We start from the raw sequence: 115,343 nt of genomic DNA, 5'->3' as shown, positions 1-115,343 counted from the left end.
GCTGAGCCGTGTCAACGTAATAGCGGAAGCCACTGTCTGTCAGAATCTGCAAGAGTTGCGGTAAGGTCTGAGGTTGACCGATGTAGGCATGATACTCCACAAACAGGTTTTGTACATGGGCTAAGGCGTCGCGGCAATCTTCGAGAACAGGTACTTCGGCCCCTTCAATGTCAATCTTGAGCATGTCGATGCGTAGCTCCTGCAGGAGCACATCACGAAGCCGTACCGAGGGCACCCGGTGCACGTTAGTGGTAACGAAAACCGACGACACATCATCACCAGCGCTGCCGAAATCGACTCCCAGATCATCGGTCCAAACCGCTTTTTCTACAACTTCTACGTTGGTTACACCATTGACCGTTAAGTTGTTATGTAGCGTTTTGGCGGTTTCTCCATCAGCCTCATACGCTACAATTTTGGCATTGGGATAGTGGCGGCTGAAATACACGATACTCGTGCCGATGTTCGCTCCACAATCGATGATAACGGGCTTGGGCGACGATGTCGGAAAGGCGTAGCTCTCGTCCACAAAAATCTCTTTTACCTGCCAGAAGAACATCAGGCTGTCGGGCGTCCGAAAGCGCAGCCCGTTGTAGGTAAGCGTCGTCGATTGATTCCGTTGGGTACTCCCCGATGTGAGTAACAACCACAGGAATTTTCGTCCGTTAGGGTGGCTAAGGAATCGGTACGCATCGGTGAAGAGGAAAGAAAATAGTGTTTTCACGGGCGCAAGTTACGGACTAACAGACTTACGACGGTTCATCCAGGCACCTGACACGAGCTGATTAATATCCGGCGAAATGTTCAGAAAATAGATTAGCGCCCCAAACGCCACCGTAATGAACGCAGAACGCAGGGCTACGTCCAGGCCAACCCGCCACATGGTTCCGGATAGATAAGGCGCCTGCACCGCAATAACCCAAACCAGCAAACCAATGGCGATAACCGCTGCATTGCGCCAGGTAAAGGGTTGCAGGCCAAATTTAAACCAGACAAATCCAGTCCGCGCGGTATTGAACAACGCGGTAGCAATGGCCGCGCCGATGGCCGCGCCTTCCAGGCCGAAAACCGGGATCAGCGCTCGGGTCGTTAGAATGGTGACGACCACCATCAAAATAAAAAACAGTGAATCGTAAGCGTAATAGCGCGACGTAGCCAGAATCGTACCGTTAACTCCGGTAGCCATGTCGATGAGTTTACCTAGCCCTATCCACAAAATAACGTAATAGCCAGCTTCGTAGCCTTTGGGCAGGATCTCAAACACACTGGGCAGATTGGCGGCAATGCCGATAAATACTAACGTTCCTATAACCAGTTGGCTCAGGCAGCTTTTTCGGTAAATGCTGGCAATATTGTTCAGGTCATTGGTCTTCCAGGAGTCGGCAATCACCACCGTTGATACTTTATACAGCATAGTGGCGGGCGCGGCTATTACCGTTCCAAAGTTGGCGCTGATGCTGTAAATGCCGGTTTGGGCCAGACCGAGCGCGTCGTTCACCATGTATTTGTCGATGTGCAGAATTACCTGCGAAGAAAGGCCCGTCAGCAGCGTCAACGCAGCGTAACGAAACAGCTCCCGGCGCAATTCCGGGGTTAGTTGCAAGTGCTTAACATCGAGTGTAAAATGTCCATCGCGAATCACTTTCACGAGCATTAACGCCATCTGTACGAAATACGACCCCATCCACAATATCAGCAGCGTTGGGAACATAATCCAGTCCGCCCAGTACACGACTACGGCAAAAAGAAACAGCAGACGCTGCAAAAACTGCTGTAGGAACGTTCCCGTTACGCTGTCGTAAAGCAGTTTGGCGTAGTTGTCGAACAGGTTAAAGAACAGCGTGAAAAACGTGAACGGTATCAGCAGGTAATAGTACTGAACAAACAAGGCTGATTTCTGGGCATTTTCGGCAACGATATACGGCCGAAAGAGCAAAAGCAGCAGCACACTCAGTCCGAAACCAACCAGCGATACAACCGTGGCCAGCAACAGAAATCCGCCGTGACCACGCTCATAATCGCGGAAATACGGAAAATAGCGTCCACCTGCGCCGTTAATACCAAGGTTCGAAAACTGCGTAAGAATGATGGATAACGCAATTAACAAGCCGATCAGGCCATTTTGGTTGGGGGTAAGAATTTTAGGCAGCAGCAAGCCCATCGTCACAAACCCGATGACGATGCCCGCATACGTAAAAATTGTTCCCTGAATCGTTTGCCGCTTAATGATCCCCATCTGTTAAAAAGCGAACGAGTGAACTAGAGTAAAAGAGTGAGGGATGTTGTAATCGCTCTTTCACTCATTCACTCGTTCGCTCTTTTTTAGTAAGTCCCAGCGTAAAGCCGTACCTGCCGGAATGTGCTGGGTGGCCGTCTGTCCGAGAATGTCGTCGTAGTAGCGCGTGTGCAAACCGTTCGCCGGACGAATGCTGCGTACGTTCTCAGCGGTGAATACCTCACCTGCTTTTACATCGTTCACTACGTACAACGACCGCTTGAACTGGAGACTCTTCTCTTCTTTCGGCGTAAGCGTATAACTGACCTGGCCCATGGCTAAAAAGGCCCGTTCGGTTTCAATAACCAGGCTTTTCAGCTCTTCGGGTTCCAGCGAAAAGGCGGAATCAACCCCGCCGTCGGCCCGGCGTAACGTAAAGTGCTTCTCAATCACGACGGCCCCAAGAGCCACCGCGGCTACTGAGGCCCCGATGCCCATCGTATGATCGGAGAGGCCCACCGGCACATCAAACAGCTGCCGCATGTGCGGAATGGTGAGCAGATTTGTGGTTTCGGGGGTGGCCGGATACGTACTCGTGCACTTCAGCAGGATGAGGTCCTTGCAACCATTCGCCCGCAATAGCTTAACCGATTCATCGAGGTCAGCGACCGACGAAACGCCCGTACTCATGATAACCGGTTTGCCCGTTTGTGCTACTTTCTTGAGCAAGATATGATCCGTGTTTTCAAACGAGGCAATCTTGTACAGGGGCACGTCAAGCGATTCCAGAAAGTCGACGGCGGTTGTATCGAAGGGTGAGCTAAAGGCAAGCATACCATGTTGCCGGGCCCGCTCAAAAATCGGCGCATGCCACTCCCAGGGGGTGTACGCCTGTTCGTACAGCTTATACAGGTTCTTATCGGCCCAGAGCGACTTCGTATCGCGGATGTAGAACTCCTCGGACGCGCCGTTGAACGTAATGGTATCGGGCGTATACGTCTGAAGTTTAAGGGCGTGAGCGCCCGCTTCAGCCGCGGCATCGACGAGTTCAAGCGCCCGGTCAAGTGATTGGTTGTGGTTCCCCGACATTTCGGCAATAATAAACGGCCGATGCGACGGGCTGATGGTATAATTGGCAACCTGAATCGGTTGGTATTGGCTCATGCGGGTAGCGTATAAACTAGACTCTGAACGCCAAATTTACCGCTTTCGTGCGAGAATGTGAACCCGGCTTTCTCGAACGACCGGACAGAGACCTGATTATCAGCTTTAATATACGCGTGAATGAGTAGGTCGCCCCACTGCTTTCGACAGGCGACACAGCCTTGTCGGATTAATTCGCTGGCTAGTCCCTTTCCCCGAAAGTGAGCATCTACTGATGCACCAATGATAACTTCACCTGATGTACGCTCGAAACGCACTTGCCCAACGGGGACACCCGCTTCGTTGCTAAACAGGAGTAGCAACGCATTCGCATCTGCCAGCTTACGGTCGAACCAACCTTCATGAGTTTCCAGTGAAATAGGGTCAGAATTGAACGATTGACGACGCGTATCCGGATCGTTAGCCCAGTCAAAATAGAGCGGTGAATCTTCAGGAGTAGCTAAACGGTAGGTGAGCATAAGCGGTCGAATAAAGCTCTGAATCGCTCGGGGGAGCGGCCATCAAAATATCGGCGCTGATTTCTAACGATGAGTTGCCGAACGTCTTCGTATTCGGAGGAAGTCCCAATTTCAATTCCGGTACTTAATCCATCCAGCGGAAAATCGTTCGCATAAACGTTCGCCAAGCCGTTATCAACCAGAAACGAAGCCAGGCGGACCTGATTATCGGCCGTTTGAATAGCAATCAGCGGCCTGCCGATGCTACATACTTCATAAGCGACGGTACTGCAGGAAGTTATGGCGAGCTGACACTTAGTTAACTCCGCTACCATCTGGTCGGCCGTCAGATTCGACAGGAGGTGAAGATGTTTAAACTGACTCTGCAACGCTTCAATGGCTGGTCGGTTGCTTTGAAGCGGACCAACTACGATGTGAATGCGCCACTCTTGTTGTATTCGATCGAAATAGCTCCGTAAACCTTTCAGCACGCTCAGCGACGTATGGCTCGGATCGGCACCGCCCAGGCTAATAAAAATAGGCCCTTCGGTAGGAACAGGCGTGGGTGGAGCAAAAAAAGCAGGACGAAGCAAGGCGTAGCGGGGTCCTAAAAAGAACTGCGTGTGCACCTCAGCCTGATAGTCTTTGGGGGTAAGCCCACCCGCGTGATTAATGACAAGGTCAGCTACCTGATGCCCGCTCACCAGATCATCGATATAGACCAAGGTTTTAGCGTTTGAACGGACGGCTCGTTGATAAGATTCGTCAAAGTTGTAGCCATCCAGTACGGCAACCGTTTCAGAATCTAAATTGGAGAGAAAATCGGCTAGCTCGTTTGAGGCTAACGGCACTACGGTCAACCCTTTCTCCTCAACTAGTTTAACTACCGCCTGTGAGGGGTGTACAATGGCGAAACGCCGTTCATAGTTACTTCCGAGCATTTCGGCTAAGGCCAAACACCGCATGATGTGCCCAAGCCCAATTTGAGGGTTACCATCGGCGCGGAAAAAGACCTTTTTCGACATGTTACGTCCGCTTACTATTGTGAAGGAGTTGGTATTTCAACTCCGCTACCTGCCAGTCTTCTTCATAGTCAATATCCTGCGCCTGCATTTCAGAGATGACAAGGCCACTCGTGTTGTCGGTCAGTAATCGTCCCTTTTGCTGAAAGGCCGCTACGTTGAAAAAGTAAAATTGACCAGCGTCGTGGTAAGCGGGTTGAAGGTCCTGCGAGCGGGTTAGGGCGTGTTCGGGTTGCAGCCAGGTCAGCCGGTCGTCTTTGAATGTAACGGCCCGTTGTACCGGAAAGCCGAATCGTTGTACGGGAAAGACGCAATCGAAATCGCCTGACTGAAGCTTGTCAAAAGCTTGTTGTAATAACTGTGGGGTTACAAAAGGGGCCGTCGGATACAGGCAGCACGCATACGTAAACGTTTGATTCCGTTGCCTGAACGCGGCTAGGACTTCGTTCAGCACGTCAGCGGTTGTTGCAAAATCATCAGCCGTAGTCGCGCTTCGGCGAAAGGGGACCGAAGCGCCATGCTGTTCCGCTAATTCAGCAATCTCCTCATCTTCCGTCGACACCATCACCTCATCAAACAAGCCTGCTTGTAAGGCTGTCTCGATAGAGTACAGCATGATGGGTTTGCCTAAAAACGGGCGGATAACTTTACGCAGAATTCGCTTACTGCCGCCACGGGCCGTGATGATGGCGATGTTGCTCATAACTAACCGCAGTAGTCGAGTACTGACTTAATTACATACGCCTGCTCGTCATCGGTAAGCGTTGGGTACATCGGTAGGCTAAGGCAGCGGGCGTAGTAACGCTCAGCGTTCGGGAAATCGCCCGGTTTCCAGCCAAACTGCCGATAGTAGGGCATCAGATGTACGGGAATGTAATGCACTTGGGCCATAATATTCCTGGTTCGCAGGAAGTCGTACAAGTCTTTTCTGGCGTCGACCTGAACAACATACAAGTGATAGGCGTGCCCAACACCGGCTGGCGGAATAATTGTTGTTACGTTTGTGTCGGCGAAAGCCTCATCGTAACGTTTCGCAATGGCCAACCGGCGATTGAGCATGTCGTCGGCGCGTTGAATCTGGCTTAGTCCTAAAGCCGCCTGCATGTCGGTCAGGCGGTAGTTGTAACCCAGTTCCTGCAACTCCATGTACCAGCCGCCACGTTCAGGATTACCAGGTTCAAACTCTGTTAGCTCATCGGGTTTATTGGTGATGCCATGCGTTCGGAGCCGAAGCAGATGTTTATACAGCGCTTCGTCATTCGTCGTGATCATACCACCTTCACCAGCCGCAATGTGCTTCACGGGATGAAAGCTGAAAATCGCTAATTCAGCTAGTGAGCCGTCACCACATCGATGAGTCACGCCTTTCTGGCCAACAAATGACCCTCCGGGCGCATGACAGGCATCTTCGAGCAACCAGAGCCCATGTTCGTCAGCTAGCTGACGAAAGGCAGATATGTCAACGGGGTAGCCTGCGAAATCAACCGGAATAATACCGGAGAAGTAGCCTCTGGGATGTTGCTCTAGCAATGCCCGTACCGCGTTTATGTCGAGCAAAGCTGTGTTGGGATCAATGTCAGCGAAGTAGACTTCACCCCCGCAGTACCGAACGCAGTTCGCCGATGCCGAAAACGTGATCGGTGTTGTGATCACGCGGGTTCCTTCCTGTATGCCCAGCGCCATACAACACAGATGCAAAGCCGCTGTACCATTCGCCACTGCAACCGCGTATTGACAACCGATGTACTTAGCAAACGCAGTTTCAAAATCGCCTATATGAGGCCCCTGCGTCAGGAACGGGCCACGAAGTACGTCAACGACCGCAGCAATATCTTCGTCGGTAATGTGCTGGCGACCGTAGGGAATAGGGTGTTCAGGCATTATCTACTATACTGATAGAGTCTTGAATTATTTGATCGGATCGAATGAGGGGTAGGTAACATTTAGCTAAAACAGTTCCAGCAGTTTTAACGAATAAGATGCCTCGAATGGTTGGAGTGACAATATCTAAGAGAAAGCGAGCTAAATTTTTATCAAATACATACAGCTCGTTTTCTTGCCTAAAGACTTCCTCAAAGTTGCCAATATAGAAGGTCATCTCATTTACATACTTCAAAACTAGTTTAGCATTCACTGTGTCATAATCTTGAACGTATCGTACTTCAGTGGTAAGCGTAATAGTCTTTGCATCTCCGTACGCAACCATATCTTTTCCTTCAATCTGAATTCCTAATTGGGACAGATCTGGATTTATGTCGTACGAAAAGAGCGCAAAAAACTCTATATCACGGATGGATTCTATTCTTAAATCAACGTGTCCTTTCATAAATGAAGATAGGCAGTCTGTACTCTCAAATCTTGGCTATGCTTATCATCTTCGCTCGAATAAGGTAGATCTTGAAGTTGATTAACTCGATATACCGCTTTGAATACATACGGAGAATTATTGGATCTACGGTTGTCTTCAACGGTAAATTCCTGCAAGTCTGAATACTGAATTTGAGGAACTTTGCCGATTGCCAACGCCAAGTCAACTAGTTTGCTGACCTTATGGTCAAAGTCGCCATTCAACAGTTGGGAGACGTACCCCTTCGTTACGTTTAATTGGTCAGCTAACTGGGTGCGGGATATCCCCTGCTCCTTCATGTACTGCTCAATCTGATTATATAAGTCGAGTTGAATTTTAGTAATCCAATATTCTCTACTTCCGAGTAATTCTTCTCTTGTCATGGCTGAAGCGAATTTAAGTACTGTTCTTTCAAAGACCGGAAGCGTTTGAAGTCGGCTTTCTGAGTTGTCTTAAAACCGCCCAGAATTATAATTTTTCCGTTAGGCTTTTTTATGGCATAGACGCGTAAGTGTTTCGATTTGAACTCGTACTCTTTAACGACTACACCTTCTGGAGTTACGTCTCTGAACTTCGTGTCAGGTAATGAGTTGCCGTTAGAGATGTATTCCATATAGGTGAGCAGCGTTCTATACTCACTTAAAAAGCGCTTATCCGTTTTTTGTAATAACTCTTCGAATACAGTCAACTGGCCAACCTCATCTATCACCAACTCATCTAACTCCTGTTTACCATTAATCGCCTGCACTTTCCTTAATGCAAAGGTACTCATAAAGGTTTAGTTAAAGCTAAACTAGGCGAAAAGCATAAAAGACTAAACAGAAAAATCTGGATCAACATGTTGGCGGATCTGATCGCGCAACTGCTCTACATTCAGCCAATCTACGTTGGTACCTGAGTTGTACTTAAAGCCCATTTCGGTAACCCGTCCGTTGAATGCCTTTACGTAGTCATCCATGCTCCAGGTTGGCGTCGACGGCGTAATTACGTAGTATTTGTCCGTCTCGATGGTGTTCAGCGAATCGGTTTCGGTAATCATCTCCTCATGCAGTTTTTCGCCAGGTCGGATACCAACAATACGTTGTTCGCAATCCGGGCCAATGGCTGTGGCTACGTCTGTAATGCGGTACGATGGAATTTTGGGTACGAAAATTTCGCCACCCCAGGCATGTTCCAGCGCATACAGCACCATCTCAACGCCTTCTTCGAGCGAGATGTTAAAGCGAGTCATGTCGGGATGCGTAATGGGCAAAACCCCATCTTTCCGCTTTTCCAGAAAGAACGGAACAACGGAGCCGCGTGATCCAATTACGTTGCCATAGCGAACTACCGAAAAACGCAGGTCGCGGCTGCCTTTCATGTTATTAGCCGCCACAAACAGTTTGTCGGAGCAAAGCTTCGTAGCTCCATACAGATTGATCGGCGCGGCCGCTTTATCCGTTGACAGGGCTACAACCCGCTGTACGCCATTGTCCAGGGCTGCGTTGATGACGTTTTCGGCCCCGAATACGTTGGTTTTGATGCACTCCATTGGGTTATACTCGGCCGCTGGTACCTGCTTCAGCGCAGCCGCGTGAATAATAATGTCAACCCCTTCGCAAGCCCGCTTCAGCCGTTCGCCATCGCGCACGTCGCCGATAAAAAACCGGATGGATTTGTATTTCGACTGCGGATAGTGTTGCGCCATTTCGAACTGCTTCAGCTCATCGCGGGAATAGACAACCAGTCGTTTCAGGTTCGGATACCGCTGGTATACCATTTCGATAAACTTCTTGCCGAACGAGCCGGTACCGCCCGTAATTAGAATCGATTTATTCGTTAAGTCAAGCATAAACATCAGTTAGTGAGTCAGACAATCGAACCGATCAGCCAAGTGGCGTTACAAGCTACCGGCCAACTGATCGGGTTACCGACTGCCCTATTGCAATTCGCTCAAAGGCGTCGATATAGCTTTTGGCGCTGGCATTTAAGATCGTAACACCCATGTGGTCGGCGTAGTTGCGTAACACTTCGTATCCCCGAAACACTTTGTGCAGAGACAAAAACTGCGATGCCATCGAGAACGTGCGTTGCCGCTGCGCATCCGAATAAACGGGCTCATGGCGAACATCTTTCGGCTTGTCGTAGAAATGTATTTGCTTGATCAGCAACTGGTTTGTCTCGTCGAGCCGGATCTGCTCGTGCCATGACGTATCAGCCCCGAACAGGTAAATCGTGTTGAATCGTCGGTTGATCATCAGCGTCAGGGCCGCAATAATAACCGTCTGAGCCCGGGGCATACCTAATCCTCTGGCGTATAGCCAATGCATTAACGATCGAAATCCACCTACAACGGTATAGTTGAAGTAAATTACCTGAATTACCGGGTTGCCCTGGGCAATCTGCTGGAGTAAGTACGAACCTTTCGCGAAGTGCGGTACATACACCGTCATAGGCCAGTTTACCCGTTCCAGAAATACGCTGAGCGTCCGCCGGATATCGTCACGGTCATTGGTTTTTTCGGTATACAAAAAGTAGTTTGGATCAGAAATGACGTAATGCTGCGGCTTCAGTTCCGCAAAAACTGGCGCATGCGCAAAGTTGTTGACGCAGACAATTTCGGTGGTTTTGATAAACTCAAAATGCTGCTCCAGCGATTCGTTCAGCGAAGGGCCATTGCCCAGCACCGAACAAGTTGGTAACTGGCGGGCTGGCAAGTGAGTGGCATGGCGGCTGCGCAGGGCAACCTTTATCAACGACAGCAGCGAGGCAAAGAACGCGCTCAGGAACTGACTGGCAGAATTGTAAATGGACTCAATCATTCGGTCGGCACGGAACAGGTGCCTCTTTTTTTATACAAAATAACACAAAAAAAGGCAGACCGGCACGGGGCGAGGTTTCGGCACAGGAAGCGCCTGACTCATAATCTTTTCTCAACCACCAGCTTGGGTGATTCCTGTGCCCCAAGGTTGCGTTTGAACTGCATCAGGCTGGGTTTCGGCAGTTGGTTGCCGTCTACGGATAGACCCAGATCGAGCAGGCTGATGCTTTGTTGCTGACAGTAATGATATAACTCATCGATGAGCATAACCATTGGGCTGTAGGTTCGATAATCGGAATGTGATCCGGGAAGAAAGCTGTACAGAATAGTGTCGGATACACGTACCGTAATCACAAGAGCGGCTATTCGTTTGAAGTCCATTACAGCAAACACTGAAAACTTATCCTGAAACTGATACAATACGTTTTTTAATCGTTCGGGAGTAATGCTGAGCTGGTAGCCACGCTCTTGGTACGTAGTGGCAAGAAACGTAATAGCGGTATCGATGTCCGGATCCTGCCAGTGTATGAACTGAAAGCCGGCACGCTGACATTTTCTCAACCGTCTGCGTTCCGACTGGGCCAGGCTGCTCTTGAAAGGCTTGTGTGAAACAGGCAGATAAAATGTCGGGTGAGTCGACACCGTACAGAAGCCTTGCGCGGCAAAAAGTTGGCGCAGCCGGTCGGTTTGTTCAGGAGCGTAACAGCGGGGGTAGTTGACGACCCGCAACGTACTGGCCCCTGCTTTTGTACTTGCTTCGATCAGTGCCCTTAGGAGATCATGGAGCACCGCATCGGGTAGGGTGGGAGCAAATTCAATGGAACCAAACGGAGCGGCCAGCGGACTAACCGTTGCCGTTGGCTCCCAAAAAATGGTACAGCGGGCTTCGGCTAGCTGCGTAGCCTTGTTCAGCGCGCTGACCGTATAAAACGGCCACTGACCTTGCTGACGGATGTGAGCCGGGTCGTTGAACAGAAAACCAGTATGCCAGAATTGAGGAGGAACCGAGGGGCTATATTGGCCAACTATCGTATAAAAAGCCGTTTCTGTGCCCAACGCTTTTTCAATCGATTAAACACGCTTCTTTTTTAGATAGTTAGAATAAACTAACTGGATTATTCCATCTTTTAAGCCCAGATCCGGTACAATGATGCGGGTGGCACCGGCCCATTTCATCACCGAAATGTAGATGTCGGCAGCAGGTACGATTACGTCGGCGCGGTCGGCGTTCAGGCGAAGTTTATTAATCCGGTCTTCCAGGCTAAAGCCGACGATATAATTGCGAACCCGTTGGATTTCCGCCAGCGTGGTATCCACTTCACCGGTTTTGGCAGCCAGATTAAACAACTTGCTGATGTTTCCGCCCGTACCGACTGCCGTCACTTCCTGCGACGAGTCTACGTTTTCTTCGACCCAATCTTCGATTTTTCGCCAGGCTCCCTTTGTTTCTTTGCCTTCCAGCAACCGTACCGAGCCGATTTTGAACGATTTGGAATTGATCTTCTGCCGGTTTTTATAAATGTTCAGTTCGGTGCTGCCCCCGCCGACATCAATGTGCAGAAACTGACGGTCGTCCAGCGCCTGAACGACCACATTGTTGATCAGTTCGGCTTCTTTCTGACCGTCGATGATATGAATTTTTACACTCGTTGACGCTTCAATGCGTTTCGCGATCTCGTGACCATTGGCAGCCTCGCGCATGGCCGACGTAGCACACGCCATATAACATTCTACTTCATGCAGTTCCATGAGCAGCTTGTAAACCTGCATGAGCTTAGCCGTTCGCGCTTCACTTTCAGGGGTTAATTCGCCGAAGTTAAAGACGTCGTGGCCGAGTCGGAGCGGAAACCGTACGTATTCGACGCGTTTGAAGCTAACAACGTCGTCATTATGTAATACCGTTGAGATTTGCATACGAGCTGCATTGGAACCGATATCGATGGCTGCCAGTTTCATGTTTATTAATTAGCGAAAGAGTGAAAGAGCGAGAGAGTGTTTAAGCCAGATAACCGCTCTTTCACTCTTTTACTCTTTCACTCTTTTGTTCGGGTCAAAAGTAACGCATTTTTGGCGACTATGACGAGATTCTGTACCTTTGCTAAAATGCTTATCAAGAAAGACGGAGGGATTGGACCCGATGATGTCTTGGCAACCAGCCGCTTACCGGAAAAGGTGCCGCGTTCCACCCCAGATTGATGTGGGGACAGATAAGTTAGCGTTCCGCTGCCTTCGCCTGTTTCTGATAAGCCTTCGTTTTAGAACCAATATCATTTCGGTGCAAACACTCGTGTTTGTTTCGTTCTACGCTATAACTTACTGTATCACTTGAAATCGATTACAAACCTTCTGCAACAACGTATCCTCGTGCTCGATGGCGCGATGGGGACGATGATCCAACGCTATCAGCTCACCGAAGCTGATTATCGGGGTGAGCGGTTCAAGGACTATCCACATGACGTGAAAGGTAACAACGACTTACTGTCGATTACCCAGCCGCACATCATTAAGGAGATTCATAAACAGTATCTTGACGCAGGCGCTGATATTATTGAAACCAATACGTTCAGTAGCACGTCCATTGCTATGGCCGACTACCACATGGAAGCGCTGGCCTACGAACTGAATTATGAATCAGCCCGGATTGCTAAAGAGGTTGCGGAGGAAATAACGAAGCAAAATCCGGACAAACCCCGCTTTGTTGCCGGAGCGATGGGGCCTACTAACCGTACGGCTTCGCTTTCGCCAGACGTGAACAACCCCGGTTACCGCGCCGTAACGTTTGATGAACTGGTAGAAGCGTATTACGAGCAAGTCAGTGGCCTGGTGGAAGGTGGATCAGATCTGTTGCTGGTTGAAACGATTTTTGATACGCTCAATGCTAAGGCGGCTCTGTTTGCAATCGATAAATATTTTAACTTAAATCCACAGCAACTGGTCCGGCCCATCATGGTGTCGGGTACCATCACAGATGCCAGTGGACGGACATTGTCGGGGCAGACAACGGAAGCGTTTCTGTACTCGGTGTCGCACTTGCCTTTGCTCAGCGTTGGTCTGAACTGCGCCCTCGGCGCTGAACCCATGCGGCCGTATATTCAGACGCTCGCCAAAGAAGCCCCGTTCTTTACGTCGGCTTACCCCAATGCGGGCCTGCCTAATGAATTTGGTGAATACGACGAGACGCCCGAGATGATGGCCGCTCAGATCGAAGGCTTCATTCGGGATAGTTTCGTCAATATCGTAGGGGGTTGCTGCGGCTCTACGCCGGATCATATTCAGGCGATTGCTCAGGTTGCGGCCAAATACCCACCCCGGCAATTACCGCAACCTGAGCCGTATCAGAAGTTGAGCGGTTTAGAACCACTAAAGATTACGGAGCAGACCAACTTCCTGAACGTTGGGGAGCGCACGAACGTAACAGGCTCCAAGAAGTTTGCCCGGCTGATTAAAGAAGGTAATTTCGACGAAGCCCTGAGTATTGCCCGTGGGCAGGTAGAAGGTGGGGCACAGGTGATCGACGTGAACATGGACGAAGGTATGCTCGACTCCGTGGAGGCTATGACGACCTTCCTGAACCTGATTGCCGCCGAACCCGACATTGCTCGTGTGCCCATCATGGTCGACTCGTCCAAGTGGGAAGTAATCGAAGCGGGTTTGAAGTGCGTACAAGGCAAAGCTATTGTGAACTCAATCTCCCTAAAAGAAGGGGAGGAGGCATTCATCGAGCGGGCCAATCTGGTTAAGCGCTATGGGGCGGCTGCCGTGGTGATGGCCTTTGACGAAACTGGCCAGGCCGATTCCTACGAGCGCCGTATTCAGATCTGCGAACGGGCGTATCGTATCCTGGTCGATAAGGTCAAGTTTCTTCCGCAGGACGTCATTTTCGACCCAAACATCCTGACCGTTGCGACCGGTATCGAGGAGCATAACAACTACGCTGTCGACTTCATTAATGCCACGCGCTGGATTAAGCAAAATCTACCGCTGGCCAAAGTGAGCGGGGGTGTATCAAATATTTCGTTCAGTTTCCGGGGCAACGACGTAGTGCGTGAGGCTATGCACTCGGCGTTCCTGTACCATGCTATCCGCGCTGGTCTGGATATGGGAATTGTCAATGCCGGTCAGCTCGAAGTGTACGACAACATTCCCAAAGACTTGCTCGAACGCTGCGAGGACGTATTGCTCAACCGCCGACCCGATGCTACGGAGCGTCTGGTGGAGTTCGCCGAGACCGTAAAAGCGAAAGGTAAGGAAGTCATACAGGATGAAAGCTGGCGCCTGGCGCCCGTTAACGAACGACTCAAACACGCGCTCGTTAAAGGCATTACCGATTACATCGATCAGGACGTCGAGGAAGCCCGGCAGCAATTTGAGCGTCCGCTCGAAGTCATCGAAGGGCCGTTGATGGACGGCATGAACGTAGTGGGCGATCTGTTCGGCGAGGGGAAGATGTTCCTGCCGCAGGTCGTGAAATCGGCGCGGGTCATGAAAAAAGCCGTAGCCTATTTGTTCCCGTTCATCGAAGCTGAAAAAGAAAAGAGCGGTAGCACGCAGGTTGCCGGTAAAATTCTCCTGGCAACCGTAAAAGGCGACGTTCACGACATTGGTAAAAACATCGTCGGTGTAGTACTCGGCTGTAACAACTACGAGATCATCGACCTCGGGGTGATGGTGCCGACACAGAAGATTCTCGAAGAAGCGCGCAAACAAAATGTGGACATTATCGGTCTGAGCGGTCTGATTACGCCTTCGCTTGACGAGATGGTGGGTGTAGCTAAAGAGATGGAGCGACAGGGGTTTACTATTCCACTGCTTATTGGGGGGGCCACTACGTCACGGATTCACACGGCCGTTAAAATTGATCCGTACTATTCAGGACCAGTCGTTCATGTGCTCGATGCCAGCCGGAGCGTACCGGTAGCCGGTCGGTTGAACAACGAGAACCATACGGTTCGGGATGACATCTTCCGGGAAATAAAAGCTGAGTACGTTAAGCTACGTGAAGACCATGCCCGGCGTCGGCAGGACAAAGCCAGCCTGACGATTGAGAAGGCCCGCGACAATCGCACCGTGATTGACTGGAGCCAGTTCGAACCGACCAAGCCTGCATTTCTGGGTAACCGCTATTTCGATGATTATTCCATTGAAGAGCTGGCTAAGTACATCGACTGGACGCCGTTCTTCCAGACCTGGCAGTTGCACGGGAAGTATCCCGCTATTTTCGACGACGCGGTGGTAGGGAACGAAGCCCGCAAACTCTACAACGACGCGACGACGCTATTGCAGGAAATTATTGACAATAAGTTGTTGCAGGCAAAGGCCGTTGTTGGCTTTTTCCCCGCTAACTCAGCGGATGACGACGTATTACTTCACGATTTTGAAGAGTATACGCGCGATATTCCCTGCGAACGGCACGGCTCACACCGGCATATCGAATACAAAATATCACGGGCTCAGTCGCAGACTGCAGTTAGCTCGGCGGGTGAGTTAATTTATGATACCAAAACCGTCTTACACTTCCTGCGCCAGCAGAATCAGAAGGCCCCGGGTTTACCAAACTTCTGCTTATCGGATTTTATCGCTCCGCTGGAAAGCGGTCGTGAAGATTACATTGGTGGGTTTGCCGTTACCGCGGGGATCGGTATCGAAGCACTGATCGAAAAGTACGAGCGCGACCACGACGATTATAACAGTATCATGGTCAAGGCCATTGCCGACCGGCTGGCCGAAGCCTTTGCCGAACGGATGCACGAACGAGTACGGAAAGAGTTCTGGCCTTACGTAACGGATGAACGGCTGAGTAACGAAGAGTTAATTAAAGAAAAATACCAGGGCATTCGGCCAGCGCCAGGTTATCCGGCTTGCCCGGACCATACCGAAAAAGGCACCTTGTTTGAGCTGCTGGATGCCAATAAAATTGGCATTGAACTAACCGAAAGCTATGCCATGTACCCGGCTTCGTCGGTGAGTGGTTTCTACTTCTCGCATCCTGAATCGAAGTATTTCGCCGTTGGCAAAATCAACAAAGACCAGGTCCTGGATTACGCCATGCGGAAAGATGTGCCCGTCGAGGAAATCGAAAGATGGCTATCGCCGGTGCTGAGCTATGACGCGTAGTTCCAGCTATTCGACGTAATAAGAAAGCTCGGCTGATCACTCAGCCGAGCTTTTTCAATATAAACATAATGAATACTTACTGAGGCAACAGAACCGAATCGATTACGTGGATTACACCGTTCGACTGGTTGACATCGGGAATGGTAACCGTTGCCATACCGCCTTTAGCGTCGGTCAGCTCGATTTTCTTGCCTTTCTGCATGGCCGTCAGCGTACCACCCGCTACAGTTGTCAGCGTAGCTTTACCACCACCATCAGCAATTGCTTTCATCAGGTCGGCTGCGCTCATTTTGCCCGATACAACGTGGTAAGTCAGGATGCTGGTCAACGTTGCTTTATTTTCAGGCTTCACCAGCGTTTCAACCGTGCCTTTAGGCAGTTTGTCAAACGCTTTGTTAGTAGGAGCAAACACCGTGAATGGGCCAGCGCCCTGCAAAGTTTCAACTAAGCCAGCTGCTTTTACCGCTGCAACGAGCGTCGTGTGATCCTTCGAGTTTACGGCGTTTTCAACGATATTTTTGGATGGATACATGGGAGCACCACCAACCATCACGGTTTTTTCCTGCGCGAACGAAACCTGAGCGGCTGTAAGTAAAGCAAGTAACGAAAAAACGAATTTGAACGTTTTCATTTGTCTGTGTTCAGTTGAATTGAGAAAAAAGTTATTATGTGTGATCGATCAACGGACAGACTTACGCAGGTGCTGGCGGGTTCGGATTTAAAAGCCGTAAAAAAACTGGATAAAGAGTAGAGCTAACGTAGGGGAATTAAGGCGGAGAGGCATGCTAAGACCCTAAAAGCCAGATCGCCGGACCTGGGCCCGGCGAATCTGTTCGGGAGGGGAACATAAATGAATGTGAATAGAATAAACATTACAAAGCTTGCTAATAAATTGTTGAAAAAGTAGGGGAAATGCGCCTGAAAGAGACCGGGGAAAAGCGGTACTTAAATACGGGAAATTTCCCGTATTTAAGTAAATAGTTAATTTTATAGATAGATAATAGGCTGATAATCAGAATTTAAATTTAGGTCTATTATCCGTTGGCGTGCTACGGACTTTTAAATTAACGGCTTAAATCCTATTTTACTGTGAATAACTCTCACCCGAAAAATTGATAAACAGTATGCTGGAATTTGTATTCAAGAAAGCCGAGATGAAGGAGCTGATCAGCAGCGCAGGTGAATCCGAAGAAGGTAACGTAGTGGTCAGATTGCGGTTTGATTACAAAACAGGCGATTCGTTCCCGGCTTACATAACCGCTTACTGCGAGCGAGCCGTGAACGAGATGACAACGAAAGAAATAGGCGGCTGTCCTCGCCCGCCCGGTTGTGAATAATGCGTATTTTTACTGGTACATAAACTAGCTGTCCAGCGAGCAATGTGGCATACACTTGCCCGAGTAATTGATTATCTCGATACCGTCCCGCCTTTATTTTTATTACTGCTTGCTCTGACGTCGATGGGTTGGGGGAGGAGAGATTATATCCTGTATTACCTGGGTTGTCAGTTTCTGTTTAACGGGTATGCCAATTTTTTAAATGAGTTGAAACGGGATAATTTATTCGCGTACTCGCTCAACTTCGCCTGGACAAATTTCCTGCTCTCCCAATATTTTATAAAGCTTTACTCAAATCGGTATTTTACCTGGCTTCTGCTGGTGGGCACGCTGCTGTATCAGGTAAACGTATTGAGTACAACCCAAACGGCTTCCACAACGGCTACGTTTGATTCGTCATCGTTCGGCCTGGTCAGCCTGTTAGTAACGCTCTATTGCATACTGTATTACACGAAGCAGTTATCGCAGCAACCGACAGAAAACATCCTAACGGTCCGCAATTTCTGGTATGTAAACGGACTGTTCACCTATTATACAAGTAACTTCTTTATATTCCTGACGTACAATACCTTAACTAGGATGAATGTTGCCAATATCGGGGTAATATGGAGGGTTCATAACGTAGTATTTCTGATAATGTGCGTTTATTTCTTTGTCGGACTACGATGCAAAACTTCATCGGGGGAATAGAGATTGTCATTCTGGCAACAGCCTTCCTGTTTCTTATTTCAGTGACTCCGATCCTGTTCGTGTTCCTGCATCGGCGCCAGTACCAGCGTTACCTGAGCGAGAAAGAGCAGCTCAGGAGCGTATACCAACAGGAACTTCTTCAATCGCAGCTGGAAACCCAGAACCAGACTCTTCAGCAAATCGGCCAGGAACTGCACGACCATATCGGTCAGCTTTTGACGGTGGCGGTCATGCGTTTGAATAACCTTGAGGATGAAGTGACCGACCCCGATACCCAGGGTTCAGTACAGCAAACGCGTGATCTGGTCAGTACCATCATCACCGACGTACGAACACTGGCAAAAACTCTGGATCACGATACGGTTCGTCACTTCGGTTTGCGCGACAGCCTTGCGTTTGAACTGGAACGGATTCGTCATGTTGGTCGTCAGCAGACAGCGTTTCAGGTAACGGGCGAGCCTTATTCATTGGGTGCAGATAGCGATGTGATTGTGTTCCGTATGATACAGGAAGCACTTAACAATGCGCTTAAACACGCAAAAGCCCAGGCGTTAACCGTATCGCTTGACTATCAGAAAGCGATGGTTTTTGTCTCAGTCGTTGATGATGGCGTCGGATTTATGATCAACGAATCCGCAGATCGCAGCATTGACCAGATAGGCTCGGGTTTGCGAAATTTGCACCGCCGGGCTACGCTGCTGGGGGGAGAATGTTTGATACAAAGTAAGCCCGGTGACGGAACTTCCCTGGAAATTAAATTACCACGTAACCATGCCGTTTAAAACGGTGTGGGATTAATGAGTAAAAATACCCTGATCGGGGTATTGTATTTATTAATGTAACTGCCTACTTTTCAGCAGATAACCTTCTACTGCCCTGTTTTCATGTCCACTACCATTGCTATAGCCGACGACCACCAGTTGGTCGCCGAAGCTATGTCTGAATTAATCCGAAAGTTTGAGGGGTACGAGGTTGTGTTTGTGGTCGAAAACGGTCGTGAGTTGCTCGATCATATTAGCCAGGGCCCCGTTCCCGACATTGCCCTTGTCGATTTAAGTATGCCCGTTATGGATGGATTCGAAACGGCCCTCCAGCTCCGTCAACATTTTCCAACTGTGCGCGTGTTAGCCTTATCCATGACCGATAAGGAGGAATCAATTGTGCGTATGATCCGAAGTGGCGCACGGGGTTATTTATTGAAAGGCAGCCGACCCTCAGAGCTGCGACAGGCCCTAAGCGACGTAATGACAAAAGGATTTTTCTACACCGATTTTTTAACCACTAAACTGATTGGCAACTTGAGTACTCCACACTCCTCCAACCCCTTAGGCTCGTTTAACCTCAACAATCGTGAATACGATTTTTTGAAGATGGCCTGTAGTGAATTAACTTACAATGACATTGCTGATCGGATGTGCGTTAGTCCGCGCACAGTAGACGGCTATCGAGAGGTTGTTTTCCAGAAAATGGGTGTCCGAACCCGCGTCGGAATGGTCATTGAGGCCGTTCGGCATGGATTAGTTCAGTTGTGATTATGCGCAGAACAGAGCGTAAGGAGTTTGGGCTCGAGTTGGGATAAACCTGTACCTTTACGCCTGAACTTCTTACGCTATTCTTGCTGCGATCACATTCATGGAGTTGCTTTTTCACCGCGTCGATCTTCGTTTAAAACATACATTTACCATCGCGCACGATAGCCGCGACGTACAGCCAACTTTACTCGTTGAGCTACGTGACGGCACCTGCAGCGGCTTCGGTGAAGCAACGGCCACGCGCTACTACGGGATTACGGTTGAGGGGATGGTGGCGTCGCTTGAGGCACTTCGGGAACGTATTGAATCCTACACCCTGACTGACCCAGCAGTGTTCTGGGCCGATATGCAGCCCTATCTGGCGCAGCATCCTTTTGCCTTATGTGCGCTGGACCAGGCGGCCTGGGACCTATGGGCGAAGCAGAAGCAGCAACCCTTGTATAAGCTCTGGAACCTTGACCCGGCCAATAGCCCTCTGACGAATTACACCATTGGTTTAGATACGCCTGAGCGAATGCTCGAAAAGATGCAGGAATGGCCCTGGCCCCTGTATAAAATCAAGCTGGGTCGTCCGGAAACCGATCTGGACGTAGTGAAGCTGTTACGTCAGCATACGGATGCGCTGTTTAGGATTGACGCCAACTGTGGGTGGCAAGCGGCTGATACCATCGCCAAATCGCGGGTCTTGGCAGACTTAGACGTTGAGTTTATTGAGCAGCCCCTTCCGGCTGCAGACTGGGCTGGTGCTAAAGCGGTGTTTGACCAGAGCGCCTTACCGGTTATAGCCGACGAAAGCTGCATTGTTGAGGACGACGTTGATCGTTGCGCGGGCTATTTCCACGGGGTAAACATCAAGCTAACCAAGTGCGGAGGGCTGACCCCCGCCCGGCGTATGATTAGCCGTGCCCGTGAGTTAGGGTTACGCGTTATGGTTGGCTGCATGACCGAGTCCAGCGTTGGCATTTCGGCCATCGCTCAGTTGTTGCCCTTGCTCGATTATACCGATCTGGATGGTTCGCTGCTCATTGCCAACGACCCAGCTACTGGCGTTACGTTCAACTACGGCCAGGTTATTTACGCTGCGGAAAATGGTACCGGAGCCCAGTTGGTAATGCGTGAATCCCGATAACGTAATGAGTGACACGTTTACCATCGATCACCTCCCCGGTCGTACAATTCAGCATAACGGGAGCGACTACTTATTTTTTAGCGGAACGGCATACCTGGGGTTGGCACAGCATCCTGCTTTTCAGCAACTGGTGCTGAATGGCATTCGCCGGTACGGGAGCGTTTTCGGAAGTTCACGGAACGGGAATCTCCGGATTGGCGTGTATGAAGAAGCTGAAGCGAAGCTGGCCGCGTTCGTTGGGGCAGCCGCAGCCCTGACGCTATCGTCCGGAATGATGGCTGGCCAGGCCGTTGTTCGCTTGTTGGAAGGGCAAAATCACATATTCGTCTACGGCCCAAAGGCGCACCCGGCTCTCTGGAATCAGCCTGCCGTTACGTTGCCGACGGCATCGTTTGCGGACTGGGTAGCGCAGTTGCCCGGGCAGTTAAGAGCCATTGCCCGTGAGAATCATCCGGAACAACCCATTGCCGTGTTCGTCAACTCACTCGATGCGGTTTGTTCGGACTATTATGCGTTCGACTGGGTCGATACGTTACCCGATGAATTGCCCATAACCCTCGTAGTTGACGATTCGCACGGCATAGGGGTGTTGAACAATGGTCGGGGCATCTGGCCGCAAATCCCTTCAAAAGCCAATATGCGCTTGCTGGTGACGGCGTCCTTGGCCAAAGCGATGGGATTGCCGGGCGGGGCTGTGCTGGGCGACCCCGAACGGATTGCAGAGTTACGCCAATCCGCGTTTTTTGGCGCGTGTTCACCCATACCACCTGCCTACCTGGATGCTTACCTGAACGCCGACCATTTATATGCCGAAGGACGGGAACGCCTTCAACAAAATGTGCTGCTGGCCGAAAAGCTGCTGCTCCCTACCGGCCTGTTTCGCCAGGCAACAGGTTATCCGGTTTTCTTTACTGAGCAGGACGATCTGTATCCTCATTTACTGGCGCACAACATTTTTATCTATTCATTCGCTTATCCAACAGCGGCCGATCGGGCGAATACCCGAATTGTGATCAGTGCTTTTCACGAATTTGCGGATGTGCAGCAGCTAGCCGACCGGGTGTATACGTACTGCTTTTAAGCATGAGCGTTTGACAAGACCGTTACCTCGGTATTCAAAATAAACTACAGTTGCAGTAGGGTAAGTGGCGTTTAGCAGTAAACCGATTACCGAACTGTTATGAAAACGAGTATTCTTTTCGTCTTGACTGTACTTGCCTTTGCCGCCTGTAAGAAAGACAATGATCCTGCGCCGAATGATCCGGCAACGGCTGTATCCGGCAAGTATACGATCCGATCGTTTCTGTATATTGATGGAGCCGACACCATAAATCTGCCTACCTTGCCCGCTTCCAGTCAGGGCGTATCCGTTTCCGGAACGCTCACCGCAGCCCGGAGCACGTCGAGCTTCGTCAACCTCCTGTTAATGCTCAAACAGACCGGCGCTGCAGACAGCACGTTGCCGATTGATAGCGTTGAGGTACGCCAAACCGGCAACTCGTATGGGCTGTATTTAGGCGATACGTCGTTAGGCACTGCCGATGGCTCCACGATTAACGTCAACGTAGCCGAGACGGACCCGCAAACGAATGAGCCGTTTGTTATACGCTTTGAGGCCCGCAAGTAGGGTTACTTTAAACCCGATAGAAAGCTGAGGCTGGCGGGTACCTGATCCATCGATCGCGACGATTCGTCTTCGATGAAGAAGTGCCTGACGCCCGACTTTTTAGCTTGCTTCATGATGTCGGCAATGCCAATGTCGCCCTGCCCTAGTGTTACATTCGATTCTAAGTCGGCGCGACCGTTGTTGCTGTCGGGGGTGCCCGGCCTGCGGTCTTTGAGGTGCATAAGCGGGAAGCGTTTCGGGTATTTCTGCAGCAAGGCGACGGGGTTGTAGCCCGGCGATTTCACCCAGAACACATCCATCTCGAAGTTAACGTACTTGGGATCAAAGTTTTCGGCCAGGTAGTCAAAGAACGTACCGTCCTGATACGTCTGAAACTCATAGCCGTGGGTGTGGTAGCAGAACGTAAGGCCGTTGTCGGCCAGCAGTTTTCCGGCCGTATTGAACACGTCGATCGCCTGATCCGCATCCTGAATACGAAAAGCATCACCTGGGTGGGGAATCCAGGCGCAGGTGACGTATTTCGCGCCTAATGCCTTCGCTTCGGCAATTAGTTTAGGAACGTTTGAGTCGAGGTCTTCGAAACTGGCTCCGGTGCTGATGGCTTTAATGCCGTTCTGATCAAGAAGCTTGCGGAAGTCGGTGAGGCTGAGTCCGTAGGTACCGGCAATTTCGGCTTCGCGAAACCCCATCTGCTTCACGCTGGCCATTGTGCCCGGAACGTCCTTGGCAAACTGGCTGCGAAAACTGTATAATTGAATGCCGACAGGCGCTGGTTTTTGAGCCAGCGCTGCGGTCGTCAGCAGGAGCCCGGTAATTAAGGAGATTACACGCGTTTTCATGGTGGGTAAGAGTTAGGAGCAGATCGTCTTTTATCGGTCCGTTTGCGTCGTAAATGTACTTTCGAAGATTTTATCGGCATTGCCGGTTTCAAAGCCTTCGCGCCGATGGGCACGGGTGATCTCCTCGGCCGGAAGATGGTTGAACTGGGGTAATACCCGACGCTCGGCAAATTCGACGTAAGAGCCCGCAATTCGGAACGTATCACCGTCCGCAAAATCGGCATCAATCAGTTGCGCTACGGTTGAGGCTTGTCGTAGATCACCATCCGGACTAACCTTAATCGTGCCGCCCGCCGAGTTAAGTTTGAAACCTCTGGCTTGCAGAAAAGCCACGAACTCATCGATTGTGTTATAACCGGATCGGAGGTTATGCACACTGATGGTGAAGTGGTTGAGGTAATAACGGTTGTAAATTACCCAGGCGGCATATTCGCTTTCGGCCAGTAATGTTTTATAATCGCTCAGCGTAGGCGTCGTCCAAAGGGGCTGATGCAGGAAGTGGTCAACAGCCTCTGCGTCGTCCAGATCGAGGGCATCAACGGGATCACTCGTTACGGTATCTGTGTAGCGGTGGATAATTTGCTGGGCTTCGTCGGACAGTTCCTGCACGCGCAGTTCACTAGCGAAAATACGAGGAAAACTAGGTTTGGGTGGTGCGTACCAATACGCCGTTAGCTTCTTCCCGGTGAAGTTGTATTCATCGCGCCTTTCGTAGCCGTAGTGCATGAATATCTTCTCGAACGAAGCTAAGCCCAGGTTTGGTACGCCCATTGTCCGGAAAGCGATATGGTCATTTTCGATCTCATCCGCCGACTGAACAATGCCTTCGTCGATCATGGAATCGATTACGTTCTGTACATCCGGAACGCGTTCGCTGTACCGGCGCATTAAACCGTTCAGGACGGCTTCTACTGTCTGAATTTTAGTTGATGAAGTAGTCATGCCTTTTTTATTAGCAGGGTGGTTAAGGTAACGAATATACTACGTCCACCGGGTGCGGGCCAGCAGGACGTCTTTGCCCGAGTCGACCTGCTCGATCCGGTGCACCAGACTATGCTTCGTTTCGACAACGGCCTGTATCTGCAACTGATCGCGCCAATGACTTTCTGTCCGGAAAACTAAATCAATTTCGGCTAATTCCCGCGTTTGCAGCGTCTCGTTGTCAACCGCTTCGAGCAGCCACTGCACGTATGCTACGTTGTTGACGTGCTGATTCTGATCAATACTTAACCAGCCTACTTCGACCTGCCTGGCGACACTACCTCCGAAGGAAGCATTCTGGAAATCGGGTTTGAGAGGCAGTTTAGGCAATGGTTCCACGGCCGGAGGCACATGTAACTGCTTGATGAAATCGGGTAGAGGTACCATGGAGCGTTTATCTATCGAGAACACAAGCCATGTGCTTGCCGCATCAGCCAGTAAGGTGCCATCCTCGGTAAGCACCCGAAAATCGCGATGAATAAAGAATTTTTCAACCGATGTGGGATAGGTCATCATCCGAATAGTCTGACCATAATGCGGGTACTGATGAACCCGTAACCGAAAGCGCATCAGCATCCAGCCGAAGCCTCGCTGCGCCAGGTCAGAAATGCCGATGCCGTAGTCAATGGCGTTGCGGTTGGCCGACTCCTGCATCAGGTTCATTAAAGCCGGTATGCTCATTCGACCGAATGCGTCACACTCGTAGCCACGTAAGGTAAACGTGTCTGTCTGGATAAAACTCATGCAGTAAAGGTAAGGCGGAGGGCATAAAAAAACTCCCCAGCGTGCTTGACGTAGCGGGGGAGTTTTTAGGTGTAAGCTTTAAAGCTTTGAAATTACTTGGTGCCGTAGCGCTTGCGGAACTTGTCCACACGGCCGGCCGTATCGAGCAGTACGTTCTTACCCGTGTAGAATGGGTGCGACTGCGAGCTAACTTCGATCTTAACGAGTGGGTACGTTTGGCCCTCAAACTCGATGGTATCTCTGGTTTGAACCGTTGAGCGGGTCAGAAATTTGTAGTCGCTCGACAGGTCGTGGAATACCACATCGCGGTATTCCGGGTGAATGCCCTTTTTCATAGTCTAATGCTCAGTTTCTTGTCATCTTCTCGGTTTCCGTCCGAAAAGGATTGCAAAGGTACGGCGTTTATAATGGATTGGCAAGTCTTTTTGTCTGATCTTTTCGGGTTTGATTATCAACCATTTAAAGTAATACCATTGCCTAATAAGAGTTCTCTGGCGGCTTGCCTTTTCAAGGATGTCTTCCTACATTTAAGCACATAATCACTTCCTCAAACTGTGCGGTTGGCAAGTGTTGGCCTCCGCACACCGATCAGTAAATTCGCTCTTTTTAATTTCTTAGACTAGGTCTGCAATGGGGTATTGTTAAGTCGCTAAGGCTTACGGCTTAACAATTTCTTAACCGATTCGCAGCTTTCTATTTTTCTAAGACGAGCGAAAACCGGTGAACCTTCCCGGTTGCTTTTCCGTCTATTTCAGCAGAACTTTAGAACGCAGTCGCGTTCTGGCGACAGCCAAACTCAACGGATTGACCACGCCAATCGGGCTGATCTGAACGTAACAAACGAATCAATATTTACTGCATATACCATTTTTCCTATATATTAACACTAGCTCAAACGCTCATGTATGTAATTAAACGCGATGGACGCCGGGAGTCGGTCAAGTTCGATAAAATTACCGCCAGGATTGAGAAGTTATGCTATGGCCTTGATCCCGCCTACGTGCAGCCTGTTGAGGTGGCTATGAAGGTCGTAAATGGCCTTTACGACGGCGTCAAAACGACGGAATTAGACAACCTGGCCGCCGAAACTGCTGCTTCGATGACAACCAAGCACCCGGACTACGCCATTCTGGCCGCCCGGATTGCCATCTCAAACCTGCACAAGGAAACGAACAAATCGTTTTCCGGTACCATCAAGAAACTGTACTTGTATGAAGATCCGAAGACCGGCGAAAACGCGTCGCTGATCTCGCGGGAGGTATATGACGTTGTTCGCAATAATGCCGCCCTGCTGGATTCTACGATTATCTACGACCGCGATTACGGCTATGATTACTTCGGCTACAAGACCCTTGAGAAGTCGTATCTGTTGAAAATCGACGGCCGGATTGCCGAGCGTCCGCAACACATGCTCATGCGTGTTGCCGTGGGCATACATATGGACGATGTCGATGCCGCCATTGAGACGTATAACCTACTCAGTGAAAAGTGGTTCACGCACGCAACGCCTACCCTGTTCAACGCCGGAACGCCGAAGCCGCAGATGTCGAGCTGCTTCCTGCTGACGATGAAGGACGACTCGATCGACGGTATCTACGATACGCTGAAGCAAACCGCTAAAATTTCGCAGTCGGCAGGTGGCATTGGCCTGAGTATCCACAACGTCCGGGCGACGGGTACGTATATCAAGGGCACTAACGGTACGTCGAACGGAATTGTGCCGATGCTACGTGTGTTCAACGACACGGCTCGTTACGTCGATCAGGGTGGTGGTAAGCGTAAAGGTTCGTTTGCCGTTTATCTGGAGCCCTGGCATGCCGACATCTTCGAATTTTTGGATCTGAAAAAGAACTCGGGTAAAGAAGAAGTACGGGCTCGTGACCTGTTCTACGCCCTCTGGACGCCCGATCTGTTCATGAAACGCGTGGAAGACAACGACGTTTGGTCGCTGTTCTGTCCGCATGAGTGCCCCGGTCTGGCCGACTGCTACGGCGAAGAATTCGAAGCGTTGTATGAGCGGTACGAACGCGAAGGACGCGCCCGTCGGACAGTGAAGGCGCAGGAATTGTGGTTCAAGATTCTGGAGTCACAAACCGAAACCGGCACGCCATACATGCTGTACAAGGATGCGGCTAACAAGAAGTCGAACCAGAAGAACCTGGGCACGATCAAGTCGTCGAACCTGTGCACCGAAATCATTGAGTACACGGCCCCCGATGAAGTAGCGGTTTGTAACCTCGCATCGATTGCGCTGCCGAAGTTCATAACCCGCGGTACGGATGGTGTGATGCGGTTCGACCACCAGAAACTGTATGAGGTAACCAGAACAGCCACGCGTAACCTCAACAAGATCATTGACATCAACTACTATCCAGTTGAAGAGGCTCGTCGGAGCAATATGCGTCACCGGCCGATTGGCCTGGGTGTGCAGGGACTGGCGGATGCGTTCATCATGTTACGTATGCCGTTCGAGTCGGATGAAGCGCGTCGCCTGAACGAAGATATTTTCGAAACGATCTACTTTGGTGCCATGACCTCGTCGATGGAGCAGGCGAAGGAGTATGGTCCCTACGAAACCTGGAAAGGCTCACCAATTTCGCAAGGCCAGTTCCAGTTCGATATGTGGGGTGTAAAGCCTAAATCAGGTCGCTGGGATTGGGAAAGCCTCCGCAAGGACGTAGTGGAACACGGCGTTCGGAATTCGCTGCTGCTGGCTCCAATGCCGACTGCGTCGACCTCGCAGATTTTGGGGAACAACGAGTGCTTCGAACCCTACACGAGCAACATCTACACCCGCCGTGTGCTGTCGGGTGAGTTCGTGGTTGTGAACAAGCACCTGCTCAAAGACCTTGTGAAATTAGGTCTGTGGAATGATACCATGAAGAACAACCTGATCTTGGCCAACGGCTCGATTCAGGCGATTCCGGGCATTCCGCAGAATATCAAAGATCTTTACAAGACAGTTTGGGAGATTAAGCAGAAACACATCATCGACATGGCCGCCGACCGGGGTGCCTACATCTGCCAGTCGCAGTCGCTAAACATCCATATTCAGGATTCGAACTTTGGCAAGCTGACGTCGATGCACTTCTACGCTTGGAAAGCGGGTCTGAAAACGGGTATGTACTACCTGCGTACGAAGGCCGCTGCCGATGCCGTCAAGTTCACGGTTGTTCAGCCACAAGCCGAGCCGCAACTGGAACCTGCCCTGGCCGAAACCGCACCCGTCGAAAAACCACTCGACTACGCACAGTACGCGAAGGAACACGCCACCAACGCTACTCCAACCCCTGTGCCGATGGTAACGGACCTTGAACAGCAGTATGCCGCTATGACCTGCTCACTGGACGATCCAGAAGGTTGTGAGATGTGTGGTTCGTAAGCAGGTTAGAAACTTTAAAGATGAACTCCCGGCTGCACAAAATGTAGTCGGGAGTTTTTGTTATTTAACAATAGCAACAACACTAACTTAAATGTTGCTTTACGTTAACTGCGGTTCGGGGCCGCGGAAAGCGTCGATTTTAGTGATGAGAGGAAGTTTAACGGGTTGACCTTGTTGAGCGGATTGATAGATCGCTTCCATAATGCGGTGATCCTGTAGGCCCTCCTCGCCGGGCGTGAACGGCCGCTTATCCTGCTGAACGCAATCGGAGAAGTGATCGATTTCGAGCGCAAACTGGTTCCGATTGGGTACTGATGTTTCGGCGGTCTGCTCGTTTTGGCCCTCGGCGTAGGATTGCTGCAATTGCAGACCTTCATAGGCAAAGGCATTGTTCATGTTCTGCCAGCCCCGTTCGTTCAACACCCGGTACCATCTGGATTCGTGGGCGTAGTAGTCGCTGGCGCAGTTGGCAATAACGCCACTTGGGAAGCGCATCTGCCACGTTATGAGCTCTTCGACTTCCCGGAACAAGGGATTACCCGGCGTACTGTATTGATAGGCGAACACCTCGGTTGGTTCTTCCCCCAAAAGAAATCGGGCCGTATTGAGACAGTACAGGCCAATATCAGGTAAGGCACCGCCACCAGCCAGAGCCCGAATGTGTCGCCAGTGACTGGGGTTGGCCTCCTGCTGAGCATTGTGCATGTCAAAAAATTTGGGTGCACCATATTTCTTCGTGCGGACTTGTTCACGAACCAGGCGGTTATGCGGTTCGTATTGAATTCGGTAAGCGACCATTAGTTGGCGTCCGGCTTTGTTGCAGGCGTCAATCATAGCCTGGCATTCGGCGGATGAGGTAGCCATTGGCTTCTCGCACAGAATATGCTTACCGGCCTGTGCCCCACGGATGGTATATTCGGCGTGCATGGCGTTGGGCAGCACGATGTAAATCACCTGTACCTCCGGATTATCTTTCAGCTTGTCATAATTTTCGTAGCTATAGCAGTTCTGAGGTTTGACACCATATTGCTGAGCTACCTTTTGCAGCTTCTGCGGATTGCCGCTGACCAGCGCCACTACTTTCGACTTTTTACATTCGCCAAAGGCCGGCAAAAGTTGCTCTAACGATAAGTGCCCCAGACCGACGATGGCATAGCCTACGCGAGAATCGGGTGGCTGGGGTGACGGAAGGGGAGGAGTTTGCCGGTCGGCGTCACCCCGAATTGGCTCCAGCTTGATCGGTTCGTCAACTTTGGGCGGAATCTCGGCGGGCGGTGAAACAGGTTTAATGATGGGAACATTGTTTGGAACTGTATCCGATGAAGCAACCGCCGATCGCTCGCCACCGTTACTGAACCGGGATTGGCCTTTTGTGGTGAGTATACCACCTGCCGCACCTATGGCCAACGTTCGACCGGTTAGCTTAAGAAATTCCTTCCGTGACTGTAACGGTGCTGGCCCATCAATCAAGGCTTTTATCAGTTCAGTAAAACGAGGCATAAGGCGATTGTTAAGTTGGTTGAGTCGATATACCAGTCCGATTAACAGCTTACTAAGCCGATAGTTAGGTGAAATGGCAAAAAGTTACTTTGCTTAATCTATAGGTGAATAGGTTCATTGCTCTACGCTCATTTATTACGTGTAGCGAGCCAGCCGATGACTAGGCGATTAGCGTTATGTCACTCATTTTCCGTTTAATCGATTTGCGATAAAATCTACAACTCTAGTTGACTTTAGTGGTAGTGTAGGTTGGATTTATGTTTGTTTCGATTTATGGAGAATCAGTACCTAACGCAAACCAGCCGGTGGTGGCTGATGCTTATATGGATAGTTAGCATACCAGTAAGCACGAGGGCGCAGACAGTACAATCGCCAGTAATTCAGTGGCAGCGAACGCTGGATGGTGGCGATGTGACACCAACGTCTCACCTGCGAGCGGTAAAAGCAAATGACGGTGGCTACGTAGTATTAGCTGGCAAAAACCTGGTTCGGTTCTCCATCACAGGTGATGTAAGGTGGACAAAACAGCTGAACGGTGCCTATCAGGATACTATATCGAGCTACGTGCCGGTTCGTGAAACTTTAGCCTTGACGACTACGCAGGACGGTGGATTTTTAACGTTGGGACTGGATGCTTTGAACCGCTATTACGTAAGCAAGCTGAATGCGGAAGGAACGATGGTCTGGACGAAAGCCATCGACAACGCCAACGTAGGGCCTACCATTCGGATCAGCGATAATGCGATTACGACAGCGCCCGACGGCAGCATCTTGATAATCGGTACGTACCGTGATGCCTTATCGTATTTAAACTTGACCAAACTCAATCAAGAAGGGGTAATTGTTAGCCAGTGGCGCGTGAACTACCCGAGTCCTCAGCCAGCAACGCCGATTGTTTATAAAGTAGTGAACACCCGCGATGGGGGCTATCTGCTGGTTGGAAAAGCGCTCGACGATGCAACCGCCAGCAGTCAGGGACTGGCCATTAAGCTCAACAGTCAATATAATCTGGTCTGGAAGAATAGGTACCCCGGTTTGGATTCATTGAGTGACGTAATGCCTAATCCGTCAAATGATAACGCCTACATAGCCGTTGGCTTAGGGGCTGGTGGTAATGGTCGTTTGATTACCATTGCGCCAAACGAAGCGAGTGACGGAAGCGCCATCGCGTCATTCACCGGTTCCAGCGTAGTTGCGTCGCTGGCCAAAGATGACGATGGTAACCTGACTGTACTGGATGGGATAGGGGCTAACAACGGCGATTTGCGTTTAGTAACTGTGACAACGCAGTCGACAGAGCGGTGGCGGAAAACCCTTGGTGGGGCCGGTCGTGACGTACCAGCGAGCATATTGGCTACTGACGATGGAGGGTATTTGGTAGTAGGAACGACAACGTCAACCAATGGCGATGTTGTAGGTAAGTCAAAGAGTACCCTGGCGACATGGGTTGTCAAGCTGGGCACTTCACCTGTCGTGACAACGTTACGGGTGCTAGCCCCTCTCTACGATTGTCAGTCGGGCACCATTGTTTTCACCACAACTGGTGGAGATGGAACGCCCATTGCATATACAGCTCCGGGTGTGATTCGAGCGAAGGCCACCGATAATGTTGGTACCCTAGAACAGGAACTACGTAATAATCCTAAAGTAATACTGATTAAGGCGACCCAAAGTGGCCAAACGGTTAGCTACGCATTTGATTTTGGGACGTATTGCCAGAACTTGCAGTCAACAAACCGCTCGTCTGACACCAGCCCGCTTATGATGAGTCCGCCAACCTATAACTGTCAGACAGGCGCTATTACATTTTATACAACTGGGGGAGCCGGATCGTCGGCCGGAGCCATTGAATACATGGCGGCTGGCATTACCGGTTGGACAACTACCCCCAATCAGTTTGTCGACCCAGTACTTCGGACTGCTGCGGATGCACAACCGATCACGCTCGTAGCCCGTCAAGGTGGACAGATGGCTACGTACGTTCTTGACATTAAAGCCGCTTGTGGCCGGGCTCGAACGGCATCCACTGAGACCGTGGTCGAACCAACAATATCAGTGTTGGGTAATCCCGTTCGGGAATCGTTTCTGGTTGAAATAACCGGAGCACAGGACAAACCGCTGTCGATGCAACTCCTCGATGCTCGTGGTCGGCTAATCGAGCAGCGGTCTGTAGAACAACCGGGAGCAGCCGAGCGGCAAATGTTTGATGTCCGCCAACAAGCATCTGGCGTACTGTTATTACAAACAACGATCAACGGAGAGCTTCGGACCGTAAAAGTGATAAAGCAGTGATGAGTTGTGATCCGTGAACGTATCGGGTGATACGTAATGAAATTGAGACAACATATCACATAAGTACAGCCTTCATACGTTTATTAACTAAAGATACAGTTCAAACGCGCAAAGGCCGTGATTACCTCAGTTTAGCTCCGAAAAGTTAATAATAGTTGCCAAGGTCAACTTATTTTCGTTATATTTGGTTAATTATCTATAAGACCGGGTTAACCCGCACGTATTGACTGACCATCAATCGAATTGGCTCCCCTCTCTACAGGTTCCCCCTGCTCAGTATCGGCAGGTTTATCTCATCATAATAATAATCCCGAATGGAGACATTTAGTAAAAAGGAAAAAGAAAAAGCAAGACAAAAAAAGAGGAAAGACAAAGAAGAGAAGAGAGAAGAACGGAAAGCGAATGCTCAAAAAGGGCAACGGCTTGACGATATGCTGGCCTACGTGGATGAAAACGGCAACATCACGTCGACTCCGCCAGACCCGCGTAAGAAGAGAGTTATTGATCAGGAAGACATCCAGATTGGTGTTGCCAAGCAGGAAGCGGCTGGACCGGAGGAAACCGTTCGGCGTGGTATTGTGTCCTTTTTTAATGCCTCGAAAGGATACGGATTTATTCGGGATCTCCAGAGTCAGGAAAGCATTTTCGTGCACATAAACAGCCTGATCGATTCCATCAGCGAAAACGATAAAGTAAGTTTCGAAGTCACAAAGACTCCCAAAGGGCCGAACGCAGTTTCCGTCAGGAAGACTGAATAAGGCTTATATGCCGTTCTGGCGCCGGAAGGTATCCGGTTAATGAGTTAGATATGGTGCCGATTGGCACCAATTTTCATTTTTATTATTTATCCCGATGAGCAAACCAGTGTACACCTCCATTCCGCCTACTACCGATAACGATTACTGGATGCTTAAGTATTCGGATGGAAAGACAAGTATCTACATCCCACGTGATAAAGAACTCGATCGTCAACTGAAGGTGAAATTTCAGGCCGAGTTATCTGCCCGGACGTCGTTCAAACGCAAAAAGGGAACCGGAAACTAAGGAGCGTAGTCTGGCTGCGTATACCTGACTTTTGTGGCTTGCCAGCCAATCCTTCTTTACTTCTTAGCGGCTCCGCCCAACCACAGGAGTCCATTTAACACGAGCTGATTCTGCGTTGCATTCGCGAACGTAAAGGACAACTCTTTGTTTGTCCCGTTCTCATAATCTATGTCGTTGTGACCCATGTTCAAGTACAGCATTTTGTACTTTTTATTGGTCCAGACAACGGGGTAATAACCGCTGTGCCAAATCTCGTGGGGTTTAGGCCCCGTGCCCAGTGGGAAACTACTTGGATCAATCGATAGCAGTATGTCGATGTCAGGATTTGCCTTTAGGTCCTTTTCCCAGCGATACCACTCATTCGGGGCGGATTTGAACGTTTGCGGGAGGTGCCTGGTTGCGGGATGCTTACGGTCTTCAACTTTCAGAATCGCCGGAGTAGGTCGCCAGGTGTTGCTACCATAAGAACCTGAGCCTAAAAATTGATTGTGATACCAGTCCCAGTCCTGCGGGTACTTGGAAGGCGTCAGCGCAAAGGCAGCAAAATGGAAGCCCATCCAGCCGCCCCCGCGTTCCATGTACTTCTGAAAAGCATCGCGCTGGGCAGGCTCATCCGGCCGCGTATCCAGGAAAATCACTACCTGATACCGGGCCAGAAAGTCTGCGTTTAGATTCGCCCAATTATTCGTTGAATCAAATTTGAACTGGTGAAGATTCGCCATTTTAGCGAACCACCGATTGGCTTCGTGTACGTAACTGATGTGCGCCTGGTCATTCTTCGCGGTGTAAAAGGCAACAACGTTGAATTTCGGTGCCTTGCTTTGAGCTAAGGCGTTATAAGCAACGAAAAACGAGCAGAGATAAGCCGTTAGTAAGATTCGCTGACAAATTGAATGCATTGGATTCTCAGAATAGTGGCAATACAATAACAGAAAGACAGGCTCAACTTCCGTACAGATTTGTGCTCAGAAACTCGTTGCGGAATTTACCTTTAGGGTCGTACTCCTGAACCAGTTTCTTAAAGTCAGCTAGCTTTTCGTAGCGCGATTGAAGGACAGATGAGGCCAACGTAAACAGCTTACCCCAATGAGGTCGGGCATTGAATGGCGTGAGTTCCTTCTCGATCATCGGCAGCACCTTCCGAACCGATGCCCAATCCTGCTTCCAGGTAAAATGAATAGCCAGGCTTGGCTGTTTGTAGCACGGACTCATCCACAAATTATCTCCGTCGATGGTACGTAACTCTGAAATGAGCAGGTGAGGACTGATGTGGTCGCGTAGTCGTTCGACGGCCAGGATGGCTTCAACGGCGTTCTTACGGGGCACAAAGTACTCCGATTGTAATTCTTTGCCACTGCTGGGCGTGAAGCCCATGCGGAAGTGCGGAAGCCGCTCGTACCAGGGGCCGGGTACCCCCATCTGCTCCGTGCAGTGTTCGGCCGACAATTCAGCAATCGGGTGAAGGTTCTTCCTGGCGAGTTTAGCGCCGAAAAATTCAGGTTTGGCCAGTTGGGATTTGCCGTCGATGAGCTGTTTAAGCCAGACTTCGTTAATCCGCTGCTTTTGCCAGTCGGTGAACAAACTGACGCTGTAGGCACTGGATGCAATAGCTTCGAAGTGATCTTTCAGTTGCGCCAGCGGCAGATTCTCATAGACGTACTGCCGCATTTTGAAGGTCGGTTGAATATCGAGGGTAATCCTCGTTACGGCACCCAGCGCTCCCAGGTTAACGACAGCCGCCCGAAACGTTTCCCCGTCCTTTTGGCGCGAAAGTTTTACAAGATCGCCCGTGGCCGTTACGATCTCCATGCCCGAAACCGCCGTCGCCAGATTACCATTTTTTACGCCTGAGCCATGCGTGGCCGTAGCGCAGGCACCTGCAATCGAAATGTGGGGTAGAGAGGCCAGATTATGCAGCGCAAAGCCTTTGCTATCAAGATAGGGACTCAGTTGACCATACCGCATGCTGGCGTCGACCGTTACGGTCTTCGCCTTTGAGTCCAGGGTAATCACCTGATCCATCTCCCGCAGCGACACAAAGTTGCTCTTGCTATCGGCTATACCGTTGAAGCAGTGCCGGGTGCCCAGCACCTTGAGTTTGCTCTGTTTCTTGATAAAATCCTGAACCTGTCCGATTGATTTGGCCGAGTAGAGCTTGTCGGTACTGTAGGTATAGTTACCAGCCCAGTTTTTGAGCTTGTCATCGGCTACTAAATCAGTTAAGGGAGAGAGTACGGGAGCTGCCATTAAGGTTGACGATAACTTGATGAACGTTCTCTTTTTCATGGGTGCAGGTGTTAGGGTAAAGGTGATCAACAAGCTGGCAAGTCGCTTACTTCCGGGCCCAGATCAGGCCATAGTCCATTTGGGTAGGAATGGCGTCTTCGGTAGGTGTTAAGCCTGCTTCTGTAAACCAACGGCGGTATTCGGCCCGGCTGTATGCCCGGCCTTTGGTGTTCCAGAACAGCTGCGCCGAATAGTCTGTCACGGCCAATGGGCCATCGAGTTCATCATTCAGAAAGGCATCGTGTACCCACAGTTCACCACCGGGCCGAAGGGCATTGGCAAACCGTTGAGCCAGCATCTGGCAGGTAGGCGTTGGCCAGTCATGAAACAAACTGGCAGCCAACAGTAGATCGGTCTGCGGAAGCTCGTCGGTGAGCATGTCGCCCGGCAGGAACGTTACACGTTCTTTGAGCGTATCGGCTCCCGGCCGACCACTTTTAGCAAGCTCGTCGAGGAGTTCGGCGGCTACGTTCAATACAGCCGGGCGATCTAAGAGCGTAGCTGTAGCGGAAGGATTATTCAGGAGCCACTCGTAGGTGTAATAACCGCTTCCGCCCGCTACATCCAGTAGATGCCCTTTCCGTTTCGACAGGTTGGCGGCTACAATTGGCGACAATTTCCGGGCTCGTCCGGCCAGGCCCAACGTCAGGCTGCGGGCTAATTCCGGATCGTCCATAGGCGAAGGGCCTTCGCCTTCTTTTACAAACGAAATACCTTCGGGGGCTTCCAGCGGACCATCGTTCTTTAACCGGGTTGCCATTTCGATAGCGCCCGAATCGCCTTTTTCCAGTCCTACGTATCCCGTTACGTTCGGTGTCTGGGATTGAGTAAGAAAGCGGCCTAACTCAGTAATGTGTAGTCGTCCTGATTGGTCTCGCTGTAGTAATTCCATAGCGCATAGCGCCGGAAAGAGCACCATAGCGGGACGTTCGTTCAGTTGAAGCCTGCGGCTGAGTTCATCGATCGTAAGCGGTTCCGCGCTTAACTCCTCGAAAACGGATAAGTGACTGACGGCCGCGATTAATACGCGCGACCCAAACATGGCCCGCAAATGACGGGTAATGGGTGCAGGATCAGGTTGAAGACTAAACGGCATCGTACGGGTATTTCGTCGCTGAGCAACTTAGCAAGGTAGACGCAACAAATAAGACAAACCCTTTGGGTATCTAACGTAGTGAACAGTTCATTTCGCCATCAAAAAGCAGCCCGACTGTTTCGTTCTGTACAGCCGGGCTACGTTATATGATGAATCTACGGATCTACCGATTGCGGTAGCTATTCTGAGAATTGGCAAATTTGTGCTCAAGCTGGCGTTTAAGCTTACCCGTTACGTCATTCAGCAGGGCATCCCAGTTATCTCCGGATTCCTCGGCAAAAACGTCACTGCCCGGTACGCCATATTTTATCCGCAGTGATTTTTCATTGGGACCAGAGTGCGCTTCCTGCCGCATATACGCTTCCGCCGTGATCACATCACCACTGTAATAGCGCCGAAGCTTGCCTAACGCCTGAACAACCCGATCGCGAAAAGCGTCGTCTACCTCAATATTGACGGCCTGGATATCTAACCGCACACCGTCTAATGATTCCTTGTCTTCCATAATCAATCCGTTTAAGAAAAGATAACCCACGCAGGGGTTTGTCTGTTAAAGACCAGATAAACGGATTTTGTTTTCTCGCCAAGCGAATGGTACGTACTGATTTTGCCCTTCATGGACAGTTCTGTGGCTCAACGAACCGTTCAAGGAGTACAAATACCGTTCACGAAGATAGCGCCGGGGCGACTAACAGAAATGGGCCGTTGTTACGTTTAGTAGGGTGATGATCCTCCCTAAACTAACTATTCATGGCAAATGAACCCGGCGGCTGGCTCGGACGGTTGAGCCATCTGATTATTCCACCGAGCCGAACCGACGCCCATACAACCGCTGCTGTTACCAACAAACGTATTCTGGACGAGTTGGTTGATTCCTTCAACGACTCGGTTCACCGGGAATCTGTGGGGTCGAGTATGCTGTTCAACGCCCACTTTCTAATTATCCTGCATCCCGATACGTACGAAGATCGACTCAACGCGTTTCCCGTCGTGGTTAACGAAGCGGTGCAGGCGTTTAACGCTCTGGTCGAGTCCTATAAAGGTCAGTATACCTACGTGTCGCCCGTGGCGTCGAGCTGGTATTTTAAGTTTGGCGCGGGCCGGGAGTTTAACGGCGAACCGGTCGAGCCAACGGATATCAATGTAATCGGGGCGCTGACCGGAATTCTGCCCGGCACAGCGCAGCCTCAGGCGGCATCGGATAAGGTAAACGTAACGCGTCGGGTAAAGCAGACCAATCGCTACGAAAAGGTAGATGTCGATTTAAACGCGTTCCAGCATATCGACTTTCGGGAGCCGGGAGCCTTTGTCGTGAAATTTGGTTTTGCCGCACCGGCTACTTCCCAGCCAGCCAGCCGCTCGTCGGTGGTAGGCGCAGGCGTAACGCGGCCGAGCGTACCTAACCTGCCCCGCAGTCTGGATTCGGGCCTGGCTCAGCTCGACTACTACATTGCCGAAGCCAATAAAGAGTATACGTACCTGATGCGCGATCGGGAGGTTGTTGTCGCCCGGAAAGAACCCGAAAATGAGCATTTCCCCAATTATCTGCTGCTCGAATCGGCGTATGTGTCAAACCCACACGCCCGGATTCGATACAACGAACCGACAAACTTGTTTCAGATCGCATCGTTCAGCCGGAACGAAACGCGCGTGAACGAACAGCTTGTGGCACGTAGCGAACCTGCCGATCCGCAGTGGGTAGACTTGCCCGACCGGGCGCAGATCCTGCTCAACAGCATGGTGACGCTTAACTTCCAACGTAACCTGTAGGGATATGATCGACGTTCTGCTGGTTTTGCTCTTATTAGCATTCGTTGGGTTTCTGGCTCTCAGGCATTTCCAGGACTTGCCGAGGTAGCCTACGTAACAGTTTGAAATCGGGTGTGTTTATGAACATACGCCAGGATCTATAACCTACCTTCTTGTTTCGCATGCAGTCAATACAATTAGCCGGTCGGACGGATGTCGGCCAACGCCGAACTGATAATCAGGATACGTTTATTTGCACCCCGATCTGGTCGGATTCCAGTGCGTTGCTGGCGGTGATCGATGGCGTAGGCGGCTATGCCGGGGGCGACCGGGCCGCGGCTATTGCCAGGGAATCGATCGAACGCTACATGGCCAAACCCAACGGTGATCCGCTCTCGATGCTGCAGGAGGCCGTTGTGTTTGCCAACAACCAGATCAATGAGCAGCGCCAGCAGGAGGCTCGTTTGGGGCAGATGTGCTGCGTGCTGACTGCTGCCGTGGCGAATGCCGATACCGGAAAACTGTATTTTGTGCACGTAGGGGATACACGCCTGTATCGCTATCGGCAGGGAACGCTCGAAAAACTTACCCACGACCATTCGCTGGTCGGTATTCGGGAAGATGCCAATGAACTGACCGAAGCCGAAGCCATGCAGCACCCCCGCCGAAACGAAATTTTGCGGGAAGTCGGCTCAATTCAGCACCGCGTAGACGATCCGGAGTTTCTGGAGTCGGGTGAAACCGATTTTCAGCCGGGCGATCAGCTGTTGTTTTGCAGCGATGGCCTGACCGATATGATCACACAAGCTCAAATCACGTCGGTGTTACGTCAGTCGATACCGCTTGAACAACAACTAAGCGAACTGATCAGGCTGGCTAATCTGCAGGGCGGAAATGATAACATCACCGTTGTGCTGGCTACGAATAGAGCTGAGTCGAGCGAAACGCTGGCCTCGGCGAAAACCACGCAGCCGGTCGATCCAGCTACGCGGGAAGTGCCCGTACCGCCAGTTGCGCAAACTCCGGCGAAACCGGCTGACAAACGTAATACGGGTTCATCAACCGGTTGGTGGGTTGCGGGCTTTCTGGTGCTTTTGGGCGTTGCGGCTTTTGTATGGTATACGTTCCAACCTCCTGACCCAACTAATTTGGAGATTAATGGCCCAGTCGCTGTCAGCGGCAAGGATGTAACTGCTCAGCCGGACACTGCGTCCGCACAGACAAAGGCGTCTGCTGAACTGGATTCGTTGGTGAGAGTGGCCTATCGTACCACTGACCATCAATTGCAACTCGCCAACTACGATACCATTCGACTCGAAAAACCCCTTCTACTGACCGATTCATTAGGGGCTGTTCTCGGTCATAATCGACTAACGGTCATTGTTCCAGCCGATACCGCGCAGGCGCAGGTGGCGTTACGTGTGCAGCAGCGGAAAAGCGTTAAGCTGGAGAACCTCATTATTTATGGATTCAGAACGGGTATCGAAACAACCGGGCCGGTGCAGCTACAACTGAACCAGGTATACTTCCGGAACGTCGACGTGCCCATCAGCGCTGCCGTTCAGCAGGATACGTTACGTAATGCGCTCGTATCGGTTTCGGTACAACCGCAACCTGTTCCGCTTAAACCGTCTCGTCCCTGATGGCTACTATTCGATTCAATACGCAATTTCCCGGCTATGAGGTGCTGAGCGAACTGGGGCGGAGCAATGCCCGCATTCTCAAGGCGCGTCATCTGGCCACGGGCGATCTGGTAGCGATCAAACACTTTGCCCTCAACACGGATGAGGATACGCTTCGGCGGTTCCAGCGCGAGTCGGCTATCATGACCAGTATCAATCACCCTAACATTGTAAAGGTGCGGGAGGTACGGCTGGATGCTGAGCTGCCCTACATCGTGATGGAACTGATTGAAGGCGGAAATGTGCACAAGCTCATTGCCGAACAAGGTCGGCTGGACGTGCCGACAACGATCCGGCTGGGCTTGCAGATGGCTAGTGCGTTCAACGCCATTCACGCTGAGGGAATCATTCACCGGGATATAAAACCCGAAAACATTCTATATCGATCACTGCCTAGTGGTGAGTTGCATTTTTTGCTGACCGACTTCGGCGTTGCCCGACTGCACGAGCAGTCAACTACGCTGACGGGTCATTCGCTGATGACATACGAGTACGCATCGCCGGAGCAGTTCAACGATCCGAGAGGGCTAACAAAAGCTACTGACTACTATTCGCTGGGTGTGGTGCTGTACGAATGCCTGAACGGTACGGTGCCGTTCTCAATGGGCGATCAGGCGGGGATTGTTACGTTCATGAACACGGTGCTGAACGAAGCTCCTCCGGCCTTAACCGTCGAGGCCAATGGGCAGCCACTGGGTCATATTATCGACCTGATTCAGGGCCTGCTGCAAAAGAAAGCAACTGACCGGATCAGCGATCCCGATGAATTAACCTGGCTACTGAAACAAGCAGATTTAGATTACCTGAAAGCGAGTCGAACGGGCCAGTTTGTGCAACGAAGTGCTCCTCCGCTGGCCGCTATACCGCAGGAAGACAGGGCCGAGCCACCTCAGCCCGTACAATCGGTCGCCAAAGCAGCAGCGGACGTACCGACTGCTCCATCCGTTCAACCGCGTGAGCCCCGAAAGAAGGCAGCAAGCAACGGCAATGTGCCTAAGTGGATTGGTCTGGGCCTTCTGGTACTGGCGGTAGGGTTTGGATTGTATTACTTCTTTATCGCGAATCGGATATCATCCAAGATGGGTAACGAATTAAGTACAGCTAATGGATCGGCCGGTAGTGCGAGTGCCAGCGAGGCCAGACGAGCGCAGGCTGAACGCGATTCGCTCGAAGCGCTTCGCAAGCGGCAGGTCCAGGAAAAACAACGGCTGGAACGGCTGCGGCAGGAAGCTGAGATTGCAGGCCGTAACCTGATCGCCGAAGCGGATAAGTATGGAGTTGGGCTGTTCGGTGGCATCAAAGACGTAGTAATCAAGCTGAGCAACCCCAGCGACGTAACGTTTAGCCACGTCATCGTTCGGGTAAACTACATAAAAGACAGTGGTAGCCTGTATAAATCAGAAAAGGTTTACTTCAACAACGTAGAACCCGACGCGGTTTTGACCCGGCGAGCCCCCGATAGCGAGCGTGGAACCAAAGTTACCTGCAAGATCCTGTCGTATGGATCGCCGGTGCTCGACACGCCCGCCGACTCAGTAGACACGTCAATAGCAACTGATTCAATAGACTAATTTGCCAATGCCGACTGTTAGCGTGAATACGCACTTTCCGGGTTACGAAATATTAGGCGAACTGGGCCGCTCCAATGCGCGAGTCCTGAAAGCCCGTCATATCGCAACGGGCGATCTGGTGGCGATCAAGCATTTCGTGTTGGGCACAGATCCTGAAACACTCCGTCGATTTCAGCAGGAGTCGACCATTATGACCAACATTCACCACCCGAATGTAGTCGGTGTGCGGGAGGTTCAGGTTGACATGCCCCTGCCGTTTATTGTGATGGAATGGGTCGAAGGGGGCGACCTCCGCTCACTCCTTAAGCGAGGGCCGCTGGATGTGTCAGCTGTGATTCGGTTGGGGCAGCAAATGGCAGCCGCCTTTAGCGCCATTCATCCGCAAGGCATCATCCATCGGGACATTAAGCCGGAGAACATTCTGTACCGCCCATTGCCCAGTGGTGAACTGCATTTTCTGCTGACCGATTTTGGCGTTGCCAGATTGCGTGAACAGTCGAAAACCTTAACGGGCCAATCGTTACTGACGTACGAATATGCCTCGCCCGAGCAATTTGAAAATCCGAGAGGATCAACCGGAGCTACTGACTACTATTCGCTGGGTGTGGTGCTTTATGAATGCCTGACGGGTCATCTGCCTTTTTCCATGACAGAAAGTGAAGGGATTGCTACGTTCGTCAAGCAGGTATTGCACACGCCCTCGCCTGCGGTATTACTTCCGGCCGGACATTACTTACCGCCTAGCCTGAATGAGATTGTAAACTGGACACTGATTAAAAATTCAGCCGAGCGCCTGAGTGATGCCGATGAACTGACATTACTGCTTGGTCAGGCTACCGTCGAGCAGCTACAGGCTAACCGCTCCATTGATCAGGCGGCTCCCGTACGTCCACGACCCCAGACAGTGGCCGCTCCTGAGGTTGCCAATCAATTTGGCGACACGTATGCGCCCGAGTACGAAGAACCCGCCGAGCGGTCGAACGGATGGATCATTGCCTTTGCGGTGATTGCCGTTCTGGCGATAGTCGGGTTGGCTATTTTTTACGTAAACCAACAGAAGGGAGCTTCTTCGCCTTCGATTGCTGACACAACGGCGGTAGACGATCCAATGGTTTCCGGGGATACCGCCGTTGATTCACCAGCCGGTGGTATTGACTTTTCGGAACAACAAACCCCGAGTGATTCGACCGAAGTCAATACCGAGCCGAGTACACCGCCCAGCGTATTTTCTGATACAACAACGGTACCGAGAGCCGACTCAACCTCGGTTGCTGACTCCACCAATTCCGATACGTAACGCGGCCTTGTCGTATTTCGCATGAGATCAACCCTCGTACCGTCCGAACGATTCTATTTATTCGGCGCATCCATTTTATTGCTGCTGCTGTTCGGACGACTGTATACCAATTTATTGCCTATTCTTGATCAGGCAAATCAGGCCTATGCAGCTGGGCAGGCCCTGAACCTGGAGCCGGGGCTTAAACCGGCCGCCGTTCGGCGTTTACTGACGACCGGTAACTACTTTGCCGATCCGAAAGACATTAGCCTGCTGGCCGATTCGTTACCGGCTAAGCTGGCTCGAAACGGTACGTTAGATAACGTAGGAAGCCTCAACAAACGACTCTTTGCCATTGCGGCACCAGTTGCCTGGCGGAGTTCTATCGGAGGGGATGATTTTCAGAACCGGTTGCGGCTGTCGCGGCAACAGATGGGATTCGATTCGGTGTTATACCGACGGGAGTTGAAAGCGCCCAAAGCGTATGCCTCCACTACAAACGTGGGAACTGGTAATTTGTCGATCAGCGGTCGGGTTAGTCAGGATGAGCGGCCGATGGATGGCGTACTGGTGCAGCTGAAACGCCATTACGCCACAGCTCAGCCCGATACGTTGTCGGATCGCTACACTTATGCCCGCACCGGTGCCGATGGCCGGTTTAGTTTTACGGGTTTGAAAGAAGGAGGAGCTTATAGCGTCGTAGCCTTAAAACCCGGCTTTGAGTTTGGTAGTCGGCGGGGAACGAGCAAGCTAGCCAGCAATCAGGACTACACCTTTACCGCCCGGCCGCATCATTTACGGCTCATCGGCTCACTGGTGTACGGTCAGCTTAAAACCGACCGGGCCTTTACGGTACGTACGCCAGGCTCGTTTACCTGGCAGTTCTGGAGTATTGTTCTGCTGTTCATCGGTTCGTTTTGGGCTGTTCACGGCATCTGGACGGTCCGGCGCTTTCGGTACGACCCGCTGCTGTTAACGGTGCTTATGCTGCTTACAGGTATGTCGGTACTGACGTTGCTGGCTATTCAAGACCCGTTGCAGGACACGCTCTACGCCGGACAAACCCTGCAGGGCATCGCCCTTGGGTTAGTAGGCGTGACGGTTCTGTCGCAGTTAAACATCGGTAAGTTTTACGCCACCTGGCGATACGATTGGTTATTTGCGTTTCGGAATCGGGCCACTGTCCGGCTGTCGGGCTGGACGTGGCTAGTACTGGCCATCGGCCTGGCGGCCTTAACGTTGCTCTTCGGCTCGGGTCCCGAAGGCAGTGGCGTACGGGTAAATTTATCGCTATTCGGCATGAGCTTTCAGCCGAGCGAGATCACTAAGTACCTGTTACTACTCTTCTTCGCGGGGTTCTTCGCGGCTAATGAGCAGCAAATACGGCAGTTACCTGATCTGCGCTGGCGTTTCATCGTGAGCTTCGGAGCATTGGCCGGGGCGGTGTTCCTGATGCTGCTCTATCTGTTATTGGGCGACATGGGACCGGCCCTGGTGGTTTGTTTTACTTTCCTGTTGTTCTACAGCATTGCCCGCGGCAACTTACGCTTAACCTTAGCTACGGGCGTTATCTACGGAGTTGCTTTGTGGTTACTGCCGGGCTGGATTGCTACGCTTGTCTGCCTGGTCGCACTCATTGGTTTCATGCTCTGGCGGGGTGAAGCCCGTTCGTCGACGGGCTTGGGCTGGGCGGCCTTATTGGTCGAGGCACCGGTCATGTTGTTGCTGGTCATAGCCGTTTTTGCGTTCGGTGATCTGCTGCCCTTCGTGGGTGATCGCTTAGCCGATCGAAAAGCGATGTGGCTGAGTCCCTGGAACAACGATGTCTACGGGGGCGATCACCTGGCGCATAGTTTCTGGACGCTGGCTGCGGGCGGATGGACCGGGCAGGGGTTAGGTAAGGGATTTGCCAACGCTATGCCCGCGGCCCATACCGACATGATCTTACCTAGTCTGGGCGAAGAACTGGGCGGTCTGGGTGTCGTATCCGTATTTATTCTGTTCGGTATCTTACTGCACCGCACGTTTCTGCACGCCCGTCGGGCTGGTCAGCCGTTTAGTTTTTTCCTGGTTGCGGGCATTGCCATTGCCACGGGTGTTCAGTTCCTGATTATTGCTGGCGGTTCTATCGGTTTACTGCCTTTGACAGGAATCAGTGTACCCTTCCTGAGCTACGGCAAGATTTCGTTGATTATCAACCTGACCGCAATGGGAGCTGTCTTTAGCGTGGCGCATCGACCCGGAGCCGCTACGCAACGCGAGTACCTCGAAAAACACTACGACACTGTACTGATGGCGGGAATCGCTGGTTTTCTGGCAGGCGTTGTTATGCTGATTGCGCGTTTACTGCCCATAGTCGGCTGGAACGGCGACGAGTACATCGTTCGGCCGGCACGGGTAGTTACCCGTAACGGCGACCCGGCCTACAGCTATAACCCACGTATTGCGCGACTAACGCGGACGCTGGCTGCCGGAACGATCTATGATCGAAATGGGCTGGTGCTGGCAACCAGCTCGTCGGAGTCTGTTACGCGTCAGGTTCCCAGACTTCAGCAGAGTGGGTTGCAATCGGAGGAGTTGAAAACGCTTACGCAGAAGCGACTGCAACGGTATTATCCGTTTGGCGAACATTTATTTTTCTGGGTGGGTGATTTGAATACGCAACTGTTCTGGGGCCAGAGCAATGGGTATTACGCCGAAGCGACGCACTTAAGCGAGCTACGCGGTTTCAACAGCCGACCTCGCAAAACAGACCTTGTTACAACCGACTACCGGGCCGATCGATTTAGCCCATCGGTGCATCAGACGCGGACACTATCGGTTTATGATTATAGTGAGCTGGCTCCGGCCTTGCGGGCAGGACTTGATAGCCGGGAGGTCGAACGTCGGAAAGCGCAGAACCGGGATGTGCACCTAACCGTGAATGCTGAACTACAGGTCGCTTTGCAGAAGTCGCTGGCGCAGTCTGACTACCGCAATAAGCGTCTGTCGGTCGTGGTGCTGGACGCGGCTTCCGGCGATCTGCTGGCCTCGGCTATGCACCCGTTGCCCAACCTGAAAACGCCCGACGTGATGCAACTGTCGGATCGCGACCGCCTGAAACTACCGTATCTGGTGACCGAACGAGACTTAGGCATGACATTTCCAACCGCTCCCGGTTCGACCGCTAAAATCCTGACGGCGATGGCTGCGTTCAATAAACTAGGTGCATCCGCTTCCGACGTTACGTATCCGATTACGTGTCAGGAAATTATTCGCCGGGGTACCCGCGAGTCAGAACCTTGTGGCGAACCTGTCGATATGCGAAAGGCCATCGTTCGATCGAGTAACGTCTATTTCATCCGTACGGCGAACGACAACCGACTCGATAACGAAATGGCCAGTCTTTATCTGGCGACGGGCATGAACATCGATTATATTGGCGGCTATTCGTTTGCCGATACGCATACAGATGTGGAACGGGACCGGATTCTCAACCATTGGCGCGACTCCTCGTTTGCGGTTCGCCGGAAGTTGTACCAGAGCGATCGGTACCCAAGACGCTACCGGAGCGAATTCTCGGGCCTGGCCTGGGGACAGGGGCAGTTAACGTCGACGCCAGCATCTATTGCTCGAATGGCCGGGGCCATCGCGAACAACGGAATTATGCAGCCCTCACGATACGTAGTGAGCCGCGCCGGAAAAGCGGAGCCCATAACGACTGGACAGCGATTGGCCCGCCAGCCGGACTACGCCAATCAGTTGGAAGGATTTATGATTGAGCAATCGAATCCATCGGCGGGGCGAAGTAAAATCAGCGTAGCCAGGGTGGCGGGTAAAACCGGCACACCGGAACGGATGGTGCTTGGTGAACGGGAGAATGACGGTTGGTACGTATTTTTCGCCCCTACGTCCGATGGTCGTTCACGTACGGTGGTTTGCGTGCGTATTGAGCTTGGCGACTCATCGGCAGACGCCGTTCAACTGGCAAATGACGTAGTGGCGCCTTTACTCAAACAACGTGGTTATTTAGGCAGCTTCTAATCCAAAACGAAAAGTCATGAGCTTGATAGAAACGGTCAAAAAGTTATTTGGGCTGACACCTACTTCGCCTGACCTACCAGTTGAACCAGTTGAAGGTACGCCTGCAATCGCAGTGGTGCCGAAACCAGCGGCAATGGGTTTGCCGCCGGCGGCTCAACGGCGCGATCAGGTTTTACGGTTTTTGCTGGAAAAATTACGGCCCTATCAGAATGAACCCGGCGCAGCGCCTACCGGGCTACGTCTCTGTATTCGTAGTGTAAATCCAGAAGAAGAGGAGCTGTATCGGGTTGCCTTATGGACCAGTCAACCCGGCAAATTTCAGGCGGAGCTGAGTCGTCAATTAGCTGATAATTACATAACCTTATCGAAGAACTGGCGATTCGACTATGAGTTTCTCCCCGACGAGCTTCCCGCCGAAGCTTTTCGCGAAGGAAATCTGGGGCTTATCGTTTTTGACGGATCGAAGCCCGATACAACTCCGCTTCTGGCACGCATTGTCACGCTGGTCGGCCAGACTGGTCGGGATGAATACCTACTCGATCCATCCGTAAACGATTGTTATTGCATCGGTCGGGGACGTACCAGTCAGACCACTTCAGGGCGGGTACGCACGAATGATATCGTGATCCTAAACGAAGATGAGCCTGGCTTTGATCCACAACGAGGAGCCAACAACGGGGCTGTCAGTCGTTCCCACGCAACCATTCGTTACAACAAAGTGCAGCGACAGTATTCACTGGTTGTCGATACCGGTGGGTTACCGGCAGGTGGTAATAAAACAAAGATAGTTCACCCGAACGATCGCGTTGAACGAGCGGATATTGGTGGCCTGAACTACCCGTTGCAGGATGGCGATCAGATTGAGTTAGGGGGGGCTGTTACGTTGCGGTTTGAATTGCAGCAGTGAAAGCATCTTCAACGGGAGTAGTGCATAAAAAGCTAACGCCGTAGCAGGGCCTAGCGGCCGCAATACGCTGTTTATTAAGAATCATAGAAACATATACAATAGAGCGCGTAGGCCATTAACCAGCATGTTGTTTCACTAAGCCTTCGAGCGTATGCAGCGACTGAACGCCTGATTGACGCCAGACGATCTTGCCATTCTTGAACAAAATCATCGTCGGAATGCTCCGAATCTGATATTGATTGGCAGCGGCCTGGCTGTGGTCTACGTTGACTTTGACCACGCGGACTTTATCGCCCGCCCGTTCGGTGAGTTGTTTTAAAATGGGAGCCTGTTGCTTACAGGGGCCACACCAGTCGGCGTAAAAATCGACCAGTACGGGTGTATCTCCGTTAATAAGGTCTTTGAAGGAGGCTTTAGGCTGACTCATAGAAGGTTGTGTTTACTGGACCGAAGTGCTTGTTTCGCATTATAATAACAGCTACAGACACCAGCCGGTTCGCGCTTAGAGCCGCTTCTTATTCATACTATGCGTATCCTACACTTCATCCTGACTACGTTACTGGCAACGGAAGCCGTAGCCCAAATGCCTTATGCCGAGCAGATTGCCCAGCACCGGCAAACGTATAGGCAGGAGTTTCTGACTACGTCGAGCAGCCCGCTCAGAACGAAGGAAGCCGTGGAGTACCTGCGGTTTTACGAACCCGATTCAACGTACCGGGTGGTGGCTACTGTGGAGCTTACACCAAAAGCAGAGCCGTTTGATATGCCTACCTACACCGGGAAGACAAGTACCTATGTGAAATACGCCGTTCTGTCGTTTTCATTGAATGGCAAACCGCAGCAGCTGACCATTTACCGAAGCCTGAGTCTGTCCCGTATGCCCCAGTATCGCGATTATCTATTTCTTCCGTTCAAGGATGCTACATCTGGCCTGGCCACCTATGGCGGAGGGCGCTACCTTGACCTTAGAACGGGCGATATCAAAGATGGTCAGCTAACGCTCGATTTTAACAAGGCATATAATCCGTACTGTGCCTACGCTGAAGGCTATTCCTGCCCAATTCCGCCCCGAAATAATGTGTTATCCGTAGCAATAGAAGCCGGTGAGAAAACCTACGGGAAAGTGCATTAATTATTAAATAGTCATTGGTCATTGGTTGCAGTCCGTTTCCGACTCTACTAATGACCAATGACGATCAATAGACTACATAGCTTGTTCCTGGTTAACCGGCTCGATGGGTTCATTCATAATGGTATGGCCCATCTTGTCGCGTTTGGTCCGGAGGTAGCGTTCGTTGTAAGGATTCGATGGGATTTCAATCGGTACGTTCTCCACAATCTCCAGCCCGTAACCCATCAAACCCGCCCGTTTTTTCGGGTTGTTCGAAATGAGCCGCAGCTTGCGAATGCCAAGATCGCGGAGAATCTGAGCACCAACGCCGTAATCACGGGCGTCCATGGGCAAGCCTAAATCGAGGTTCGCTTCAACCGTGTCGCGACCCATTTCCTGTAGCTTATAGGCTTTCAGTTTATTGATCAGACCGATGCCACGTCCTTCCTGAAACATATACACCACAACACCCTTACCTTCGGCTTCAACCATCTGCATGGCCGTGTGCAATTGGCCTCCGCAGTCGCAGCGGCACGATCCGAAAATGTCGCCCGTTACACAGGAGGAGTGAACCCGAACCAGCACAGGCTCATTGGGTTCCCAGCTCCCCTTGACCAGGGCCAGGTGCGTATCGCCCGTGTTACTTTGTTTGTACGCAATCAGGTCGAAGTGGCCCCACTCGGTTGGCATATCTACGCCGATTTCGCGCCGGATCAAACTCTCGGTACGTAAACGGTATTCAATCAAATCCTGGATGCTGACTAGTTTCATCCCGAACCGATCGGCCAGAACCCGCAGCTCAGGTAGTCGGGCCATGGTGCCGTCTTCGTTCAGCACCTCGATTAGTACGCCCACTGGCGACAGACCCGCCAATTTGGCCAGATCAACGGCCGCTTCGGTATGGCCCGCACGACGAATAACACCGCCCTCAACGGCCCGTAGTGGAAAAATATGACCCGGCCGGCCTAAGTCGTCGGGCGTTGTGGCCGGATCAACCAGCGCCTGGATCGTTTTTGAGCGGTCGGAAGCTGAAATACCCGTTGTACAGCCGTTTCCCAATAGATCGACCGAAACCGTAAACGGGGTTGTGTGAACCGACGTATTGCTGCTCACCATCATGTCGAGACCCAGCTCGTCGCAGCGTTCCTGCGTCAGGGGCGCGCACATTAACCCCCGGGCTTCCCGGATCATGAAGTTCACCATTTCAGGCGTGATCATTTCGGCCGCGCAGATCATATCGCCCTCGTTCTCACGGTCTTCATCGTCTACAACCAGCACAATCTTCCCCGCCTTGATATCGGCGACAGCGTCTTCAATACGGTCTAAACGTATTGGACTTAGCTCAGATTGGTCCACTGGTTCTAGGTTGGTATTATTATTGCTCATCTGTTTGACTGATGCGTGTCGGTGGAACTATAGTAGGTATACAGGTAAACTGTTCTATACAGATCGGATGCGATGGGATAGGACGGGTTTGATCTGAAAACTGATTTTAAGAAAGATACGTTTCGCCAAACGCGAAAATGTCCGTGGGTACGTTTTCACGGATAGGGCTACTTGGATTATACGAACGATAAATTTTTTACCTTCCGTGCGAATTTTACGATCGAGGCTGGATGAAGTTGGAGCTAAGATGAGTTTGTGTGTGCATTGGCCACTCGCCGTTGCGGTACTGGCGCTAACCTGTATTTCTGGCCTTACGCCTTCATTCGGCCAAGACTTTTGCGACCCAGCGCAAAGACCATCTAGTACTGTTGACGGGGGCTTTATAGTAAATTCAGCACGTGTTTGTGTGGGTAGTGCAATCATACTAACAAATACCCAGCCCTTAGCAACATCAGTTAAATACATATATGGCTACACAAAAGATTCTAGTCTAGCAACAGCTGGTACAAATAAGACGACATTCACATTTCCTAGGCCTGGTCGTTATAGAATTTTACAAGCAGGAAGTTTAAAAGGAACGGCAATGATTCACTGTGAAGAGGTGGAAGTGCTGCCGCTGGAGCCTATAAATTTTACGGCCAAAGCCTGTTCGGGTCGGCAGGTGACCGTTACCGCTACGCTCGATGCAAAAACGGGTCAGTATGACGACTATATTATTGATTGGGGAGACGGCGTGAAAAGCAGTCCGCTCAGCCGAACCGCTGTTGTAAAACCTCAGAGTTACACCTATAACAATGCGGCTTCATACACCATCAAAATCATAGGCCGATACACCGGCGTAAGCGGCTGCGATACGCCTGCCGACGTTGTCTCGAAAACGCAGCAGGTGGTTAATCTCTCCCAGACCGTTACGCAGCCCGTTATCAACAAGCTGACAACGGTTGGTGAGAGCTCTGTTTCCATTCAATATCAGATCACACCCAATACAACGGCACAACTTTACCAGCGTGATGCCAATGGGATGTATAATCCAACGGGCCAGACCGGAAATGGCACGACACCGTTCTCCGTTTCTACGGATACCAAACAGGTGCAATGCTTTCAGGTCGTTGCCCAGGATGCCTGTAGTACGGCCGGACTACGTTCGGATGAGGTGTGTAGTATAGTCGTTGACGCCCAGGCGGCTAATAAACAAAACAACCTGAGCTGGCAGGCGTATCAGGGAACCGTAACGCCGACGAAGCCATTTCGGTATTACCGGGTGCTGCGCAATGGTTCGCCCGTTGGCGGTACGTTGACCAGCCGGACGGCGACCACTTATTCCGACAATAACAAAATTGAATGCGGTACGCGGTACTGTTACGCCATTGAAGCCTACGTTGGACCGGCTATTGTAACCTCCGGCCCGGCCTGCGTAACCGGTATCAATGGCGAAGTGCCAACCAGCTTTACGAACATCGTTGTGTCGATTGAAGATGGTAAACCCCGTATTGTGGCGCAACTGCCGACCACCGGAGCGACGGCGAGTTACACAATAAACGTTAGCCGGGCAAGTGGATCATCGGGCAGCTTTCAACCGACAGGCAGCGTAACGAGCAAGAACGTGTACATCGACGAAAGCGCAAATCCGTCGGCGGGCCCGTATTGCTACCAACTGACGTTTCAAAGCAGTTGTGGGCTGAGTTCACCCCCCTCCGAGCCGGTCTGTACCGTTTTTCTAACCTCCCAATCCTCGGCCAGCGTCGATTGGACGACCGAGTCGCCATTTTTATCGGGGCCAGTGGCTAGTTATACCGTGGAAGTTATTGATTCCCTGAACGGCACAAAACGCGAAATTCCGGTCAGTGGCAACACGCGCTACGAACCCGATCCGGACGACCCGAATCTACAGTCGCAGAAGTACCGCATTATCTCGGTATCAAACTCGGGGGTAATCAGCTACTCGAATTTCTTTACGTTCCGGCGCGAGGCTAAAATTCTTGTTCCCAATGCATTTACGCCCAATGGCGATGGGCAGAACGACGAGTTTGTCGCGAAGGGAATTTACGTGGATCAGTTCAGAATGACCATATACGATCGGTGGGGTAGCGTAATCTACAGCACCACTGAGAAAGCAAAGGGATGGGACGGTACCGAGAATGGGCAGCCTGCGCTGGCGGGTCAGTATATGTACCGGATTGAAGTCGAGGATTTAACAGGGCTGAAAACTGTTCGTACAGGTGCGTTGTTGTTAATCAGGTAGACCCGTTCAGTCGCCGGAAATCGATACGTATCGGTCCGGCTACGAACGGAGTTGTTGACTTTTAACGCACTCACTAGCCAAAGCACTATGAATATGTTCGATATGTTCGGGAAAATGAAGGAAGTTCAGGCCCGAATGAAAGAGGCTCAGGAATCACTTAGCACCATTATTGAAACCGGCGATTCAGGGGCAGGTATGGTGCGAGTCACGGTAAATGGCCTGAAAAACGTTCTGAAAGTTGAGATTGACCATGACCTCATTAAGCCCGACGACCGCGAAATGCTGCAGGACCTGATCGTGGCGGCAACCAACAAAGCCATGGCCAATGTAGAAACCAAATCCCGCGAACACCTCCGTCAGGCCACCGAAGGGCTGCTGCCCAATATTCCCGGCCTGAATCTGGATGGGCTGATGGGGTGAGTTGGTAATCAGTACGTTAGGCGATGGGCTGGTAAGCCAGTCGATTAGTCTACTCTTGCTATTTGTGCATGGATTAACTAACCGACTGATTAACTGAGTAACTTGCCGACTGATTCACTCACCGAGCTTACTTTGTGAATACCCTCGCCATCGTAATTCTGAATTACAACGGTAAATCTTTTTTAGCCAGGTTTCTCCCGACAGTACTTGCCAATGCCGACGGCCATCCGGTTTATGTAGCCGACAGTGCATCGACCGATGGTTCGGTGGCTTTTGTTCGTCAGCACTTCCCCGCTGTTCGCGTTATTGAATTACCCCGTAACGAAGGCTACGCAGGCGGCTATAATCTGGCCCTTGAGCAGGTTCGTTTGCAATACGGTGGCGCTACGTACTACGTATTACCCAACTCCGATATCGAAGTTACGCCCGGCTGGCTTACCCCCGTTCTGGAGTTGATGCAGGCGAACCCGCAAATTGCCGCCTGTCAGCCTAAAATCCGGTCATACAGCGAGCGAAATCTGTTTGAACACGCCGGAGCTGCGGGTGGGTTTGTCGACTGGCTGGGCTACGTATTCTGCCGCGGGCGGGTATTTGCTACGTTCGAAACCGATCGGGGGCAGTACGACGACAATCAACGCGTGTTCTGGGCTACGGGTGCCTGTCTATTTGTGCGGGCTGACGTGTTTCATCAGGTTGGCGGTTTCGATGCCTCCTTTTTTGCGCACATGGAAGAAATCGATCTGTGCTGGCGGGTGCAACGGCTCGGCTACGAGGTTTGGGCCTGCGGCCAATCAACGGTTTATCACGTCGGGGGCGGAACGCTCCCTAAATCCAATCCGCACAAAACGTATCTGAATTATCGCAACAGCCTGTTGATGCTGTACAAAAACTGGCCTGCCGATGGTGGGCTGTGGGCAAAAATCCTTCTTCGGCTGGTACTCGATGGAGTGTCGTCGCTGTTGTTCCTGAAGGTTGGGCAGTGGCGCGATGTAGTGGCTATCTTGAACGCACACTTTGCTTTCTATGGCCGCTTGCCGCAACTGCATCGCGAGCGTAAACGGCTGTTGCAGCAGCAAACTACGTCCGTTCCGCTGTTTCCACGTAGCATCGTCTGGCAATATTTTGCGAAAGGAAGAAAGACGTTCGGAGAGCTGGATAAGGGCTAAACTTCGGCTCGTGGTAACCTCTAATGGGGGGGAGGTGACTAAAGTTCCCATATGGTTGGATGCGCATGCCGCCGGAGATGCTTGTTCATCTCCATCCAGAAGGCCATAATCAGATAAAGAACGACCGGCGAACCCAGCGTCAGAAACGAGGTATAGATAAAATACAGTCGGATGCTGCTGGCGGAGATATTCATGCGTTCGCCGAGCAACGTACAAACGCCAAAGGCCTGCTTTTCAACGAAATACCTGATCTTTTCCATAGCGTTCTAGTTTGTGAAGCGGACGTATATACGTTGAGTCTATTTTGAGTAGTTGTAACGGCTATCTGGAATAGAATGTTTGCTGTTTGCCCCAAAAGCCGATATAAACTTAGTAAAAATGCCTAAAAAATTATCCAAACTACTACGAGATCGGAACATTTTTATTTTCTTTGTGTTGTAACCAAGTTAATGTCAGGCAAGCCTTATATTAACACATTTACAAGCAAAGCCCGTTGATTCTCAGCCTGGAGCCCGGCCGTCGGCGTAGTATGGTGCCTGTTTCGCGTTCTTTCTTGTTAACTGACCCTTTGTATGTTTAATTGTTTAATTGTTTTTGTTTTATGCAAACAGGTGTAGTAAAATTCTTTAACGAGAGTAAAGGGTACGGATTCATTGTTGAAGACGATACCAACCGGGACATCTTCGTCCACATTACCGGCCTGAACGGAATCACCATTCGCGAGAAAGATCGGGTACAGTTTGAAGTGGTTGACGGCAAAAAAGGACTAAACGCTGTGAAGGTAAAAAAGATAGACGGCGATTATTAAGCTGTCAAGCCTAAGAAATTGAAACCCCACTCGGCTAACTGAGTGGGGTTTTTTATCGTGTCTTTATTGTGAGTTGCTGACGCGTGCTCCTCACATATTATTGACCCGTCCAGCTCCGTACTACGTCTAGAGTAGGCATGGATACGTCCATCTTTAGCTTTTTACGTACACCGCCCAGGTCGTTGAACAGTTTGTTGGGATTAGCCGTGCGGAGCTGATCGACCGTCAGGAAGCCCAGTTTCTGAACCGCCGGTACCCATTCGGCTGGTACGCCCGCGGCTACAAAATCGCTTTCGTCTGACTGTTCCAGTTTTTTCTCCGGCCGCATTTGCGGAAAGAACAGGACGTCCTGAATGGAAGGCTGGTTCGTCATGATCATGGTTAGCCGATCGATACCCAGACCCACACCCGCCGTTGGGGGCATACCGTATTCGAGCGCCCGCAGGAAATCTTCGTCCAGCGCCATCGCTTCTTCATCACCCCGTTCAGCCAGGCGCAGCTGCTCTTCAAAACGTTCGCGCTGATCGAGCGGGTCGTTCAACTCCGAATAGGCGTTGGCGATTTCTTTTCCGTTGCAGATCGCTTCGAACCGCTCGACTAAACCCGGTTTGCTCCGGTGTTTCTTGGTCAACGGCGACATTTCGACGGGGTAATCGGTGATAAACGTCGGCTGGATCAGGTTTGGCTCGCAGGCGTCGCCGAAGAGTTCGTCAATCAGCTTCGACTTACCCATCGTACTGTCTACCTTAATACCCCGGCTTTCGGCTACCTTTCGAAGCTCGTCTTCTTCCATGCTGGAAACGTCGATGCCGGTATAATCCTGAATGGCTTCGAACATCGTGAGCCGTTTCCAGGGGCGCTTGAAATCAATGACGTTCGGACCGACTGTAACTTTGGTCGTACCGACGACGTCCAGCGCTACCTTCTCGACCATCTCCTCGATGGTGTCCATCATCCAGAGGTAATCTTTGTAGGCAACGTAAAACTCGACCTGCGTAAACTCCGGATTGTGCGTGCGGTCCATGCCCTCGTTGCGGAAGTCTTTGGCAAACTCGAATACGCCATCATACCCGCCAACAATCAGCCGCTTCAGGTACAACTCGTTCGCAATGCGCAGGTACAGCGTCATGTCGAGCGTATTGTGATGCGTCCGGAACGGGCGGGCAGCTGCGCCACCGTGGATCGGCTGCAGAATCGGCGTCTCCACTTCCAGATACCCTTTCTGGCTCAGGAACTGACGAATGGAGTTAACCAGTTTGGTGCGTTTGATGAACACATCCCGAACCTGCGGATTAACGATCAGATCGACGTACCGCTGGCGGTAGCGCTGCTCGGGGTCAGTGAATGCGTCGTACGTTTCTTTTTCGCCTTTCTCGTTAACGACTTCTTTGACCACCGGTAACGGGCGTAATGATTTATTCAGGATTTTGAACTCGCGGACGTATACGGACAACTCGCCGGTCTTCGTCGTGAAAATATTCCCGCGAACGCCGATGATGTCGCCAATGTCGAGCAGCTTCTTGAAAACGACATTGTACATCGTTTTATCCTCGCCGGGGCAAATGTCGTCGCGCCGGAAATAAAGCTGAATACGGCCGGTGGAGTCCTGCAATTCTGCAAATGAGGCACTACCGCTAATCCGAACAATCATCAGTCGCCCGGCGAGCTGGATGTTTCCCCAGCGTTCGTCGCCGGACAAATCCATTTCGGGTTCGATGGAAACCGTCGGCTGAGGCTGAAAAGCGGCCCGGATGTCGGCAACGGTTGTTGTTACGTCGAATAATTCAGCCGGGTAGGGGTCAATCCCCATCCGCAGTAATTCTTCCCGCTTTTGTCGGCGGTTTATCTCTTGTTCGCTTAGCTGCATAGCATTCAGACAGTTGGTCAGTCGGCTGACCCTACTAGTTAAGGCCGCAAAAATAGCGAAAAGGATTGTCGTTTATAGAGCTAACGCTGGGAAGAAACCTCAAACCGGCCTACGGCTCTTCAAATTCCTTATAGGCTGGTATAAATAAATAATCAGCAGACAGGCAACCCCAGCATTCTGCGATCCCCGGGCCGGGTTGATAGGCTTGTCAATTGACAGGCCATCCTGAGAACAAGGAAAGCTGCTTGTCCGCTCATGTCCTTCGGTTGCTAACCAACGTATAAACGATTTATAATACGAGTTAAGTACATCAACAACGGCTGGCCCGTCGATAGGTTACTTGTGGGAGCAAGGCTATCGCTCTGATCAGGGCTAGCTTCCGCAGGAAACAGACTCAGACCGTTCCTACAATTTTTTCGCACAGTCGGGCGATATATGCTATCATTGTGATATCAAGATGATAGTTCTTAACACTAACCAATTCGATTTGCCATGACCGAAAAACCGCTTACCTCAGCTTCAGGCTACGTATACTTAGTAGCCGCAGTTCTTTGTATGGGACTGGGTATATTAGTCGCCATTACAACCCAGAGTGGGTTTCTGTCCGGATGTTTATTTGTGGTGGCGGTTTTCCTGGCCAAGGGTATTACGGTGATCAACCCCAACGAAGGGGCCGTCTGTACGTTCTTCGGCGATTACGTCGGAACATTGAAACAAAACGGACTCCAGTGGGTCAATCCGTTCTACAGCAAAGCCAAAATAAGCCTGCGGGCCCGCAACCTGAATGGCCAGACGATCAAAGTGAACGATCGAATGGGCAACCCGATTGAGATTGCAGCGGTGGTTGTCTGGCAGGTAACCGACACGGCCAAGGCCCTGTTTGAAGTCGACAGTTATCAGACGTTCGTTCAGATTCAGTCGGAGGCTGCTGTACGGTTTCTGGCGAGTTCGCATGCTTACGATAACATGGAGGATGAACACGAAACCGTAACGCTACGTGACAACACCGGGCAAATCAATAAATTTCTGGAAGAGGAACTGAACGAGCGCGTTGGCCAGGCGGGTGTATACGTAACGGAGGCCCGGATCAGTCACCTGGCCTACGCTCCCGAAATTGCTGGGGCCATGCTGCAGCGTCAGCAGGCTACCGCCGTTGTATCGGCCCGGAAGCAAATTGTTGAAGGCGCGGTCGGCATGGTAGAAATGGCTCTGGCCCGACTTGCCGAAAAAGACGTGGTTCAGTTGGATGAGGAACGAAAAGCGGCCATGGTTAGTAATTTGCTGGTGGTACTATGCGGAGAGAAAAGTGTAAGTCCGGTTGTGAACGCGGGAACACTTTATCAGTAAACAGTGTCCAACGTAGCGTCATCAGCTAAATACCGAACTGATGACGCTACGCTGATTGTCGACAAACATGGCGAATGAGAAAAAAGCATTTGTGTTACGTATCCAGCCCGAAATCCTGAAAGAGCTGGAGCGCTGGGCACAGGAAGAGTTTCGGAGCGTAAACGGGCAGATCGAGTATCTGCTTAATGATGCAATCCGAAAGCGTAAAAAGCACAGCCGGGACACCGACGGGCCAGCGCCTGAATCCGACGATTGAGGGCCTTACTGAGGCATTGTATCCGGCTCGCGGATTGAGGCCGTTTTTTGATCCTGCTGGACCAGAACGTTGTATTGATTGATCAGCACCAGTTGGCCCAGTATGGTCCGTTCGTTGATATTATGAGCGATCTGGTAACGCTGTAACTGCTCGTCGTGACTCTTCATTAAGGGCACGTAAATAGCGGAGTAGAAGTGATCAAACGTCCGAAGTTCACCCTCGTCGTACACGTAGTAATCAAACTGATCGGTGTTTTGGGCCAGTGTCTGCGTATCCGAGAAATTGCTGGGGTAGCTGAACGTTCGTTTGAATAAACCATGCGGTTTTCGTAACCGGCGAACCACCGTCAGCGAACCATCCAGGCAACGTTCGTAGAAGCCGTGTTTCTGCCGAACCTTGCCGACTGCATTTGCTAAGGAAATGAAGGCGCGTTGCTTGTGCAGGCTATGGTCGAACCAGCTAAACTGACGGACCTGCTGGGCGGACAGCGCCCGGATCTGCCCGTTTGGTTGCCGGAACAGAACTGTTTCCGTCAGCCAGTTGTACGAGATCTCACCCGATAAAGCGCTGGTCGTCCACAACTGGATGTCGCCACGCTGCCAGTGGGTTCCAGCAAGATCGCCCGCCCGCGCGGAAACCCTAAAAAGTACAACTAATGTCAATGCTGTAAATAGACATGTCCTCTTCATAACTATCCAGGTTGTGTTGAATAAGGTCCGCGCAAGCCTTGCTGATTCCTGTTGGTAAGCAGCTTTCAGGCCTTGCGTGATTTATGAAGATAACTGACTATTAACTAGTTGGTTGATTTCGATTTTACAGTGCAATTTCTGTTTTGACATTTATAAAAGATAAACTAGAACTGGTTGAAGACGAACGGCTCGGTATTGAATTTTCTATTTTTAGAATGAAATTATCCGGGGAAGCTAAATCTATTGAACGGATAGAATAATTTTGCCTGCCAAAACTAGGTGTTGAAATAGTACAATAAATAAAGGCAACCATGCCTGAGCCGGATTGCCTTCATTTCCTGATCGTTTACCGAGTCTAACGGCCAACCGACAGGACTTCGGAATTGACCACGGGTTGTGCTGCCGTTTCTGATTTTAGATAGTTATACTTGTTGATCAGCATCAGCTGAGCCGTTGTGCTGTTTAAATCAGTCGCATACTGGTTTAGTTCAGCCTCAAATTCCTCCTGCATCCGGGGCCACGTAAACCGGTTGAAGTCGTCCAGTTTAACCATATCTTCACCCGCGTACACAAAATATATGAAGTTATCGATGTCTTTCACCAACTCTTCGTCGTTGCCAAACATCGACGGGTTAGTTAGCTTGATGGGCTCCCGAATGTGCCGAAGACGGCGGTAAACCATCAGCGGACCCGCTACAAACTCTTCCAGAAAGAGCGGCCGACGTAAAGCTACCTTCACTGGAAAGTCGACGGCTACAAATTTCCGGATGGTGTTCTGATTGTTGTCGAAAAATTTGAACTCCTGTACCTGAAGCGCGGAATAAGCTTTTAACGTATTGTTCTGCCGAATCTGAACGATCTCTGCCTTCCAGTTATAATTTAATTCGCCTTCCAGGCGGGCTCCGTTCATTAAAATAAGTTCCCCTTGACTCCAGGTGCCGGGGTTTTTGGCCAGCAAGCTGCTTCCTGCACTGCACAGCCAAATCAGTGTGATCCATACATACTTTTTCATAACGCTGTCTGTCTTTAGTCGGCCATGCGGCCAGACAGCGTCTACGCTGAAAAATACATGCCAGTCAAGCTGATCAAAAAGCTATTATTTAGGAGGTGAAAAAGTGGTCTGCTTATTGGATTTAACCGGTAAAATAAGCCAGGCTAATAGTATTTAAACGTAGTGTATGTGTATACTGAAAATGTTTCAGCGCTAGCTGAGTTTTTAGAGGTGAGGAAGTTGGGTAGCGAATTCCTCACTCTGTGGAAACCAACTTACATAAAACACAGTACGTTAGCGGGCACTACGTACCGTCTCCCCAATGAGTCGAACACCCTCCAGCGTCAGCGAAGGCACGACCTCGACAAAGGCGTCGTGCAGCGACTGGATCCGACCCGACAAGCCACCCGTAGCCACGGCAATGCAATCGCCGTTGAGTTCGGCGCGGATGCGATCAATGAGCGAACGTACCAACCCTTCGTACCCCAGCACAACGCCCGCCTGTATGGCATGTACAGTGTTGGTACCTAAGGCCGAAGCAGGTACATCGATTGGCACTTCAGGCAGTTGGGCAGTATTGGCAAACAGCGAACGAATGGCAGTTTTAAGGCCCGGCGCAATCGCAACGCCCAGAATCTGCCCGGTTGCCGAGACGGTCGTAAAGGTCAGAGCTGTTCCAAAATCAACCACCACACAAGTCCGTTGGTAGCGTGTATAGGCAGCCAGCGCATTTGCCACCAGGTCAGCGCCAATCTCGTGGGGACGTAATACCTCAATAGGGAGCAGCGGATAAATACCAGGGCCGACCACTACGGGTTCAAAAGCGAACAGGTTAGTAAGCATATTCCGCATACCGGCAGTCAGGTCGGGAACAACGCTGCTTAGTACGGTACTCTCAATAGCGCTAATGGGAATGTTGGCTTCGAGCAGCCATAACCGCAACCGGCTGCCGTACGATTGAGCGGGTTCGTCGATCCGGGAAGGCGTACGCCAGACGTACTGCCATTGGGTTTGGTCGTAAAGGCCGAATACGGCATCGGTATTACCGACATCAACAATAATCTGCACGGGGAAGAGCGAACGGTTGCCGGGGCGAAATAAGGACAAAAACGGCAGACTGCCGCATAGTGTAGTAGGGTCTCTTACGCAAATTAAAGCCTTTGTGGCTCATCGGAACCTGTTTTCTAGGGTTTGTTGGGCGTTCACCACGGCATTAAGAGCGCTAACACCGCCGTCTTAATTCGGTAATGCGCTGCTAAATAAGCAGGCGAGGGAATGATGAAAACGTCAACGGATACAACGATGAGCCGTGGGTTGAGTGGTACAGAAACGTACCGTAGCCAAGTGATAAGCCATCAGGTTGACTTAACGGTCAGGCCCATAACCTAAGTTTTGCCCTGGCGGCTAATCGCTTTCACCTGTTGTAAGTTATAGGGACAGTGAGGTAAACCAGATGACGTATATGGCTATGTGGATACGAATGTATGGACCGGGAAATGATGACGATGGGGCAGACGGTGGGCTGGAGGATGAGGATCTGGAACGGATGGGTGAGGATGATTCAACGATATTAGGGGCGGGTGGCACGGCGGGTGGCTTATCGGGAGATGGCGAACGGACAGATGAATATGACGCTGCCGTATTTGGGCTGGATGATTAATTGACCGTTAACGATCAGGCAAAAGCGGTCGCAGCGTTTATTAAAGCGCTGCGACCGCTTTTTATGCGTTCTGTTTTAACGTAACGTCAGTAAGAGTTATACCGCTTTCCTGGGCTGCGTAGTCATAAAGTCCTTGAGGTAGAACGGCTCAAACGTAGCCGTATCTTCAAAGCGGCTTTCGCTGGCGTATACACTCGCCAATGCACCTACTGTACGGGCCGAAGGCGTAATGGGTTTATCCAGAAACACAGCGTTGGGATGTTGGCTTAGCAAAGGTCGACATTTCTCCGCGCCATCGCCGAAAAACACGACCGGCCCCTGACTCAACCGTTCCGCGAATGAACTGGCGTCGATGATCTGCGCCGACGTAGCGTCCACTTCCTGCCCCTCGGTCGTGTACAGCGCGCAATACACTTCCATACGCCGGGCGTCGATCATGGGGCAGAGCGTGTACGATGGCGGAAAAACAAACCGAACCTGCTCGGCCATTGCGGCCAGGGTGTTGACCGCCAGAAGCGGTTTATCGAGGGCAAAACAAAGCCCCTTTGCTGTGGAAACACCGATCCGAAGCCCTGTGTAAGAGCCTGGTCCTTTAGCAACCGCAATGGCATCGACCTGCTTCAGTTCATGTCCGGTATGGGTAACTACCTCGTCGATGAGCGTCGTAAGCAGAGCCGCCGATGTGCGTTCGGTGAATAATTCATAACAGCCGAGTAAGGTATGATCCTGGTGAAGGGCAACAGAGCAGGCAGTCGTTGAGGTATCGAGCGAAAGAATCAGCGGCATGTGTTGGGAGGTCGGCTATCAAAATGGCCACAATAATACATAAAAAGGTGGCGGCTTACGTAGCCGCCACCTTTGTTGAGGGTAAACCGACGGGTTAGCCGGTTCGCTGTTTATTTTTTCTTTAGCATCGCGTTGTACTTACCCATGTCTTTAAACAGGTCAAGGGCCGCTTTCATTTCCGGATCGGTCGTGAACGACGCTTCTTTGATGCCTTTTTGCAGGTAGTAATGACCCGCGATCTCTTGTTCCAGCAACGTTTTTAGTTCGCCTTTGAACGTATTCAGATCCGCATCTTTGCTGTGCGACATTTTCGTTTTCAGCGATTTGAGCTGGTCCTGGATCAGATCGAAATACTTTTCTTTCTTGGCGGATGCTTCCAGCGTACCGAGGTCTTTTTCCACCTGGGTCGTGTAGTCATACTCCTTGTCGCCGAGCCATTTTGTAAAGTCAGCGTATTCCGCGTCGGTCAGGCGAAACTCACGGGCGGGCTTGATGCTTGGGTGCTCCTGCCGGTACTTCACGGCATAATCAAAAATGAGCCCTTTGTTGGTCAGACTTAAGGCAATAGGCGTTGGCGTCTGCGCTTCCACGACTACATCGGGCAGCACACCCCCACCGTCGTACACCACCCGGCCTGCTTTGGTTTTGAAGGCCGTTTTGAGCGAATCGGGAATTTTACCGACGCTGCCATCCGGATTCCGGTGGCTATAGTCAATCGCCTGGATGCAGCGGCCGCTGGGGATGTAATATTTAGCGGTCGTAATTTTCAGCTTCGTATTGAACGACAGTTCACGCGTGGTTTGTACGAGCCCTTTGCCGTACGTCCGCTGCCCAACCAGAACCCCCCGGTCATAATCCTGAATGACGCCCGATACGATCTCGGCCGCCGAGGCACTGCGGCTGTTGGTCAGCACAATCATCGGCATCTCTAAATCCAGCGGAGGGTTCAGAGCCGTGTACGTCTTATTCCATTCGGTCACCTTGCCCTTCGTGGTCACCACCTCCGAATCTTTCGGAATAAAAATATTTGAGATGTCGATCGCCATATTGAGCAGACCACCGGGGTTCTCACGGACGTCGAGAATGAGCTTTTTCATGCCCTTGCCCTTGAGTTCCTGAAAGGCGCTGCGTACTTCCCGCGATGCCGTAGCGGTGAAGTCTTTCAGGTCGATGTACCCGACCTCATCGTTGATCATCCCGTAATACGGTACATTCGTCATTTTCACGACGTCGCGAACGACGCTCACCTCCACGGGCTCCTTCTGACCGTAGCGTCGTACCGTTAGTTTAACCGCCGTGTTGTTCTGTCCTTTCAGGAGCTTGCCGGGGTCGGCATCTTTGCGCGTCTTGATATCAACACCGTCTATTTTGATGACTTCGTCGCCGATCCGCAGGCCCGATTTTTCGGCGGGTGTCCCTTCGTAGATCATCAGGACAATGCTCTTCTCCTGCCGCTGACCGATAACGGCCCCGATGCCGTTGTACCGGCCCGTGGTCATGGTCATGTAATCTTCGATCTCGTCTTCGGCGAAGAAATTGGTGTACGGATCGAGGGCTTTCAGCATGGCATCAATGCTGGTCTTCACCATGCGGTTGGGGTTCACCTCATCTACGTAATAAAGGTTCAATTCTTTGAACAACGTAGCGTAGATGTCGAGGTTGCGGGCGATCTCGAAGAAGCGATCGTCGGTTTTAAACGAGAAAAAGCCAATTCCACCCGCAACGAGGGCCGAAGAGGCTAGAAGGGTAAAGCGTTTGGGCAAGCGCATGTTGAGCAGAACCCAGATGGCCACATCCGGATGTCTATAGTATGGAACTGGCGACACTAGCCCCCAAACGTGGCCGTCCGGGGAAACGTTAGCGCAACCTACAATTTCTTTAAAGCTAATTTCATACCTTTTTCTATCTCTTCAAACGAAATTATCTGCTTGGCGGTATACAAAAAAGCAATGTAAGCAGGCCCCGCGTTTTCGGGGCTGATAAAGGGCTTATTTAGCCGATACGCTTCGCGCACCCGGCGTCGGATAAGATTCCGGTCAACGGCGCGTTTAAAGGACCGTTTGGGAACCGTAATGACGGTCGCAGGCGGCCCTGCCTGCTGGTCTGGCGTAGTGGGGAGGGGGGAGGGATGGGGCAGGTAAAGCACCCGAAATGGAAAAAGGTAGAACGTTCGGACGGACGGACTACCTTTCTTGAATAACTCTCCGAGAATTTTTTTGCTGCAAAGCCGTTCTGCTTTCGGGAAGGTTTGCGGCATAACACGGACTGCGTTGATGGGTTGGCTCGTAAGTTCAGATACGTCAGCTACTTACTCTTTGTTGACCATCAACTTACTACCGGTAATTACAATTTGAAGCGTTCGCCTTTTTTCTCGTCCGATACGGTTAGTTTCCAGCGACCTTTCGCCCGACGGCGGGCCAGTACTTTGCGGCCATTAGCAGAGGCCATCCGCTCGCGGAAACCATGTTTGTTTTTCCGTTTACGGTTCGATGGTTGGTACGTTCTTTTCATGATATATCTTGCCTAAAACCCTTATATTCCAAATGAGTCCGCAAAGATAGCTGAATGGCATCAGTTTACCAAGTGATGGTTCAGAAAAACGATTTGCCTTGTGGCGAGTTGCTTAGTAAGCCGGCTAAGCGCTCGGAAATTCGTTCATCCGGCCTTACATTAGTCGATTGTCTGCTGATTCGTTCGTTCAATTATTCGATTACCAATGCATTATCGTCTGTCTGCCGACCGGGCCGCCGGAGCCTCCTCCAGTTCTCACTACATTGCCGTTGAAGCGCGGCTGACCGACATCACAACGCCCGAAGTCGAGCTTCAGTTACCCGCCTGGCGGCCGGGACGCTATGAGTTGCAGCAGTTTGCCCGGAATATTCAACGTTTCGCTGTTGTGAATGCCGAGGGACAGCCGCTGCCGTTCCGAAAAATTACCAAAGACCGGTGGCTGGTGCAGACAAACGGAAGCACGGAGCTGATCGCTCATTATAATTACTACGCCCTGCTTCCTACGCCTAACCTGCTGAACGCCGGTACCAGCTACATCGGCGATACGTTGTTTTACGTCAATCCAGTTAACCTGTGCCTGTATGCGGAGGGGCGGATCGACGAACCGTGCCTGCTTGACGTAGTGATCCCCGACAGTTGGACGGTTGCGGGTGGGCTGCGGCCAGCCGAGCAAACTTCGGTCGGGGTCAGAACGTTTCTGGCGTCGGATTTTTATGAATTGGTCGATTGTCCGTTCATGGCAGCGCCCGCCATGCAGCACGTTCAGTACGAAGTACGGGGTGTGCAGTTTCACGTATGGATTCAGGGCGGGCGTCGGACGGACGGTGATCCTACGTTTGATGCCGCCCGCATCATCGACGACTTCAGCCGTTTTTCGGAGCAGCAGATTGATCTCTACGGTACGTTTCCTGAACAGGATTACCATTTTCTGACGCTGGTACTGCCAGTACCTTATTATCATGGTGTAGAACACCGAAATTCGACCGTACTGGTGCTCGGCCCCAACGACGAGGGCGAAGGACTATACCTGGATCTATTGGGCGTAGCTTCGCATGAGTTGTTTCACGCCTGGAACATCATCCGCATTCGTCCGATAGAACTCTTGCCGTACGATTTCACCCGGGAAAATTACTTTCAGACCTGCTTTGTGGCCGAAGGCGTAACGACCTATTATGGCGACCTGATGCTGCGTCAGTCGGGCGTGTTCGATGATGAAGCGTATCTAAAAGAATTACAGGTACTCTTCAAGCGACATTTTGAAGCCAACGGCCGGGCGTTTCAATCGCTGGTCGAATCGTCCTGGGATTTGTGGCTGGACGGCTACGAGAAAGGCGTACCCGACCGGAAAGTGTCCGTATACCACAAAGGAGCCATTGCCGCGTTGATGCTGGATCTGCATATTCGTCGGGTAACCGATCATGCCCGTTCATTGGATGACGTAATGCGCCGGATGTGGGAGCAATTCGGAAAACCCTTCGTCGGCTACACACTGGCCGATTACCGGCGGCTCACCGAAGCCGTTGCCGGTGAGCCGCTGGATTGGTATTACGATTTATGTATCTTCGGTAATGAGCCGCTTGAAGCCAAATTGAACGAATACCTGGCGTGGGTAGGTCTACAAATTATATATGAAGAGCCGGGGTCGGAGCAGGCCGGGGGCGTCCGGCTACTGATCGTTAATGATGAAGAAGGTAGTCTGCAACGGGCGCGCTGGTTCAACAGTACCAACAGTCAGACTATGCCAGCGGGCAATGACGCCTTGATGCCAGAGGAGAAGTCGGGTAAAAACGTAGTAGCAAAATAATAGAACCTGCTTTTCGGAGAGCTGATCTGATAGATTTCATTGACTAGATACGTCATGCTGCGTTTCGTTCTGTTTTTTCTCTTGTCGGTTTCGTCGCTGGTTCCACCGAAGCCCGAAAAGCCCTGGATGCTGGGACCGTTCCGGAAGCAGAATGCCGATAACCCGATTCTTGACGCCAAAGCCAGCTCTATATTTCATTGTCCGGTTCGGAACGAAACGGTACGCTGGGAGGAAAAAGACGTATTCAATCCGGCAACGGTCGTACGTAATGGCAAGGTGTACATGATTTACCGGGCTGAAGACACGGTCGGTAAACATGCCGGTACGTCGCGGCTCGGCCTGGCCGTTAGCGCCGATGGTATTCACTTTACCCGAATGCCAACGCCTGTCTTCTACCCGGATAACGACGCCATGAAAAGGTATGAATGGGAGGGAGGCTGCGAAGATCCCCGAGTCGTTGAAAGTCCGAATGGCGTTTACGTGATGACCTACACGGCCTACGACGGTGACAAAGCCCGCTTGTGCGTAGCCACCTCGCGTGATCTGATCCGTTGGCAAAAGCAGGGCTTAGCTTTCGATCAGTTCGATAATGGCCGGTACCGAAATCAGTGGGCAAAGTCCGGTGCAATTGTTTGTAAACGCGTGGATGACCGGCTCGTGGCTCAAAAAATTAACGGAAAGTACTGGATGTACTGGGGCGATCAGCCGCAGCTGCACATCGCTACTTCAGCGGATCTGCTGCATTGGACACCGCTCGAAACCAGTACCGACAAGCCACTCGCCGTGGCGGAGTCACGGAAGGGGAAACACGATTCGCGCTTGCTTGAGCCAGGTCCGTTTGCCATGATAATCTCTTCTGGTATCTTATTGATTTACAATGGGATGAACGATGTCAGACAGGGTGATGCTGATTTGCCGCCAGGAGCCTACACGGGCGGGCAGTTGCTTTTCGATGTTCGAGACCCGACAAAGCTGCTCGATCGGTCCGAACAGTATTTCATTAAACCCGACCAGCCTTACGAGCTAGAAGGACAGGTGAATCAGGTTTGTTTTCTGGAAGGTATGGTGCCGTTCCGGGGCAAATGGTTTTTGTATTACGGCACCGCCGACTCGAAAATTGGGGTTGCTGTGTCGCCCCAGTAACTCTGCAAAATGCTTTAACCTAAGCCCGCTTATGCAAACCTCTTCCGTTCAGACTTTACCCTTCGATGAGTACGTTACCCATGACGCTACGGCGCTCGCTGAATTGGTGAGTTCGGGAGACGTTACGCCCGCTGAACTGCTCGCTACGGCGATTGCGCGGGCGGAGGCCGTTAACCCTGAGATCAATGCTATAGTTACGCCCCTGTACGAACAGGGCATTGCCATGACGAAGCAACTGCCTAAGTCCGGTACGTTTTGCGGGGTGCCTTTTCTTTTGAAAGATCTCGAACTGGAATGGGCGGGGACACCCATGAAGTCGGGCAGCCGGGGTTACCAAAACTACGTATCAACGGCGGATAGTGAGGTGCTGAAACGGCTGAAAGCGGCCGGACTGGTGTTTTTTGGCAAGACGAATACGCCCGAATTTGGTCTGACGCCCTACACGGAGTCGAAGTTATACGGCCCTGCCCGTAACCCCTGGAAACTGACGCATTCGCCGGGTGGGTCGAGTGGCGGATCGGCAGCGGCTGTAGCGGCTGGCATCGTTCCGGCGGCAACCGCTTCCGATGGGGGCGGGTCGATCCGTATTCCGGCTTCGTGCTGTGGGCTGTTTGGGCTGAAGCCGTCGCGGGGGCGTGTGACTCTGGGCCCCCGCTTTGGCGAGTTATGGAATGGCGCGGTGGTGGGCCACGTGGTTACCCGCAGCGTTCGTGATAGTGCCGGGCTGCTCGACGCCGTGGCAGGCCCGCTGGCAGGTGATCCCTACTTTTTACCCGCTCCCGAACGCCCGTTTGCCGAGGAAGTGGAGCGGGAGCCGGGCCAATTACGTATCGCTTTCTCAACGCAGTCGCTAATGCCCTCGCAAATCATTGATCCGGAGTGCGTTCAGGCTGTGGAGAAAACTGCCCGTCTTCTGGAGCGGTTAGGGCATAGGGTAGAGGAGGTGCCGCTTCCTTACGAAAAAACGATCGTGACCGAAGCTTTTTTTGTGAGCGTCTTGAGCGAAACAGCAGCTACGTTACGTGAGCTAAGCCTGTATCTGGGTCGCCCGGTTCGGCGCGACGACGTAGAATTGAATACGTGGGCGCAGGCTCGTCTGGCCGATGGCTTTTCGGCTGCTGACCTGGCTTTTCAGAAACGGCGCTGGAACACACTTAACCGCAGCATGGGCCAGCTGCACGAAACCTACGATCTGTTTCTGACGCCAACGCTGCCCCGTTCGCCTATCCCAATCGGAACGTATCAGAACAACGCTTCAGAAGAGCGATTGCTCAAACTGGTCGATGCAGTTGGCGGCTTAAAATATCTGAAAGGCAGCAAAACGGTTGACGACCTGGCAGAACGCTCGCTGGGCTACATCGCTTATACGGTTATTACCAACATGACTGGCCAGCCGTCGATGTCGGTGCCGTTGCACTGGTCGGCGGAGGGCCTGCCCATCGGCGTTATGTTTGCCGCTAAACTCGGCGACGAGGCCACGTTGTTTCGACTGGCGGGTCAGCTGGAGCAGGTTGAGCCGTGGTTTAATAAACGACCTATTCTGTAAATATAAGCAACCCTAATCTTGGGGAGAAGTCTATAATCCGGTACCCCAAGTCGTCAGAACAAATGACAAAAAAGACGGTAAGACCGCTTGTTCTATTATCGTAGCGGTCTTACCGTTCTCAGATGGCTTGATAGTATTCCCCGTCAATTAGGATCTTTGCCTAAACTGTATGCTTCCAGCCTCTTTACGTTGTCGATGGTAGCGGTTAGGGCAAACTCCTGCTCCGATTTCTCCGTAATGATGGGGCGAGAACCATTACTGGATTGAAGTACAAAATAGTATTGTTTGTTAGGAACGAAATGAATAAAATAAGGCTTGCCATCGATGACTAGACCTAAACTATCGCCGACGGTCTCAACCGTAACCCAAGTGCTTCGCTTGAGTAGTATCGGTTTAGTTGACTCAATTGTTGTTTTCACTTCAGGTATATTTATACCCATGGTCAAATTCATAAAATGAATCCGGGTCGGCGCCGATGATTGAGCTTTAGTGCTTGTGCTCAGCAAGCTGGCGATGGCAATAACTCCAAATAACGTTTTCATAAGGCCTATATTGATTATACGTTATGGCTACTGCAAGAGTCAGGGTTTGAAAGCTCCGTCATAAGCCGTTTAGTACTTCGTTAAGTAGTGTGGTTATTACCAACACTGGCCTTATTAACAATCACTTCCACTAAGTTATTTTAATCTTTACTCCGAGTAGTCCAGCTCTTTACCGAACGTTTCTTCCATCGACAGTAACGACCATACCCCAATACCAAAGCAAATACAGCTAACGACAGCCGCAGCACCTAATACGCCAATAGATGGTTTCATGGCTTGGAATGCAGGAATCGTCAGCAACGTAGTCGCCCGAACGTTGTTGGCCACGGAGGTGGTGGCCGTAGCCCGCAGATTCGTTCCGAAGCTTTCGGCCGTAATGGTTAAAAACATGGCAATGTAGCCGATGCTGAAACCCATACCCATGCAGACGGCATAGAACGTAGTGGCCGAGTTGATAACGCCTGAGAGGTAAATCAGCACGAACACGGCCGTTAGTCCCATCATCAGCCCAATCGCTTTCCGGCGCGACTGTAAGTACTGGCTGAGCGGCCCACTGATCAGGTCGCCGACCACCGTGCCGATGTACGTAAACATCACGCAGCGCCCCGGCTGAATCGCTTCGTCGATCCCCAGGGCTTTGCCAAACTCATTGCCGAACGTAGCGAGAATGCCAATGACGAGATACGTAGGCACGGCGATACCCATGCACCGCAGGTAGCGCTTCAGGCGGTTGCTTTCCTGAAAAATAGCCCAGAAATTACCCCGGCTTACGTTGGTTGCCACCACACGTTTGAACATGCCCGATTCGAGTACGCTCACCCGCAACACGAGCAGGCCAAGGCCGAGACCGCCCCCAATAAAATACGTAGTGCGCCAGTCAAACAACGTAACGGTAAAATAGCCTACAACAGCACCGAGTAAACCGACGCCCGCCACCAGCGATGACCCATAACCGCGCAGGTGCTTCGGTAAAATTTCACTCACCAGCGTAATGCCCGCGCCCAGCTCGCCCGCTAACCCCAGTCCGGCCACAAAGCGCAAACCTGCGTACACATTGGCATCCTGCACAAATCCACAGGCGATATTGGCTAGTGAATACGTAATGATACTGCCGAACAACACCGAGAGCCGCCCGCGCTTATCGCCCAGAATGCCCCAGACAATGCCACCAATCAGTAGGCCTGCCTGCTGAAAATTCAGAATTCGTCCACCAATCAGAGAAATTTCGGTTTCGGAGAGCCGGAGATCGTTCAGGCTGGGAACCCGGACAATGTTGAAGAGCAGCAAATCATACACATCCACGAAATAGCCCAGCGCGGCCACGATGACCGGAAGTGTAAACAAAGGACGTAACGACGTCGCCGATGCAGGAGGAGAGGAGGGCATAGGAGTTAGTTAATAAAAAGCACAGACGACACCTGTGGCGAGATGTCATCTGTGCTTTCAAAGAGCGCAACCAGAATAAACTACCAGAACCGCACGTATAAGACCATAATCAGGAGCACGATAACAACGGTTAGAGCCGTTGATGATGGATTTAAGCGGAACATACTCGCATCGATAACAAAGGCCTTAGGATTCAGCGCTGGTCCGGCCAGACTAATAACGACCATAAGCAGCACGGTGAACACGAACGCCCAGCCCATACAGATCAGGAACGGAATTTCGTAGCCCCCATTACCATTCGGGTAGGCAGTATATAAGAAGGTTTCATTGCCAAACAGGGCAGGCGCGTAGTTGTTGAACAGAACTGACAACGCAAAACCACCCAGAATCCCCGCAACGGCCGCCGGACCGGTGGTGCGCTTCCAGAAAAAGCCGAGTATGAACACCGCAAAAATAGCCGGGCTTAGGTAACCCGTGTATTTCTGAATGAACGTAAAGCCGCCTTCACGGCCAACGCCGAGCGCATCTTCCCAGGTCAAAGCAATCGACAGCAGCATAGAAACAAAAATGGCGATACGTCCCACCCACACCAACTGCTTTTCGCTGGCGTTCTTTTTAATGTATTTCTGATAGATGTCGAGCGTGAAAATCGTCGAGATCGAGTTGGCTTTACCCGCCAGCGAAGCGACAATAGCTGCCGTCAGGGCCGCCATCGAGAGACCTTTCAACCCGTTGGGTAGGAAGGATAAAATAGCCGAATACGCATTATCGGCCAGAAGCTTACCCCCCGGTGCCATTTCGTTCTGGAGACTGCCGTTCTTGTACAGTACAAACGCAGCGATACCGGGCAGCATAACGATCAGCGGCATGAATATTTTTAGCAGAGCCGCGAAGAGAATACCGGTACGGGCCGTTTTCAGATCGGCACCGAGTGCCCGCTGGGTAATGTACTGATTACAGCCCCAGTAGTTCAGGTTCACAATCCAGATACCGCACAGGTACATAGCTATGCCCGGCAGGGTCAGGTATTTATTAATATCGACCTGGGACGAATTCGGCCCTGGTTTCTCGAAGATCATGTGAAAATGGTCGTCGGCATCGCGCATCATGGCCGTAAATCCCGCCAGTACGTCGTTGCCTAATCCAAACTTCTGGCTGACCAGTGTAAGGGCCAGATACGTAGTGACCAGACCGCCAATGATCAGCACCAGCACCTGAATTACGTCGGTATAGCCAATCACTTTCATACCGCCCAGGGTGATGATAATGGCAAAAAGGCTCAGGCCGATCACAATCGCGTGGAACGACTCAGCACCAACCAGGTTGCTGATGGCCAGCGCGCCCAGGAACAGAATAGAGGTCAGGTTAACAAAAATGTACAGGAACAGCCAGAAAATGGCCATGATCAGGCTGACCGTTTCGTTGTACCGCGTCTTCAAAAACTGCGGCATCGTATAGATGTGGTTCTTGAGGTAGATCGGCATAAACCACACGGCCACAATTATGAGTGCAAGGGCCGCAAACCATTCATAAACGGCAATGGCAACGCCGAACGTAAAGCCATTGCCCGACATGCCGATGAACTGCTCGGCCGAAATATTCGACGCAATCATCGAGGCCCCAATAGCCCACCAGGTCAGCGAGCCTTCGGCCAGAAAGAAGTCTTTGGTATCAAGGTTAGTGGTTTGTTTTCGTTTGTAAATCCAGTATCCGTAAGAAGAGACACCGATAAAATAGAGGAGAAAGACAATGTAGTCTGTCAGATTCAATTGGTTCATTGGAACGCGCAGAAATAGAGTTTTGGATCAGCCTGTAAAAAAGCAATTAATTCTTGAAATAGGCTTTATTTCCTTTAAAATCATTTGCGTTCTGTGCGTATAAAGCGGTTTTTTAATGAAAAAAGCACGAAGTCGGACTTCGTGCTGATTCGCAGGTGAGGTAGTGGATTGATTGGGTTCGTGATTAGTTCATTGAGATCAGGCGAATGGGGAGCTGCTCGGTCAGGGTGGGGGTCGTCAGTTTAAAGGTCATCTCCTGCGATTGCGCACCGGCCGAAACCCGAAAGGTGTACCTGCCGTCGACAATCTGGCTCATGTCGAACTGCTGCCGGAAACAGTTGGTTTTGCCGCCTTTCTTAGGCAGTTTTTCCCGGTACAGCACCTTTCCTTTCGCGTCCATCAACTCAAGGTTAATCGTTTCGTCGGCTTTGTATTTTTCCAGATGCAGCCAGAGCTTCGAGGCATCGGCCGCCGGGAACATGACCGCGGTAAACGCTTTTTTAGAGGTTAAGTCATCCTGTGCCATACTCGGTGAGGAAACCGATACAGTAGCGGCCAGCAAGGCCAGGCCGAGCGTGAGTTTAAGGAACGTTTTCATTGAGTTGAAGAATTAAGTGGAACCTTTATTGTCAACCCAATGATGCGGAAACGCCCCTCAGGCGCTGGCCTTCGGGAGAAACGGTTTAAGTAAATGATAAACGGTCGGGCCTTATTCCACGAAGTCTAAATTCTTCCCGAATGTCTCTTCCATTCGGCTGAGCGACCAGAAGGCCAGCCCATAAACGACAACGCCCAGGATGCCAGCCGCCACCAGGGCACCGACCGAAGGCTTCAGGGCCTGGAAGAAGAGGGTCATCGGAATCAGCGTACCCCGAACCAGACTCGGGGCCGACGTAGTGGCCGTGTTGCGCAGATTAGTGCCGTACAGCTCGGCCACCATCGTCAGGTACATGGCGATATAGCCGGTACAGAAACCCGCCAGTAAACACACAGTATAAATGCCGCTGGCGGTTTTGAGTCCGCCGAACAGATAGATGCTACTCAGGAGCATACTGAACAGCAGCAGGCCAGTGATGGCTTTTAGCCGCGACTGCAGCCACTGGCTTAAGGGGCCGCTCAGCAGATCGCCCCCGGCTAACCCAACGTAGATCAGCATCACGCAGCGCCCCGGTTTCACTACTTCGGCAATACCCAGGGCCTGGCCGAACTCATTGGCGAACGTAGCCAGAATACCTACAATAAACCAGGTCGGAATGCCGACGGCTACGCAGCGAAGGTATTTAATGGCCTGGGGCCAGCTACTGAAAAAATGGAAGAAATTACCCCTGCTGACGCCCTCGTGCTGGGCTTTCATACGGTTGAAAACACCCGACTCAAACACGCTGACCCGCAGCAGGAGCAGGGCCAGACCCATGCCGCCACCGACCCAGAATGCCGTTCGCCAGTTGAAATATTCGACCGTCAGGTAGGCGACACCCGCCCCCAGATAACCAATACCGGCCACAAGCGATGAGCCGTAGCTACGGATCTCTTTCGGTAAGATTTCCGAAACCAGCACCATCGCTGCGCCGATCTCACCCGACAGGCCAATACCTGCCACAAACCGAAGAAAGGCATACGTATTCACATCCTGGACAAATCCGCAGGCGATGTTGGTCAGCGAGTAGGTGAGGATACTGCCAAACAGCACCGACATACGGCCGCGTTTATCGCCCAGGGCGCCCCACAGAATACCGCCCAGCACTAACCCCGCCTGCTGAAAGTTCAGAATAAACGTACCTGCCTTCGATACATCAGCCTCCGACAACCCCAGCGACTGTAGACTCGGCACGCGCACAATGCTGAAAATGAGCATATCGTACACATCGACAAAAAAGCCTAAGGCCGATACGATCACGGGCAGGGCCAGCAACGGACGATATGAAACGCGGGTTGGGGTAGAGGAAAGGGTTTGCATGGGCGGAGGGAATAGCGGCAGAAACGAGCGAAATGGAAGCATGGTAAACGAAATGAGCAAACGTAAAAGAGGAGAGACCCTCTAAGCTGTCTCCTCCCGTTACTCTATTTCCTGATTCCTCTACTCTTCCAGGTAGTTCAAATCCTTACCGTGGGTTTCCGAAATGGTCAGGATGGAGTAAAAGCCAATAATGAAACTGATGAGGCCCACGACGGCTCCAGCGTTGATGATGTCGAGCGACGGCTTCAGGTACCCGTACAGGCTGGTCATCAGAATAACGGTACCCCGCACCATATTCGGAACGGTAGTAGCCGCCGTAGCCCGCAGGTTCGTACCAAACTGTTCGGCCCCGATCGTAACAAACATGGCCCAGTAACCAATGCCGAAGCCCATCGCCAGACAGAGGCCGTACAGCACCGCTGCACTTGTAATGCCGACGTACAGATAAACAAGGCCGAACACAAGTGCGATGGCCATCAGTAGTGCCACCGCTTTCTTGCGGGAGGCCATCGCCTGACTGATAAACCCACTAGCCAGATCCCCGACCGCTAACCCAACGTAACACCACATAATAGCCAGCCCCGGCTGAATCTCTTCGGTTACACCCAGGGCTTTGCCGAACTCGTTGCTGAACGTCGCCAGAATACCAATCACAAACCAGGTGGGCAGGCCAATACCAATGCATTTGAGGTAACGGGTAAACCGGTCGGCATTCGTAAAAAACGACAGGAAATCACCCCGACTGACATGTTTTTGTTCCGTAATATCTTTAAACATGCCGGATTCAACGACGCCGACCCGCAGCAGTAACAGACCGAAACCGAGTCCGCCACCAACAAAGAAAGCCGTTTGCCAATCAAATAGTTTTACCGTGAAATACGCCACTACAGCGCCAAAAAGGCCGATACCCGCCACGAGTGAAGTGCCAATAGCCCGTTTTTCCTTCGGCAGAATTTCACTGACCAGCGTAATGCCCGCTCCCAGCTCACCTGCCAGGCCAATACCCGCCACAAACCGCATCAGCGCGTAGTACGTAGTGGGCGACATGAACGTAACGTCTTTGATAAAGCCACAGGCGATATTGGCCACTGAATACGTAATGATACTGCCGAACAACACCGAGAGCCGCCCGCGCTTATCGCCTAGAACGCCCCACAGAATACCACCCAGCAGCAGACCGCCCATCTGCCAGTTCAGAATGCTGGCCCCAACGGTCGAAATCTCGTCGGGAGTAAGACCGAGGTCCTTTAAACTCGGTACGCGAACGATGCCGAACAGCAGCAGATCGTAAATGTCAACGAAGTAACCCAGTGCGGCCACAATCACGGGCAGGCCGAATATACTGGCCGCTTGAGTTTCTGATTTTGAGGAAAGGGTAGGAACAGCCATGCGGCAGATTCAGGAATTGAAATCAAAAGATTCTGCAATTATACGAAAGGACCGAAGAAGATTAGGAAGAGTCCGCCAATTCAAACCAACGAAAGTTACTGGTGCACCACTTTGCGGGTCAGCGTTTCGGAGCCGATCTGTATTCGCAGCAGGTACGTACCGGCAGGGGCAGGCATAACAATCGATTCGGTTACAGACAATACCGCACCAACAAACTTGTGAAACACCTGTCGGCCCTGTGCATCCTGAAGTGCCAGCGTAACCTCTTTTTTCTGCGTTAGCGAGATGTCTACGCGCACAGTCTCGTGGGTAGGGTTGGGGTAGATCCGCAACTGGCCACCGGCGAACGTTTCGGTCTCGGTGGGAAGCAACACGGTTACGGCTGCCAGTCCGGTACCCGTACCTTTTCCGCAGCTTCCCTCCAGGCTGGTAACACCGAGCGTAGTCGACTGGCTGGGCGAAACGGTGAACGTAGCCACGCTTGTCACGGCTGAAAAGGCGGTTCCGTCCGATAACGTACCCCGCCAGGGACCTTCCCCCGTAAAGCTAAGCGTGAGCGAAGCAGGTTGCCCCTGTAGAACGGTGGTCGAGCCACTCAGCGTGGCGGTGGGGGCTGAACTCACTACGAACTGGCCACTCGACACAAGCTCGGCGTAGGCAATGCCGCGCGGCCGAACGCGTAACCGGTAGCCGGTTCCCGGCGCCAGCGCAGTGGGAAGCGTGGCGTTCAAGGCGTTGAGCGCTCCCGAGCCAATGATCTGTTCTTTCGAGAAATTGCCCGAGGCATCCGATAGCAGCACATCATATTGCCAACCGGTGGCTTTTGTGGTGTTTTCGGGCGTGGCCGTGACGGCGATTGTACTGCCCGCGCAGGCGGAGGCCGGGGCCAGAGCGGTTATTTTCGGCTGTTGCTGTACCGTCACCACGAACTGGTCGGTCAGGCATTGCCGCGTGTCCGCTACGTTGATTGTAAACTTACCCGGCAGCGCTCCTACGTAGCGGATGCTTCGGTTCGTCGATCCGGTTGTCCAGCTATACCCACCCGGCGAATCGGGACCGGTAGGCCAGGAGGCCGTCAGCTGGAGCGTATCGGCAAATTCGGTGGTGAGGGTGGTCGTTTTGTTGACATTCTTCATCATGGTGAACCGGTCCTGAACCGACCCGTCGGCGGCTATGAACTGGGCATCCAGGCGGTTATCCAGTACGTCCAGCAGCATAGACCCGCCAGTGGGCGTGTAGCCCACCACCATGGCGGGGTGAGGATAGTCCGGCGACAGTCCCCCCAGGGCACCACCCGATCCGTTCACAACGTATACGGTGCCCTGTCCCTTGGTCAGAATTGGGCAGGAACCCGGCGAACCGTCGTAACGGGCCGTCGTATTTTCGGTTACGTGTTTGGTTTTATCGAACGTATTGGCTAAACCCGTTTGCCCGTTGAGTCGGTAATAGCGCTCATAATTGTGGCTGTGGCCATTCAGGACCAAATCAACGTTGTACCGCTCCAGAATAGGGGTCAGATTTTGTCGGATGAGCCGCATCGACTCCTCGGTATCGGAATTATGGCCCCCTTTGCTGTAAGGTGGGTGATGAAAGATGACGATTGTCCAGGGCAGTTTATTGGCGGCCAGGTCGCGTTTGAGCCACTGCACCTGCGTTCCAGTTGTATCGTATAGCCGATATTGCCCGGCCTCGTTGCCCTGCGAATCGAGCGAAACCAGGTGCACATTGCCGTAATCGGCCGAAAAATAGGATTGCGAACCCGAGGCAACACCGCCCGCTTCGCCCTTCGTCGGCATGGAAAACAGTTTGTAATACGCAATATCGAAGTTGTTGCTGTTGTCGGCGTAATCATGGTTCCCCGGCGTCATGAAGATGGGCAGATTGCGGAGCGTCGGCCCGTATACATTGAACACGTACTGCTGAAACTGATCGTCGGTGCCGCAGCAATAGGCGTTGTCGCCGAGCCAGAGCCACAGATCGGCCGGATGAGCAGCCGTCGCATTTCGATACGCCTGGTATACGTTGCGGGCGTTGGCACTGCCGTCGCCAAAATCGCCTAATGCCCAGATGCGGAGTGGGGTTGTGCTGCCCGTAGCGGGCGCTGTTCGTACGTACTGGGTTGCATCGCTGGCCAGTACCGCTGCGGTAGAGCCAATGCTGTAATAATACGTAGTCGCCGGTTGAAGACCCGTTAGCGTAACCTGGTGCTCCGTGGTCGACTGGGTCAGAGTAGCCTGCTGCGTAAATTGCCCGGATTGAGTGCCGTACGTAACGCGGCTGTCAGTTGGTTGATCGGTGCGCCAGCGAACAATAACCGACGTTGGTGTTACGACCTGCAAATAAGGCCCCCGCGTGATTTTGGGAGCCTGGCCGTGTGAGATCGAACTGAAAAAAACGAAGTAACTGAGCAGACAGTAAAGATACGGTTTCATAGGACGCAGGTTTGTCACCGTAAAAATACATTCCTCGATACGAATAATTGTATCGAGGAATCATTTCGCTCAATTACCTGATCACCGCTGGGCGTCCATCAAGGCGCGGTGCATACGTAACAGTTGCCTGACGGGCCAGTCGGTCTGGTTGTACGACTCTAATTGGCTGACCTTGAGTAATAACGCTCGCTCGTTTTTTCGGCGTTCATCGGCCGGCAGCGCTTTTAAACAACCAGGCAGCTCGTGCAGAGCCTTACTCAGCAGTACGCAGGCGGTTGCCGGCAGTGAGAAATGGGCGGCCAGTCGCTCTACATCCGACAACTTCCAGAGATCTGGCTTGGCGCGTCGGTTCCGAATGGCGTTACCACTAACCCCCAGGGCTAAGCCAAGCTGCTCATCATTGAGCGGACACTCGCGCAGCCGCCACATAATGGCCTGGTAGTTATTGGTAAACGAATGTAAGACAGTACGTAAATAGTCGATCAACGTTGTGAGTAGGTTTAGACTTGCCAGTTCATAAGCTGACAAATCGGTTTGAGATAGACTGAAGAACGGCTGACCTAGACGCCTAATAGATGCCCTGGTTAAAACGAGCTTTAAAAAGGCATAACCCTCATCAGATCGATGACGTATAGGGCCATTTTGAATAAGATCATTTACAACATTCATGCCATTGCAAGAAAAGGTATACAAATGCGTTTTTTATGATTGTTTATGAATACTACTGAAGTAATTTCTATTGATTTGTTGTCATTAATTAGGAAGTAAAAACAAAACGCCGATCGGATATATCCGATCGGCGTTTTTTAACAACAGTTTTATAAGCTATTTAAGTGTGCTGAAACCTTAGTTTGCTACGGCCACTTTTACTCGCAACAGGAACTCATCCATCTCAATTTCGACAGCCTCGCCGTTCAAATCATTGACCAGGTTCAACGCTATAGCCTGAACCTCCTGCTGAATGTATGGGCTGTTCGTTTCGATGGCAGTTGCCAGTATTTCATTGTTACGTTCAAGCGCAATCGTGATTTTATCCGTTACGTTGAAGTCCCGGTCTTTGCGCAGATTCTGAATCCGGTTCACGAAGTCGCGGGCGATCCCTTCCCGGCGGAGTTCGTCAGTTACCGTTATATCGAGGGCAACGGTCAACCCGCCTTCGCTGGCTACCAGCCAGCCGGGAATATCCTCGGTCAGAATTTCAACGTCAGAAAGCTGTAAGCTGTAGTCGCCAAGCTGCAAACGTCCAGCCGCTTCGAGTTGCTTCAACTGCTCGTCGGTCAAGGCCGTTATGGCAGCCGCTACGTCTTTCATCTGTTTACCGAATCGAGGGCCGAGCGCTTTGAAATTTGGCTTTACTTTCTTTTTCAGAATACCCGACGCATCATCGACGAATTCAACAGCTTTGACGTTGACCTCTGACATAATCAGGGCCGTAACGTGCTCAATCTGCCGACGCATATCTGGGTTAAGCACCGGAACCAGCACCCGGCTCAGCGGCTGGCGTACTTTCAGCTTGTGGCCTTTACGGAGTGAGTGCACCAGCGACGACACCCGCTGTGCCAGCTCCATCGACTGCTCCAGTTCGGAATCAATAATGGATTGGTCGGCCGCTGGAAAATCCGTCAGGTGCACCGACGTAGCGCCTTCCACCAGATTACGATACAACCAGTCGGCGTAGAACGGCGCAATGGGCGACATCAACTGCGACACGGTCGTCAAACATTCGTGCAGTGTTTCGTAAGCCGCCTGCTTGTCGGTGGTCATCCCGCCGTCGGACGCGACCGAAGGGTCTGACGCGCCCGCCCAGAAGCGCCGACGGGCTAAGCGGACGTACCAGTTCGAGAGCTGGTCGTTGACAAAATCCTGCACCGCACGCCCGGCCTTGGTTGGGTTATAACTGTCGAACTGCTGGCCAACTTCCAGAATCAGCGATTGCAGCTTCGACAGAATCCAACGATCCAGCTCAGGGCGCTCGGCAACGGGGATGGTACGTCCGGCAAACGAGAATTGATCGAGATTGGCGTAGAGCGCAAAGAAGTTATAGGTGTTCGACAACGTACCGAACAACTTCCGCTGTACCTCGCCAATGCCGTCGACGTTGAACTTCAGGTTATCCCAGGGCTCAGCGTTGGTGATCATGTACCAGCGCGTAGCATCAGCTCCGTATTTTTCCAGTGTCTCGAACGGATTAACGGCGTTACCGAGCCGTTTCGACATTTTATTGCCGTTTTTGTCCAGCACCAGACCCGTGGATACTACGTTCTTGAACGCCACCGAATCAAACAGCATACCGGCAATGGCGTGGAGCGTAAAGAACCAGCCGCGCGTTTGGTCAACCCCTTCCGAAATGAAATCGGCCGGGAAAGCTTTATCAAATACATCGTTATTCTCGAAGGGGTAATGCCACTGTGCGTACGGCATCGCGCCCGAATCAAACCAAACGTCGATCAAGTCCGGCTCACGCTGCATCAGGTTGCCCGACTCTGATACGAAATAGATCTCGTCGGAGTAGGGCCGGTGTAGATCATACGTACCGGCTTTGTAAGCCGAGAGGAAGGCGGTGTTCTTATCGATGTGTGCCTGGAATTCAGCTTTGCCCTGAGCGACCCATTCACTCATTCGCTCATTCGCGCTTTCGCTCTTTTCAACCAGTTCGTCTACCGAGCCAACGCACACCTCTTCGCCGGTTTCGCTCCGCCAGATCGGCAGGGGCGTGCCCCAGTAGCGGCTGCGTGACAGGTTCCAGTCAACAAGGTTTTCAAGCCAGTTGCCGAAGCGACCCGTACCGGTGCTCTCGGGCTGCCAGTTGATGGTCTTGTTCAGTTCCACCAGCCGGTCTTTTACCGCCGTCGTGCGGATGAACCAGCTATCGAGCGGGTAATACAATATAGGCTTATCGGTCCGCCAGCAGTGCGGGTACGGGTGCTCGTATTTCTCAACGCGGAACGCCTTGTTCTCTTCTTTCAGCTGGATGGCGATCAGTACGTCCGTCGGCTTGAACTCCGGATCGGCACGCTCTTCATCGGAATAATATTCTTCTTTAACGTAACGCCCGGCGAAGTCAGTGACTTCGGCCACAAATCGGCCCTGACGATCCACAATCGGGACCTCTTTACCGATTTCATCTTTCACCATGATGGCCGGAATGCCAGCCGCCTGCGCAACCCGGAAGTCGTCGACTCCAAAAGTAGGCGAGGTATGCACGACGCCCGTACCGTCTTCGGTGGTTACAAAGTCGCCCAGAATCACCCGAAAAGCCGGTTGATCCGGCTGAATATACGGCATCAGTTGTTCGTACTCAACACCTTCCAGATGTTCGCCTTTGAACGATGATAGAGTGGTCCAGGGAATGACTTTATCATTGGGCAGGTACGCATCGAAAGCCGGATCTTTGGATGATCCAACCCGCCCTTTTTCGTTGAACCATCGGCTAACCAACGCTTTGGCCAGCACGACATTAATCGGCTCGAAGGTATAAGCGTTGAACGTTTTGATCAGGACGTAGTCGATATCTTTCCCTACCGTCAACGCTGAGTTAGCGGGTAGCGTCCAGGGGGTAGTCGTCCAGGCCAGGATATGGATGTCCTCATCGGCAGAGTCGTAGAATAAGAAGGCCGACTTGCCGGTTGGTTTGACCTTGAACTGCGCGACAATGGTCGTGTCGCGAACGTCCTTGTACGTACCGGGCATATTCAGCTCGTGCGAACTGAGGCCCGTTCCTGCCTTGGGTGAATACGGCTGAATGGTGTAGCCTTTGTACAGCAGATTCTTCTCGTATAACCGCTTGAGCAGATACCAGATCGATTCGATGTACTCGTTTTTATACGTAACGTACGGATTCTCCAGGTCTACCCAATAGCCCATTTGCTGGGTCAGGGTATTCCACTGGTCCGTAAACCGCATCACCGTTTCGCGGCATTTGCGGTTGTAATCCTCTACGCTGATGGATTTGCCAATGTCGTCTTTGGTGATGCCGAGTTCTTTCTCGACCTGCAACTCGATAGGCAGGCCGTGGGTGTCCCAGCCGCCCTTACGTTCGACCTGAAAGCCACGTAACGTTTTGTATCGGCAGAAAATATCCTTTATCGTCCGGGCCATCACGTGGTGAATACCGGGCGCTCCGTTGGCCGAAGGGGGGCCTTCGTAGAACGTAAATGTTGGCTGCCCCTCGCGGATGGCGACGGACTGCTCAAAAACCTGATTCTGGTTCCAGTAAGTTAACACCTCGGCCGCGATCTGTGCGTAATCGAGGGATTCGTATTGCTGATAGTTCACGCCTGGCAAGGTCGGTACGCCGAAACGATTGAAAATAAGTGCAAAGATACGGAATTGTCCCGGACGCAGGGTCCGAAACTGCGGACCCTGTTCGGGAACTCCTGTCCTGGCCCAACAAAAAAGCGAACCATTGCGGTTCGCTTTTTCAATCTTACCAATTCACGATTCGTTACTCAGCCTCGCGTTTCTGAAGGGTTTGGATGACTTTCCCATTCTCAATGAGTCGGGTTTTCAGAACACGCTGCTTCGGAATGGCCACTAACAAAGTAGGCTGGACTTTCGTCGGGAGCGGAGCCTTGATCAGCGTAGTATCCGCCATACGCACGTAACGAACGGTCAGTACGGAATCCTGCACAAATACTTTACTAACCGAAATTTTGGGAGGGGTACTGGTTGGTGATAAAGCAATTCCAACCACCATTTCTTTGGTAAAATTAGGCCGGTCGGCCCGGTGCGCGGGTTGAAATACCTTGTCTAAGGTTTCGCTTTGCTCGAACACAAAAAGAGTGGGTTTGCCTTTGTTGACGGGCGCGTCGGTGCTCAGCGTGTAGCCGTTCAGCAGCCGGTATTTAAGATTTATCTGGGCTATGGCCAGCAGGCTGATTGTTAGGCAGGTAAGCGACAGAAACGAGATTCGAAAGAGACGTTGGTTTCGTTTTTTAATTCCAAGAAACGGCATAATCAGACTTTTACTACGTACTAACACTCTTTTTTTAACGTCTGACTGGCGCTTTCGGTGTGTTGCTGACCGAAAAAAAGCCGGACGTTTCCGGCAGCCGTTAAACCAGGAACGTGGCGTTACCACCAGAAAAGGCCCAGAAACCGCGTCGGGCGATACGTAAACCGGGTCAGCTTAAACTGCTTTTTTCGGCTGTTGTAGCGGTAGTAGTGCGAACCAACCCGAATCACGGATTTACTCGATAATTCGCTGGGTTTAAAATCGTCTGCCAGCGTATGCAAGCTACCTTTTGTTTGGCTGGCAATAGCGAAATAATCGTTCTGAAATGGCAGTTCCGTCGTACTTCCGGTAGTTCCACAGAGCACGACATGAACCGGTGCCGTTACGTTGCTGAGCAGGCGCATGTCTTTAACTGTGCTGATGTTATCTGCAATCAGAATCAGATGCTTCGCCCTGGGGAACGTTTTCTGTGCGTACAGCAAAGCTTCTACGTCATTTTCAGCCTCATCATCGTTCTGAATCGTGTTTCGAGCGGCTCTGAGCATCAACGGAAGTGCTTTGATAGCGTCCCAGTCACGGCTAACAAACATTTGTCCCGGAGGGCCGTCCGGACGGGTTTGTTGACCAAGGCTGTCGCAGTCGGTAAAAAATACAAAGCCCTTAATCGACGGATTTACGGCGTTTTACGTAACCACGCAAACAGTTGTGTCGTATAAGGATACATGCTCGTGGTCAGGTCGCACACAACAACCGCGTCGGGCCATTGGGAGAAGTTACGAGCCAGTGTTTGATACGAGGTTGAATCATGCCCGAAATCTGCCGTTAACATCTGCTGTTGAATAGCGGTTTCTTCCGGGCTAAACACGACGGGTTAAATACCGGTTAAAGGTCTTTGTTCACCAGGACGAAGCAATGGCTAGAAACGCTGGCAAACCGCGATACTTTTTCTGAAGTCGTATTAACGAGACGAGCCAGCATACAAACGGGTATATGCTGGCTCGTGCGTGATGATACGTACCGGAGTGCTATTTCGGAGGATGCGTTTGCTCGGCGGACTCGATTGGGTTGTGTATGCCCATGCCCGCTACGTTGAAACAGGAGCTTTGGTTGTCGCTTTTGCACTCAAACAGGTCAAACGACTCTACGCCTTTGTCGAGCCGCTCGAAATAGAGCACGAAAGGTACTTTCTCATCATTCTTGATTTCCCGCGTTTGGGGCGACATGGGAATACCTTCGGTTTTCAGTAAGGCATACGTCTTTTTCCCGTCCGACGACGCCAGTACCGCTTTCGGATTGAACGAAATGCTGCTGGCCCCAAAGTAATTGTTATTTCGTTCGTTCGGGTCCTTGCCAAACGTCATGTACAGTACTGTATAACTAGCCGTCAGCCGAATATCCGTTACGCGAATGTCGGGGTCCTGCGAATGGCCCAGGCCACCGTGCGGGTCAGGATAAATTCGGGGCCGGAGCGCGTATGTCGTTTGATTCGGCTGATAGTACTCAGCGCCATCGGCCGGAGCATTTACCGCCGGAGGGCGACTCGATGTGCAGGCTGAGCCGAACAGAAGCAGGAGAACGACAAGAGCTTTCATGATGAAGTTGTTCGTTGTCAATAACCGGCAAGGAGACTGATTTGTTACCCCGCGTTTCTACGCCCAATTTAATGAGTATCAGTCAGCAATTACGCAGGTACACCCGCCGAAATCATCTCCCAGATCTGATCATACACTGCGGTAGCTGATAAAGACGGACCGACGTTGCGGCTACTCACAAATACCGGATGATGTTCGCGAGCGGTACCGATCCGCCCGTGGGAGCCCTTAACGAGTGTTGCGTCGAGCGAAATTACGTTCATCAGGTAACGGAAGCCGAGCAGTTTCCGGCCGAGTTTATACCCGGCTTTGAGCTTGATCAGCGGATTGGTCTGATCCATGAACATCTCAACGGGGTCATAACCCGGCTTTTGGTGAATGGCCACCAAACGGGCATAGTCCGGAGCGCGGGCATCGTCGAGCCAGTAGTAATACGTAAACCAGCTATCCGCATCGGCCATGACAACAAAGTCGCCGGAGCGCTCGTGATCTATGTGGTATTGCTTCTGCTGCTCCTTGTCGAGCACTAACTCAATACCCGGCGTTTTCTCCAGCATGGAGCGAACGGTGCCGTATACGGAGGGGTCGTTGATGTACACATGGGCAATCTGGTGGTCGGGCGTAGCAAAAGCGGGTGAAGCGCCCGCGTCGAATACTTCCAGACCCCGTTCTTCGCGGTAACGTATCAGACCAGCCTCGCGCAGCATCCGGTTGATGTGAATCGGTTTGCTGACATTCGTGATGCCGTACTCGGAAAGGACGATTACCTCGGCATTCTGCTTTTCGTAGTGTTGAATCAGATCCCGGCAAACGTCGTCAATCTCGCGCAGATCATTGGCGATTTTGGTAAAGTCCTGGCCGAATTTCTGGAGGCAGTAATCCAGGTGAGGCAGGTAGATTAAAGTCAGCGTTGGGTCATGCCACTTGTCGACCAGCAGGGACGCGTCGGCAATCCAGCGGCTGCTTTTGATGGTTGTAGAAGGGCCCCAGAACTGGAATAAGGGGAACGTACCCAACTCGTTTTGCAGTTTATCGCGCAGGTCGCCGGGATGCGTGTAGCAATCGGCAATCTTCATTCCGTCGGATGGATACTGCGGGCGGGGAGTGGCCGAAAAATCCGCGGTGGAATACATGTTGTACCACCAGAACATTTTCGAGACGGTGAAGTTGGGATCGATCTTTTTCGCGCGTTCCCAGATCTTTTCGGCTGTCACCAATTTATTGGACTGCTTCCAGAACTTCACTTCGGAGTCGGTGCGGTCGTACCAGCCATTACCAACAATACCATGTTCGCTCGGCCATTTTCCGGTTACGTAGGTCGACTGAACAGACGTTGTCACGGCGGGCAGCATAGGGTCAATGGTCGCCTGATGCTTATTGGCAAACCACTGTTTGAGAAAGGGCGTATGCTCGCCGATCAGCGAATACGAAAGGCCCACTACGTCGAGTACTACGGTCTTTTGCATAGATCAATGAATATCGTCTACCAGACAACGAAACAGAACTCAGAGTGATTTCGCTGTCCGGTACACCCTGTTCTTCATTTATTAAACATGATTCATTACCCACTTGACTTCCCGTTCGATCGAATCAACCAGATCGGCTTTCAGCCCCTCCGGCAGTACGTCCCAGGTATAGGTTTCGGCCTCAAACTGGTTCGTGAACGCCCGATCGGCCTGCAACCGTAACACCTCTACGATGTCGTCCTGGGTTGACTGCAATACGCCGTAGTCCTTGACGAAAAGCGGTACGTGGAAATGGGCACGCCACTCGACATGGGCTTCGTTGAAAGCGGCCAGGGCTTCGGGTAAGTCCGGAAAACGCAGCAACTCGCCTGACTTCGTCCGGGCGACAACCTGATGCAGATAGGTTGGCTCGTTAAACCGCTCAAACGCCTGCCGGACAGCCTCGCGAGCTTCCGCATCCTCCGGGAACTCAGCTTTCAAAGCAGCACTGATCTGCACTTTACCTACCCGCAAGCCATAATTTTTGAGCTTGGCCAGCACATCGGCCGGTTGCTCGTAACCCACCGCGAAATGGCAGACATCGTAACAGAGTCTGACGTGCTCGCAGATGGCGGTTTCGGCGGCATCGTCGGTTAAGCCAAACTGCTCCGTTAACTGCTCAATGCCCATCGGCAGCAGATAATCCGTGAACCAGGCGATGAACTCATCGGCGGTTTCGATCACGCCATCGGGCTCCGGTTCCAGGTCGAGGTGCATCAGCCGGTCGGTTTGCTGCCGAAGCCGGATCAACTCGGCAACAACTTCCAGTACGTTCTGGGTGGTCTGCGAATAGATATAATCGCGGGCAGCAGGTTGATCCCACTCGAACCAGTGTCGATAGGAAAGGGGCGAAGTCGATACGCCACCGGGAATGGGATTGCCTAACTCATCGACCGGCAGCAGGATCGACAGGAGCCGGAATAACCGCTTGGTATAGTCAACCCGGGCTTCGGTAGTCCAGTCGGGGGTATGCACCTGGTCTTTAACAACCGTGTGGTGAAAGCCACCGAACGGGAAGCCGTTCATGGTGAATACGTAGCAGTCGTTGTCGGCTAGCCAATGCTGGAACGCCACCAGGTTTTCGGGCTGCTCCAACTCTTCGCTCGCCTGATTCGACACCCGCAACCCGATACCGAAGGGGGCATCGGGCGAGAGTCGTTTTTTTACTTCAGGAATGGCTTTCTGCAGGGCGGCAAAATGATCGGCCCAGCTTTCGCCGGGGTGTATGTTCGTGCAGTAGCCGAGGTGTCCGAGAGAGGTCTTCATCACATAAGAAGACCTGCCGGGTAACGAACCGGGCAGGTCTGGTGGTTTGGTTAAGCGGGTTGAGATTCGGCAGTTGGCTCCTGTTCTTTCAGGGTCGCGATGGCCTGCCGGATGCGGCTGGTGTCCATTTCGTGCACTTCAACGCCCCGGCCAATTTCGTTCAGCAGCATAATGGTAAGCTGCCCGCCGAGGTGTTCACGGAATTCACTTAACCCGTTCAGGATGCCTGCGCTGTCGTCGGCGTCGAGCATAGGCTGATACAGCGCGAAGCCGAGCGTACGTAACGTATTCAAAACCCGATTTGTATCGGCGTCGGTTAGCCAGCCGAGTTGATTCGAGTAGATCGTGTCGAGGGCTATGCCGATCGCGACGGCTTCGCCATGCCGCAGTTCGAAATTGGTGAGCTGCTCTAGTTTATGAGCGCTCCAGTGACCAAAATCCAGCGGCCGGGAAGAACCCATCTCGAACGGATCGCCACCCGCAATGTGCTGTAAGTGCATTTCGGCACAGCGATGCACGAGGTAATCCATGGCGGTCATGTCGCGGGCGGCCAGTGCTTCGGCATTGGCTTCGATCCACTCGAAGAACGCCCGGTCTTTGATAAGCGCTACTTTAATGGCTTCGGAAATGCCGGCCCGCCAGTCGCGTTCATCGAGCGTAGTGAGAAATACGCTGTCGTTAAACACGGCAACCGGTGGCACAAACGTACCCAGGAAGTTCTTTTTACCCCGATAGTTCACGCCATTCTTTACGCCCACACCCGAATCGTTCTGCGATAACACTGTCGTTGGAATCCGGATATGCCGGATGCCCCGGTGAGAAATCCCGGCTGCGTACCCAACCATATCAAGCACCGAACCACCGCCAATGCCGGCGATGAACGAATGCCGGTCGATGCCATACCGATCTACGGCATCGACAATCGTTTCGATAAGCGCCGGATCGTTTTTGGCCGCTTCGCCACCCGGAACGACCAGTATATGGGGTACGAGTTCAACGAGGGTGCTATGCCTGGCGAAGTAAAGCTTAATATCTGTTTCCAGCTCAGGATGAGCACTTACTACGCCCGAGTCCAGGACAATCAAAAGTTTTTTGCGTATCTCTTCCGTGGCTTGCTGCGTGAAAAAGTCGGCAAGGATACTGTTGTTTGTATCGAAAAGGCGCTCCGTGAAAAAAACGTTGTACGTAAACTGAACGCTGAATGTTTGATGCAAGTAATCCATGAAGGAATAAAGGCACGATTAAATACAGATGCCTTCATCTTTCAAAAATACAATCAAATCGCTAATGGTTCCTCATTGTGTCATTTAGACGCAGAAAATAACGGCTGTTGCGCCAACAAATCGCTAACCTCCTGCATGACGCGCTCCCGCGTGGCCTCTTTTTCCAGAACGACGCGGTGTGTAGCCGCATCCAGTGGTGCCCATTCCGCGGGTTTGGCGGAGGTGAATATGACCACACTCGGCGCATGACAGGCGGCCGCTACGTGCGACACCCCCGTATCGTTACTGACCAGAACGGCCGCACCATCGAGCAGGGCGGCTAACGCACCCAGGTCGGTTTGCCCGGCAAGGCTGATGGCGTTGTGCTTCATCTGAGCCTGCACAGTGTCGATAATGGGCTGCTCACCGGCTGTGCCCGTCAGTATGATTGTATAACCTTGCCCGGCTAAGGCATCACCCACCTCGGCAAAGCGACGTTCGGGCCAGCGACGACCCGATATGCCCCCCGCGTGCAGAATGGCGTACTGATCCTGCGGGCCTACGTAATTACTGAGACATTGGCGGGCTTTAGCGCGATCCTGCCCGGTAATCGGAAATTCCAGATCGTAGCCCCGGTCTGGAATACCGGCAAAAGCCATCAGATGCACCCAGCGCTTCACTTCATGTTCGTGTTCGGGATAGGGTGCGAACAGGTCAGGATTTGGGAAAAAACGTTCGGGATGATGCAGTGGGTAGTAGCCAACTATCGCTTTCGCGCCAAACAGCGTGATCATGGCGTTGACCAACGTACCGTTGCCCTGCATCTGAAACACCACATCCCAGTTACGGGCCTGCATTTGCTGCAAAAATTCGACGGAGCGCTGCGCATCGAACAGCTGTTCGGGCAGACCGGGCCAGCCGGGAAAGCTGATGAACTCATCGAAATAATCGGCGTATCGATCCACGAATTCCGTGGCCCAGGGCAAACTAATCAGGGCAATGTGCGCCTGGGGATAAGCCTGACGTAACGCCCGGAAAGCTGGTACCGCGCAGAGTAAATCACCTAGTTTGATCGCCCGGAACACCGCAATACGTTCCGGCGGGTGAGAAAGAAAGTTGTTGAGTGCCATGCGATTCAGGTTTGTAAGGGCATCCGGGACATTGACGTACCTCCCGGACTAGCTTAAAACAAAGAGTGTCGGGTTAGAAGGCCCGACACTACGTTACGTTTTACCCGGCGTTACCAATACAGAACTCTGTATTTGAACGCGCCGTACAGTCGCCAATAGACGGACAGGAACGGCGTGGCCAGCCCCGTCAGCAGGGCACGTTTCAGGTCGAGCCAGGTGATTCGGTCTTCGGGCAGGTAACGTACCACCAGGTCAGCCGTGAGCAACGTCCACAGCCCTAAACCCGTGGATGCCACCATTCCCTGACCAAGTACGAGTCCGATGAGGCCAAAGAAAAGACCGGCAACCAGTATATAGTACTGCAACACGAGCCCCCGGTACGTGGGGATACGCTCGCGGAACAAATGCGGGTGACGTTTGTAGAGCAAGGCATCATAGCTGTTTTTCCGTTCGTCGCGCAGGGGCGCATACCAGGGGTACTCGCGCAGCGGATGCACAATAATCGCTTCCGGGCATCTTCCAATCGGAATACCGGCCTGAATGAGTTTGAATTGCAGGTCGCTGTCTTCGCGCCAGGCAATATCAAAGGCTTCTTCAAACCCGCCAACCCGCTCCAGAGCCGTTCGGCGGCAGAAGCAGTTGGCGGTGATAAACTCGGCCGTTTCCAGAAAAGCCGCTGTGCGGTCGTAGGCTGATGGATTGTCGGGCAGCGGCATCCGCAACTGACCGGTTATGACCTGGGCACCGCGCTTAAACGAAGGCAGAGCCGCCAAAAGCCATTCGGGTTCGGGCAAGCAGTCGTCGTCGGTAAAGGCCACCACATGACCGCGTGCCGCCCGCCAGCCGCGATTCCGGGCCGCGGCCGGGCCGCGCCGTTGGGGCTGCCCCAGGTATCGCACTTCCAGCGGACCACCTGACCGCGCAATTTGTTTGGCAAAGAGCGCAACGGCCGTTTCAGTTTCCGGCGAGTTGCCATCGTCGACCACAATGATCTCAAACTGATCGCGCGGAAGTCGCTGGCGCCCTAAGGCGTCGAGGCATTTAAGCAAAAGAGCCGGCCGCTGATACGTTGGAATCACGACCGAAAATTCAGGGATCATAAGGTTGTTTGTGAATGAGGATTTAGTTGGGTCGCCGTCGCTGCTGCGTAAAACGACCAGGCTAGTGCTGTAAGTTCAAAATTTAAGATTCTTTGAGTAAGCGGATATACTTACGGAACTAGCCTAATCAACATCCTGCAAAAACTTAACCAAAAATTGGCTGAAACTCTTTTGAAACGGCTTCGCTGCTCCGTGACCAGCCTGCACCAGTCTTCTCTAACATAAACGAACCGATTACCAAAGCGTCTAAAGGCGATGTCCAAAACGATTCAACGGCATCGCGTGGGCTGCAAACAACCGGCTCGCCCTGCGTATTAAACGATGTATTGACTAGAATAGGAACGCCGGTCAGCTTATGAAACGCTTTTAAAAGATTGTAGTACGGCGCGTTCTGCTTCTCGTTAACCGTCTGAATGCGGGCTGTTCCGTCCGTATGCGTTACGGCCGGAATTTCGTGTTTTCTGGTTTCGTGAACCTCATTCACAAACAGCATGAACGGCGACTTTCGGGCGTTTATAAAATAATCGGCTGCGTATTCTTCCATCACAACAGGGGCAACCGGCCGAAAATCTTCCCGGTCTTTCAGATCGTTCAGCCGACCCTGCATTTCGGCCGGAAACGGTGGCGCTAAAATTGATCGGGCGCCCAGCGCCCGTGGACCAAATTCCATGCCTTGCTGCATCCAGCCAATAATGTGGCCGTCGGCCAGGTACTCGGCGACTTCTTCCGCTACGTTGTCGAGCTTTCGGTAGGGGAGTTTCGACCATTGCAGAAACCGCTCAATTTCGGCATCGGTATACGCCGGACCCAGATACGCGTGTTCCATTTCGTAAACCCGCTCGTTACTCAGACGCTGTTGGGCGTCAACCCACATAGCCGCGCCGAGCGCCGTTCCGGAATCGCCCGCTGCGGGCTGCACCCAGATGTTTTTGAAGGGACCGCGATCACGCAGCCGGGCGTTCATCACACAGTTGAGCGCCACACCACCCGCCATGCAAAGACTATCGGCACCGGTCCGTTCGTGCAGCCAGTTGAGCAGTTGCAGCACCGTTTCTTCCAGCACCGACTGAACGGAGTGGGCGATGTCGAAGTGAAGCGCTTCCAGCGGACCGCCTTTTGCGCGGGCCGGACCAAACTGTTGCTCCAGGTTCAAGGGCGCGATGGTGTACTGGCCGTTTTCGCCGAGCTGAATCAGGCTCCGGAAATAATCGATGTATTTCGGCTGGCCAAAGGAAGCCAGCGCCATCACTTTGTATTCGTCAGACGAGTGAAGGAAGCCGAGATACGTAGTCATCTGCTCGTACATCAGCCCCAGCGAGTTCGGCAAAGCAACCTCACTCAGTAACTCCATCTGATTTCCCTCGCCCAACCAGTATGTAGTAGACACCTGTTCGCCCCGGCCATCGAGTACCAGCACCGCTGAAGTCGGGTACGGGCTGGGTAAAAACGCACTGGCGGCATGGGCCAGGTGGTGATTCACAAAATGCCACCGCTGCCTGACCTGATCGAGTGTTACGCCCTGGAAGCGCTTCGACAGGTGCAGCGGCACGCCATCGACCAGGTGACCGGGTGCATTCAGAATAGACGATAGAAACAATCCTTCGTATGGATTCTGGAAACCAGGTATGCCTGCCTGTACGCCTTCCGGACGAAACGGAATCTCAACGGTAAGAGACTCTTTACGATCACCGAGCAGCGGATACGGATCGAAGGAGTAAGTGATATGATCAACTTCGGCCAACGTAATGCCCGCGGTTTTCAGGCAGAAATCAATGGCGTTATACGGGAGTTCCCAGGTAGAAAAGGGAACGGGCCGTTTGCCGTGCTTGATGTGGGTGAAGCGTTCTTCTTCGGCGGCAGCCAGTACAACACCATCGTTCACCAGAGTGGCGGCCGGGTCGTGGAAAGCCGCGTTAATGCCAAGGGTATACATGCGTTATGTCTAGTTGAGACGTTTGAATTCGTAATAGTTTTGCTGGCGAGGGTCTTATTGTACGGATACGGTAACCAGCTCGCGCGCTAATTCTTTTACGGCCACCACAACCGCATCGGGTGAGGCCGTTGGCTGCGCCGGTTCCGGAAATTGTTGCAGCAGGACGTTTCGGGAACGAAGCTCGGTTGGTACGTCAAAATACAACACGCGATTCGGCACCTGCCAGGGGGTATGCTGGGGGTTGGTTTTCGCGTACAGGACAATGACCGGTGTTCCCAGCGCTGCTGCCATGTGCACCGGACCCGTATTGTTGGCAATGAGCACCGGCGCTTCGGCCAGTAGGCCCGCTAACGTACCAAGGTCCATCGTACCGGCCAGATTGAACGCATCTTCGCCAATCTGCTGGCAGATTGTATCGACGTACGCCCATTCGGAGGAGCTACCCGTCAGCAGGATCTGGTAATCGTGGATGTCGGCGAGCCGGTGAGCTGCCTTAATGAATCCACTGGCGGGATAGCGCCGTTTTTCTTCGCTGACCCCCGGATGCATGACCAGCCAGGGGCGCGACATGTCGACTCCGGCTTCGTATAACCAGTGCATAGCTCGTTCCCGCGCCCCATCAGGTAGTTGTAAAGACAGCCGCCTGTCGTCGGTATGACAGCCCAGCGTTGCAACCAGATCCAACTGGCGTTCAACTTCATGGCGCGTGGCGACCAGAACTTCGGGGTCAGGTACCCAGTTGGTGAGCAGTTGGTAGGGATTCTCGCGGCAGTAGCCCAGGACGTCCGGAATACCGGCCAGGTAACAAAGCATAGCCGCTGGCAACGGATTCTGACTTTGGACGGTGAAAATAATGGCCGCATCGAAGTCCGCGCTACGTAACGTCTGGGCCATATCCATCACCTGCGCCGACGTATTGAACCGCGTCTCGGGTTCGTTCGTGGCGCGAACCCACGGTACATCGAACGCGATAACGTCGTCGATTTCCGGGATCATCGGGGCTATGGCTGCCCCGACTGAGGAAGTCAGCAGGGTAAGGTGGCAGGTAGACCAGGTTTGTTTCAACGCCCGGAAGGCGGGTGTCGTCATCAGGACATCCCCGAAGTTATCGAGCCGAACGCAAAGAATCCGCAGTGGACCGTTATGGCCCTTGCCCAAGTTCGTCGTGTTATTCATAGCGTTGAGTTTTTAGGTAACCACCTACAATGACGTGCTCGTCAGTTGTGGGCTTGTTATTGGGCGGAGGGGAGTCGTTTCAAGAATCACCGTGGCCGCTTCTTCTAAATTTTTTACGATGCTGGTTGGTGTGCGGTAAGGGCCGGATTGCCATTCCGTTTCGTGACCACGGTCGACCAGAATCGAACGGCATCCCGCCCGGTTGCCGGCTTCAACATCGTTCAGAATATCCCCGATCATCCACGAGGCTGACAGGTCAATGGCGTATGTTCTGGCGGCATCGAATAACATGCCCGGTTTCGGTTTACGACGATCGCAGTCAATGGCGTAGGCCTCAACTGTCCCGGCGGGATGATTGGGGCAGTATTCAAACCCATCCAGCTTCACCGCGAATGGACTGAGCAGTTCATTCAGTCGATTAAAAACGGCTTCCAGCGCATCTTCCGAGAAATACCCCTTTGCTACCCCCGCCTGATTGGATACCACCAGCAGTTGATAGCCCACTCGTTGTAGCCGTTGCAGCGCCGGGCCCGTTTCGGGATAAAGCGTAATCAAACCGGGGTCAGCGTTGTAGGGAATATCCGGAATAAGCGTTCCGTCTTTGTCCAGAAAAATAGCCGGCCGCATGTTATCCAATGGATCTGTTCACGATAGGTGAGGAGGTTGCTTTTGAAACCCGATTAGTTTTTTGACGCGGCAATCGCCGGCGTAGTTATCGGATTGGTGGTTGGTGATACCGTTCGACGCTGCATCTTGCCGGGCGCTAGCTGTCCTGATAAAATCAACTCGTACAGGTTGGCCGTTTGGTGAGCTACCTCCAGCCAGGTATAATGTTCCTGAACGTGCTGGATCGAAGCCTCACTCATTACGTTGCGAAGCTTCTTGCTGTACAATAACGCGGCCAGCTTCGCGGCCAGCGCGGATGGATCGCTGGGAGGCACCAGAAACCCGGTTTCGCCGTCCAGTACAGTCTGTTTAATACCGCCTACTGCTGAGCCAACCACTGGCGTTCCACAGGCCATCGCTTCGAGAGGGGTGATCCCAAACGGTTCGTACCAGGGCGTAGTAACAAATACATCCGCTGCGCTGTAATAGTACCGTAAGGTTTCGCGCTGCCGCCGACCCGTAAACGTCACCCACTGAGCAACGCCTTCGTCCTCCGCCAGTTGTTGCAACCGGCCGATTTCGGGCGTCAGGTCCGGATCGGGCAAATCCGATTCGCCCCCAACAATCAGTAGCCGGGCAACCATGCCGTACGTTCGGCGCAGACACCCCAAGGCCCTTACTACGTTATCGACGCCTTTACGGGGTACAATCCGACCGAGTTGAAGAATAACCGGCTCGGTCGGGTCAAGGCCAAGGACGATCCGGGCTAATGGTTTATCGATTGGGTAGAATTCTTCAGGATTAAAGCCGTTTGGAATGGTGAAAATTTTGGCGGCATCCGCTTCGTAAAAATGACACAGATCGGCGTGGTCCTGCGGACAAAGGGCGATCAACGCATCGGCTTCCTGGATAACCCGTTGCTCGACATTGAGCCGTTCGGGTGGGAATTGATCACACTGCCCCTGAATCTGTTTGCGCACCTCGCCCAGGGCATGAAAGGTTACGGCAAAGGGAATCGACAGCGCCCGTTTGATATTGGCCGCTACCAGACCTGACATGAAAAAATGAGCGTGAATCAATTTATAAGGATCAGTCTGCCGCTCCATGAACTGAATCGTATGTTCCGTAAATTCGTCCATGTAGCAAAGGAGTTCTTCTTTCGGGACAAACGTTTTCGGACCAGCCTGTACATGAACGATGTGGATATTCTCTTTCCAGGAAACGATTTCGGGTTGATCGGGGTCGTCCCAGCGCGTAAACACATCGACTGCATAACCCAGCTTTGCCAGGTGGCTGGCTAATTCGGCTACGGCAATGTTTTGTCCACCCGCATCCACTCCACCTACCAGCGCTAACGGCGATGCGTGCTCACTAATTAAAGCTAATCTGCATTTCATTGAGTAGTTCCATCCGGGGCTTGGTGTCCGCTCGGAGGGTAAGTCTTCTAACGTGATGTACTAAGAATAGTTAAGTCGACTCGGCATGATGAAGCGTTTATATTCAGTTTTTGAGCCAACGGCCCGCCCCTCTTTTTAGAGCTAAAAATCTGAATGTATGGGCATGCAAATCCGGCCGTAAACTATGAATTGCAACCGGCTGATTTTATAAAATTGCAGGGCTTGAAATGCGCTTTATCTTTGCGGAATCGTCTTTACTGCCTTCTCTTTATGTCTCGTATTGCACTCATTACCGGGGCTACATCCGGTATTGGCCGGGCTACCGCCGAAGCCTTCGCTACGCTCAACTATTCTTTAATCCTCTGCGGCCGTCGTCAGGAGCGGCTCGATGAACTATCCGCTCAACTAAGGCAGAAAACGGCCGTAACGACACTCAGGTTTGACGTTCGCAATCGGGACGACGTAGAACAGGCCATCAGTACGCTGCCCGACGGGTGGAAAGCCATCGACATTCTGGTCAACAACGCCGGCAATGCCCACGGTATGTCGCCGATTCAGGATGGTGATCCGGCCGACTGGGACCTGATGATCGACGGGAACGTACAGGGATTGCTTTATGTCTCGAAGATTGTTATTCCGGGCATGATCGAGCGGAAACAGGGACACATCGTCAATTTAAGTTCGATTGCCGGTAAGCAGACGTACGCCAATGGAGCCGTTTACTGCGCCAGCAAAGCTGCCGTGGAGGCTCTCAGCACGGGCATGCGGCTGGACCTTACGCAGCATGGAATCAAAGTGACCAATATTGCGCCAGGGGCGGTTGAAACCGAGTTTTCGGTGGTTCGGTTCAAAGGCGACACGGCGCGGGCCGCTAAAGTGTATGAAGGATTTTCGCCACTCACGGCGACAGACATTGCCGATACGATCGTATATGCGGTAACCGCTCCGGCTCACGTTACCATTGCCGATCTGACGATTCTGGCCAGCGCCCAGGCCGCAGCTACGGTAATTCACCGACAGTAAACGGAAGAACTCTTCCGGTTTAGTCACTACTTTAAAATGCCTTCCGGATGGCGCCGGCTGGTCGGGTCACTGGATGGCTTTGTTGGCTATAATAAAATCGATATTGTGTTATGCAAACCCTTAAGATTGCAACCGCTCAGTTTGAGAACGCAAGCGGTGATAAAGACTATAACTTAAGCATCATTCGTGAGTTAGCCGCCAAAGCAGCTCGACAAGGGGCTCAGGTGGTGGCGTTTCACGAGTGCTCAGTGACGGGCTATACGTTTGCGCGAAATTTGTCCAGAGAGCAGATGCTGGAGCTGGCCGAGCCTATTCCCGACGGAAAAAGTATTCAGGCCCTAACGCAGATTGCCCGCGATAATGACATTGTGGTGCTGGCCGGACTGTTCGAAAAAGATGCGGATGATCAGCTTTTCAAAGCGTACGTATGCGTCGATAAAAACGGGCTGGTGGCCAAGTACCGCAAATTGCACCCGTTCATCAATCCGCACCTGCTGCCCGGCGATCAATACGTCGTGTTTGACCTCTACGGCTGGAAATGTGGTATCCTGATCTGTTACGACAATAACGTAGTAGAGAATGTGCGGGCTACGGCACTGTTAGGAGCCGACATTATTTTCATGCCGCACGTAACGATGCTGACCCCGTCGACCCGGCCGGGTGCCGGTTTTGCCGATCCGAACCTATGGCATAACCGCGAAAATGACTCGACTTCGCTACGTCTGGAATTCGATGGCATGAAAGGCCGGGCCTGGCTGATGAAATGGCTGCCCGCCCGCGCTTACGATAACGGGATATACGTTGTGTTTGCCAACCCGATTGGCATGGACGATGACCAACTCAAAAATGGCTGTTCGATGATTCTCGATCCGTTCGGCGATATTCTTGCCGAATGTCGTGAACTGGGCAACGATGTGGTTGTGGCTACCTGTACACCCGATAAACTCCAGAAAGCAGGTGGTTACCGTTACCGGAAAGCCCGGCGTCCAGACTTGTACAAAGACATTATTGGGCAGGAACACGAGCCAGAACAGAAAGTGGTCTGGCTAAATGCTGACGATAAGCCCGTTACGTAAGCATGGAAAGCCCGGGAACGACTTCACCCTACACGTTCTCGGGCTTTCAACGTTTATCTGGCGGGCCCGGCCTGCCGATCAGATGGGCGAGCACCATAGGCTCTACGCGGTGTCCGCCATCGTAAGCGGTTAGCTTTAATTGAGGTAAATCGGTCTGAAGTCGGCGTAAATAGCCTTCGGTGTCATCGAGCTGGACTATGTACTCATCCTGATGGCCGTATACGTAATGCGTATCAACCCCAGCTAACCGGGCAGGATCTATGAGTTCTGCTACTCCATTCGGAAAATAGCCGGCCCACAGGATCAGCCGATCAATCGGCATCAGACTCGCTGATAGCCAGCGGCAGGCGGTGGCGGCTCCCTGCGAAAACCCCAGCAACGTAATGTGCAGCGGAGGACGTCCTTGAACGGACTGATCGAAATTGCTTAAAACAGAAGTATATAACGTATTCAGGTAATAAACGAAGTCGTTGATTTCGTGCTGCTTGTCCTCTCGGGTTAGCCACGACGCACCAACTCGGTCGTACTGGCCATTCAGGTACGAGCGCGACAAGCCCTCCGGCACCACAATCAGCGTATGGCCGTCGTCCAGATTCGTAAACTTGCGGCTGAAATACTGCGCTAACTGGCCGAAACCATGCAGGCAAAACCAAAGGTGTGTCGTCTGGTCGTTTAGCTCGCCGAGGGTGTAATAACGGGCGGTACGTTGCACCGCCAGATGATACTCAAGTGCCATGCTTACTGGGGTTTAGGAAACCGTGACCGTTGCCGATCCCCTTTACGTTGCTCGTAGTGCTGCTTGTCGGCGACGTAGCAAAGCCGCTCGATTTCGGCGTAAACCGTGCCCGTGGCATCTTTCCATTGCAGCGTGAAGGTCCGCTCCGTCTGACCGTTAGCCGCTACGTCCTGCCGGATAGCGTCGATATCCGCATCCGTGATCAGGCAGCTGGCGTAGAGCGTAACGCGGGCTGGTTTCCGGAACCGGATATTGGCCGCTTTGTCCCAGACAACGTAGCGTGGCCCCAGAATCCGCAGCAACATGAGCATGTAGAACGGATCGGCGGCTGCGAACAGGCTGCCACCGAAGATGGTACCGACGTAGTTGTACGTCCAGATGTTTCGTCGTAACCGCAAATGAACCTCGCGCGAATCGCCTGACCAGAACAGAATTTTACCACCTGTTCCGAAGAACATCGGATACCAGTTCATCAGCGTCCGAAAGCGCCAGGTTTTGAACGACTCGATGCGGCTCGTTTGCAGAAAAGACGGTGGCATGGCGTTGTTCAGGCTGCGTATAACTCAAATACCTGCCCTTTTTTTATGGCCTGAGCGATCTGGCCCGCGTGATACGAGTTGTGATGCATCAGAAAGGACAGCACGCTCATCCGCGAGGTCTCGCCAAAGGGCGAAGGGATTAGTTCTGCCCATTGCGCATCGCTGGTTTGCCGAATGTGCTCCGCAATCATGGCGTAGCTCTCGCTGACCATTTGCCGGATCGAATCCAAATCGAGCGGGGGGCCGACGTCCGAAACACCACCTGATGCCTGCGTATCGATGGTGACTGACCGCCCAAACAGCATTTTGGCAAAGTGGTGCATGGTTTCTGCGGTGTGAAGGGCGATGAAGCCAGCCGAAGCGGTTGCGGGTGTCAGGCGATTGCGGTAGTTCTCCGGTGTCAGTTTCTGGATCGGTCCGGTGGCCGATGCCTGGTTTAGCTGCCAGAGCTGGGTTAAGAGTTCGGTTGTCATACGAATTGATGGCGGATTAAGAATTAGATTTTTGTAAAAGCTTATTGGAGAAAACAGAAAGGCCCTCGACGGCTTCGCGACCCAGCTCCTCGTGAACCTGCGCGTTCAGCACCTTCCAGATCTTATGGCATCGCTTGGCCAGCTGCGTACCCGTTTCGGTTAAGAACAGCCCTTTCCGGCGGTTGTCCGTTAGCCATCCGTTCCGTTGGAGTAGTTGTACGTCCCGGCTCATGGCTGACTTTTCGATCTGCAATAGCTTTGACAGCTCAGCTTGTTTGATGCCGGGTTTGGCGAAAATGTGCATCAGCAGTCCAGCCTGCGCGAACGTAACGCCTTCGGCTGCAAAGGCATCGTTGTAACGACCGCTTACCATCCGGGTCAGCATGCGCAGCCGGCCAGCTATACAATACGTTTCTGGATTCATGCCGTAAACATGGAGAGATAAAGTTGTATATACAACTTTATCTTAAAAAACAGTGCCCCATCCATTGGAGGGGCACCTGATCTAATTTGTTAAGTCGCTGTTTGCGGAGTCGATGTCGGCGCTACGGGAACTTCTTTCGGTGGCCGCTGGCTCCAGAACGTAGCCAGCAATGAACCCGTGGTGTTCATGATCGGGCCGAAGAGGGCAGGGGCGAGACCGACGGTGGCTACTTTGCCCATCTGCACGGCAATGCCTGAGGCTAAGCCGCCATTTTGCAGACCTACTTCCAGGGCAACAGTCCGGCTGCTTTGTTCATCCATACCAAACAGTCGGGCGCTCCAGTAGCCTAGGAAAAAGCCGGTCAGGTTATGAATCAACACGCACAGGGCCAGCGTCCAGCCAACGGTGAGCAGACTGTCGCGACCAGCCGCCGTGATGATGGCGACGATCAGCACAATGCCCGCCATTGAAATCAAGGGCATAATCCGATTGATTACTACGGCCGACTTATGGAAAACGCGGTTCAGGATCAGGCCAACCACGACGGGCAGAATAACGATCTCAGTGATGTGAATCATCATATCCCAGAAGCGGATCTCGATAAACTGACCGGCCAGCAACTTCATCAACGCGGGCATCAGGAACGGCGCAAGCAGGGTCGCCAGGGTTGTAATCGTGATCGAAAGCGGGACGTTGGCCTTGGCAATGTAACACATAACGTTCGAGGCCAGACCGCTCGGCGAGCAGCCAATCAGCACAACGCCAGCCGCAATTTCGGGCGGGAACTTAAATACGTTAGCCAGCGTGAAACCCAGTAGGGGCATAATCAGAAAATGGCACGACACGCCGATAAGTACCGCCCGAGGCTGTTTGATTACGCCTTCAAAATCTTTGATCGACATGGTGGTGCCCATGCCCAGCATAATGATTTGCAGCAAGGGAACAATTAGTCGTTTCAATTGAAAATCACTGACTTGAGTGAAAGGCCCCGGAAATGCCAGAGCCGTAGCTACGGCCACAATGATTAAAGCGGTGTAGATCAGGTTGCGGTACGACGAGCGTTCGTTTGTTTCAGCTTTCATAGAGACGGCCTGGGTGGCCACGTCCAGGCAGGGAAGATGTACGCTACTGGATGTGGCCATCCAGGCTAACACCAAAAGCGTTTACTCAGACCAAGCTACTCAAAACTCCTTCTTTTAATGAGTACGTTGAGGTTTTAATGGCGGGAATATGATACGTTTTCAGGACGTAGTCAATGAGGCATACGGCCACAACGATCATGTCGACACGCAGTTCGATCATGCCCGGAATCTGCATGCGCTCCTCGCGGTTACGACTGATAAGCTGTTCGTAGGCGCGGTAAAACTCGGTAACGGGCAGGTCAAAAGCGGTTTGGTCAGCCGGGGGCAGATGGCCCTGCTCGTGCATGAACCACATGTCGACGAGCGTATCGAATGTGCCCGACGACCCAACCAGTACGGCGGGCTGATATTGGTGAATGGCGTTGGCCAGTGGCAGCAACTGATCCTGAAAATAGGTATGCAACCGGTTAATGCTGCCTGGAGTAATCGGATCAGAACGGTCCGGCGCTCCGGGCATAAAGCGCTCGAGAAGCCGCTGCCCGCCAATTTCAAAACTTTGTTTCCAGAAAATGCGGTGCTGATTACCCAGAATAAATTCGACGCTTCCGCCCCCAATGTCTATGACGAGGGCGGTTCGATCGTCGAGAGAGCCGGCAGCCCAAACGCCTTTGTAAATGTATTCAGCTTCCTGATCGCCCGAGACAACCTGAACTGACAGGCCGGTTGCGTCACGAACCCGGTCGATGAACTCCTGTTGATTGCGGGCCACCCGAATGGCACTGGTCCCGATGGTGGCCACGCGGTCGGGCGCTATGTTGTGTTGATCGATTACCTCGCGGAAATAGGTCAGTACGGTCAGGGCCCGTTCAATACCTTCCTGAGTGATAATGCCTTGATTGATACCCGCCTGACCAATTTTAGCCGGTCGGCTTTCGCGGAATAGGGTTCGATAGGCTGTTTCCTGTTTTTCGACAATGAGCAGGTGAAATGTATTCGTGCCTAAGTCAATAATGGCTTGCTTCATAGCTGCAAAGCTATTACCTTTGCTACCCGTTTTAGCTAAAACACAACATTTAACACATGCTTATCATTAACGTAAAAGACAACGAGTCGATTGACAAGGCCCTGAAGCGCTTCAAAAAGAAGTTCGAAAAAACGGGCGTGTTGCGGCAGTTGCGGGCGCGGACGGCTTTCCAGAAACCGTCGGTAAAGCGTCGCACCGAGATCATCAAAGCTACCTACAAGGAGCGGATGTACGGTAACCACACGGAGCAATAGAGGTCACCCATCTGAGCGTCGGCCTGGCCGGAATTAATTTGTGGTGTGCAGTTAGTCGGATATTGTTGAATGCGCAGTCAGCAGTATAACCGAGACTAACCAAGAGATAAGAGCAGCAGGCAGTAATGTCTGCTGCTTTTTTATTGCCCCCGGTTTCCTGCAAAAGCACATGAAAATAAAGTAGTTTTGTTTACGTCTCAATCGAGAGGTACGCTCCGCTTATGAATCCAACCGAACAGTCCTTAACGGCCGATTTTCTGCAGCACATCCGCTACGAAAAGCGGTTAAGCCACCATACGCTGACGGCCTACACCAACGATCTGGAGCAATTCAGTACGTTTCTGGCCGCAGAATGCAACATTAACCAGCCGGAGAAGGCCGATTTTCGGCACATCCGTTCCTGGATTGTGAGTTTGGTTGAAGGCGGCATGGACAAATCGTCGGTGAATCGCAAGATCGCTACGTTGCGGAGCTTTTACGGGTATCTGCTCCGGCAGAAACGAATCGATGCTGATCCGACAACGAAAGTGCAGGCGTTGAAAGCCAGTAAAAAGCTGCCGATCTACGTCGAGGAAAAGCCGATGGAAACCTTGCTGAACGAAGTCGATTTTCCGGATACGTTCGAAGGGGTTCGGGATAAGCTGGTGCTTGAATTATTGTACGGTACGGGTATTCGGTTAAGCGAACTCATCAGCCTGAAAATGGCGGACGTGAATCTGTACGACCGGACCATACTGGTTCTGGGAAAGCGAAATAAACACCGCGTTGTGCCCTTAACGCAGCCGCTGTTCGAGTTAATCCAGCAGTACAATCAGTTTAAAGAAAAGGAGTTCTCGGCTCAGGCCAATGGGGTGTACCTGATCGTCAGTGATAAAGGTGTAGCCGCGTATCCGGTGCTGATCCAGCGTATTGTTAAACGGCACCTCGACCTGGTTACGACCCTCGAAAAGAAGAGTCCGCACGTCTTACGGCATAGTTTCGCTACGCATCTGCTGAACCGGGGAGCGGACTTGAACGCCATCAAGGACCTGCTCGGCCACAGTAGCCTGGCCGCTACGCAGATTTATACGCATACGAGTTTAGAGCAGTTGAAAAAAACCTACGATCAGGCGCATCCGAAGGCGAAATTAAAGTAAGACGAACGCTGGTTCGTGTTTATAACGCATAAAGGGCACAGGATAGCGATACTGTCCGTGCCACCGTTCGTACCTTTGCGCTATGAACATTCTTTCGATGAGCCAAACGCTGTTCTACCTGATCGAACAGCAACCCGATTCGCAAAAAGCAGTTTCTTACCTTCAGCAACAGGCCGATTCGTTTCAGGCAAACCCCCAAACGTCGCACTTCTACCGCGTCTTTACCGCCATGCCCCGGTTTGTGGGTAAGCGGTCCATCGACGTACCGCAGGATATTAATTTCGCCCTGGAACGTATTCGGACCGGCTTTACCGTAACCGGCTGGACGCTGGATCGCCTGGCCCGCGTGTGGTGGTTGCTGCAACTGCCTGCCGACGATCAGACCAGTTACGTCCGAACGATTACTGAGCTGTTCAGAGCGGGGGAACTGAACGAACTCGTGGCGTTGTACTCGGCTTTGCCGGTGCTGGCGTATCCGGAAGCCTGGCGTTTTCAGGCAACGGAGGGCATTCGCAACAACATCGCCGATGTGCAGTCGGCGATTATGCTCCAGAATCCTTACCCCGCCGATTACTTCGACGAAGCCGCCTGGAATCAGCTTATTATGAAAGCCTTCTTTACAGATAAGGACGTAACGCAAATCATCGGTCTGGACGAACGTAAAAACGCCCGACTGGCCAGAACGCTCGCCGATTACGCGGCTGAACGTCGGGCTGCCGGGCGCAGTTTACCGCCAAACATTGAGCGACTTATGTAAAACGGACCGTCCGCGTTACGTTACCACTAGTACCACCGATAGACGATCCCGGCCGACAGCAGCAACGATGGGCTGTTGTTTTTTAACAGATCATAATTAAAGAATACCTGCTGGTACTGGGCCTGAATCTCAGCGCCGAAGCCCTGCTCACGCTTGCCGTAGTATTTGACCCCAATAGAAGGCGCAATGGCGGCTTTAAAACCGTTCTGCTGGTCGGCTAACGTACCGAAGAAGTTCGTGTAATCCACGAATGCACCACCGCCCGCCATCTGAACGTAGGGGCGAATGGCTGCGGCATTATCAGCAAAGTAATAGGATAGCGATGCCATGGCCGGAATAACCGTTAACGTACGGGTTTGTACGGCCGATACTTCCTGCCCGCTATTGCCCGATACAAAGCTGTAGGTTTGCCGCCCCAGGCGTTGCTGGTTGTATTGATAGCCGGTTTTGAGGCCGATCGAAAACCGCTGCGGGAAGAGCCATTCGCCTTCTAACGCAAAGTTAGCTGGCGAGATCCGGTCGATGTAGCCCTTCGTACCACCGAGCGGAACGGACACTCCGTAACGGGCGGCAAAATTGAACGTTACGTATTGTTGATAGGGAGAAGCCAGTATGCCTGCGTATTCGTCGCGGTCTGGCGTATTCTGAGCCCAGGCCGCTGTAGTCAGCGTAACCAGAGCAATTAATGCGATTATGCGTTTCATGATGTTAGCGTGCTGCCTGTAAGTAAGGAGATTGGTTAAAAATAGCGGTTAAAGCCTGGTCAACCGCTTCGGCGTTGGGAACATCGGTGCCCCGGATGGTGGCGTCATAAATGACGTTCAACTGAGGCTGTTGATTGGTACCCGTTGCGGGCCGATTTTTCAGATCAACGATCTGAATCTCCCAGTACCGATCGCTGACCTGATACGTATAATACGATGGATAATACGGAGAATAGCCGCCGAATCCTCCAAACCCACCGCCATACCAGTAGTTGGAATAGTACGAGCCGTACGGATCAACACCAACGCCCGTATACCGATTGTTTACCCGAATCACTGCAACCCCCAGATCGGCCGTTTGTCCCTGATTCGTCCGCTGGAAGCCACGGCTGGTCAGGGCGTTGGCTACACCCGATATAAAGCGGCTTTCGACCGTTCCCAGCGAGGTTTGGTAGCCCGTGTTTGACTCAATGACGACTGAATCGGGCAGACTGAATGTGCGATACTGACTGAAGTTCACCGACCGGTCGTAGTTGGTAATATAGACCGGGTTATCTGCCGGGCTCAGATCGTTTAGTGCATTCTCCCGGCAACTGGTCATCCCACCCAGAATTGTTGCCAGCAGAACTGCGTAGAGGCCTATTCGTTTTTGCTTTAGCTGTTGAAGCGTTTTCATAAGTTAATTGTTGTTTAACTATCTATAAAACGAATAGAGTTATCGGAGGTTTACACGAATTGCATTAGAATTTGCTTAAAGGCATGTAGAAATCGTACCCGTATCTTTGTCGAACTTTGCTCACCCTTAGTGGTGGGTTTATTGATTACTCTAGAGAAGAACCTATGGATTTTATGGACTCTATCCGTGGCATGACGTTTTTCGACATGCACGTTCACATGACTTCCCGCACGACCGACGATTATCAGGCGATGGCCGATGCTGGTGTCGTTGCTATGATTGAACCTGCCTTTTGGCTAGGCCAGCCACGTACGGGCGTGGACTCGTTTCGGGATTATTTCGCAAGCCTGGTCGGTTGGGAGCGGTTTCGGGCCTCGCAGTTCGGGATTCGGCACTATTGCACCATTGGTCTCAACTCGAAAGAAGCCAATCAGGAAGAATTAGCCGAACAGGTTATGGAAATTCTGCCGCTTTTCATCTATAAAGAAGGCGTGGTTGGCGTTGGCGAAATCGGGTTCGATGATCAGACAGCCGCCGAGGATAAGTACTACCGGGCGCAGCTGGAATTGGCCCGAGAAGCGAACCTGCCCGTACAGATCCATACGCCCCACCGGGATAAAAAACAGGGTACCAGCCGCAGTATGGACATTGCTATTGAGCACGGAATAGACCCCGGCATGGTCATTGTCGATCACAACAATGAGGAGACAGTACGTGAAGTACTGGATCGTGGATTTTGGGCGGGTTTTACTATTTATCCGTTTACCAAGATGGGAAATGAGCGTATGGTCGAGATTGTCAGGCAGTATGGACCCGAGCGGATTATGATCAACTCTGCCGCTGATTGGGGTATCAGCGATCCGTTGGCTGTTCCTAAAACGGCTGCCCTGATGAAGCAGCGCGGTATTTCGGAGGAAGCCATCCGGCTTGTTACGTTCGCGAACGCCGTCACGGCCTTTGCGCAAAGCGGTCAGCTAAGTCTGGAGGAGTTAACCCAACCGATGAACATCGACCAAAGCCAGCGCTATAACGGTAGTTCCGTACTACGTGGTGGACAAGCTCCTCGGGTTGATAAAGAGTCAACGATCATTAAATAATATTGGGCGAATAAGCGAATCGATGATTGAGCGGAAGCTAGTCACTTGTTCGATTATTCACTCAATTACTCAATGAAACTAAAAGCCCTTATTTCTCTCACTCGCCCGGCTAATCTGGTAACGGCTATTGCCGACGTATTGGCGGGGATGGCTATTGCCGGTTATTTTTTGAACGAAGCACCTCCGGCACCTCCTGTAGGCTGGCTTTCTTTGGCTACCGTATGTCTATATGGTGGAGGAGTTGTTTTTAATGATGTATTCGATGCGGAGTTAGATGCCATTGAACGGCCAGAACGGCCCATTCCGAGTGGAGTGGTTAGCAAAACTACGGCGACTATTCTCGGTTCCGTTTTGCTGATGGTAGGGATTCTAGCCTCACTTCTGGTAAATCAGGTTGCTGGGCTGTTAGCAGTAGGTATTGCGGTAGCGTCGCTTGTTTATGATCGCTACGGGAAGCACCATACGTTGCTTGGACCGATAAATATGGGTCTTTGTCGTGGACTGAACCTGTTGCTGGGCGTGAGTATTCTACCTGATCAGGTCTTACCCTGGCTTTGGGTAGGCATCGTACCCATTGTGTACATAGCAGCTATTACGATGATTAGCCGTGGCGAAGTGCACGGTGGTAGTCCTCTAACGTTGCGGGCGGCTGGTATTCTTTATGCGCTGGTTATCGGTTGCGTAGCCGCCTTGGCCCAACGCCGACAGCAATTAGGTACGGCTCTGCCATTTTTACTCTTGTTCGGCTACTACATTTTTCCTCCGTTATGGCGAGCTGTCCGGGAGCCCATTGGTAGAAATATCGGCATGGCGGTGAAAGCAGGAGTGCTGTCGCTGATTGTGATGAATGCGGCCTGGGTAGCGGCCTTTGCTCCGTTTCCGCTGGCGATGCTGGTCTTTTGTCTGTTGCCCTTGTCGCGGCTGTTGGCAAAAGTCTTTGCCGTCACATAAACCAAAAGCCCCGCTCATAACAGCGGGGCTTTTGCTTGTTACAGAACAACGCTTACGCGTTGGCAGGGGTACAAAACTCTTCGAGCGCCATTTCAAGGTGCTGCGCAATCATCTGTGCCGACCGGCCTTCAATGTGGTGACGCTCAATAAAATGAACCAGCTCACCATCTTTAAAAATACCAATCGCCGGCGATGATGGCGGATAAGGAAGCAGATACTCCCGCATTTTGGCGGTAGCGTCAACGTCGCCACCCGCAAATACGGTGACCATTTTATCGGGCTTCACAGCGCTGGCTGCTAAAGCCGCTTTTACGCCTGGGCGGGCGGCTCCGGCTGCGCAACCGCAAACCGAATTGACCACAACCAGCGTGGTACCCTTTGTGTTCTCCATCGTGTTCACTACGTCGTCTGGAGTCGTTAATTCTTCGAACCCAACGCTGGTCAGGTCTTCCCGCATTGGGACAAGCAAATGAGGAGGATACATAGTTGATTTATGAATTTTGAATTACGATATACAGTTTAAGAGCGGTAATGGTTGTGCATTACATAAAGCCAAGCTCCAGCTTAGCCACTTCCGACATCAGTTCGGTTGAGTAAGGAGGATCGAACGTCAGCTCAACACTTACGTCGTTGACGCCCTCGATTGCCCGAACTTTCTCTTCGATCTCGACAGGTATTGAACCGGCCGAAGGGCAGGAGGGGGAAGTCAGCGTCATCAGAATATAGACGTTATTAACCGGGAATATTTTGATGTCATAAATCAGCCCCAGTTCGTATACATCCACTGGAATTTCTGGGTCGTACACGCCTTTCAAAGCCATTACAACCTGTTCTTTCAATTCAGCTTCGTTCATTGCCGTGTCTTGTTAGTAGGCGTTTCTGTGTTCGGTGAGTAATCGTCAGGCCGCTTTTTCGTAGGCCCGACCGTATGCTTTCATGCGTTCAATCATCGACGCCAGGCCACCAGCCCGTAACGATGTGATCAGGTTTCCCATACCAACTCGTGGTATGAAATACAGGTCAGCGGTGGCAATATCCTCCGGTTTTTCGCCCGAAAGTACCCGAATCAATAAGCTGATCAGACCTTTTGAAATCTGAGCGGTAGGCTCAGCATCTCCATAGAAATACAGATTGTCCCCTTTCAGTTCGGCATCTACCCAAACTTTCGACTGGCAACCCATAATCCGGTTCTCGTCCGTTTTGGCCGACTCCGACATAGGTGGCAACTTCTTGCCCAGGTCAATAATGTACTGCGTCTTGTCGAGTTGATCCTCGAACAAGTCAAATTCTTCTATAATCTCGTCCTGTTTCTCGTTGATAGTCATGCTTAGAGTTTACCTAATTGGCTAGCTTGATGACGAACAGCCATAACAGTTATCATATCGTGAAGATAGATGCATAATAAGCGATAATCACCTACCAGCATTTCCCTAAAGTGGCTTAACTCTTTTTCCGGAACCATGCGGCCCATTTCTGGGAATAACTCCAGCAGTGACAACTTCTTGGTTAACCCGTTCGACCAATTATCGACATAAGCTAATGGAGAGCGTGAGAGATAATGTAATAACGCAGATCTTCTTTGGCTTCGTCCGTCCAAATTATCGGCATTCTTGCATCCATTCTTTCATTTCGCGCATAACAGCTTCGTTAGTATGGCCTTTGCCCTTTCCTGTTTCCTCCATGGCTTTCTCGTAACGATCCAAGATGATTAACCGCTCAACGGCCTCATCCAGGGAGATTTTTTCTGGTAACTGCCGAAAGGTTTCGACAATAGCAGCGGTACTTATCATAGAAGATAATAGGTTAGCAATTACGACATCATTTTCTGTACCCGGCGCAGCCCCTGAACAAGCTTGTCGACCTCGTCTCTGGTGTTATAAACGGCAAAGGAGGCCCGGGTAGTTCCGGCAATACCAAAGCGGTGCATCAGGGGTTGGGTGCAATGGTGACCCGTGCGTACGGCAATACCCTGCTGGTCAAGTATCACGCCGATGTCCTGATGATGGATACCGTCCATAACCCACGAAATTACGCCAATCTTATTCTTCGCCTGGCCAATGATACGTAATCCATCCAGTTCGCTGAGCTGCTCGGTGGCATACTGAAGCAAATCATGCTCGTGAGCCGCAATGTTTTCTTTGCCCAGATTCGCCATGTATTCCAACGCCGTTTTAACCGCCACTACGTCGGCGATGTTAGGTGTACCGGCTTCAAACTTATAAGGAATGTCGTTATAGGTTGTTTTCTCGAACGTCACCTCCTTAATCATTTCGCCACCACCCCGGTAAGGCGGCATCGCGTCCAGAATAGCTTTCTTGCCATATAGAACGCCCATGCCCGTCGGGCCGTACAGCTTATGGGCCGAGAAGACGTAAAAGTCGGTATCCAGCGCCTGCACATCGAGGTCAAGGTGAGAGCTGGCCTGTGCCCCGTCAATCAGCACAACCGCGCCTACGGCGTGTGCTTTGTCGATAATGGTCTTGACCGGATTAATCGTGCCTAGCGAGTTCGATACGTGAACGACCGAAACAAACTTTGTACGTTCGGAAAGCAGCTTCTCGTATTCTTCCAGAATAAGCTCCCCGTTATCATCAACCGGAATGACTCGCAATATGCAGCCACGCTCTTCGCAGAGCATCTGCCAGGGAACGATGTTGGAGTGGTGCTCCATCCCGGAGATAATAATCTCATCACCTTCGCCCAGAAAACGGCGGCCATACGTCTGTGCGACCAGATTAATGCCATCCGTCGTACCGTAGGTAAAGATGATCTCTTCCCAGTGTTTGGCGTTAAGAAACTGTTGGATGGCCCGGCGCGATGCTTCAAAGGCCGCAGTGGCCTGCTCTGCGAGATGGTGAATGCCCCGGTGAATATTGGCATTGTAGCCCTCATAATAACGGGTCAACGCATTGATGACTGGTATAGGCTTCTGGTTGGTGGCTGCGTTGTCAAAATAGACTAGCGGCCGACCGTTGATCTGTTGGTCGAGGACTGGGAAATCCCGGCGAATTCGCTGAATGTCTAACGTACTATCTATTGCCGATTGCATACGAAGTCGTGAAGGTTGTACTATACAGACAACAAGTCAGGTGGGGGAAAGGTGCGTTGTGGGCAACAATGAGTAATGGCCGATGAAGAATGTAAACCAAGTTAAGGCGACTACATTCTTCATTGGCCATTAGTAGTGAACAACTATTTCGTCAGCTTCTGCGTAACAACCCGTTCCAGGTATTCGCGTATCGACTGAATTTTGATCTGACTTAAAACATCCTGCGAGAACGCATAAAGCAATAATGTCTGCGCATCCGCTTTGGGAATCCCCCGCGACCGCATGTAGAACAAGGCTTCGTCGTTAAGCTGACCCGTAGTGGTGCCGTGCGAACACTTCACGTCATCCGCAAAAATCTCAAGCTGAGGTTTGGTGTTCATTGAAGCGCCCGGCGATAGCACTACGTTCTTACACGATTGATAGGCATTGGTTTTCTGCGCATCAGGACGAACATAGATTTTACCGTTGAAAACGCCCGTGCTGTTATCGTCCAGTATGCCTTTATACAGCTCGTTACTGTATGAGTTAGGCATCGCGTGATCGACAAGTGTATGGTTATCGACGTGCTGACGGCCATTCGGCATGTATAACCCGTACATGAAAGCCTCGGCGTATTGACCGCCAAGCACGATGTTCAGGTTGTTACGAACGAAATTTCCGTTAAGCGTTACCGTTGCTGAATAAAAATGGCTGTTTTCGGTCTGGCTGACCTGCGTAGTTCCGATATGATACGCTTTGTCCGTCTCATCCTGAACTTTGTAGTACTGCATCCTGGCGTCGCGGTCGAGCACAATTTCGGTGACGACGTTGACAAAACTTGATCGCTGGCCCAACGTACGGTAAGATTCAGCCATCATGACCTCCGCGTTCTTACCAACAATAACCAGGTTGCGGGGTTGAGACGCTACGTTGGCTTCGCGGGCATCGGTAATAAAGCGCAAAATGATCGGCTGTTCAACGATGGCATTAGCGGGTACCCGAATAACAACTCCGTCGCTGGCCAGCGCGGTGTTTAGGGCCGTGAAGGCATTATCCTGGTAGTCGGCGTAACGCGCAAAGTGCGATCCGATGAAATCAGGTTCTGTTTTCAGGGCTTCGGCCAGATTTGTTATCTGAACCTGTTCCGCCGGGCTTATAATTTTAGACAGCTCGGGTTTGTAAACGCCGTTGACAAAATACAGTACGTTGCCATCGAGGTTAGGAATTTCCAGCAGCGCAAGGTCTGAGGCCGAAAACGTCGATTGGCTGTCGAGCTCAAAAGCCTCTTTCAACAGACTGCTGACGTTCGAGTATTTCCATTCTTCGTGACGGATCGTCGGAAAGCCCAGCAGCTCAAACTGCTTCAGAGCTGCCCGACGAACCTGATGAAGCGGAGTTTTGCTTTCTCCGTTCATGCGTTCTTCGTTGGTTCGGAAGGCCGCCAGTAACTGGTCTTTAAACTCGTTATAAGAGGAGTAAGAAGGAGTCATAGTTGGTTGTCATTAAGTGGTCATTCAAAGGTCGTCAGCTAGTCATTTCTTGTTCGTGTTCCTAAAATGACTACGTAATGACGATACATGACAGCAAATGACGATTAGATTTCGACTTCGGCTTTGATCCAGTCGTACCCTTTCTCTTCGAGCTCGAGGGCCAGTTCTTTCGGACCAGACTTTACAATGCGACCTTTGTACAGCACGTGTACGTAATCAGGCACGATGTAATCAAGTAAGCGCTGATAGTGCGTTACCACGATCGTTGCCCGTTCGGGGGAACGTAGTTTGTTTACACCATCGGCGACAATCCGCAGGGCGTCAATGTCAAGGCCTGAGTCGGTCTCATCCAGAATTGCCAGTTTCGGTTCGAGCATGGCCATCTGAAAAATCTCATTCCGTTTCTTTTCGCCACCCGAAAAGCCTTCGTTCAGCGAACGGCTTAACAGCGACTGGTCGATGTTCACCAACTTCATCTTTTCTTTCATCAGTTTCAGAAACTGCACCGCATCGAGGGATTCCTGCCCGTGATACTTGCGAATTTCGTTCATGGCTGTTTTCAGAAAGTTCGTCGTGCTAACGCCCGGAATTTCGATTGGGTACTGAAAGGCCAAGAAAATTCCTTCAGCAGCCCGCTCTTCGGGCGACATATCGAGTAAGTCTTTCCCTTCGAACAAGACGCTGCCGCCCGTTACGTCATAATCTTCACGACCTGCCAACACGGAGGCTAACGTACTCTTACCGGCTCCATTGGGACCCATAATAGCGTGAACCTCACCGGCATTGACTTCCAGGCTGAGACCGTTAAGTATTTGTTTGTCCCCAATAGAGGCTTGTAAATTGCTGATGGATAACATAATAGGTTGTATCGTGACGGCACAAATAAAGCCGCAAAGTTAACAGAGGAAATGGTATCTGTCCTGATACGTTAACAAAATCAGGAAGTTAAAAGTTGACTCGGCTACGCTTATTCTTGAAAAGCCGATCGGCCTTGTCCGTTCAGCACAGAAAATCCACCATAGGCCTATGGTGGATTTTCTGTGCTGATAATGTCCGTATTGACTAACGGCCTCCTATTCCAGGAACGCCCGGTGATGGGGTGGCTGGCTCATTTCTGTGCAGCCCACGCTTTATTTGTTTCACTACGTATGGAATGCAGGCTGTGGTTGGGCAACCGCATACTGTTGGCGTTAGCCGGACGGTTACGTCTGTGAAACAGGTTGCTGTGCTGTATACGCGCACCGTGTACTGTTTTGGCGCAGCCGGATTTGCCAGGTTGCTGGCAATGACACCATTGACCGGGATCGCCGTGGCGGCTCCTGACAGCGATGCCTCCGGATTAAAGACCGCGCCCTCTGAATACTGATATATGTAAGCAGGGTTGAAGTCAGCCAGAATAATCAGCGCATTAGCCTGAGGAGCGTTATTGAGACAACCAGCCTGTATGGCCCTGGCCGTGAAAACAGGCTGAATACAGGGGGCTATATCAGCAGCTGGCGCAACATACGTGGTACTCGCCGGACCGTATGCTGCGCCAGTGGCAGTAATGGTCCGATTTCCAGTTCCTTTGATGAGTCCTGTCAGGCTGAAGCTAGCACTGGTTTGTCCATCTGCCACGACAACGGTGGTTGAAAATTGACCGTCGGTAACGACTAGTATTCCTGCTTTGGCATTGGTTAGCGCCATCGTTCCGGAAAGTGCACACTCGTTGGTAACCGTTGAGCACTCAACCTGGGTAACGGCTATAGTCATCGTCGGCGGGACTGAGCAGGAAGCTGGTGCGGTGTAAGTAAGGCTGGTCGGGCTATAGCCTTGTCCACTCGCTGAGAGGGTATGCGAGCCTGTGCCTAAGCTGAGCCCCGTTAAGCTGAAGATTACACTGCTTTGCCCGCCACTCACCGAGACCACCTGGCTCACGCTCCCATCGGTGATGGTGAGTGAGCTGGCTACGGCGTTGGTCAAGGACACTGTACCGCTAACACTGTACTGGTTAGTGGCCGATAAACACT

110 protein-coding genes and 1 riboswitch (1 of these 111 running past the window's edge) are annotated in these 115,343 nt (G+C 51.9%); of the genes, 36 read left to right on the top strand and 74 right to left on the bottom strand.

The features are described 5' to 3' along the window. From ACYVBJ_RS02550 to ACYVBJ_RS02485, 14 genes are all read right to left on the bottom strand, one after another. Positions 1-724, bottom strand: partial view of an FkbM family methyltransferase gene (locus ACYVBJ_RS02550; protein WP_460980734.1) — the 5' portion only. Its footprint begins 86 nt before the window's first position; only the first 724 of its 810 coding nucleotides appear in the window; its start codon is at positions 722-724; the stop codon falls past the left edge of the window. Between the two features lie 9 nt (positions 725-733). Then, positions 734-2,236: a lipopolysaccharide biosynthesis protein gene (locus ACYVBJ_RS02545; protein WP_460980733.1), complete on the bottom strand. Its 1,503-nt coding sequence runs from the start codon at positions 2,234-2,236 to the stop codon at positions 734-736. Between the two features lie 60 nt (positions 2,237-2,296). Then, on the bottom strand, positions 2,297-3,379 hold the full coding sequence (gene pseI / locus ACYVBJ_RS02540; protein WP_460980732.1) for a pseudaminic acid synthase: 1,083 nt from the start codon (positions 3,377-3,379) through the stop codon (positions 2,297-2,299). Beyond that, entirely contained in the window at positions 3,376-3,837 is a 462-nt protein-coding gene (locus ACYVBJ_RS02535; RefSeq protein WP_460980731.1) for a GNAT family N-acetyltransferase, read from the bottom strand. Before ACYVBJ_RS02535 ends, pseI begins: the two co-directional genes overlap by 4 nt. Next, positions 3,819-4,841, bottom strand: coding sequence for a UDP-2,4-diacetamido-2,4,6-trideoxy-beta-L-altropyranose hydrolase (gene pseG, locus ACYVBJ_RS02530; protein ID WP_460980730.1), 1,023 nt, complete (start codon positions 4,839-4,841; stop codon positions 3,819-3,821). Before pseG ends, ACYVBJ_RS02535 begins: the two co-directional genes overlap by 19 nt. A gap of 1 nt (position 4,842) precedes the next feature. Further along, a complete protein-coding gene (pseF, locus tag ACYVBJ_RS02525; protein WP_460980729.1) occupies positions 4,843-5,541 on the bottom strand; it encodes a pseudaminic acid cytidylyltransferase in 699 nt (232 codons plus the stop codon). A gap of 2 nt (positions 5,542-5,543) precedes the next feature. Further along, complete coding sequence (gene pseC, locus ACYVBJ_RS02520) at positions 5,544-6,719, bottom strand: UDP-4-amino-4,6-dideoxy-N-acetyl-beta-L-altrosamine transaminase (protein ID WP_460980728.1); 1,176 nt, start codon at positions 6,717-6,719, stop codon at positions 5,544-5,546. Further along, complete coding sequence (locus tag ACYVBJ_RS02515; protein ID WP_460980727.1) at positions 6,712-7,164, bottom strand: hypothetical protein; 453 nt, start codon at positions 7,162-7,164, stop codon at positions 6,712-6,714. The genes pseC and ACYVBJ_RS02515 overlap by 8 nt, the downstream gene beginning before the upstream one ends. Next, positions 7,161-7,568 (bottom strand): helix-turn-helix domain-containing protein, encoded by a 408-nt coding sequence (locus ACYVBJ_RS02510; protein WP_460980726.1) that lies wholly within the window; start codon positions 7,566-7,568, stop codon positions 7,161-7,163. Before ACYVBJ_RS02510 ends, ACYVBJ_RS02515 begins: the two co-directional genes overlap by 4 nt. Next, a complete protein-coding gene (locus ACYVBJ_RS02505) occupies positions 7,565-7,957 on the bottom strand; it encodes a hypothetical protein (RefSeq protein ID WP_460980725.1) in 393 nt (130 codons plus the stop codon). The genes ACYVBJ_RS02510 and ACYVBJ_RS02505 overlap by 4 nt, the downstream gene beginning before the upstream one ends. A 42-nt stretch (positions 7,958-7,999) precedes the next feature. After that, positions 8,000-9,016, bottom strand: coding sequence for a UDP-N-acetylglucosamine 4,6-dehydratase (inverting) (gene pseB / locus ACYVBJ_RS02500; protein WP_460980724.1), 1,017 nt, complete (start codon positions 9,014-9,016; stop codon positions 8,000-8,002). 55 nt (positions 9,017-9,071) lie between these two features. Next, positions 9,072-9,986 (bottom strand): hypothetical protein, encoded by a 915-nt coding sequence (locus ACYVBJ_RS02495; protein WP_460980723.1) that lies wholly within the window; start codon positions 9,984-9,986, stop codon positions 9,072-9,074. A gap of 98 nt (positions 9,987-10,084) precedes the next feature. Further along, positions 10,085-11,041, bottom strand: coding sequence for a GNAT family N-acetyltransferase (locus ACYVBJ_RS02490; protein WP_460980722.1), 957 nt, complete (start codon positions 11,039-11,041; stop codon positions 10,085-10,087). A gap of 15 nt (positions 11,042-11,056) precedes the next feature. Continuing rightward, positions 11,057-11,941, bottom strand: coding sequence for a Ppx/GppA phosphatase family protein (locus ACYVBJ_RS02485; RefSeq protein ID WP_460980721.1), 885 nt, complete (start codon positions 11,939-11,941; stop codon positions 11,057-11,059). Positions 11,942-12,089: 148 nt separating this feature from the next. Next, positions 12,090-12,199, top strand: a riboswitch (SAM riboswitch). 111 nt (positions 12,200-12,310) lie between these two features. On the opposite strand from ACYVBJ_RS02485, the gene metH reads away from it, so the two are divergent. Beyond that, positions 12,311-16,099 (top strand): methionine synthase, encoded by a 3,789-nt coding sequence (gene metH, locus ACYVBJ_RS02480; protein ID WP_460980720.1) that lies wholly within the window; start codon positions 12,311-12,313, stop codon positions 16,097-16,099. Between the two features lie 76 nt (positions 16,100-16,175). Here the strand turns inward: metH and ACYVBJ_RS02475 are convergent, their stop codons facing one another. Continuing rightward, positions 16,176-16,730 carry a fasciclin domain-containing protein gene (locus ACYVBJ_RS02475; RefSeq protein ID WP_460980719.1) on the bottom strand — a complete coding sequence of 185 codons (555 nt, stop codon included), beginning with the start codon at positions 16,728-16,730 and terminating at the stop codon, positions 16,176-16,178. A gap of 493 nt (positions 16,731-17,223) precedes the next feature. Here ACYVBJ_RS02475 and ACYVBJ_RS02470 point away from each other — a divergent pair, with 493 nt between their 5' ends. The 7 genes from ACYVBJ_RS02470 (at position 17,224) to ACYVBJ_RS02440 (ending at position 22,414) form a co-directional block, all read left to right on the top strand. After that, positions 17,224-17,436: a hypothetical protein gene (locus ACYVBJ_RS02470; protein ID WP_460980718.1), complete on the top strand. Its 213-nt coding sequence runs from the start codon at positions 17,224-17,226 to the stop codon at positions 17,434-17,436. Between the two features lie 42 nt (positions 17,437-17,478). Beyond that, positions 17,479-18,126: a hypothetical protein gene (locus ACYVBJ_RS02465; RefSeq protein ID WP_460980717.1), complete on the top strand. Its 648-nt coding sequence runs from the start codon at positions 17,479-17,481 to the stop codon at positions 18,124-18,126. Continuing rightward, positions 18,102-18,908, top strand: coding sequence for a sensor histidine kinase (locus ACYVBJ_RS02460; protein WP_460980716.1), 807 nt, complete (start codon positions 18,102-18,104; stop codon positions 18,906-18,908). The genes ACYVBJ_RS02465 and ACYVBJ_RS02460 overlap by 25 nt, the downstream gene beginning before the upstream one ends. Positions 18,909-19,010: 102 nt before the next feature. Further along, complete coding sequence (locus ACYVBJ_RS02455; protein WP_460980715.1) at positions 19,011-19,658, top strand: response regulator; 648 nt, start codon at positions 19,011-19,013, stop codon at positions 19,656-19,658. 100 nt (positions 19,659-19,758) lie between these two features. Then, complete coding sequence (locus tag ACYVBJ_RS02450) at positions 19,759-20,787, top strand: dipeptide epimerase (RefSeq protein ID WP_460980714.1); 1,029 nt, start codon at positions 19,759-19,761, stop codon at positions 20,785-20,787. A 4-nt stretch (positions 20,788-20,791) separates the two neighbouring features. Further along, the gene (locus tag ACYVBJ_RS02445; RefSeq protein ID WP_460980713.1) at positions 20,792-21,868 is read left to right on the top strand and encodes an aminotransferase class I/II-fold pyridoxal phosphate-dependent enzyme; all 1,077 of its coding nucleotides are present in this window, start codon (positions 20,792-20,794) and stop codon (positions 21,866-21,868) included. A gap of 99 nt (positions 21,869-21,967) precedes the next feature. Further along, positions 21,968-22,414 (top strand): hypothetical protein, encoded by a 447-nt coding sequence (locus ACYVBJ_RS02440; protein ID WP_460980712.1) that lies wholly within the window; start codon positions 21,968-21,970, stop codon positions 22,412-22,414. Positions 22,415-22,416: 2 nt separating this feature from the next. On the opposite strand, the gene ACYVBJ_RS02435 is transcribed toward ACYVBJ_RS02440, so the two are convergent. The 4 genes from ACYVBJ_RS02435 to ACYVBJ_RS02420 all read right to left on the bottom strand — a co-directional run bounded on the left by ACYVBJ_RS02435 (position 22,417) and on the right by ACYVBJ_RS02420 (position 25,313). After that, complete coding sequence (locus ACYVBJ_RS02435; protein ID WP_460980711.1) at positions 22,417-23,253, bottom strand: sugar phosphate isomerase/epimerase family protein; 837 nt, start codon at positions 23,251-23,253, stop codon at positions 22,417-22,419. A gap of 30 nt (positions 23,254-23,283) precedes the next feature. Further along, a complete protein-coding gene (locus ACYVBJ_RS02430) occupies positions 23,284-24,195 on the bottom strand; it encodes a 2-oxoadipate dioxygenase/decarboxylase family protein (protein WP_460980710.1) in 912 nt (303 codons plus the stop codon). Between the two features lie 39 nt (positions 24,196-24,234). Next, positions 24,235-24,978 carry an acyl-[acyl-carrier-protein] thioesterase gene (locus ACYVBJ_RS02425; protein ID WP_460980709.1) on the bottom strand — a complete coding sequence of 248 codons (744 nt, stop codon included), beginning with the start codon at positions 24,976-24,978 and terminating at the stop codon, positions 24,235-24,237. Between the two features lie 92 nt (positions 24,979-25,070). Continuing rightward, complete coding sequence (locus ACYVBJ_RS02420; protein ID WP_460974675.1) at positions 25,071-25,313, bottom strand: type B 50S ribosomal protein L31; 243 nt, start codon at positions 25,311-25,313, stop codon at positions 25,071-25,073. Between the two features lie 566 nt (positions 25,314-25,879). Between ACYVBJ_RS02420 and ACYVBJ_RS02415 the strand changes: the two genes are divergently transcribed. After that, positions 25,880-28,360: a ribonucleoside-diphosphate reductase subunit alpha gene (locus ACYVBJ_RS02415; protein ID WP_460980708.1), complete on the top strand. Its 2,481-nt coding sequence runs from the start codon at positions 25,880-25,882 to the stop codon at positions 28,358-28,360. Positions 28,361-28,459: 99 nt separating this feature from the next. On the opposite strand, the gene ACYVBJ_RS02410 is transcribed toward ACYVBJ_RS02415, so the two are convergent. After that, entirely contained in the window at positions 28,460-29,860 is a 1,401-nt protein-coding gene (locus ACYVBJ_RS02410; protein ID WP_460980707.1) for a Gfo/Idh/MocA family protein, read from the bottom strand. Between the two features lie 273 nt (positions 29,861-30,133). Here ACYVBJ_RS02410 and ACYVBJ_RS02405 point away from each other — a divergent pair, with 273 nt between their 5' ends. From ACYVBJ_RS02405 to ACYVBJ_RS02395, 3 genes are all read left to right on the top strand, one after another. Further along, entirely contained in the window at positions 30,134-32,152 is a 2,019-nt protein-coding gene (locus tag ACYVBJ_RS02405; RefSeq protein WP_460980706.1) for a T9SS type A sorting domain-containing protein, read from the top strand. Between the two features lie 314 nt (positions 32,153-32,466). Continuing rightward, positions 32,467-32,910 (top strand): cold-shock protein, encoded by a 444-nt coding sequence (locus ACYVBJ_RS02400; RefSeq protein WP_460974681.1) that lies wholly within the window; start codon positions 32,467-32,469, stop codon positions 32,908-32,910. A gap of 94 nt (positions 32,911-33,004) precedes the next feature. Next, the gene (locus ACYVBJ_RS02395) at positions 33,005-33,196 is read left to right on the top strand and encodes a hypothetical protein (RefSeq protein ID WP_460980705.1); all 192 of its coding nucleotides are present in this window, start codon (positions 33,005-33,007) and stop codon (positions 33,194-33,196) included. Between the two features lie 56 nt (positions 33,197-33,252). On the opposite strand, the gene ACYVBJ_RS02390 is transcribed toward ACYVBJ_RS02395, so the two are convergent. The 4 genes from ACYVBJ_RS02390 to ACYVBJ_RS02375 all read right to left on the bottom strand — a co-directional run bounded on the left by ACYVBJ_RS02390 (position 33,253) and on the right by ACYVBJ_RS02375 (position 37,083). Beyond that, positions 33,253-34,095: a ThuA domain-containing protein gene (locus ACYVBJ_RS02390; RefSeq protein WP_460980704.1), complete on the bottom strand. Its 843-nt coding sequence runs from the start codon at positions 34,093-34,095 to the stop codon at positions 33,253-33,255. Positions 34,096-34,138: 43 nt separating this feature from the next. After that, the gene (locus ACYVBJ_RS02385; protein WP_460980703.1) at positions 34,139-35,482 is read right to left on the bottom strand and encodes a D-arabinono-1,4-lactone oxidase; all 1,344 of its coding nucleotides are present in this window, start codon (positions 35,480-35,482) and stop codon (positions 34,139-34,141) included. A 46-nt stretch (positions 35,483-35,528) separates the two neighbouring features. Then, a complete protein-coding gene (locus tag ACYVBJ_RS02380; protein WP_460980702.1) occupies positions 35,529-36,578 on the bottom strand; it encodes a methyltransferase in 1,050 nt (349 codons plus the stop codon). Positions 36,579-36,741: 163 nt separating this feature from the next. After that, positions 36,742-37,083 carry an HPF/RaiA family ribosome-associated protein gene (locus tag ACYVBJ_RS02375; RefSeq protein ID WP_460980701.1) on the bottom strand — a complete coding sequence of 114 codons (342 nt, stop codon included), beginning with the start codon at positions 37,081-37,083 and terminating at the stop codon, positions 36,742-36,744. Between the two features lie 245 nt (positions 37,084-37,328). Here ACYVBJ_RS02375 and ACYVBJ_RS02370 point away from each other — a divergent pair, with 245 nt between their 5' ends. The 6 genes from ACYVBJ_RS02370 (at position 37,329) to ACYVBJ_RS02345 (ending at position 47,786) form a co-directional block, all read left to right on the top strand. After that, positions 37,329-38,348 (top strand): FHA domain-containing protein, encoded by a 1,020-nt coding sequence (locus ACYVBJ_RS02370; protein ID WP_460980700.1) that lies wholly within the window; start codon positions 37,329-37,331, stop codon positions 38,346-38,348. 161 nt (positions 38,349-38,509) lie between these two features. After that, complete coding sequence (locus ACYVBJ_RS02365; RefSeq protein ID WP_460980699.1) at positions 38,510-39,970, top strand: PP2C family protein-serine/threonine phosphatase; 1,461 nt, start codon at positions 38,510-38,512, stop codon at positions 39,968-39,970. After that, positions 39,970-41,580 carry a serine/threonine protein kinase gene (locus ACYVBJ_RS02360; protein WP_460980698.1) on the top strand — a complete coding sequence of 537 codons (1,611 nt, stop codon included), beginning with the start codon at positions 39,970-39,972 and terminating at the stop codon, positions 41,578-41,580. The genes ACYVBJ_RS02365 and ACYVBJ_RS02360 overlap by 1 nt, the downstream gene beginning before the upstream one ends. A 7-nt stretch (positions 41,581-41,587) precedes the next feature. Next, positions 41,588-42,877 carry a serine/threonine-protein kinase gene (locus tag ACYVBJ_RS02355; protein ID WP_460980697.1) on the top strand — a complete coding sequence of 430 codons (1,290 nt, stop codon included), beginning with the start codon at positions 41,588-41,590 and terminating at the stop codon, positions 42,875-42,877. A gap of 21 nt (positions 42,878-42,898) precedes the next feature. Further along, the gene (locus ACYVBJ_RS02350; RefSeq protein WP_460980696.1) at positions 42,899-46,879 is read left to right on the top strand and encodes an FtsW/RodA/SpoVE family cell cycle protein; all 3,981 of its coding nucleotides are present in this window, start codon (positions 42,899-42,901) and stop codon (positions 46,877-46,879) included. A 16-nt stretch (positions 46,880-46,895) separates the two neighbouring features. Beyond that, positions 46,896-47,786 (top strand): FHA domain-containing protein, encoded by an 891-nt coding sequence (locus ACYVBJ_RS02345; RefSeq protein WP_460980695.1) that lies wholly within the window; start codon positions 46,896-46,898, stop codon positions 47,784-47,786. Between the two features lie 115 nt (positions 47,787-47,901). Here ACYVBJ_RS02345 and trxA read toward each other — a convergent pair whose 3' ends face one another. Beyond that, positions 47,902-48,213: a thioredoxin gene (gene trxA / locus ACYVBJ_RS02340; RefSeq protein ID WP_460980694.1), complete on the bottom strand. Its 312-nt coding sequence runs from the start codon at positions 48,211-48,213 to the stop codon at positions 47,902-47,904. A gap of 99 nt (positions 48,214-48,312) precedes the next feature. Between trxA and ACYVBJ_RS02335 the strand changes: the two genes are divergently transcribed. Beyond that, complete coding sequence (locus ACYVBJ_RS02335; RefSeq protein ID WP_460980693.1) at positions 48,313-48,918, top strand: DUF1684 domain-containing protein; 606 nt, start codon at positions 48,313-48,315, stop codon at positions 48,916-48,918. Between the two features lie 72 nt (positions 48,919-48,990). Here the strand turns inward: ACYVBJ_RS02335 and ACYVBJ_RS02330 are convergent, their stop codons facing one another. Further along, positions 48,991-50,283 (bottom strand): bifunctional 3,4-dihydroxy-2-butanone-4-phosphate synthase/GTP cyclohydrolase II, encoded by a 1,293-nt coding sequence (locus tag ACYVBJ_RS02330; protein WP_460980692.1) that lies wholly within the window; start codon positions 50,281-50,283, stop codon positions 48,991-48,993. Positions 50,284-50,866: 583 nt separating this feature from the next. On the opposite strand from ACYVBJ_RS02330, the gene ACYVBJ_RS02325 reads away from it, so the two are divergent. The 3 genes from ACYVBJ_RS02325 to ACYVBJ_RS02315 all read left to right on the top strand — a co-directional run bounded on the left by ACYVBJ_RS02325 (position 50,867) and on the right by ACYVBJ_RS02315 (position 54,111). After that, positions 50,867-52,525 carry a gliding motility-associated C-terminal domain-containing protein gene (locus ACYVBJ_RS02325; RefSeq protein ID WP_460980691.1) on the top strand — a complete coding sequence of 553 codons (1,659 nt, stop codon included), beginning with the start codon at positions 50,867-50,869 and terminating at the stop codon, positions 52,523-52,525. An 87-nt stretch (positions 52,526-52,612) separates the two neighbouring features. Continuing rightward, positions 52,613-52,945, top strand: coding sequence for a YbaB/EbfC family nucleoid-associated protein (locus ACYVBJ_RS02320; RefSeq protein WP_460980690.1), 333 nt, complete (start codon positions 52,613-52,615; stop codon positions 52,943-52,945). Between the two features lie 134 nt (positions 52,946-53,079). Further along, positions 53,080-54,111, top strand: a complete 1,032-nt coding sequence (locus ACYVBJ_RS02315) for a glycosyltransferase family 2 protein (RefSeq protein ID WP_460980689.1) — start codon at positions 53,080-53,082, stop codon at positions 54,109-54,111. A 38-nt stretch (positions 54,112-54,149) separates the two neighbouring features. On the opposite strand, the gene ACYVBJ_RS02310 is transcribed toward ACYVBJ_RS02315, so the two are convergent. Continuing rightward, a complete protein-coding gene (locus ACYVBJ_RS02310; RefSeq protein WP_460974701.1) occupies positions 54,150-54,371 on the bottom strand; it encodes a PspC domain-containing protein in 222 nt (73 codons plus the stop codon). Positions 54,372-54,712: 341 nt separating this feature from the next. On the opposite strand from ACYVBJ_RS02310, the gene ACYVBJ_RS02305 reads away from it, so the two are divergent. Then, positions 54,713-54,919, top strand: a complete 207-nt coding sequence (locus ACYVBJ_RS02305) for a cold-shock protein (protein WP_381519668.1) — start codon at positions 54,713-54,715, stop codon at positions 54,917-54,919. A gap of 97 nt (positions 54,920-55,016) precedes the next feature. On the opposite strand, the gene lysS is transcribed toward ACYVBJ_RS02305, so the two are convergent. Beyond that, a complete protein-coding gene (lysS, locus tag ACYVBJ_RS02300; RefSeq protein WP_460980688.1) occupies positions 55,017-56,786 on the bottom strand; it encodes a lysine--tRNA ligase in 1,770 nt (589 codons plus the stop codon). A 492-nt stretch (positions 56,787-57,278) separates the two neighbouring features. Between lysS and ACYVBJ_RS02295 the strand changes: the two genes are divergently transcribed. Continuing rightward, complete coding sequence (locus ACYVBJ_RS02295) at positions 57,279-58,133, top strand: SPFH domain-containing protein (protein ID WP_460980687.1); 855 nt, start codon at positions 57,279-57,281, stop codon at positions 58,131-58,133. A 67-nt stretch (positions 58,134-58,200) separates the two neighbouring features. After that, positions 58,201-58,389 (top strand): type II toxin-antitoxin system antitoxin, encoded by a 189-nt coding sequence (locus ACYVBJ_RS02290; RefSeq protein ID WP_460980686.1) that lies wholly within the window; start codon positions 58,201-58,203, stop codon positions 58,387-58,389. 5 nt (positions 58,390-58,394) lie between these two features. On the opposite strand, the gene ACYVBJ_RS02285 is transcribed toward ACYVBJ_RS02290, so the two are convergent. From ACYVBJ_RS02285 to ACYVBJ_RS02275, 3 genes are all read right to left on the bottom strand, one after another. Continuing rightward, entirely contained in the window at positions 58,395-59,078 is a 684-nt protein-coding gene (locus ACYVBJ_RS02285; RefSeq protein ID WP_460980685.1) for a hypothetical protein, read from the bottom strand. A 355-nt stretch (positions 59,079-59,433) separates the two neighbouring features. Further along, complete coding sequence (locus ACYVBJ_RS02280; RefSeq protein ID WP_460980684.1) at positions 59,434-60,090, bottom strand: hypothetical protein; 657 nt, start codon at positions 60,088-60,090, stop codon at positions 59,434-59,436. Positions 60,091-60,363: 273 nt separating this feature from the next. Then, a complete protein-coding gene (locus ACYVBJ_RS02275; protein WP_460981262.1) occupies positions 60,364-61,137 on the bottom strand; it encodes a type III pantothenate kinase in 774 nt (257 codons plus the stop codon). Positions 61,138-61,531: 394 nt separating this feature from the next. Between ACYVBJ_RS02275 and ACYVBJ_RS02270 the strand changes: the two genes are divergently transcribed. Continuing rightward, complete coding sequence (locus ACYVBJ_RS02270) at positions 61,532-61,729, top strand: hypothetical protein (RefSeq protein ID WP_460980683.1); 198 nt, start codon at positions 61,532-61,534, stop codon at positions 61,727-61,729. 96 nt (positions 61,730-61,825) lie between these two features. Here ACYVBJ_RS02270 and tsaB read toward each other — a convergent pair whose 3' ends face one another. From tsaB to rpmH, 4 genes are all read right to left on the bottom strand, one after another. Then, positions 61,826-62,515 carry a tRNA (adenosine(37)-N6)-threonylcarbamoyltransferase complex dimerization subunit type 1 TsaB gene (gene tsaB, locus ACYVBJ_RS02265; RefSeq protein ID WP_460980682.1) on the bottom strand — a complete coding sequence of 230 codons (690 nt, stop codon included), beginning with the start codon at positions 62,513-62,515 and terminating at the stop codon, positions 61,826-61,828. 110 nt (positions 62,516-62,625) lie between these two features. Then, a complete protein-coding gene (locus ACYVBJ_RS02260; RefSeq protein ID WP_460981261.1) occupies positions 62,626-64,284 on the bottom strand; it encodes a S41 family peptidase in 1,659 nt (552 codons plus the stop codon). Positions 64,285-64,382: 98 nt separating this feature from the next. Beyond that, positions 64,383-64,772, bottom strand: a complete 390-nt coding sequence (locus ACYVBJ_RS02255; protein ID WP_460980681.1) for a ribonuclease P protein component — start codon at positions 64,770-64,772, stop codon at positions 64,383-64,385. Between the two features lie 86 nt (positions 64,773-64,858). Continuing rightward, positions 64,859-65,026 carry a 50S ribosomal protein L34 gene (rpmH, locus tag ACYVBJ_RS02250; RefSeq protein ID WP_460974716.1) on the bottom strand — a complete coding sequence of 56 codons (168 nt, stop codon included), beginning with the start codon at positions 65,024-65,026 and terminating at the stop codon, positions 64,859-64,861. 205 nt (positions 65,027-65,231) lie between these two features. Between rpmH and ACYVBJ_RS02245 the strand changes: the two genes are divergently transcribed. The 3 genes from ACYVBJ_RS02245 to ACYVBJ_RS02235 are packed head-to-tail and all read left to right on the top strand — an operon-like array spanning position 65,232 to position 69,519. Then, entirely contained in the window at positions 65,232-66,830 is a 1,599-nt protein-coding gene (locus tag ACYVBJ_RS02245) for a M61 family metallopeptidase (protein ID WP_460980680.1), read from the top strand. Between the two features lie 54 nt (positions 66,831-66,884). Then, positions 66,885-67,973, top strand: coding sequence for a glycoside hydrolase family 130 protein (locus ACYVBJ_RS02240; RefSeq protein ID WP_460980679.1), 1,089 nt, complete (start codon positions 66,885-66,887; stop codon positions 67,971-67,973). A gap of 31 nt (positions 67,974-68,004) precedes the next feature. After that, positions 68,005-69,519 carry an amidase gene (locus tag ACYVBJ_RS02235; protein WP_460980678.1) on the top strand — a complete coding sequence of 505 codons (1,515 nt, stop codon included), beginning with the start codon at positions 68,005-68,007 and terminating at the stop codon, positions 69,517-69,519. Between the two features lie 143 nt (positions 69,520-69,662). Here the strand turns inward: ACYVBJ_RS02235 and ACYVBJ_RS02230 are convergent, their stop codons facing one another. The 22 genes from ACYVBJ_RS02230 to ACYVBJ_RS02125 all read right to left on the bottom strand — a co-directional run bounded on the left by ACYVBJ_RS02230 (position 69,663) and on the right by ACYVBJ_RS02125 (position 96,864). After that, entirely contained in the window at positions 69,663-70,061 is a 399-nt protein-coding gene (locus tag ACYVBJ_RS02230) for a hypothetical protein (RefSeq protein ID WP_460980677.1), read from the bottom strand. Between the two features lie 147 nt (positions 70,062-70,208). Continuing rightward, positions 70,209-71,447 (bottom strand): MFS transporter, encoded by a 1,239-nt coding sequence (locus tag ACYVBJ_RS02225; protein WP_460980676.1) that lies wholly within the window; start codon positions 71,445-71,447, stop codon positions 70,209-70,211. An 80-nt stretch (positions 71,448-71,527) separates the two neighbouring features. Then, positions 71,528-73,225, bottom strand: a complete 1,698-nt coding sequence (locus ACYVBJ_RS02220) for a sodium:solute symporter family transporter (RefSeq protein WP_460980675.1) — start codon at positions 73,223-73,225, stop codon at positions 71,528-71,530. A gap of 184 nt (positions 73,226-73,409) precedes the next feature. After that, entirely contained in the window at positions 73,410-73,823 is a 414-nt protein-coding gene (locus ACYVBJ_RS02215) for a hypothetical protein (RefSeq protein WP_460980674.1), read from the bottom strand. 111 nt (positions 73,824-73,934) lie between these two features. Further along, the gene (locus tag ACYVBJ_RS02210) at positions 73,935-75,182 is read right to left on the bottom strand and encodes an MFS transporter (RefSeq protein WP_460980673.1); all 1,248 of its coding nucleotides are present in this window, start codon (positions 75,180-75,182) and stop codon (positions 73,935-73,937) included. 120 nt (positions 75,183-75,302) lie between these two features. Further along, a complete protein-coding gene (locus ACYVBJ_RS02205; RefSeq protein ID WP_460980672.1) occupies positions 75,303-76,571 on the bottom strand; it encodes an MFS transporter in 1,269 nt (422 codons plus the stop codon). Positions 76,572-76,666: 95 nt separating this feature from the next. After that, positions 76,667-79,003, bottom strand: coding sequence for a metallophosphoesterase (locus ACYVBJ_RS02200; protein ID WP_460980671.1), 2,337 nt, complete (start codon positions 79,001-79,003; stop codon positions 76,667-76,669). A gap of 81 nt (positions 79,004-79,084) precedes the next feature. Beyond that, the gene (locus ACYVBJ_RS02195) at positions 79,085-79,489 is read right to left on the bottom strand and encodes a hypothetical protein (protein ID WP_460980670.1); all 405 of its coding nucleotides are present in this window, start codon (positions 79,487-79,489) and stop codon (positions 79,085-79,087) included. Positions 79,490-79,849: 360 nt separating this feature from the next. Further along, positions 79,850-83,287 (bottom strand): isoleucine--tRNA ligase, encoded by a 3,438-nt coding sequence (gene ileS, locus ACYVBJ_RS02190; RefSeq protein WP_460980669.1) that lies wholly within the window; start codon positions 83,285-83,287, stop codon positions 79,850-79,852. Positions 83,288-83,447: 160 nt separating this feature from the next. Continuing rightward, the gene (locus ACYVBJ_RS02185) at positions 83,448-83,957 is read right to left on the bottom strand and encodes a hypothetical protein (protein WP_460980668.1); all 510 of its coding nucleotides are present in this window, start codon (positions 83,955-83,957) and stop codon (positions 83,448-83,450) included. Between the two features lie 119 nt (positions 83,958-84,076). Next, on the bottom strand, positions 84,077-84,547 hold the full coding sequence (locus ACYVBJ_RS02180) for a hypothetical protein (RefSeq protein WP_460980667.1): 471 nt from the start codon (positions 84,545-84,547) through the stop codon (positions 84,077-84,079). A gap of 83 nt (positions 84,548-84,630) precedes the next feature. Then, positions 84,631-84,786 carry a hypothetical protein gene (locus ACYVBJ_RS02175; protein ID WP_460980666.1) on the bottom strand — a complete coding sequence of 52 codons (156 nt, stop codon included), beginning with the start codon at positions 84,784-84,786 and terminating at the stop codon, positions 84,631-84,633. A gap of 196 nt (positions 84,787-84,982) precedes the next feature. Continuing rightward, positions 84,983-85,549 (bottom strand): hypothetical protein, encoded by a 567-nt coding sequence (locus ACYVBJ_RS02170; RefSeq protein ID WP_460980665.1) that lies wholly within the window; start codon positions 85,547-85,549, stop codon positions 84,983-84,985. Between the two features lie 89 nt (positions 85,550-85,638). Next, on the bottom strand, positions 85,639-87,015 hold the full coding sequence (locus tag ACYVBJ_RS02165) for an alkaline phosphatase family protein (protein ID WP_460980664.1): 1,377 nt from the start codon (positions 87,013-87,015) through the stop codon (positions 85,639-85,641). Between the two features lie 81 nt (positions 87,016-87,096). Beyond that, positions 87,097-88,320, bottom strand: coding sequence for a metabolite traffic protein EboE (gene eboE / locus ACYVBJ_RS02160; RefSeq protein WP_460980663.1), 1,224 nt, complete (start codon positions 88,318-88,320; stop codon positions 87,097-87,099). A 50-nt stretch (positions 88,321-88,370) separates the two neighbouring features. Then, entirely contained in the window at positions 88,371-89,543 is a 1,173-nt protein-coding gene (locus ACYVBJ_RS02155) for a 3-dehydroquinate synthase (protein ID WP_460980662.1), read from the bottom strand. Positions 89,544-89,623: 80 nt separating this feature from the next. Next, positions 89,624-90,652, bottom strand: a complete 1,029-nt coding sequence (locus ACYVBJ_RS02150; RefSeq protein WP_460980661.1) for a glycosyltransferase family 9 protein — start codon at positions 90,650-90,652, stop codon at positions 89,624-89,626. A gap of 110 nt (positions 90,653-90,762) precedes the next feature. Next, positions 90,763-91,752 carry a glycosyltransferase family 2 protein gene (locus ACYVBJ_RS02145; protein ID WP_460980660.1) on the bottom strand — a complete coding sequence of 330 codons (990 nt, stop codon included), beginning with the start codon at positions 91,750-91,752 and terminating at the stop codon, positions 90,763-90,765. 145 nt (positions 91,753-91,897) lie between these two features. Further along, positions 91,898-93,685: a carbamoyltransferase family protein gene (locus ACYVBJ_RS02140; RefSeq protein ID WP_460980659.1), complete on the bottom strand. Its 1,788-nt coding sequence runs from the start codon at positions 93,683-93,685 to the stop codon at positions 91,898-91,900. 54 nt (positions 93,686-93,739) lie between these two features. Then, complete coding sequence (locus ACYVBJ_RS02135) at positions 93,740-94,861, bottom strand: glycosyltransferase family 9 protein (protein WP_460980658.1); 1,122 nt, start codon at positions 94,859-94,861, stop codon at positions 93,740-93,742. Positions 94,862-94,885: 24 nt separating this feature from the next. Then, positions 94,886-95,488 carry a D-glycero-alpha-D-manno-heptose-1,7-bisphosphate 7-phosphatase gene (locus ACYVBJ_RS02130; RefSeq protein WP_460980657.1) on the bottom strand — a complete coding sequence of 201 codons (603 nt, stop codon included), beginning with the start codon at positions 95,486-95,488 and terminating at the stop codon, positions 94,886-94,888. A gap of 53 nt (positions 95,489-95,541) precedes the next feature. Continuing rightward, positions 95,542-96,864, bottom strand: coding sequence for a glycosyltransferase family 4 protein (locus ACYVBJ_RS02125; RefSeq protein ID WP_460980656.1), 1,323 nt, complete (start codon positions 96,862-96,864; stop codon positions 95,542-95,544). A 270-nt stretch (positions 96,865-97,134) separates the two neighbouring features. On the opposite strand from ACYVBJ_RS02125, the gene ACYVBJ_RS02120 reads away from it, so the two are divergent. Continuing rightward, positions 97,135-97,887 (top strand): SDR family NAD(P)-dependent oxidoreductase, encoded by a 753-nt coding sequence (locus ACYVBJ_RS02120; protein WP_460980655.1) that lies wholly within the window; start codon positions 97,135-97,137, stop codon positions 97,885-97,887. Between the two features lie 110 nt (positions 97,888-97,997). Further along, positions 97,998-98,963, top strand: coding sequence for a nitrilase family protein (locus ACYVBJ_RS02115; protein ID WP_460980654.1), 966 nt, complete (start codon positions 97,998-98,000; stop codon positions 98,961-98,963). Between the two features lie 46 nt (positions 98,964-99,009). Here ACYVBJ_RS02115 and ACYVBJ_RS02110 read toward each other — a convergent pair whose 3' ends face one another. The 6 genes from ACYVBJ_RS02110 to ACYVBJ_RS02085 all read right to left on the bottom strand — a co-directional run bounded on the left by ACYVBJ_RS02110 (position 99,010) and on the right by ACYVBJ_RS02085 (position 103,241). Next, positions 99,010-99,699, bottom strand: a complete 690-nt coding sequence (locus ACYVBJ_RS02110; RefSeq protein ID WP_460980653.1) for an alpha/beta hydrolase — start codon at positions 99,697-99,699, stop codon at positions 99,010-99,012. A gap of 2 nt (positions 99,700-99,701) precedes the next feature. Then, a complete protein-coding gene (locus tag ACYVBJ_RS02105; protein ID WP_460980652.1) occupies positions 99,702-100,238 on the bottom strand; it encodes a DUF4442 domain-containing protein in 537 nt (178 codons plus the stop codon). Between the two features lie 8 nt (positions 100,239-100,246). Further along, positions 100,247-100,711: a DinB family protein gene (locus tag ACYVBJ_RS02100; RefSeq protein WP_460980651.1), complete on the bottom strand. Its 465-nt coding sequence runs from the start codon at positions 100,709-100,711 to the stop codon at positions 100,247-100,249. A 16-nt stretch (positions 100,712-100,727) separates the two neighbouring features. Next, positions 100,728-101,135 carry a MarR family winged helix-turn-helix transcriptional regulator gene (locus ACYVBJ_RS02095; protein WP_460980650.1) on the bottom strand — a complete coding sequence of 136 codons (408 nt, stop codon included), beginning with the start codon at positions 101,133-101,135 and terminating at the stop codon, positions 100,728-100,730. An 89-nt stretch (positions 101,136-101,224) separates the two neighbouring features. Continuing rightward, positions 101,225-102,217, bottom strand: a complete 993-nt coding sequence (locus ACYVBJ_RS02090; protein ID WP_460980649.1) for a bile acid:sodium symporter family protein — start codon at positions 102,215-102,217, stop codon at positions 101,225-101,227. Positions 102,218-102,302: 85 nt separating this feature from the next. After that, complete coding sequence (locus ACYVBJ_RS02085; RefSeq protein WP_460980648.1) at positions 102,303-103,241, bottom strand: Ppx/GppA phosphatase family protein; 939 nt, start codon at positions 103,239-103,241, stop codon at positions 102,303-102,305. A 56-nt stretch (positions 103,242-103,297) separates the two neighbouring features. Between ACYVBJ_RS02085 and rpsU the strand changes: the two genes are divergently transcribed. The 3 genes from rpsU to ACYVBJ_RS02070 all read left to right on the top strand — a co-directional run bounded on the left by rpsU (position 103,298) and on the right by ACYVBJ_RS02070 (position 105,388). After that, entirely contained in the window at positions 103,298-103,495 is a 198-nt protein-coding gene (gene rpsU / locus ACYVBJ_RS02080; protein ID WP_077921676.1) for a 30S ribosomal protein S21, read from the top strand. A 221-nt stretch (positions 103,496-103,716) separates the two neighbouring features. Further along, positions 103,717-104,631, top strand: a complete 915-nt coding sequence (locus ACYVBJ_RS02075) for a tyrosine-type recombinase/integrase (RefSeq protein ID WP_460980647.1) — start codon at positions 103,717-103,719, stop codon at positions 104,629-104,631. A gap of 82 nt (positions 104,632-104,713) precedes the next feature. After that, positions 104,714-105,388 carry an EboA domain-containing protein gene (locus ACYVBJ_RS02070; protein ID WP_460980646.1) on the top strand — a complete coding sequence of 225 codons (675 nt, stop codon included), beginning with the start codon at positions 104,714-104,716 and terminating at the stop codon, positions 105,386-105,388. Positions 105,389-105,414: 26 nt separating this feature from the next. Here the strand turns inward: ACYVBJ_RS02070 and ACYVBJ_RS02065 are convergent, their stop codons facing one another. Together ACYVBJ_RS02065 and ACYVBJ_RS02060 are read right to left on the bottom strand one after the other, a co-directional pair. Continuing rightward, positions 105,415-106,092 carry a hypothetical protein gene (locus ACYVBJ_RS02065; protein ID WP_460980645.1) on the bottom strand — a complete coding sequence of 226 codons (678 nt, stop codon included), beginning with the start codon at positions 106,090-106,092 and terminating at the stop codon, positions 105,415-105,417. Between the two features lie 4 nt (positions 106,093-106,096). Next, on the bottom strand, positions 106,097-106,768 hold the full coding sequence (locus ACYVBJ_RS02060) for a DUF4136 domain-containing protein (RefSeq protein WP_460980644.1): 672 nt from the start codon (positions 106,766-106,768) through the stop codon (positions 106,097-106,099). A 164-nt stretch (positions 106,769-106,932) separates the two neighbouring features. Between ACYVBJ_RS02060 and ACYVBJ_RS02055 the strand changes: the two genes are divergently transcribed. After that, entirely contained in the window at positions 106,933-107,865 is a 933-nt protein-coding gene (locus tag ACYVBJ_RS02055; RefSeq protein ID WP_460980643.1) for a TatD family hydrolase, read from the top strand. A 72-nt stretch (positions 107,866-107,937) separates the two neighbouring features. Beyond that, positions 107,938-108,816, top strand: coding sequence for a UbiA-like protein EboC (gene eboC / locus ACYVBJ_RS02050; RefSeq protein WP_460980642.1), 879 nt, complete (start codon positions 107,938-107,940; stop codon positions 108,814-108,816). Positions 108,817-108,868: 52 nt separating this feature from the next. Here eboC and ACYVBJ_RS02045 read toward each other — a convergent pair whose 3' ends face one another. From ACYVBJ_RS02045 to ACYVBJ_RS02005, 9 genes are all read right to left on the bottom strand, one after another. Then, positions 108,869-109,300 (bottom strand): BrxA/BrxB family bacilliredoxin, encoded by a 432-nt coding sequence (locus ACYVBJ_RS02045; RefSeq protein ID WP_460980641.1) that lies wholly within the window; start codon positions 109,298-109,300, stop codon positions 108,869-108,871. A gap of 58 nt (positions 109,301-109,358) precedes the next feature. Continuing rightward, a complete protein-coding gene (locus tag ACYVBJ_RS02040; RefSeq protein ID WP_460980640.1) occupies positions 109,359-109,670 on the bottom strand; it encodes a DUF59 domain-containing protein in 312 nt (103 codons plus the stop codon). 45 nt (positions 109,671-109,715) lie between these two features. Beyond that, a complete protein-coding gene (locus tag ACYVBJ_RS02035; protein WP_460980639.1) occupies positions 109,716-110,141 on the bottom strand; it encodes a SufE family protein in 426 nt (141 codons plus the stop codon). A 2-nt stretch (positions 110,142-110,143) separates the two neighbouring features. After that, positions 110,144-110,413, bottom strand: coding sequence for a type II toxin-antitoxin system RelE/ParE family toxin (locus ACYVBJ_RS02030; protein ID WP_460980638.1), 270 nt, complete (start codon positions 110,411-110,413; stop codon positions 110,144-110,146). A gap of 1 nt (position 110,414) precedes the next feature. Continuing rightward, entirely contained in the window at positions 110,415-110,606 is a 192-nt protein-coding gene (locus tag ACYVBJ_RS02025; RefSeq protein ID WP_460980637.1) for a hypothetical protein, read from the bottom strand. A gap of 20 nt (positions 110,607-110,626) precedes the next feature. Then, complete coding sequence (locus tag ACYVBJ_RS02020) at positions 110,627-111,865, bottom strand: SufS family cysteine desulfurase (protein WP_460980636.1); 1,239 nt, start codon at positions 111,863-111,865, stop codon at positions 110,627-110,629. A gap of 143 nt (positions 111,866-112,008) precedes the next feature. Continuing rightward, a complete protein-coding gene (gene sufD, locus ACYVBJ_RS02015) occupies positions 112,009-113,334 on the bottom strand; it encodes a Fe-S cluster assembly protein SufD (protein WP_460980635.1) in 1,326 nt (441 codons plus the stop codon). A 104-nt stretch (positions 113,335-113,438) separates the two neighbouring features. After that, positions 113,439-114,191: a Fe-S cluster assembly ATPase SufC gene (sufC, locus tag ACYVBJ_RS02010; RefSeq protein ID WP_460980634.1), complete on the bottom strand. Its 753-nt coding sequence runs from the start codon at positions 114,189-114,191 to the stop codon at positions 113,439-113,441. A 205-nt stretch (positions 114,192-114,396) separates the two neighbouring features. Next, on the bottom strand, positions 114,397-115,343 hold a 947-nt coding region (locus ACYVBJ_RS02005), incomplete at its 5' end, for a hypothetical protein (protein ID WP_460980633.1).

Source organism: Spirosoma fluminis, from assembly GCF_054778895.1.
Note: the sequence above shows the minus strand (reverse complement) of the source record. Positions and strands in the feature narration are given on the sequence as shown.

Coding starts and splice junctions, on each gene's coding strand:
- ACYVBJ_RS02485 (WP_460980721.1), bottom strand. CDS start 11,941: ATGAAACTGGCAGCCATCGATATCGGTTCCAATGCAGCTCGTATGCAA.
- ACYVBJ_RS02210 (WP_460980673.1), bottom strand. CDS start 75,182: ATGCAAACCCTTTCCTCTACCCCAACCCGCGTTTCATATCGTCCGTTG.
- ACYVBJ_RS02495 (WP_460980723.1), bottom strand. CDS start 9,986: ATGATTGAGTCCATTTACAATTCTGCCAGTCAGTTCCTGAGCGCGTTC.
- ACYVBJ_RS02330 (WP_460980692.1), bottom strand. CDS start 50,283: ATGAGCAATAATAATACCAACCTAGAACCAGTGGACCAATCTGAGCTA.
- ACYVBJ_RS02105 (WP_460980652.1), bottom strand. CDS start 100,238: ATGCCACCGTCTTTTCTGCAAACGAGCCGCATCGAGTCGTTCAAAACC.
- ACYVBJ_RS02120 (WP_460980655.1), top strand. CDS start 97,135: ATGTCTCGTATTGCACTCATTACCGGGGCTACATCCGGTATTGGCCGG.
- ACYVBJ_RS02320 (WP_460980690.1), top strand. CDS start 52,613: ATGAATATGTTCGATATGTTCGGGAAAATGAAGGAAGTTCAGGCCCGA.
- ACYVBJ_RS02150 (WP_460980661.1), bottom strand. CDS start 90,652: ATGGCACTCAACAACTTTCTTTCTCACCCGCCGGAACGTATTGCGGTG.
- ACYVBJ_RS02390 (WP_460980704.1), bottom strand. CDS start 34,095: ATGCATTCAATTTGTCAGCGAATCTTACTAACGGCTTATCTCTGCTCG.
- ACYVBJ_RS02365 (WP_460980699.1), top strand. CDS start 38,510: ATGCAGTCAATACAATTAGCCGGTCGGACGGATGTCGGCCAACGCCGA.
- ACYVBJ_RS02145 (WP_460980660.1), bottom strand. CDS start 91,752: ATGATCCCTGAATTTTCGGTCGTGATTCCAACGTATCAGCGGCCGGCT.
- ACYVBJ_RS02230 (WP_460980677.1), bottom strand. CDS start 70,061: ATGAAAACGTTATTTGGAGTTATTGCCATCGCCAGCTTGCTGAGCACA.
- rpmH (WP_460974716.1), bottom strand. CDS start 65,026: ATGAAAAGAACGTACCAACCATCGAACCGTAAACGGAAAAACAAACAT.
- ACYVBJ_RS02185 (WP_460980668.1), bottom strand. CDS start 83,957: ATGCCGTTTCTTGGAATTAAAAAACGAAACCAACGTCTCTTTCGAATC.
- ACYVBJ_RS02465 (WP_460980717.1), top strand. CDS start 17,479: ATGTGGCATACACTTGCCCGAGTAATTGATTATCTCGATACCGTCCCG.
- ACYVBJ_RS02215 (WP_460980674.1), bottom strand. CDS start 73,823: ATGAAAACGTTCCTTAAACTCACGCTCGGCCTGGCCTTGCTGGCCGCT.
- ACYVBJ_RS02455 (WP_460980715.1), top strand. CDS start 19,011: ATGTCCACTACCATTGCTATAGCCGACGACCACCAGTTGGTCGCCGAA.
- ACYVBJ_RS02225 (WP_460980676.1), bottom strand. CDS start 71,447: ATGCCCTCCTCTCCTCCTGCATCGGCGACGTCGTTACGTCCTTTGTTT.
- ACYVBJ_RS02100 (WP_460980651.1), bottom strand. CDS start 100,711: ATGACAACCGAACTCTTAACCCAGCTCTGGCAGCTAAACCAGGCATCG.
- ACYVBJ_RS02415 (WP_460980708.1), top strand. CDS start 25,880: ATGTATGTAATTAAACGCGATGGACGCCGGGAGTCGGTCAAGTTCGAT.
- ACYVBJ_RS02270 (WP_460980683.1), top strand. CDS start 61,532: ATGGCTATGTGGATACGAATGTATGGACCGGGAAATGATGACGATGGG.
- sufD (WP_460980635.1), bottom strand. CDS start 113,334: ATGACTCCTTCTTACTCCTCTTATAACGAGTTTAAAGACCAGTTACTG.
- ACYVBJ_RS02395 (WP_460980705.1), top strand. CDS start 33,005: ATGAGCAAACCAGTGTACACCTCCATTCCGCCTACTACCGATAACGAT.
- ACYVBJ_RS02260 (WP_460981261.1), bottom strand. CDS start 64,284: ATGCGCTTGCCCAAACGCTTTACCCTTCTAGCCTCTTCGGCCCTCGTT.
- lysS (WP_460980688.1), bottom strand. CDS start 56,786: ATGCAGCTAAGCGAACAAGAGATAAACCGCCGACAAAAGCGGGAAGAA.
- ACYVBJ_RS02460 (WP_460980716.1), top strand. CDS start 18,102: ATGCAAAACTTCATCGGGGGAATAGAGATTGTCATTCTGGCAACAGCC.
- ACYVBJ_RS02380 (WP_460980702.1), bottom strand. CDS start 36,578: ATGCCGTTTAGTCTTCAACCTGATCCTGCACCCATTACCCGTCATTTG.
- pseC (WP_460980728.1), bottom strand. CDS start 6,719: ATGCCTGAACACCCTATTCCCTACGGTCGCCAGCACATTACCGACGAA.
- ACYVBJ_RS02280 (WP_460980684.1), bottom strand. CDS start 60,090: ATGAAAAAGTATGTATGGATCACACTGATTTGGCTGTGCAGTGCAGGA.
- ACYVBJ_RS02470 (WP_460980718.1), top strand. CDS start 17,224: ATGCTGGAATTTGTATTCAAGAAAGCCGAGATGAAGGAGCTGATCAGC.
- ACYVBJ_RS02245 (WP_460980680.1), top strand. CDS start 65,232: ATGCATTATCGTCTGTCTGCCGACCGGGCCGCCGGAGCCTCCTCCAGT.
- pseG (WP_460980730.1), bottom strand. CDS start 4,841: ATGTCGAAAAAGGTCTTTTTCCGCGCCGATGGTAACCCTCAAATTGGG.
- trxA (WP_460980694.1), bottom strand. CDS start 48,213: ATGAGTCAGCCTAAAGCCTCCTTCAAAGACCTTATTAACGGAGATACA.
- ACYVBJ_RS02285 (WP_460980685.1), bottom strand. CDS start 59,078: ATGAAGAGGACATGTCTATTTACAGCATTGACATTAGTTGTACTTTTT.
- ACYVBJ_RS02085 (WP_460980648.1), bottom strand. CDS start 103,241: ATGAAGCAAGCCATTATTGACTTAGGCACGAATACATTTCACCTGCTC.
- ACYVBJ_RS02135 (WP_460980658.1), bottom strand. CDS start 94,861: ATGAATAACACGACGAACTTGGGCAAGGGCCATAACGGTCCACTGCGG.
- ACYVBJ_RS02055 (WP_460980643.1), top strand. CDS start 106,933: ATGGATTTTATGGACTCTATCCGTGGCATGACGTTTTTCGACATGCAC.
- ACYVBJ_RS02305 (WP_381519668.1), top strand. CDS start 54,713: ATGCAAACAGGTGTAGTAAAATTCTTTAACGAGAGTAAAGGGTACGGA.
- ACYVBJ_RS02070 (WP_460980646.1), top strand. CDS start 104,714: ATGAACATTCTTTCGATGAGCCAAACGCTGTTCTACCTGATCGAACAG.
- ACYVBJ_RS02040 (WP_460980640.1), bottom strand. CDS start 109,670: ATGAACGAAGCTGAATTGAAAGAACAGGTTGTAATGGCTTTGAAAGGC.
- ACYVBJ_RS02505 (WP_460980725.1), bottom strand. CDS start 7,957: ATGAGTACCTTTGCATTAAGGAAAGTGCAGGCGATTAATGGTAAACAG.
- ACYVBJ_RS02170 (WP_460980665.1), bottom strand. CDS start 85,549: ATGAAAGCTCTTGTCGTTCTCCTGCTTCTGTTCGGCTCAGCCTGCACA.
- ACYVBJ_RS02020 (WP_460980636.1), bottom strand. CDS start 111,865: ATGCAATCGGCAATAGATAGTACGTTAGACATTCAGCGAATTCGCCGG.
- ACYVBJ_RS02545 (WP_460980733.1), bottom strand. CDS start 2,236: ATGGGGATCATTAAGCGGCAAACGATTCAGGGAACAATTTTTACGTAT.
- eboE (WP_460980663.1), bottom strand. CDS start 88,320: ATGAAGACCTCTCTCGGACACCTCGGCTACTGCACGAACATACACCCC.
- ACYVBJ_RS02060 (WP_460980644.1), bottom strand. CDS start 106,768: ATGAAAACGCTTCAACAGCTAAAGCAAAAACGAATAGGCCTCTACGCA.
- ACYVBJ_RS02095 (WP_460980650.1), bottom strand. CDS start 101,135: ATGAATCCAGAAACGTATTGTATAGCTGGCCGGCTGCGCATGCTGACC.
- ACYVBJ_RS02240 (WP_460980679.1), top strand. CDS start 66,885: ATGCTGCGTTTCGTTCTGTTTTTTCTCTTGTCGGTTTCGTCGCTGGTT.
- pseF (WP_460980729.1), bottom strand. CDS start 5,541: ATGAGCAACATCGCCATCATCACGGCCCGTGGCGGCAGTAAGCGAATT.
- ACYVBJ_RS02025 (WP_460980637.1), bottom strand. CDS start 110,606: ATGATAAGTACCGCTGCTATTGTCGAAACCTTTCGGCAGTTACCAGAA.
- sufC (WP_460980634.1), bottom strand. CDS start 114,191: ATGTTATCCATCAGCAATTTACAAGCCTCTATTGGGGACAAACAAATA.
- ACYVBJ_RS02450 (WP_460980714.1), top strand. CDS start 19,759: ATGGAGTTGCTTTTTCACCGCGTCGATCTTCGTTTAAAACATACATTT.
- ACYVBJ_RS02345 (WP_460980695.1), top strand. CDS start 46,896: ATGAGCTTGATAGAAACGGTCAAAAAGTTATTTGGGCTGACACCTACT.
- ACYVBJ_RS02325 (WP_460980691.1), top strand. CDS start 50,867: ATGATTCACTGTGAAGAGGTGGAAGTGCTGCCGCTGGAGCCTATAAAT.
- ACYVBJ_RS02090 (WP_460980649.1), bottom strand. CDS start 102,217: ATGAAAGCTGAAACAAACGAACGCTCGTCGTACCGCAACCTGATCTAC.
- ACYVBJ_RS02515 (WP_460980727.1), bottom strand. CDS start 7,164: ATGAAAGGACACGTTGATTTAAGAATAGAATCCATCCGTGATATAGAG.
- ACYVBJ_RS02375 (WP_460980701.1), bottom strand. CDS start 37,083: ATGGAAGACAAGGAATCATTAGACGGTGTGCGGTTAGATATCCAGGCC.
- ACYVBJ_RS02475 (WP_460980719.1), bottom strand. CDS start 16,730: ATGAAAACGTTCAAATTCGTTTTTTCGTTACTTGCTTTACTTACAGCC.
- ACYVBJ_RS02535 (WP_460980731.1), bottom strand. CDS start 3,837: ATGCTCACCTACCGTTTAGCTACTCCTGAAGATTCACCGCTCTATTTT.
- ACYVBJ_RS02140 (WP_460980659.1), bottom strand. CDS start 93,685: ATGTATACCCTTGGCATTAACGCGGCTTTCCACGACCCGGCCGCCACT.
- ACYVBJ_RS02255 (WP_460980681.1), bottom strand. CDS start 64,772: ATGCCGCAAACCTTCCCGAAAGCAGAACGGCTTTGCAGCAAAAAAATT.
- eboC (WP_460980642.1), top strand. CDS start 107,938: ATGAAACTAAAAGCCCTTATTTCTCTCACTCGCCCGGCTAATCTGGTA.
- ACYVBJ_RS02355 (WP_460980697.1), top strand. CDS start 41,588: ATGCCGACTGTTAGCGTGAATACGCACTTTCCGGGTTACGAAATATTA.
- ACYVBJ_RS02435 (WP_460980711.1), bottom strand. CDS start 23,253: ATGAAAACGCGTGTAATCTCCTTAATTACCGGGCTCCTGCTGACGACC.
- ACYVBJ_RS02180 (WP_460980667.1), bottom strand. CDS start 84,547: ATGTTTGTTAGCCGTGACTGGGACGCTATCAAAGCACTTCCGTTGATG.
- ACYVBJ_RS02075 (WP_460980647.1), top strand. CDS start 103,717: ATGAATCCAACCGAACAGTCCTTAACGGCCGATTTTCTGCAGCACATC.
- pseI (WP_460980732.1), bottom strand. CDS start 3,379: ATGAGCCAATACCAACCGATTCAGGTTGCCAATTATACCATCAGCCCG.
- ACYVBJ_RS02335 (WP_460980693.1), top strand. CDS start 48,313: ATGCGTATCCTACACTTCATCCTGACTACGTTACTGGCAACGGAAGCC.
- ACYVBJ_RS02220 (WP_460980675.1), bottom strand. CDS start 73,225: ATGAACCAATTGAATCTGACAGACTACATTGTCTTTCTCCTCTATTTT.
- ACYVBJ_RS02110 (WP_460980653.1), bottom strand. CDS start 99,699: ATGGCACTTGAGTATCATCTGGCGGTGCAACGTACCGCCCGTTATTAC.
- ACYVBJ_RS02065 (WP_460980645.1), bottom strand. CDS start 106,092: ATGAAACGCATAATCGCATTAATTGCTCTGGTTACGCTGACTACAGCG.
- pseB (WP_460980724.1), bottom strand. CDS start 9,016: ATGCTTGACTTAACGAATAAATCGATTCTAATTACGGGCGGTACCGGC.
- ACYVBJ_RS02290 (WP_460980686.1), top strand. CDS start 58,201: ATGGCGAATGAGAAAAAAGCATTTGTGTTACGTATCCAGCCCGAAATC.
- ACYVBJ_RS02045 (WP_460980641.1), bottom strand. CDS start 109,300: ATGTATCCTCCTCATTTGCTTGTCCCAATGCGGGAAGACCTGACCAGC.
- ACYVBJ_RS02385 (WP_460980703.1), bottom strand. CDS start 35,482: ATGAAAAAGAGAACGTTCATCAAGTTATCGTCAACCTTAATGGCAGCT.
- ACYVBJ_RS02205 (WP_460980672.1), bottom strand. CDS start 76,571: ATGGCTGTTCCTACCCTTTCCTCAAAATCAGAAACTCAAGCGGCCAGT.
- ACYVBJ_RS02155 (WP_460980662.1), bottom strand. CDS start 89,543: ATGGATTACTTGCATCAAACATTCAGCGTTCAGTTTACGTACAACGTT.
- ACYVBJ_RS02425 (WP_460980709.1), bottom strand. CDS start 24,978: ATGAGTTTTATCCAGACAGACACGTTTACCTTACGTGGCTACGAGTGT.
- ACYVBJ_RS02235 (WP_460980678.1), top strand. CDS start 68,005: ATGCAAACCTCTTCCGTTCAGACTTTACCCTTCGATGAGTACGTTACC.
- ACYVBJ_RS02125 (WP_460980656.1), bottom strand. CDS start 96,864: ATGAAATGCAGATTAGCTTTAATTAGTGAGCACGCATCGCCGTTAGCG.
- ACYVBJ_RS02405 (WP_460980706.1), top strand. CDS start 30,134: ATGGAGAATCAGTACCTAACGCAAACCAGCCGGTGGTGGCTGATGCTT.
- ACYVBJ_RS02410 (WP_460980707.1), bottom strand. CDS start 29,860: ATGCCTCGTTTTACTGAACTGATAAAAGCCTTGATTGATGGGCCAGCA.
- ACYVBJ_RS02310 (WP_460974701.1), bottom strand. CDS start 54,371: ATGGAAAAGATCAGGTATTTCGTTGAAAAGCAGGCCTTTGGCGTTTGT.
- ACYVBJ_RS02035 (WP_460980639.1), bottom strand. CDS start 110,141: ATGACTATCAACGAGAAACAGGACGAGATTATAGAAGAATTTGACTTG.
- ACYVBJ_RS02115 (WP_460980654.1), top strand. CDS start 97,998: ATGCAAACCCTTAAGATTGCAACCGCTCAGTTTGAGAACGCAAGCGGT.
- ACYVBJ_RS02430 (WP_460980710.1), bottom strand. CDS start 24,195: ATGACTACTTCATCAACTAAAATTCAGACAGTAGAAGCCGTCCTGAAC.
- ACYVBJ_RS02175 (WP_460980666.1), bottom strand. CDS start 84,786: ATGTTAACGGCAGATTTCGGGCATGATTCAACCTCGTATCAAACACTG.
- ACYVBJ_RS02440 (WP_460980712.1), top strand. CDS start 21,968: ATGAAAACGAGTATTCTTTTCGTCTTGACTGTACTTGCCTTTGCCGCC.
- tsaB (WP_460980682.1), bottom strand. CDS start 62,515: ATGCCGCTGATTCTTTCGCTCGATACCTCAACGACTGCCTGCTCTGTT.
- ACYVBJ_RS02295 (WP_460980687.1), top strand. CDS start 57,279: ATGACCGAAAAACCGCTTACCTCAGCTTCAGGCTACGTATACTTAGTA.
- ACYVBJ_RS02200 (WP_460980671.1), bottom strand. CDS start 79,003: ATGAAACCGTATCTTTACTGTCTGCTCAGTTACTTCGTTTTTTTCAGT.
- ACYVBJ_RS02420 (WP_460974675.1), bottom strand. CDS start 25,313: ATGAAAAAGGGCATTCACCCGGAATACCGCGATGTGGTATTCCACGAC.
- ACYVBJ_RS02400 (WP_460974681.1), top strand. CDS start 32,467: ATGGAGACATTTAGTAAAAAGGAAAAAGAAAAAGCAAGACAAAAAAAG.
- ACYVBJ_RS02360 (WP_460980698.1), top strand. CDS start 39,970: ATGGCTACTATTCGATTCAATACGCAATTTCCCGGCTATGAGGTGCTG.
- ACYVBJ_RS02370 (WP_460980700.1), top strand. CDS start 37,329: ATGGCAAATGAACCCGGCGGCTGGCTCGGACGGTTGAGCCATCTGATT.
- ACYVBJ_RS02165 (WP_460980664.1), bottom strand. CDS start 87,015: ATGCAAAAGACCGTAGTACTCGACGTAGTGGGCCTTTCGTATTCGCTG.
- ACYVBJ_RS02445 (WP_460980713.1), top strand. CDS start 20,792: ATGAGTGACACGTTTACCATCGATCACCTCCCCGGTCGTACAATTCAG.
- ACYVBJ_RS02130 (WP_460980657.1), bottom strand. CDS start 95,488: ATGCGGCCGGCTATTTTTCTGGACAAAGACGGAACGCTTATTCCGGAT.
- ACYVBJ_RS02510 (WP_460980726.1), bottom strand. CDS start 7,568: ATGACAAGAGAAGAATTACTCGGAAGTAGAGAATATTGGATTACTAAA.
- ACYVBJ_RS02350 (WP_460980696.1), top strand. CDS start 42,899: ATGAGATCAACCCTCGTACCGTCCGAACGATTCTATTTATTCGGCGCA.
- rpsU (WP_077921676.1), top strand. CDS start 103,298: ATGCTTATCATTAACGTAAAAGACAACGAGTCGATTGACAAGGCCCTG.